We start from the raw sequence: 115,343 nt of genomic DNA on the forward strand, positions 1-115,343 counted from the left end.
AAGGCCCTGACCGACGCTGACCAGGAGATCCGCGTCTCGGTCTCCCACACCACCCGCGCCATGCGCCCCGGTGAAGTGAACGGCGTGAACTATCACTTCGTCGAACGCGGCGAGTTCGTGAAGATGATCGAGCACGGGGATTTCCTCGAGCGCGCCGAAGTGTTCGGCAACCTCTATGGCACCTCGCAAAGCCACCTGCAGCAGACCCTGGACGAAGGCCACGACCTGATTCTGGAAATCGACTGGCAAGGTGCCGAGCAAGTGCGCAAATTGATGCCTCAGGCCCGCTCTATCTTCATTCTGCCGCCGTCCCTGCAAGCCCTGCATCAGCGTCTGAACAATCGCGGCCAGGACAGTGACGAGGTCATTGAAGGCCGGATGCGCGAAGCCGTCAGCGAAATGAGCCACTACGTCGACTACGACTACCTGATCATCAATGACGATTTCGCCCATGCGCTGAAGGATTTGCAGGCGATTTTCCGTGCCAATCAGCTGCATCAGAAGCGTCAGCAGCAGCGCAACGGAAAACTTTTGGCTGAATTGCTCGGCTAAACAGCCCTTCCCAAAACCGCTGCAAGGGCTTTACATTGGCACTTGCAGCGCGTTGAAGGGCTTGGTCAAAAAATCAGCGCTTCCCTAATCGCTGGTGATTTTTTAAACTGTTCAGTCCGCTCGCCCACCCGGGCAGCGCGCATATTGCATTCGCTCCGAGGAATACCATGGCCCGCGTAACCGTTGAAGACTGCCTGAACCACGTGGAAAACCGTTTTGAACTGGTCATGCTGTCCACCAAGCGTGCCCGTCAACTGGCCACCGGCGGCAAAGAGCCACTGGTCCAGTGGGAAAACGACAAGCCTACCGTTGTAGCCTTGCGTGAAATCGCCGAAGGCCTGATGAGCTACGAGTTCATCGCCAATGCTGAAATCGTCGAAGACGAACCGCTGTTCGCAGCGTTCGAGGACGAGTCCAACGAGGCAGTCTAAGCCTATGCCTGGTCGACGTAGCACGGCGCGGGGTCACAGCGAACGGCAGGAGTCATCATGCCGAGCATAGACGCCCTCGCCGATCGCTTATCGACCTACCTCGGCAAGGACCAGGTCAACCTGGTCCGCCGAGCGTACTTCTACGCCGAGCAAGCCCACGACGGCCAACGCCGCCGCAGCGGTGAGGCGTACGTCACGCATCCTCTTGCGGTGGCGAACATTCTTGCCGACATGCACATGGACCATCAGAGCCTGATGGCGGCGATGCTGCATGACGTGATCGAAGACACCGGTATTGCCAAGGAAGCGCTGCAAGCGCAGTTCGGCGAAACCGTGGCCGAACTGGTAGACGGGGTCAGCAAACTGACCCAGATGAACTTCGAGACCAAGGCCGAAGCACAAGCCGAAAACTTCCAGAAAATGGCCATGGCCATGGCGCGCGACATTCGCGTGATCCTGGTCAAGCTCGCCGACCGCCTGCACAACATGCGCACGCTGGAAGTCCTGTCCGGTGAAAAGCGTCGGCGGATCGCCAAGGAAACCCTGGAAATCTATGCGCCCATCGCCAACCGGCTGGGCATGCACGCCATCCGCATAGAATTCGAAGACCTCGGCTTCAAGGCCATGCACCCGATGCGTTCCGCACGGATCAACCAGGCCGTCAAACGCGCTCGGGGCAACCGCAAGGAAATCGTCAACAAGATCGAAGAGTCCCTCAGCCACTGCCTGGCCATCGATGGCATCCAGGGCGAGGTCAGCGGTCGTCAGAAACACCTCTACGGCATCTACAAGAAAATGCGCGGCAAGCGTCGGGCCTTCAACGAGATCATGGACGTCTATGCGTTCCGGATCATCGTCGACAAGGTCGACACCTGCTACCGCGTGCTAGGTGCTGTGCATAATTTGTACAAACCGTTGCCGGGACGCTTCAAGGATTACATCGCGATTCCCAAGGCTAACGGCTACCAGTCGCTGCACACCACGCTGTTCGGCATGCACGGTGTTCCGATCGAGATCCAGATCCGCACCCGTGAAATGGAAGAGATGGCCAACAACGGCATCGCCGCCCATTGGCTGTACAAATCCAGCGGCGACGAGCAGCCAAAAGGCACTCACGCCCGCGCCCGCCAGTGGGTCAAAGGCGTGCTGGAAATGCAGCAACGGGCCGGCAACTCGCTGGAATTCATCGAAAGCGTGAAGATCGACCTGTTCCCGGACGAGGTCTACGTGTTCACGCCCAAAGGCCGGATCATGGAGCTGCCCAAAGGCTCCACGGCGGTCGACTTCGCTTACGCGGTGCACACCGACGTGGGCAACAGCTGCATTGCCTGCCGGATCAATCGTCGTCTTGCGCCGCTGTCCGAACCGCTGCAAAGCGGCTCCACGGTCGAGATCGTCAGTGCTCCCGGTGCCCGGCCGAACCCGGCGTGGCTCAACTTCGTGGTCACGGGCAAGGCACGGACCCACATCCGCCATGCGCTGAAACTGCAACGCCGTTCCGAGTCCATCAGCCTGGGCGAGCGCCTGCTGAACAAAGTGCTCAATGGTTTCGACAGCTCGCTGGAAAAAGTACCGGCCGACCGCGTCAAGGCGATGCTCGCCGAATACCGTCTCGAACTGATCGAAGACTTGCTGGAAGACATCGGCCTGGGCAATCGAATGGCCTATGTAGTCGCCCGCCGCCTGCTTGGCGAAGGCGAACAGCTGCCAAGTCCGGAAGGCCCGCTGGCGATTCGCGGCACCGAAGGCCTGGTGCTGAGCTACGCCAAGTGCTGCACGCCGATCCCGGGCGACCCGATTGTTGGTCACTTGTCCGCCGGCAAAGGCATGGTCGTGCACCTGGACAACTGCCGCAACATCAGCGAAATCCGTCACAACCCGGAAAAATGCATCCAGCTCTCTTGGGCCAAGGATGTCACCGGCGAATTCAACGTCGAGCTGCGCGTCGAACTGGAACATCAGCGCGGCCTGATCGCACTGCTGGCCAGCAGCGTCAACGCGGCCGACGGCAATATCGAGAAAATCAGCATGGATGAACGCGATGGTCGCATCAGCGTGGTCCAACTGGTGGTCAGCGTGCACGACCGCGTGCACCTGGCCCGTGTGATCAAGAAACTGCGTGCGTTGACCGGGGTGATCCGCATCACCCGCATGCGCGCCTAAGCCCACTATTACAAGGAGTCATTCATGACCAAGACTGTTATCACCAGCGACAAGGCCCCGGCTGCCATCGGTACTTACTCCCAGGCGATCAAGGCTGGCAACACCGTCTACATGTCGGGCCAGATTCCTCTGGACCCAAAAACCATGGAACTGGTTGAAGGCTTCGAAGCCCAGACCGTCCAGGTGTTCGAGAACCTCAAAGCCGTGGCCGAAGCCGCTGGCGGTTCGTTCAAGGACATCGTCAAACTGAACATCTTCCTCACCGACCTGAGCCACTTCGCCAAGGTCAACGAGATCATGGGCAAGTACTTTGACCAGCCATACCCTGCCCGCGCCGCCATCGGCGTAGCCGCCCTGCCAAAGGGTTCGCAGGTTGAAATGGATGCCATTCTGGTCATCGAGTAATACATCCGGCGCAGCCTTTTCAAGGTTGCGTCGACTTCGTTTCTGAAAGGATTCCACCATGCGCCATGCGCTAGCTCTCTCGCTGGTCGCCCTACTCTTGGGCGGTTGTGCCAGCAACCCTGCCGACCGTGACATCAGCGGCACCTGGATCAATCAGGTGGCGATCGACGCTGCGTCCAAAGGTGGCCCCCTGCGTGAAGCGCTCCAGGCTTATGGCCCGAACCTGGAATGGGACGTCAACACCAAGGCCGCTCAGGCCCGCTACACCAACGGTTTTGAGAACGTCGACGGCAAGCTGCTGGGCGAAGAGTCCGGCGCCTGGAAAGTCGACTTTTATGGCAGCTCCGCCAGCGAGCTGAAGCGTGACGGCAAGCAACTGAGCCAGGCCGCCAGCGAAAACGAGCCGGAGCAGGTCTTTGACCGCGCGTTGATTCCGGTCCCGGATGGCGCACCGATTGGCGCGAGCTTCGAACGCGCGCTGTACACCGCCTACATGGGCGGCAGCTGGAAAATCGTCAACGGTCCGGGCGAAGGCAATACCGTGCAATTCCAGGCCGATGGCCAGGTTGCCGGACTGCCGGGTGCCGATCGATATGCCCTTTGCCTGGCGGGCGATTGCGCGTCGATGAGCGGCGGCAATGACAACATGTGGCTGCAAGTGAACGGCCAGGGCAATACCTGGATCTTTGCGCGCAAGGGCAAGGAACTGGAGATTCTGCAGGCAGTGAACACGGCTCAGGCGGATGAAATGCCTCAGTTCACGCCGGGTGATCGCAAGTGGTTGCTGGAAAAGCAGTAACCCGGCCCCTGAAGGCCAACACAAATCCAGTGTAGGAGCGAGGCTTGCCCGCGAAGGCGATGTAACAGCCAACATAAATGTTGGAAGTTATGACGCCGTCGCGGGTAAGCCTCGCTCCTACAGGTATTTTGGGCGCATGAAAGTCAGCAACGGCCTTCAAGAATAGCGGCGTAGCCCTCGCGATACGTTGGGTACTTTGGCGCCCAGCCCAAGGCCTTCGCCCGGGCATTGCTGCATTGCTTGCTACCCGTGCGCCGTACGCTCGCGTCGTCAGCCCACTCGGTCACGCCCAGATACTCACGCAACCAGCCCACCACTTCGGCCAGCGGCGCTGGCGCGTCGTCGACACCGATGTAGACGTCATCCAACGCCACCCCGCGTCGATCCGCTTCAAGCAGAAACGCCATCAAGCCCGCCGCGTCATCGGCGTGGATGCGGTTGCCATACAGCGGCGGGTCAACCGCCACGCGATAGCCACGACGCACTTGAGTCAGCAGCCATTCGCGGCCCGGGCCGTAGATACCAGTCAAGCGCACGATGCTTGCCGGGATGCCGCTCTGGAGTGCCACTTTCTCGGCCTCCAGCATCAATCGACCCGAGTAGCCTGATGCAAGGGTCGGCGAAGTCTCGTCGACCCACTCGCCCTCCTGCTGCCCATACACACTGCTGCTGGAAACAAACAGCAGGCGATTCGGTACCTGCCCGTAGTCGTCGAGCCACTCCAGCACATGCTCCAACCCCTCGACATACGCGGCGCGATAACCGGCTTCATCGTGATTGGTCGCGGCCGCACAATAAACGAGGTAATCCACGGCACCGATGGGCCACGTCTCAGGACAGTCCTTATCGAACAAGTCGCCGGCAACGCCAATGACTCCCTCGGGCAGGCGCGAGACGTCCCGCCTCAGGCCATGAACCTCCCACCCGGAAGCCATCAATTGCGTGGCCAAACGACCGCCGACATCACCACAGCCGGCGATCAAAACAGAAGGCGCAGACATCAGAAAACTCCCATCAGAAAGGCAAAGACTAGCGCCGACAATGGACGAGCGGCTAGCAATGAAGGAAAAAAAGATACTCTATTACTTTTGTTAACAAGAATTACTTGCAATAATGCACGCCACTTTTGTTCTCGGCCTTACGAGGCCTGGAAGAGCATTTACCGTTTTTCTATTTCAGGTCCGGCCAGCATGACACGCAATCAATTCCCCGCTTCGCCAACCAAACGACCTCGCGCCTGGAGCGCAGTGGCCGCCCTGCTGCTCAGCCTGATGCTGGCACCGACCGCCGCTTTCGCTGACGTACAAGCTCCGGCCACTCCGGCCGCCGCCGCTGCTCCAGCCCCGGCTGATCATGCCGCCCCCGCCGTTGCACCCGCCGCAACCGACCCGGCTCAGGCAGTAGATGCCGAAGACGTGACTGAAGTTCTCGAAGCCGACAACACTCTGGGCATGGCCCACGACCTGTCGCCTTGGGGCATGTACCAGAACGCCGACATTATCGTAAAAATCGTGATGATCGGTCTGGCTATCGCCTCGATCATCACCTGGACCATCTGGATCGCCAAGGGCTTCGAGCTGATGGGCGCCAAGCGGCGTCTGCGCACTGAAATCGTCCACCTGAAAAAAGCCACCACCCTTAAAGAAGCCAGCGCCACCGCCACGAAGCAAGGCACCCTCGCCAACCTGCTGGTGCATGACGCCTTGGAAGAGATGCGATTGTCTGTCAACAGCCGCGAGAAAGAAGGCATCAAGGAACGTGTTGCCTTCCGTCTCGAGCGTCTGGTTGCAGCCTGCGGTCGCAACATGAGCAGCGGCACCGGCGTGCTCGCCACCATCGGTTCCACCGCGCCATTCGTGGGCCTGTTCGGCACCGTGTGGGGCATCATGAACAGCTTCATCGGCATCGCCAAAACCCAGACCACCAACCTCGCCGTCGTCGCCCCCGGCATCGCCGAAGCCCTGCTGGCCACCGCGCTGGGTCTGGTTGCGGCGATTCCTGCTGTTGTGATCTACAACGTCTTCGCCCGCTCCATCGCTGGCTACAAGGCGCAAGTGTCCGATGCCTCGGCTGAAGTCCTGCTGCTGGTCAGCCGCGACCTCGATCACCTGCCGACCGCCGAGCGCTCCACGCAACCCCACATGGTCAAAGTAGGGTAATCAGCCATGGGCTTGCATTTGAAAGAAGGCGCAGACGACGATCTGGCCGAGAACCATGAAATCAACGTCACGCCGTTCATCGACGTGATGCTGGTGCTGTTGATCATCTTCATGGTGGCCGCTCCGTTGGCCACCGTGGACATCAAGGTCGACCTGCCCGCCTCCAGCGCCAAACCGGCGCCGCGGCCAGAGAAGCCGGTGTTCCTCAGCGTCAAGGCTGACCAGCGCCTGTTCCTCGGTGAAGACGAAGTGAAGGCCGAAGCACTTGGCGCCACCCTCGACGCCAGGACCCAGGGCAAGAAAGACACGACGATCTTCTTCCAGGCCGATAAAGGCGTGGATTACGGCGACCTGATGAGCGTGATGGACAACCTGCGCTCCGCCGGTTACCTGAAGGTAGGTCTGGTCGGGCTCGAGACGGCAGTCAAGAAATGATCACGACGCGCCATAAGCTGACGCGTTACAGCGCGAGCCTGGCCGTGGTGCTGGGCGTCCATGCACTGGCTATTGCGCTGGCGCTGAACTGGACGTCGCGCCCACCCATCGAGCTGCCTCCGCAGGCGATGATGGTCGAGTTGGCGCCGGTTCCGGCCCCACCACCTCCGGCACCGCCGAAGGTGATAACGCCGCCACAGCCACCGGCCCCGGTGGAAGAACTGCCGATCCCGAAACTGGCTGAAGTGCCGAAGGCCGAGATCGTTGTGCCGAAGCCGGTCAAACCCAAGCCGAAGCCGCAACCACCCAAGCCTGTGGAGAAAAAGCCGGAGCCGCCGAAGGAGAAACCGTCCGAGGAGAAGCCTAGCGACGCGCAACCGACCCAGGCACCGACGGAGAAATCCGCGCAACCAGCACCGGGCCCATCGCCTGCACAACAGGCTGCCAAGGCCAGCTGGGAAGGCACTTTGCTCGCGCACTTGGGCAAGTACAAAAAGTACCCGGTGAGTGCACAGAATCGGGGCAAGCAAGGCACCAACCGTCTGCGCTTCATCGTTGATGGCGAAGGTAATGTGTTGTCGTACGAACTGGTGAGCCGTTCAGGCACCGCCGATCTGGACCGCGCTACCCTGGAAATGATCCGCCTCGCCCAACCGCTGCCCAAGCCACCGGCGGACATGCTGACCAATGGCACCATCGAAATCACGGCGCCATTCCTCTACTCACTGGAAAAACGCCGCCGCTAAACGCAACACAAAACCATTGCAGGAGTGAGCCTGCTCGCGATCAGGCCACCACATTCGACCTTTTCGGTGAATGTAATACCGCTATCGCGAGCAGGCTCACTCCTACAGGGGTCTCCTCCAGCAGGAAAGTCCATGATCATGCAGAGAAGGCACCGAAAGGTGCCTTTTGTGTATCTGCCAGCGGCAAACCGGCATTACCCAGTGTCACTCTGCACACTCACTCTGATAACGTGCGTCTATCGATTGCAGCCGTTATGCTTGGCGCGCAACTTCATGGACGCTTGCTATGACTCTCACAGAATTACGCTACATCGTTACCCTCGCCCAAGAGCAGCATTTCGGCCACGCGGCCGAGCGTTGCCACGTCAGTCAGCCGACCCTGTCGGTGGGCGTGAAAAAGCTTGAAGACGAACTCGGTGTGCTGATTTTCGAGCGCAGCAAGAGTGCCGTGCGCCTGACTCCGGTCGGTGAAGGCATCGTTGCCCAGGCGCAGAAAGTCCTGGAACAGGCCCAAGGCATTCGCGAACTGGCCCAGGCAGGCAAAAACCAGCTGACCGCTCCGCTGAAAGTCGGCGCGATCTACACCGTCGGCCCGTACCTGTTTCCGCACCTGATTCCACAACTGCACCGGGTAGCCCCGCAGATGCCGTTGTACATCGAAGAAAACTTCACTCACGTACTGCGCGACAAACTCCGCAACGGCGAGCTCGACGCGATCATCATCGCCCTGCCGTTCAACGAAGCCGACGTGCTGACCCTGCAGCTCTACGACGAGCCGTTCTACGTGCTGATGCCGGCCCAGCACCCGTGGACGCAAAAAGAATCCATCGACGCCAGCCTGCTCAACGACAAGAGCCTGCTGCTGCTCGGCGAAGGCCACTGCTTCCGCGATCAAGTGCTGGAAGCCTGCCCGACCCTGGCCAAAGGCAACGACGGCGCCAAGCACACCACGGTGGAATCCAGCTCTCTGGAAACCATCCGCCACATGGTCGCGTCCGGCCTGGGCATTTCGATCCTGCCGCTGTCGGCCGTCGACAGCCATCACTACGCCCCCGGCGTGATCGAAGTGCGCCCACTGACGCCTCCGGTGCCGTTCCGCACCGTGGCCATTGCGTGGCGCGCGAGCTTCCCGCGTCCGAAAGCCATCGAGATCCTCGCTGACTCCATTCGCCTGTGCTCGGTGGCCAAGCCGCAAGCACCGGTGGTTGCGGCCTAAGTCGCTGCCATGACCGAGTTGTCGCAAGTGTCGGTCACGGCACTCAAGGGTGTCGGCGAGGCCATGGCCGAGAAACTGGCCAAGGTCGGCCTGGAGAATCTCCAGGACGTGCTGTTCCACCTGCCGCTGCGTTATCAGGACCGCACCCGTGTGGTCCCGATTGGCCATTTGCGACCCGGCCAGGACGCCGTGATCGAAGGCACCGTCAGCGGCGCCGACGTGGTCATGGGCCGTCGCCGCAGCCTCGTCGTGCGTCTGCAGGACGGCACCGGCGGGCTCAGTCTGCGCTTCTACCATTTCAGCAACGCCCAGAAAGAAGGCCTCAAACGCGGCACGCGGATTCGCTGCTACGGCGAAGCCCGGCCCGGTGCGTCGGGGTTGGAAATCTACCACCCGGAATACCGCGCCATCACCGGCGACGAGCCACCGCCGGTGGATGAAACCCTGACCCCGGTCTACCCGCTCACCGAAGGCCTGACCCAGCAGCGCTTGCGCCAACTGTGCATGCAAACCCTGACCATGCTCGGCCCGACCAGCCTGCCCGACTGGCTGCCGACCGAATTGGCCCGGGACTATCAACTCGCGCCGCTGGCCGATGCAATCCGCTACCTGCATCACCCGCCCGCCGATGCCGATGTCGACGAACTTGCCCTCGGCCATCACTGGGCGCAGCACCGTCTGGCCTTTGAAGAACTGCTGACCCATCAGCTATCCCAGCAACGTCTGCGCGAAAGCATGCGCTCCCTGCGCGCGCCGGCGATGCCGAAAGCCACCAAACTGCCGGCGCAATACCTGGCCAATCTGGGCTTTACGCCAACCGGCGCACAGCAACGAGTCGGCAACGAAATCGCCTACGACCTGAGCCAGCACGAACCGATGCTGCGACTGATTCAGGGCGACGTCGGCGCGGGCAAAACCGTGGTCGCGGCCCTCGCCGCGCTTCAGGCGTTGGAGGCTGGTTATCAGGTCGCATTGATGGCGCCCACGGAAATTCTCGCCGAGCAGCACTTCATCACCTTCAAGCGCTGGCTCGAACCGCTGGGCATTGAAGTCGCGTGGCTGGCCGGCAAGCTCAAGGGCAAAAACCGCGTGGCCGCGCTGGAGCAGATCGCCAATGGCGCACCCATGGTGGTCGGCACTCACGCGCTGTTCCAGGAGGAAGTGCAGTTCAAGAACCTTGCACTGGCAATCATCGACGAACAGCACCGCTTTGGCGTGCAGCAGCGCTTGGCATTGCGGCAGAAAGGCGTCGGCGGGCGGATGTGCCCCCATCAGCTGATCATGACCGCCACGCCGATTCCACGAACGCTGGCCATGAGCGCCTACGCCGACCTCGACACCTCGATCCTCGACGAACTGCCGCCCGGCCGAACCCCGGTCAACACGGTATTGGTCACCGATACCCGGCGTGTCGAAGTCATCGAACGCGTGCGCGGCGCCTGTGCCGAAGGGCGTCAGGCCTATTGGGTGTGCACGCTGATTGAAGAATCGGAAGAGCTGACCTGTCAGGCCGCCGAAACCACTTACGAAGACCTCACCGCCGCGCTCGGCGAGCTGAAGGTCGGCCTGATCCACGGCCGCATGAAGCCCGCGGAAAAAGCCGCCGTCATGGCCGAATTCAAGGCCGGCAATTTGCAGCTGCTGGTTGCGACCACCGTGATCGAAGTCGGCGTCGATGTGCCGAACGCCAGCTTGATGATCATTGAAAACCCCGAGCGCCTCGGCCTCGCGCAGTTGCACCAATTGCGCGGCCGCGTCGGTCGAGGCAGCGCCGCCAGCCATTGCGTGCTGCTCTACCATCCGCCGCTGTCGCAGATCGGCCGTCAGCGCCTGGGCATCATGCGTGAAACCAACGACGGTTTTGTCATCGCCGAAAAGGACCTCGAGCTGCGCGGCCCCGGTGAAATGCTCGGTACGCGCCAGACCGGCCTGCTGCAATTCAAGGTCGCCGACCTGATGCGCGACGCCGATCTATTGCCCGCCGTGCGCGACGCCGCCCACGCATTGCTGGAGCGCTGGCCGGATCACGTCAGTCCGCTGCTCGACCGCTGGCTGCGCCATGGGCAGCAATACGGCCAAGTGTGAGCACCGTCGCAGTTTGTGGACGATGCTTTTAAACAAGCTGGTTATACTCCTGCAATTGTTTGAATACGGATACAGACCATGACTGAAGCTGCCCTCGCCCCGGAACCCCTGCACGCTCCGTCTGTTATTCGGTTGCTGCTGGGCAAATTGGGCATTGCCTACGAAGAAGTCCTCGATCATCACGGCCTCAACGCCTCGCGCAAAGTGCAGGCGGTTCTGGTGGACGACGCCGTCGGTGCCTTGATGGTGCTGTTCCCGCAAAGCCAGTTGCTTGACCTCAATCGCCTCGCCGAATTGACCGGTCGCCGCCTCACCGCTGTGCCCACCGAACGCCTGGTGAAAATGCTCGGCAAGCACAACCTGAGCCTGCTGCCTGGCCTGCCGGCGCTGACCAGTTCGCCGTGCCTGTACGAAGAAAGCCTGCTGCGCGAACCGAAGTTGCTGATCAACTCGGGCGAGCCGGGCCTGCTGCTGGAAATCACCAGCGAAGATTTCAAAAGCATGCTGACCAAGGCCAGCGCCGCCAACTTCGGCGAGAACCTGACCAGCATCCGCCCCAACCTCGACCGCCCCGACGATGACCGCGAGGAAATCACCCAGGCCGTCCAGGCGTTCACCGCACGACGCATCCAGCAACGCCTGGAAGCCACCATCGAGATTCCGCCGCTGGCCGAGACCGCGCAGAAAATCATCAAGCTGCGTGTTGACCCCAACGCCACCATCGACGACATCACCGGCGTGGTCGAAACCGACCCGGCGCTGGCGGCCCAAGTCGTCAGTTGGGCCGCGTCGCCGTACTACGCCTCGCCGGGCAAAATTCGTTCAGTGGAAGACGCGATCGTGCGCGTCCTGGGTTTCGACCTGGTGATCAACCTGGCGCTGGGCCTGGCCCTGGGCAAAACCCTGAGCCTGCCCAAAGACCACCCGCAACACACCACGCCGTACTGGCAGCAATCGATCTACACCGCCGCCGTCATCGAAGGCCTGACCCGCGCCATGCCCCGCGCCCAGCGCCCGGAAGCCGGCCTGACCTACCTCGCCGGCCTGCTGCACAACTTCGGCTACCTGCTGCTGGCCCACGTCTTCCCGCCGCACTTCTCGCTGATCTGCCGTCACCTGGAAGTTAACCCGCACCTGTGCCACAGCTACGTCGAGCAACACCTGCTCGGCATCAGCCGCGAACAAATTGGTTCGTGGCTGATGCGCTACTGGGACATGCCCGACGAACTGGCCACTGCGTTGCGCTTCCAGCACGACCCAAGCTACGACGGTGCCTACGCTGAATACCCGAACCTCGTCTGCCTGGCCGTACGCCTGCTGCGCAGCCGCGGCATCGGCTCCGGTCCGGACGAAGACATCCCCGACGCATTGCTCGAGCGCGTCGGCCTGAGCCGCGACAAAGCCAACGACGTCGTCAGCAAAGTCCTCGAAGCCGAAGTCCTGCTGCGCGAACTGGCTTCGCAATTCAGCCAAGCCTAAAAGCATCGCGGGCAAGCCCACTCCCACAGGATTCACGCAATCCCTGTAGAAGCGAGGCTTGCCCGCGAAGAATCCAACTCGGTTTATCTGAGCTTCTCAAACCAAGTAGCGCGCAACAAACCCGCCAAAACGCTTATGCCACGGGGTGGAGTCGCGCCAGAGGTGGCCACACAGTACGATTCGGCCATCCGCCATGATCGCCATGTCCTGTACGGATTCATAAACATACTCAAGGTCGAAAACGACCCAGCCCCGAAGATTAAACGTCGGATCCAGGGTGCCGTCAGAGAGATACCGCGCAGTCACCCCTACCAATTGCTCCCAAACAGAGCCATCACCGCGGTTGCCGGCGACTACAATCGCTCCGTTTGCCTGCCAGGAACATCGATTCCAAGCCAGACCTTCAGGCAGCATGTCCGAATATAACGGCATTCCCCTGTTAAAGACCCGATTGAAAGATCCGCTGGAGTTCAGGACGACGATCATCCCGTATCGCAAACTGCCACGCCGCACATCACCAACCGCAACGATCCCCCCATCACTTTCTCTAACAGAGATTGCATTCATAAAAAACAATCGATAAGCGGGATCAGAAATGGTTACCGGAACACCTTCATTAAAGCTGGCATCCACCTGACCCTCGGCGTCGAACCGCAAGACATACCCGCCTCTGGAGTTATCCGAATCATTGGCGTAGTAACCAGAGACCAATACTTTTCCATCTACCTGCACGGCAATAGCGTCGACCTGATTCCGATTATGCGCCACGCCTGGAAGCTCAACGATTGCGGAGCCAACACCATTAAAAGTTTTATCGGTAGTGCCGTCTGAATTAAGTCTTAGTACAAGCCCTTTCGAAATACCGGGGCCAGGCGAAATGCTAGCAGCAAAGAAGATTTTACCGTTTGACTGTGCAACTGCGGAGTAGCCGGAATTGCCCGCCCGCTGAGGTTCCACTTCGGCCCCCTTCTCGCCATCCCGATGCAAAATATCCACCTTCACCCTCAACTGCTCGGGATTGCCAATTTCGTTGTAAGGAATGAAACGCCCACCACGAGCACCGAACGACTCTTCCAGAGTGCCATCCTGGCGCTGCCGTACAAACGCCAATCCGTCAGAATTTTTTGAGGTGTATTGGCCGTAAGTCACCCATCCCCCATCAGATAAAGGAATGAGCCCGAATATGGGATACACATAGGTATCCTCGAAGATCACGCGCACCACGCCGTTTTGTTCAACGCCAAATGTAGTGTCAAGCGCTCCATTCTCATTTAGACGCGCTACTGTAAACGAGCGCTCTCCCACGTATGGTTCGACGGCAATAAGCAACTTGCCCTCAGGTAGTGCGAGAATGGCCGACGAAATGGCCCCGGTAGTGCCAATCGGCACAGTTATTGAACCTTGATCACCAAACTCCGGGTCTAGTCTCCCCGCGCTTTTCTTTACTTGTCGCTGATTCATGATTTTGCCCTACCAAGATTTGAGTGAAGGTCCTTAATGGACTTCTCACATCAGTAGAGCAGTCAGTGGCACCCTCAAACACCTGTCATAAATAACAGCACTGCTGTCTTTGAGAGACACTCTTATGTCGCACGGAGCCAATGTTTCGCAATTCAGCCAAGCCTAAAAGCATTGCGGGCAAGCCCACTCCCATAGGATTCACGCAATCCCTGTAGGAGCGAGGCTTGCCCGCGAAGAATCCAACTCGGTCTATCTGAGTGAATCAAGCCAGATAGCGCAACATCCATCCGCCCTTAAAGCTCGGCAAAGGTTCACCGTCTCCCCACAAGCTTCCGCAAATAACAATGCGTCCATCAGCCATTAATGCCATGTCCAAAGCGTGCTCAAATCCTTTCTCACCGTCAAAAACAGCAAAGCCTTTACCGGCATTGAATGTCATGTCCAATGAGCCGTCAGAAAGATAACGCGCCGTCACCACTGCCATCTCCTCAGAGACGAAGCCTTGCCCGGTGCTTCCGGTGACACTGATTGATCCATTGGCGTGCAACGCACAGCGCGCCCAATCCTGCCCCTGCGGCACCAACTCAGAAAAAAGGGCCCGTCCGTTGTTAAAAGGAAGATTGTAGGACCCACTTTTGTTTAAAACGACGATCACCCCGTTTTGAACGTCCTTCTCTCGCGAATTCCCCACCGCAACAATCCTGCCGTCACTTTCTCTAACCGTGATGGCGCTCAACATCATCCAGCGAGGACTCGGAATGGTCACCGCAAGGCCGCCATTAAACGTGCGGTCTACTTGTCCCAGTGAGTTGAAGCAAGTTACGAAGGCTCCCATGGATTCGTCCTGTTTCACGTACATGCCAGTCACCAATATCTGGCCGTCTGCCTGAACCGCAACACCTTCGGCACCGCTCCATTCATGCTCGACACCTGGGAGTTCGACAATCGCGGAGCCAGTCCCGGCGAACGTCAGATCGGGCGAGCCGTCTGAATTACGCCGCAGCACAATCCCCTTCGGTTTTCCGGAAGTGTTGATAACGGAACTGACCAGCACGATCTTGCCATCCGACTGCTCAACCACGGAGACTCCGCTGTGGCCAGAGACCCGGGAGCGTCCTGCCGACGTCTTTTCGCCATGGCGGCCAGCAACCTCCAGCGTCACCCCACTGTGCTGGGGACTACCCAAATCATCATAAGGAATGAAGAGTTTTCCATCGCCATTCAAGGACGTATCCAGTCGGCCATCCTGAAACTGCCGCACGATGAGCAAACCGCCACCGCTGAACGATATGTATTGGCCAACGATCAGCCACCCACCATTAGCCAGAGGCGTGAGCCCGAATACATAGATGTCACTATCTTCGAAAGGCACTTCAACAAAGCCACGCTGCGCAGTGCCAAATGAGCGATCCAGCGTCCCGTCTTCATTCAGCCGCGCAACTATGACCGGAACGTTGAACGCTGTAGGCCTCATGACAACAAGCGTTTTGTTGTCATCCAATGGGAGAACCGCATCGGGGAATCCGTACACTTCAGAGAGCGGAAAGTCCAAAACACCAGAACCGTTAAATGTCGGATCGAGGCTTCCTGAGTTGGCTGGTTTCAGCTGGATCATGATCTTGCTCCATCAAGGTGAGTGGAATCCGCTATGGACCTCCCTCCCCCAAGTAGAGCATTCACAGTCACCCTATCGCGCCTGTAAAAACTGACAGTTCTATTGTCCTCTTGAGCCTAAATGATGACAGCGTGAGCCAGCACTGGATTTATCAACGAACAGCAGCAGGCTTCTTCTTCGGCTTCAAATACTTGGTCAACCCCTGAAACCAGATCACCAACGCCGGATTGCCCTTGATCTGAATCGACTTGTCCTGAATCCCCGTCATAAACGCCAACTGCTTGTTCTTCGCCTGCATCGTGGCAAAGCCATACGTTGCGTCTTTAAAGGCAATCGCAAACGCCGGCTCGGCATACACGCCCGACTTGCTGGTAATGCGCTGATCCTTCACAAAGAAATGCCGCGCCACCTTCCCGTCCAGGGTCTGTAGCTGGAACACCAATTCCTTGTCACCCAACTGCTGCTGAAACGCAGGATTAGTCCGACTGGCCTTACCCATCAACAAACCCAGCATCCACAGAAGAAAACGAAATTTCATGCGCACAGCCTCAAGAGAAAAGTGAACGGCCGGCGCAGTGTAGCGGCTTCAAGCGAGAACGCCACTGTTGTGCAGCGATAGAAGAAGATGCCGTGGTTTTTGACGCTGATGACTACCAAGTCATTGACGAAACGAGGGTGTTTAAAAGCGTGAAGATTTTGATCTTTCTACGCTCGACTCCCTCGGATATTTCCTTCAACACGTGGTGCTGTTCGTGAACTAGGCAGCCTTTGGCTTCACCGATAGTCTTTGTTCGTTACCGCAAAATCGGTGACACGGACGTGCAAGTCCGGTACATATCGCCGCACGGTCGCCAAACCGAACATCAAGCGTCTTTCTGCTCGATGTAAATACTTCATGGCGGCTGTGCGTGGGAGGTCCCTTTGGGGTCTGCCGGGGTCCGATATGCCCGGTCTTGCACACCTGCGCACGGCTGCCACCCTTATTCGAATGCAAGCGAAGAGGAGACAGCTACATCTAAAACACATATCGGAAATTACTAATGATCAAGCCAACACCGAATCCACCAGCCAACGAAGCCACCTCCCCCTACGAATCCCTCGATTCGAAGAAACTCCACGAAGCCGCCGAACGCGCCCTCAACCACCATTTCGCCCCACCACCCGGCGACAAACCCAAGCCTCGCAAAGGCAACCTCTTCGCCGTCTCCCCCGACATCGACACCGAAGCCCTCCTGGCCAACGCCTCGGAAGACCTGCTATCCATCAGCGCCATCGCCGCCAACCTGGCCGACGACGTGGATGGTGCACGACGCTCCTTAGCCTTGGCGCTAAGCAGATTGGCGGATGGGGTCCGGTTGTTGGTGGAGCGAGCGCTGGATCACATTGATTCGCCGAATCCGGCGGAGCATCGGGGGAAGGTGTAAGCAGGAACAAGGAGCGCGCCAACATTGGCGCGCTCCTAAAGATTTCTACAGTGCGAAATCCGAGACTTCAGTAAGCATCCAACATTGCCCACGCACGAAGCGATACTCAACCACGTAGTCCGTATCAGGCTTTTGCAAAATGGCCGTCGCCTTATCCCCTCTCTGCTCTTTGACGGTTAGCATCAAACCTTCAGCCTCTCGCTTCGCACGCTCAGGCACGAGTGGAAACTTGATCTGATCGTCCTTCAGCGAACGCTTTTCTTGTCGCGGCTCCGGCTCAGCATTCACCGTCACCACAAAAGTTAGGGGCCGTTGGACGAAGACCTTTTGAATGGCCGCACTCTCAGAGAAGGAAGCGAGAAAAGTGTTGAAGTCAGAGGATGGGCAGACAACGTCAGCAGTTTGAGCGGCTGGACCAGCCGAAATGTCAGGTGCAATCTTGTCCAGATAAACCGAACGCTCTCGGCTCATTCCCGTGATGCAACTGTTCACTGTCGTGACATAAGCAGGCTTGCCGGGCTCAAGCTCAAACGCCTCAAGATGGCAATTCGCATCGCGAAGCTTAATCCACGCACGCTGCGACTCCTTCACCTTCACCGCATACGTCGCCCCCAATTCGGGATTGGCTTGATACTGGGTTTCGAGCCGCGCCAGCAGTTCGTGATAACTCGTATTCAACTGTGAATCAGCACCAGCCTTCGACGCTTCAGAGCACTTATCAATTTGTAGGCTTGTCATGATCTCGTTGCACTCATCCTGAGCAAACGCCGTTGAAACCGGCAGAGCGGCCTGGAAAGTCAGCGCACAAAGAATGCTGAAAAAAAAGCGTTTCACTGTCTTCTATCCTTGATCTATTCAGATGAAATCCGAGCAACCGAATCAGGGGAGAGATCGGTGACACAAAGCTTTGGCTCATTCATTTCCCAGTAGGTGCTAAGCAGAGCTCTCTTGTCGCGCTCTACCCGCAGATTGGAGAAATCGTCGCCACAAGCTGGAGTCAGCTCCTTGAAAAAACCTGCTTCGGGCTGGTAAACAAAAATCCTGTGAATGGTGTAGGTGCCCATTCCGTCATCGATCTGCCAGACCGCAAAATCCTTTGCACCGTCGAAATTGAAATCGTCTATTTGCACATGCAGTTCGTTTTCAGCTTGAAAATCGATTGTCCGAGATTCGCTTTGGGTATCGCTTTTAACAGCGACCGTTAACATTGAGCCTTCCAGCACGAGCGTCGCTTCGACGTTTTTGGTTGGGCTGAAAGTGGTTGCCTCGGCAAATACCGGTGCCGTCCACAGCAGGCCGAGCAATGAAATGGCTAAATACTTGAATCGCATGTGCTCGCCCTACTCTCACTTCCATTCGGTTTCCAAAAAAGAGTCGGAGGCCATCTGAGCGCCCTGAGACACGACAACAAAGGGGACAGATTTATTTATCGAAAGCTAAACCTACTTTCCAAATAAATCCGTCCCTTTTTTGCTTCGTCCCATTTTTTCTTTTTGCTCTAAACTATTTCGACTCACCTTCGTACTGCTTCGTTTCTGGATTAAAACGCCATAGATGAGGCGTGGTTAGAGCTTCGTCTCCCTTGTACTTCACATTACCCCTACTATCCCTATCGTAGGAAAAAATCTGTATATCTTTAAACGAACCATCCCCACTTGAACTATCAAGCACCTTCACATCCGCAAAATAATCTCCGCCGACGGACCTAAGAAAACCACGACACTGAACTAAAAAACTGTATGTTAAATCTTTACTTGACCCTGCACTATCATACGAAACAAATATAGAATCCTTAACTCCATCCCCATTTAAATCTTCGCCATATACGACCCGACCTTCTTGCACCGAAAATTTTGCTCCATCTACTCTTGAAAGAGTGGCTACTGAACTACCATCCTCGGACCACTGCGATACAAAGTACTTAACCCCGTCCCTGGGGAAACAAACATCTACTGGGGCAGCACTAACTACTGGAGCAAGAAACATCAGTGCAAGTGCGAATTTCATATCAACTCTCCAGAACAAATGTATTTCGGCCAGTTCTTACAGCCCCTTGAGCTTCGCTAGCACCATGACCGATGCTGCCTGTGATTGTATCGTTCAACAAGGCAAGAGCTGTCAGTAATTTAGCGGTCAAGGCCGACTCATGAGCGTCCCCCCAACTGGTCACCGGAAGACTCCAGTTAACTCCAGTGGAGCCAGTTATCGTATTTTGAAGAACAGGTGAAACCTTATCATTGCCGTCAAAAACCACATGCGCAGGTCGATAAACATGCCATCGAAGAAGTATTGCTACTGACTTCTCGGAAGTATAAATTTTCCCTAGAGTACTATTCACAGTCGTTCCCCCAACTTGAAAACTTACCTCCCTACTCAGCATTTCCTTCAGTCTAGTTTTTGCCATTGACCACATTGCGGCTCTGTAGCTTGGAATAGTACGACCTGCCATACTCATTCGATAAAACCAATGCCAAGTCTTTAGATAGTGCGCTTCTTCTTTAGACTTAAGCAAGTCATTAAACTCACTATCAGCGTGCGTCTGCTGCGAAGGAATATGCGTATCGTTTGCGAGCCTCACCCAACCTGCATAGGTTCTAGTGTCTTCATTGTACAGCCTAGAATCACCCCAATCATACTTAGGATATAAACCAAACCCGCCAAACACCTTATTGAAAGCATCAATGTTTTGATTCTTAAGATATGCAATAAACCCTACCAGCTCACCTTTCTTGTACTCCCCATTGTCGTATAACCCCATCGTCCAATGGCAAGGCCCCGCAGAAATCAAAGCATTATCCCAAGCATTGAGAACGTCGAACCGACCGAAACATTCCGCTTCAGCTACCACCCTGATGGTCCGATATGTAGATAATGAAGGGGTATTTGTTTGTGCCGGATTTACAGCTGCCCCCGTAATATTTTGAACGGTCATGACAGTCTCAGGCGACCAGCTATGTCCTTTTGTGGCATTCGGCCCGCCGTAGGATCCAGATTGATAATAGCCTACCGACTGATACTGTGTTTGATCTCGTCCCTCTGGAAAAGAAAAGTGATTACTAAAATCCCTAACCATAATTCTCGGAGCTCCACCAGTGAAGCTATCATGGGCCCAAACATTACACCCTGAAGGAGCTAAATTTACTCTAGCCTCTTGGGTAATTGTCCAAGCCTCGAACACAACCGGGCATCTATAATCATTATCTAGCCAGTGTTCTATTGCGATTCTGGTTTTTTCGTTTACCACACCACTTATTGGCCCAGTATATCTACTAGCATTCGCTGCTGACTTAAGACCATCTACATAATAACTAACAGGACCCGCGGTACTACCGCTCACGGTAGGAGACTTCCCTGCCTTGGCAACGATATCCGCTGAACCATCATAGTAAACGTCTAAATTATTTACTTTTACAGGGGAGCCAGCCGGATCTAACAGTAGCTGCCCTCTTTTCTCATCTCTAACACATGCGACCTGACTCATCGACGCGTATATCTGAAACTCTCTAACAGCCCATTCAGTTCTGGTTCCAAAATCCCCACCAGGTTTACCGAGTACGGAGAAACCTAAGCTAATTAGATCTTCCTGAAGCTTTCGGACATGCTCGGGAACAGCTAGCGCAGCCCCACTCCCCAGAAATACAGCCGCTGTTTCTGCATTGACTAGCGTCAATACAGGGTTATCGTTACCCCCCCAACGCGGAGGTGTATTCTGGGCCGGTTTTCCATCATGATCTCCACGCCGAAGATCAAAATTTCCATAAATCATTGCTTACTCCATTATGCAATATGCTGCTCTTCCAAGCGTTTAAAGTCGCCGGCAGAGAGGTAACCTTTATCCGTTAACTCACACGAGCGATGGAAGCAACGGGTGGCGTACTTTGTTTTCGGGCCATTTTCCCCGTCGATCTTTCCGTCATAGAATCCAAGGTTCTTAAGTCGTGATTGAAGCCCCTTGATATCCGAAGCTTCCGACTGTGCTCTTAAATCCAGTTCCCATTGCCATGGCTGCGACTCTGCGCCGAATGGATAAAAAGTAAGTTTTCCTTTCTTCGCATCATGTGGAACTGGTTGATCTACAAATCCATCAGCAGATGTCGTGCCTTTATAAGTTACGCCATCCACTTCCAATATATAGGACTGTCCAGCAATTCCTTTTTTATCATAGGGACGTTTCATTTGAATGCGGAAACTCTTACCGGGAGCTTCCGCCGGAGAAGGCACCGCATTCCCCAACGCCTGATCCATCAAACTCCCCGCCTTATCCTTATCCGCAGCCCCCGGCAACACCGGTGGCTTAATCCCAATCCCCGTCCCACTCCCCGCCGACCCACCGGCATTGATCTTCACCACCGGCCCAACAACCGTCACACCACCCGCATCGAGCTTGATAAAGCTCCCACCGGCCTTAACCGTAAGCTCCATCCCAGCCTCGATAACAATCTTGTCCCCAGCCTTGAGGTGTATTTCCTTCCCCGCACTGGTCAGCTGCGCAGTCCCCAACTTCACATGCTGGTTCTGCCCAATCGTCAGGTGATCATCCACCCGCACTTCACTCTTGCGATCCGCAATCGTGGTGCGATGCTCTTCAGCCTTCAGCTCGGTGTAAGTGTTCTTCACCACGGTGTCGTGGCGTTCGTTACCCACGCGTATCTTCTGGTCATGCTCAATGTTTTCATCCCAATCCCGCTGGGCATGAATAAAGATCTGCTCCGCCCCTTTCTTATCTTCAATCCGCAGTTCATTAAACCCACCGCCCCCCGGTGAGCTGAGGGTTTTGAACACGGTGCGAGTCTTGTTCGCCGGCAGGTCGTAGGGAACGAGGTTTTCCTTGTGGTACAGGCAACCGGTCACCAGCGGTTGGTCAGGATCCCCTTCAAGGAACGTGACGAGCACTTCCATGCCGATGCGCGGGATGGCGATGGCGCCATAACGGTCCCCGGCCCAACTCGAAGACACGCGCATCCAGCAACTGGTTTTGTCGTCGGCCTGGCCTTCGCGGTCCCAGTGGAATTGCACTTTGATGCGGCCGTACTGATCGCAGTGGATTTCTTCGCCCTTGGGCCCTGTGACCATGGCGGTCTGGCTGCCGAGGACGCGGGGTTTCGGGTGTTCCAGCGCGGGGCGGTAGAAGACGTTCCATGGGGTGGCGAGGAAGCGGTTGCGGTAGCCCTGGTGGAAGTCGTCTTTGTTGTCGGTGGTGTCGCTGGTCACGGACTCTTCGAGGACTTGCGGTTGTTTGCCTTCGTGGACGATTTCGGTGAGCAGCCAGAGGTCGTTCCACTCGGTACGCGGGTGGTCGGACATTTCCAGGAAGTGGCCGCTGATCAGCCTGGTCTGGTCGCCGTGGCCTTCGGCTTGTTGGTAGTCGGCGCGGTGGCGTTCGAGGGCGCGTTGGCTGAGGAATTTGCCGCGCGCGCGGTCGAGGAATCGGCCGGGGTAGTCGTAATCTTCCAGATCCGGTTCGGTGCTTTCGCCGTCGGGTTTGTAGGCGGCTTCGAGTTGCAGGCGTGGTTTTTCGAAATCGTAGTCGCGGCGCGTGACGCGGCCGGTGCGGGTTTCGAGGCGCAGTTTGAAGCCTTTGATGACGGGCTCATCGGCGACCATGCCGCTGCCTTGCACATACGCGGTTGGCTGGCCGAGCTTCGGAAATACGGTCTGGTCGTCGCCGAACACCAGCAGATGGCCTTTGTCGCTGTGCTGGAAGTGGTAGTGAATGCCTTCCTCTTCGCACAGGCGCTGGACGAAGTGCAGGTCGGTTTCGTCGTACTGCACGCAGTAGTCGCGGTCCGGGCATGGCTGGCTGAGCTGGAAGCGGTAGGCGTTGCCCTTGATGCCGTGCTCGTCGAGGATCAGCGCGATGATTTTCGGCGCGGACATCTGCTGGTAGATGCGCTGGTTGGTGCGGTGATGCAGGTATTGCAGTTGCGGCACCAGGGAGATTTTGTAGCGGGTCAGGCGCTTGCCGGCATCGCCCTGGGCGACGCGGTAGATCTGGCCATGGATGCCGGAACCCTGTGGATCGAACGCCAGGAACGCCTGTTTGTGCAGGAGTTTTTCCAGGTCCAGATCGGGGTTTTCGCTGACCAGTTCGAGGTCGAAGCGATACGGCTGGCTGATGCCTTCAGTGCCGGTGAACGACAGCACTTGCAGGTCGCCCACGTAGTCTTCAACAGTGAGGCTGAAGTGGGTTTCGTTAGCGGAGTTGAACATTGCTTGCTCCCTGTTCGGTAGTCATCCGTTACGCCCGCAGTCGCAAGCGTTGCAGCAAAGACGAAGTGGCGCCCAGGGCGTCACGCAGTTGGGCGGCGGTGATGGTGCGCTTGGCCGCATCGAAAGCCAGCGCCGTTCGCAGGGCTGGCCAGCAGTGTTTCGGTAGATTCCTTGGAGCGTGCAGCTCGCGTTCGAGGTGGCCGTCGCGGGCTTCGGTCGACGGCAAGCGGCGGAACGGGTGTTTGCCGCCCGCCAGTTCGTAGAGCACGCAGGCCACGCCGTAGACATCTGCACTGGCCGACAGCGGTTGACCTTCAAGCAGTTCGGGGGCGGCGTAGCCCGGGGTCCAGGCGTTGAAGCGGTCGCGGCTCAGGTGTGGCAAGCCAGGCAGGATGCCCTCTTCAGCCTGGCCGAGGCCGAAGTCGAACAGGCGCACGCCTTCTTCGCTGAGCATCACGTTGCTTGGCTTCATGTCACCGTGCAGCACGCCGCGAGCGTGGGCGTAGGCCAGCGCGTCGAGCAGCGGCAGCGCGATGTCGCGCAGTTCTTTCCACGGCAGGCCCAAGGGGCGCTCGCAGAGCAGTTTGTCCAGGGTCAGCCCACGCATGAGTTCCATGGTGATGAAGGCGCGCTGGCAATCGGTGTCCACTTCAAAGCTGTGCAAGCGCAGCACGTTGTCGTGGCGCAGGCGCCGGATCAGGGCGAACTCGCTGTAGAGCAAGGCGCTGGCGTCCGGCGATTCGGCAAATTCTTCGCTGAGGATCTTCAGCGCTATGTAAGGGTCGGGATCGCCGAACTGTTCGCTCAGCAAGTCCCGTGCGCGGTAAACCGCGCCCATGCCGCCGGCACCGAGCAGACGCTCGATGCGGTAACGGCCTGCGAGCACGTCGGGCATTTCGCCGATGCTGGCCTTGGTTGGCGCCAGCGCGGGCTCAGCTTTATGCGACTTGGCGAACGCGAAGTAAGTCAGGTTATTGGCTTCCTCGTCGGTCACCAGCAGGTCGTCGAGCGGCGGCATGAGTTGGGTCATTGTCGGATCACCACGGCAGTCAGGTTGTCCCGGGCCGAGCCACGCAAGGCGCCGTCGAACAGACGCTCCAGCGCAACGTGCGGCGCGGTCAGGCTCAGGGCGTTGCCCAAGGCATCGCTGCTGAGTCCTTGGTACAAACCGTCGCTGCACAACAGAAACGTATCGCCGGGGTAAACCTCGAGTTCGAGCACGTCCAGCGTCAGCACATCAGCCGCCCCGACCGCACGGGTCAGGGCATGGGCCGATGGATGCGCACGGGCGTCCTCGACGCTCATGTTTTGCTCGTCGATCAGTTGCTGTTGCAGCGAATGGTCCTTGGACAGCTGATACAAACGCTGGCCGCGCCACAGGTAGCAACGGCTGTCGCCGGCCCAGATACAGGCCGCTCGATTGCCTTCCACCAGCAGCGCCACCACGGTGCTGCCCATGATGCTGTCATGGTGCCCGGCGGTGACGGTCAACTCCTGACCCAAGCGGCGATTCAACCAGTGCAGGCACTGGCGAATGCCTTTGAGTCGTTCGTCGAAGTCGTCCTGCACCGGCAATTCCGCCAGGCTGGCGACGATCAACTGGCTGGCGATGTCGCCACCCTGATGACCGCCCATGCCGTCCGCGACCACCCACAGCCCTTGCTGTGGACAGTCGAGGAAAGCATCTTCGTTGCGCGCCCGAACCTTGCCCGGATCGGTACGCGCAGCGCTGCGCCAGGGACTGGCAACCAGCATCAGAGCTGCACCGGCATACGGAAGGTGCGCAGCACGCCCATGTCGAACGGGTTCGGCGTGCGCTGGCTGCTGAGCAGGTAATTGGCGCGCAGGCCACCCACGTCAGCTTTCAGGACCATCACGTCGCGACCGTTCAGGTACTCGGTCTGCATCAGGTCGAACAGACGGAACAGCGACCACGGGCCGGTGTTCTTCTCGATGCCGATCGGGCGGCCAGCCATTTTGTCGAGGACCAGGCTGGTGCGACCGTCTTCAGCGTCGGTCGGCCATTTGAAGGACACCGGCACGATCGGGCCGTGACGGTATTCGATGGTCTTGTCGCCAAACTTGAACTCGGAACGGCTGACAGCCGGGTCGAGGGTGTACGGCTCCAGTTTGAACTGCACTTGCGGCTCGGCCGGGTTGACCGAGAAGAAGCTCTGGCGGATCACTTGGGCCGCGGCCATCTGGTCGAGGTAGACCTTGGAGATCGGCATGCTGTGACCGTCGATGGAACGCAGACGGTAATTGCCTGGATCGCCACTGACGAACGGACGCATGTAGGTCTCGAAGAAGCGATCGTTGATGCCCTGCGCCTTGAAGAACTCGCGGAAGTCGCTGATCGCGACGTCGCTGGTGCTGTGGGCGCTGAACGGGTAACGCTTGTTGATCGCCTTGCCGTAGAAGCTGTACAGCTCGCTCTGATAACGCTGGTTCAGGTACTGGTAGGAATCGTTCAGCACCAGACGCCAGGTGTCTTCGGCCAGCACGTTGAACCAGACGCTGACGGGACGCGGCAGACGGTTCGAGGCATTGCGCAAGTTGCTCAGCGCATCACGCTGGCCGCTCATGCGAGTCTTGGCCATTTCGAACGCGGCCTGATCCGGGGAACTGGCACGCGCCAGGCTCGCCAGTTGCAGTTGCAGATCGTTGAGCGCCGTCAGTGCCGGGGTCAAATCAGCGGCCGGGCCGTTGTTGTCATCCAGCAGACGGTGCAACGGTTCGAAGCGGCGTTGCAGGGATTTCTTCGCGGTATCCGGCAGGTTTTTTATCGCCGCCATCTCCGAAGCCTGGTCCGCTGCGGCAGACGCCAGTTTGCCCAGCTTGCCCAATTTGCCTTTCTGATCGGCCAGTGCTCCAGCGGCTTCAGCCGCTTGCTCAGCCGGTTCGGCTTCTGCCGGGAACCGGGTGTTCTCGCGCACTTCCACCAGCAGTTGCAACACCGGGGAATTGGCCGACGTCAGGCCCGCCAGTTGCTCGGCGCCCTCGCCCGCATCATTGATCGGTGGCAGGGCAACCTGGCCGACCGCTTCACTCCAGAAGTTGGCGTAGTCGCGGAAGTACAATTGCTCCAGTTCGACCATCAGGCGACGCAAGTCCATGCCGCTGATGCCCGCGCCTTCGCCCAGTACCCAGTTGTCACGCAGGATATCGGTGACCAGCGCGCTGCCCTGGACCGAGAAATACTGCTGATAACCCTGCTGGGTGTAGAACCCCGGGATCACGTAATCGGTGCCGACAAACAGCGAAGCCTGCGGACCGATGTGTTGGCTCAGACGGTATTCCGGCAGGTTGCGGGCCTGCTCGCGCAGCATCCGGTAAACCACGTTGGCCAGCGACTCGCTGCGCAATACCTGACGCGCTTGGGCCACCAGTTGATCGTTCAGCGGGTAGATAAACGGCTGCTTGAGCAGACGCTCGAAGTGCGTGTTCAAACCGTTCTGCACCGCGGTGTTACCGGCGTAACGCTGGGACCAGTCAGTAGCGACCCAATCCTTGAGCCATGCCGCATCGCGACGATCCTTCATGTTCAGCATCAGGTACGCGCGCAGGCTGTTGAGCAAGCGTTCGCGGTCCTTCATGTTGGCGCGGATCTGCCCTTCCAGCAGCGTCGCAACCTTCGGCAGCAATTGCGCTTCGAGCTCACGTTCGTAGGCGTCCTTAACCACCGGATTGACCTCTTCACCTTGGTACAGTCCGCCACGTTCGTGGTAGGACACGTCACCTTTTTTCGGGAAGACCTGGGTCGCCGCATAGCTGGTGTCGAGGGTCTTGAGCACGGCCATGGAATCATCACGCGCGGTCAGGGCCGAGCGCTGCTGAGTCCAGTTGGTCGCCAGGTTGCGCAGGTTTTCCAGACGCTCGTAGTTGGCGGAGAAACCGCCGGCCCAGAGCATGCCGAACAGCGCCAGTGCCGCCAGTGCGCCCACGTACAGGGCACGTTGCCCCCAATGGATGCGGCTGCGTTCGCGCTTGTCCAGACCCGCCAGATCGGCCTCGGGGAAAATCACCCGGCTGAGCAAATGGTGGATAAACCGCGAACGGCCACTGCGCAAGGTCGGCAGCATGCCGGCGCTCATGCCCAGACTGGCGCCGATGCCGGCGGTGGTCTGGTCCATCTCTTGAGTCAGGTGCGGGGCGCTGGTCAGGTAGAAACCACGTAACTGGCTGACACGCTGGTAGCGGTTGCCGGTGAACGCCATGTCGACGAACAGGCACAGGCGCTCGCCGATCTGCCCCAGTTGATGCGGGAAGTCGAGGATGCGGCCACGGCGCTGGGTGTCGCGCTCCTGGTGCATGCGCATGATCACTTGGCTGTTGAGGCGACGCAGCAGCTCTTCGAACTCGGCGCGCAGAACGGCAACGTCGGTGCCGCTCTGCTCTTTGCGGAAGCTGGTGCCGAGCACCTGATCGCTTTCTTCACGGGTCAGTTGATCGAAGAACTCGTCGAAACCAAGCAGCTTGTCGGCCTTGCTCAGCACCAGATAAACCGGCACATCGACATGCAGTTTTTGATGCACGTCTTGCAGACGCGCACGCACCTGGCGAGCCAGGGTGTCGAGGTCCTGTTCGGTGTTGCCCAGCAGCAATTCAACCGGGATGGTCACCAGCACGCCGTTCAACGGACGGTTGCGGCGACGCTTGCGCAGCAGGTCGAGCAAGGTGCTCCAGGCACTGCCATCGACTTCGGCATCCGGCTGGGTCAGGTAACGCCCGGCGGTGTCGATCAGCACACCGTGGTCGGCGAAGTACCAGTCGCAATGACGGGTGCCGAGGGTGTCGCGGGTCAGCTTGCGGTCGATCTTGTTGATCGGAAACTCAAGGCCCGAGAAGTCCAGCAGGCTGGTCTTGCCACTGCCCTGCGGGCCGATCAGCAAATACCACGGCAAGTCACTGCGCCAGCGTTCGCTGCGACCGCGATACAGGCTCGAGGTCTTCAGGGTTTTCAACGCATCCTTGAAGCGCACGCGAAGTTCTTTCTGCTCTTCGTCGATCAGCTCTTCACGGCGGATACGATCCTGGCCGTCTTCGGTGTCTTCGATAGCCTTTTTGCGTACGCCAGCGCGCCAGCTGACGAAGACCATGGTCAGGCCCCAGATCAGGAACAGCACACTGATGGTCAGCAGGCGGGAGGTCGAACCTTCCCAGAACTTGTAGTCATCAACGGCCAGCAGCGGCCCGACGAACCACACCAGCAGCGCGACAAACAGCACCACCAGCAAGGTCCAGACCCAGGTCTTGCGCAAGAATGCGCCGACTTTCTTGAAAAACTTTTTCATCACACGTCCCTGTTTACGGCTGCGACTGCGGCTGGACCGCGGCCGGATCTAGCTGCTGAAAAGGTTGCAGAACGGTTTCGCGTTGCTCGCCCAATACCCAGGCGAAACCCGAATACATCACCACCAGGCAGACCACGGTGAACAGCACCACCATCCACGCCGGCACGATGCGCACCAGGCTGCGGCGCTGATCGTTCAAGCCTTCCCAATGCGGCGACAACTCACGAGGCACGTCGCCGCGCAACTGACGGATCTGGCGATACAAGGCGTCGCGGATGCCTTCGAGCTCGAGCATGCCGCGGGCTTGCACCCGGTATTTGCCTTCGAAACCGAGGGACAGGCACAGGTACATCAGCTCCAGCATCGGCAGGTGCTTGACCGGGTTTTTCGACAGGCGATCGAGCAGCTGGAAGAACTTCTCGCCACCGAAGGTTTCGTTGTGGAAGCTGCTGAGCAGGCTCATCTGCGACCACTCGCTTTCGTTGCCCCACGGCGTGGTCACGACGGCTTCGTCGACCACGGTGCAGAGCACGTAACGCGCGGCCATCACCTGGCTGCTTTCGGCGCCGTTGTGCAGGGCGCGCACTTCAAACAGTTTCAGCCCGGCAGTCAGGCGCTCGTTGAGCGCGTACATGTCTTCGCGGGTATCGCTGTGCTTGAGGCGCACCACTTCCGACAACAGATCGGACGCCGCGGCCACCAGCGAATTGAGGCTGATGTTGAAGGATTCCGCCGGGCGCAGGCGCGCGGCATAAATCATCCGTTCTTCAAGCTGTTCGAAGCGCGGCGGTGCAGCGAAGTCTGTCAGCGGACTCGAAGCAGGGCCGTGGCCCTGGCGGTCGAGCAGGACGGTTTTATCGTCCTGGTTATGTTCCATGTCCTTGATCATGTCGGTCAGTTCCTGATGGCCCAGAATTTCAGTTCAAGCTCGGCAAATTCGCCGGACACGTGGAACGCGAAGCCGCCGGAGCGCTCGAGTTGTGCCAGGTCTTCGGAACTGAGTTCGAGAATGAAATAGGTTTTGTTGGAGTGGAACGCGATCTGCCGTGGTGCAACCGGCAACGGTTTGACCTTGATCCCCGGCAGGTGCAGGTTGACCAGCTGGCGGATGCGCTCCACCGGGCCGACCTTGAGGTGCGCCGGCAAGCGGTGGCGCAATTCTTCGGAGTCGCAGTTGGCACTGGCGGCGAGCACGAACGAGGCCGAGCCCAGCAGTTTATGGTCGTGCAACGGCGAGACGATGATCCCGTACTGACGCGCTTGCAGCACCAGTTCGATGGCGTGCTGTTCGAGCACCATCGACAGCACCTGACGAATCGCTTCCATCAGTTTGCGGAAGCTCGCGCCCTGGTCGCTGTGCTGGTAACGGCTGTCCAGACGCGGGCGTTTACTGTCGCTGGAGAAGGTTGCCAAGTCGCCGAGCATGGTCAGCAGCGTGCGGTACAACTCTTCCGGGTGAACCTGCTCCAGGCCGAGGTAGTGACGCAGCAGCAGTTCGGTGCGGTTGATCAGTTGCAGCATCATGAAGTCGCCGACTTCCGCGCCACCGACCTTGCCGTTGGAACGGATGCGCTCGGCGATGGTGTCGCCACGGTGACCGAGCATGCTGATCACTTCTTTCAGGCACGACAGCAAGTAGCTGGAGGCATGCGCCTGAATGTAGGTCGGCACGAAATCCGGGTCGAGGCTGATCACGCCGTCGGGCGTGGTGTCGAGCACGTCGCAGATTTTCAGCTTCACGTAAGCCTGGTCGCTCTGTTGCTCACCGAGCAAGAGTTTGAAGTCCGGGCGGCCACAGCTGACCTGGCTGGCTGAGTCATCGCCGGCGTTGGAGTCGGCCACTTCCGCTTCATACGCGGTATAGCGCGCCAGCACGTCGGATTGCTCCGGGCGGCGGGACTCGATGTGATTGCCGGTGACCAGTGGCAGTGCCAGGTAGATCGGCGTGTTGCCAGTGTTCGGCGGCACGTCGAGGGCCAACGGCTCGGTGTTGCCGCCGAGTTCGAACAGACTGCCGTCCGGCAGAATCCCCGAGGCCTGGCTGATCACCAGTTTGCCCATGTTGAGGAACTGCAAATCGATTTCCAGATTGAGGAAGCCCCAGGTGTAGCTGCCCAGCAACTGGGTGCGGGTCTTCATCTGGTGGTCGTAATAACGGTCGTTATGCTGGAAGTGCTGCGGACGCAGCAGCATGCCTTCCTGCCAAATGACTTTATGGGAATTCATGTTCAGTCATCCGCCTTGGCGAGCGTTTCGTTGCTGTTGCGAATACCGGCCTGATCGAGAGTCAGGTCTGCGTCGGTGACTTCCACCGGGGTGATTTGCACCGTATAGCGCCATTTGGTTTCCGGCAGGTCGCGGTAGGCGGCGAGGATGCCGACGTAGCGGCTGCCCTCCTCCACGCTGAGCTTGAGTTCGACGGTTTCGCCCGGGCGCAGTTCGAGTTCTTCGCTGGCCACCAGGTCCGGGGCCAGGGATTCCTTGGCGCGCTCGTACAGGCTGAAGAAGTCAGCGTTCTCGAAGGTCACCGGGTGCTTGAGCTCGAACAGGCGCACGACGATCGGCGACGGACGCCCGTTGAGGTCCGGGTTCAGCTGATCGCTGGCGGTGAGCTTCAAGTTGAGCTTGGTGACGTGGGAATACGGCGACAGCGACGAGCAGCCAGCCAGCAGCACCAGGGCCGCGAACGCCGTCAGCGTCTTGAAAAAAGCGGTCGAGCAGCGAGACATGCGCATCATCCTTGGTGGTCGGTGTGAAGGGTGGAAATCAGGCGGATCTGTTCTTCGTAGGCCTGGGCGAAATCGCGAGCCAGCAGGCGCTCGCTCCAGTCATCGTCCTGGCGCAGGGCCTGGTGATAACGACCGTAGGCTCTCCAGCGGCTGCCGGACGTGGCCAGCAACGGCTTGTTGTCGCGCTCGAAACGCAGGGTCAGTTGCTGCGGCGAGAAGTGTTCCAGCGTGCCGCGAACGGCGGCGCGGCTGGCGGTCAGCAATGCCACCTGATGCGCCTGCAAATCACGGAACGCACGGGAGATCGCTTGCTCGGGCGGCATCTGGCCCGGCTTGTTCGGCTGCAACAAAATGCCCAGCGCTTCGCCGGCATCGACGGCGAATTTCAGCGGGTTCTTGTGAGTGCCTTGCACCGTGGTCTGGGCCAGGCGCAGTTCGTTTTTCAGTTCGCTGCGGGTGCGCAGGCTCTGCTGCAACCCGCCGACGCTTTGCTTGAGCAAGCGCGCAGCGTTCAGCGCCAGGGCTTCGCGGGCGTCGTGGTCGAGGCCTTTGAGGTCCACGCCCAGCGCGGCGCCGAAGTGCTCCCAGAAACCTTCGCTCTGACGCTCGACCGCTTTGGGCGGTGGAGCAGGGGCTGGCTCTGCCGGGGCGTTGATCAGCTCCGGGACCATCAGGCTTTCCATGTCGATGCGGGCGTAATCGGCGCGCTGACGGGTGTCCTCAATGGTCGTGCTCGGGGAGATCAGTTCGTCGATTTCCGAATACACGCGCTCTTGCTGATCGAGAGCGTTCAGCGGGTCGAGGTCGAGGAACGCATCGTCCGGAATGATGCTGCCGGCCGCTTGCGGACGGCCGACTTCGACGTCGAAGGTCGCCGGATCGCGGACCAGTCGCGCACGGATCTCGAAATCACCCAGCACGTACACGCTGCCGTGCTCGATGCGCATCGCTTCGCCCTTGCGCAGGCGCGCGCCGCTCTCGCTGTCCTGGATACCGTTGCTGCTGGTATCGGTCAGGAAAAACGTGCCTTCGCGGTAGCTGATCAACGCGTGGTGGTTGGACAGATGACGCTTGCGGTCAGGGATGATCCAGTCGCAGTCCTCGCCCCGGCCAATCACGCCACCGGCCTGTTTGAAGGTCTTCTGGCACAAATCCGTGGGCACGAATTGCTTGGTGTTCAGCATTTCGAAAACCAGTTCCATGGTGATACTCCTTGCGGTCACTTGCCGCGATTGACCGCCTGCGGATCACCCAATGGGCGATAGGTGTTGTCGTTGTATTTGTAATTGCCGCTACAGCCGCCGAGGCCGCATAGAACGACGAGGGTCAGCAGGACGGCTTGCCAGTGACGAACAGGCATCAGAGGGTCTCCATGGGTAGACAAAGCACAAAGCGCCGACCCGGTTGGGCGGCGCTATCGAAAGCAGATGAAATGGGTTGTGGGGCTCTAATCCGGTGGTTAGAGCCGATCCCCTGTGGCGAGGGAGCTTGCTCCCGCTCGGCGGCGCAGCAGTCGTAAATCAACGAATGCCGTTTGACTGAGACACCGCGGCGCATGGTTTTGGGGCTGCTGCGCAGCCCAGCGGGAGCAAGCTCCCTCGCCATAGGGAATGTGCTCGCCAAAGCAAGCATTCCAGCCAGAGTTATTGGTGGGTAGAAAATGGGGTTAACCATCGAAATCACCCAAATTGATATTCAGGCGCCCAAGGCGATAAAGCAGCGTGCGGCGTGGCAGGCCGAGTTCGCGGGCGGCGAGAGTCTGGTTGCCGTCGTTTTTGCGCAGGCAATCGAGCAACAGGCTGCGTTCGACCTGCTCCAGGCGTTCGCGCAGGTTCAGGCTGTTGTCTTCGGGCATGGCCTCCATGCGCAGGGAGAAATGCTCGGCCAGCAACTCACCGCCCTCGCACAGCAACACCGCGCGTTCGACCAGGCCTTTGAGTTCGCGCACGTTGCCGGGGAACGCATAGCCGGACAGGTGATCCAGCGCCGCATCGGACCAACGCACCGCATCGCGCTGCAAGAACGAGCACGCCTTGTCGGCGAAATGCCGGGCCAGGTCGAGGATGTCGCCTTCGCGCTGGCGCAGGGCCGGGAGCTCGATCGGGAATTGCGCGAGGCGGTAGTACAAGTCCTCGCGGAATTTGCCTTCGCTGACCAGCACCGACAAATCCCGGTGCGTCGCGGCAATGATGCGCACGTCGATCTTGTGGGTGTCGTTGGAACCCAGCGGACGAATCTCGCCTTCCTGCAAAACCCGCAACAGCTTGGCTTGCAGGGACAGCGGCATGTCACCGATTTCATCGAGCAACAAGGTGCCGCCATTGGCCGCGTCGAACAGCCCGGCACGGTCGCGGTCCGCGCCGGTGAACGCGCCTTTGCGGTAGCCGAACAGTTCGCTTTCCAGCAGGTTCTCGGGGAACGCCGCGCAGTTCTGCACGATGAACGCCTGGGAACGGCGCGGGCCACAGTCGTGGATGGCGCGTGCGACCACTTCCTTGCCAGTACCGGTTTCGCCGCGCAGCAGCACGGTGTACGGGCTGTGCAGGACTTTGCTGATCAGCGAATACGTCTCGCGCATGGCCTTGCTCTTGCCGATCAGGCCATAACCGCTGGCGCTCGGGACGCTGGCCTTCAACGGTCTCGCCTCACCCGCCGGCTGGCGCAAACGCTGTAACAGATGCAGTTGGCCCAGCACGAACGAACCCAGTTGAGCGAGGGAATCGGCAAAGCCTTGCAGGTCGACGTGCCGGCGACTGGCGCACAGCAGCAAGCCTTCGACAGCTTTCTGCTGATTGACCAGCGGCACGCACAACAGCGACTGCCAAGGCGTGGCCTGTGGCGGCAAAAAGCTGGTTTCGTGCAGGCTGCCGCTCAACTCGCTGAGGCTCACTACGCGGTTCTGGCACAGGGCGAATTGCAGCAGTTGTTCACCGTTGTAATCCGCCGGCAGGCTCGCCGCTTCCCGGGGTTGCAGGATGCCGTTGAGGCACTCGGCGTTCATCCCCAGGCACGTGTGAGTCGCGTCCAGCAGGTACAGCTGCGTCAATTCGCAACCACTGAGCTCGGCCAGCCCGCGCACGAAGTCACCCAGCAGCGCAGCACCGTCCGCTGCGCGCGACAGGCTGGCGAATTGCGCCAGCAAGGCTTCGGCATACACCAGCGGTTGCGGCACTTGAGTGAACATCACACCCACCTCAGGCGAACTCGCACGTCACGCTGGCGCCACCGTCGAGCGTCGCGTGGACACGCTTGAGGCTTTCACCGGTGGCCATCGCATCGAGCAAACGGTCGGCCACCAGCGGCAGAACGTGCAAGTCGAGCAAGTGGTCGATCAAACGCGCACCGCTGTCGCTTTGGGTGCAACGTTCGGCCAGGTGATCGACGAGGTCTTGCGAGTAGGTGAAATCCAGCTGGCGACGGTTCAGGCGTTCGCCCAGACGATCGAGTTTGATCTCGATCAGCTCGCGCAGCACCGGGCCACCGACCGGGTAGTAAGGCACCACGCGCATCCGCGCCAGCAGCGCTGGCTTGAAGTGTTTGCTGAGCACCGGGCGGATGGTTTCTTCAAGCACTTCGGCACTCGGCCGTGCGCCGTTTTCGCAGAGTTCGCTGATGCGGTCGCTGCCCAGGTTCGAGGTCATCAGGATCAACGTGTTGCGGAAGTCGATCTCGCGCCCTTCGCCGTCGTTGGCCACGCCTTTGTCGAAGATTTGGTAGAACAGGTTCAGCACGTCCGGGTCGGCCTTCTCGACTTCATCGAGCAACACGACCGAGTACGGTTTCTGGCGCACGGCTTCGGTGAGCATGCCGCCCTCGCCATAACCGACGTAGCCCGGCGGTGCGCCGATCAGGCGCGAGACCGTGTGTTTCTCCTGGAACTCGGACATGTTGATGGTGGTGATGAAACGATCACCGCCGTACAGCAAGTCGGCCAGGGCCAGCGCGGTTTCGGTCTTGCCGACGCCGCTCGGGCCGACCAGCAGGAACACGCCAACCGGGGCGTCTGGTTTGTTCAGGCCGGCAGCGGTGGCGCGCATCGAGCGGTCCAGCGCGTGAACGGCTTGTTCCTGACCACGAATGCGGGTGCGCAAATCGGTGGCGAAGCTCGCGACTTTGGCGTTGTGCTCGCGGGCCAGTTGAGCCAATGGCACGCCGGTCCAGGCGCTGATCACTTCGGCGACCAGACGCGGGCACACTTCGAAGCTCACCAGACGTTCTTTGACCTGCAGCTCGGTCAGGGCTTTGTGAGTGTCGTTGAGCGCGGCTTCCAGGGTTTCGACGCTGTGTGCCTCGTCCACCGGCAGCGTTTCGATCACGGTGCCTTCGGCGTCTTCTTCAACCGTGACGGTTGGCTCGACGGCTGCTGCTTCACGGGCCTTGGCCAGTTGCTGACGCAGATCCAGCAAGCGTTCGGCCAATTCTTTCTGTTCGGTCCACAGGGTTTCCAGTGCGACCATTTCCTCTTCGGCGGTGGCCAGGCGATCTTCCAACGCGTCCAGCGCTTCGTGATCGATCAGCAAACCGGCCTCGGCATCACGGCGCAGGGCCTGACGCTGACGGCCACCTTCAGCCAGTTCACCACGCAGGCGTTCGAGGCTTTCCGGGGCGGCGGCGAGGCTGATGCGCACACGGGCGCAAGCGGTGTCGAGGACGTCGACGGCTTTATCCGGCAGCTGACGGCCCGCGAGGTAACGTGCCGACAACTCCGCCGCCGCCACCACCGCGTCATCGCGCAGGTAGATGCCGTGGCTCTTCTCGTACACCTGAGCCAGGCCACGGAGGATGGTCACCGCTTCGCTGACGGTCGGTTCGTGCAGTTGCACCGGCTGGAAGCGACGGGCCAGGGCCGGGTCTTTTTCGAAGTATTTTTTGTACTCCGCCCAGGTGGTGGCGGCGATGGTGCGCAACTCGCCTCGGGCCAGGGCTGGCTTGAGCAGGTTGGCTGCGTCGGAACCGCCGGCATTGCCGCCCGCGCCGATCAGCGTGTGCGCTTCGTCGATGAACAGAATGATCGGTTTCGGCGAGGCTTTGACTTCGTCGATCACGCCTTTGAGGCGACGTTCAAATTCACCTTTGACGCTGGCGCCGGCCTGCAACAGGCCCATGTCCAACGACAGCAACTCCACGCCTTTCAACACTTGCGGCACTTCACCAGCCGCGATGCGCGAGGCCAGGCCTTCGACGATGGCGGTTTTACCGACACCGGCTTCACCGACCACGATCGGGTTGTTTTTGCGGCGGCGGGCGAGGATGTCGACCATTTGGCGAATCGCGCCATCGCGGCACAGCACCGGGTCGAGTTTGCCGTCGCGGGCTTGTTGAGTGAGGTTGTGCGTGAAGCGCTCCAGCAGCGATTCGCCCGGCACGGCAGGCTTGCCGGTGGCCGGTTGTTCTTTCTGCGACAGGGCGAATTCTTTCAGGCGCTCGATGTTCAGCTTGGCCAGCAACGACTGGTAGCGGCTGCCGGCATAGCGCATCGGGTTACGCAGCAGCGCGAGGATCAACGCGGCTTGCTCGACCTGGCTCTGGCCCAGTTCAAGGTTGGCCACCAGCAACGCATCTTGCAGCCATTGCACCAGTTCCGGGGCGAACACCGGGTTGCGCGAAGCGCTGTGCTCGACCCGCGATTGCAACGCGGCGCTCAGTTCGCCGGCATCCACTTCGGCGTCTTGCAGCGCGCGTGCGAGCAGGCCTTGCGGGCGCTCCAGCAGGCCGAGCAGCAAGTCTTCGACGAGGATTTTGCTGCCGCCACGGGCGACGCAACGTTCGGCCGAACTTTCCAGGTCACGACGGGTTTCGGCGTCCAGCGCCTGGATAAGTTGTTGCAGGTCTACGTTGATCATGGGTCATCTGTCCTTAATGAATTTTGCTGCCCAGGGTAACCACGCCGTCCGCTTTTTCGCGGCCCAGCCAACTGGTCCATCCCAGGCGACAGGCGTTTTGCTCACCGATGCGCAGTTCGCGGATTTCTTCCTGGCGCAGCACCAGGCGAATGTCGTAATCGAGCGGGTCACGCAGGGTGAACCGCACCAGCGCGCACAGCGGCTGGTAGCCGAAACCGATCGGCAGGAATTCGTGGAAGCGCTGCCAGTCGAGCTCGCGGATGTGGATGCGGAATTTTCCGCTGCGGTCGCGCACGTGCTCGCCCAGCACCAGGTCTTCGCCAAGCAGGCTGTTGGCGCGGCCCAAACGATTGCGCTGCTCGTCGAGAATCTCCACGCGACGCTCGATGCACTGCTCGATGGTCAGTTCAGCGTGCTTGAAGTAGTAACGCAGCACCGCTTCGATCAACGCCGCCGAGTGCGCCCGCAAACTGAGCAGGCCGAGGTACGGCAGCAGACGCTTCCAGTTCAGTTCCTGGGCCTTGCGGATCTCTTCGCCGCCAAGGCCGATCAGGGCAAAAAGCTGGGAGGAAAACGGATCGAGTGCGCCGCTCTCGAAACTGGCGCGGTAGCGGTACTTGCGCCAGATCGGCAGCATCAGCCGTTGCAGGCGATGGTGGAACAGGTCGAGGAAGTTGCGGGTCGGGTTGCCGTCTTCGCTGTCGCCCAGGGCCTGTTCACCGTAGAACGCCGGCAGTGGCGAGCCGGAACCGACCAGGCCGATCAGGTTGAAACGCAGGCGCGCGCGCATCTGCCCGTGCTCGTGGAAAAACTCCACGCGATCGACGTCGCTGCCCGGGAAACCCAGGCTCGGGTTGGCCTGGAATTCGAGCTGATCGTACAGATCGTCCTGGCTCAGGTGCGGGTGGGCCTCGCGCAGCCGGTCAACCACCAGCAGCACGGCCTGAAACAGCGAGTACTCGCGTATTCCTCGGGTCAGCCCGCTTAAAGAAGCGGCTGAAGGCCCATACGTGGTGTCCATTGGTACACCTCTCCCTGTGTGCTTTTTACTCGCAGCTCGTGGTACGAATTGAGACTGGCGTAAAGCGCGAAAAACTCGTTAAGAACCGAGGCGAAAACGAACAGGTCGCCCTCGCCGATATACCCTTCCGGGTCGATGGTCAGTTCGGTGCGCAACCCGCGAACCGGTAACCCTCGGTGCAACCGGTCGACGTGTTTGTGCTTGATCGACTTGAGCCCGCCGAGCAGGCGTTTGCTGACTTTTTCAGCATGTTGGTCGTAGTAGCGCGGCAGGTCGTAGGTTTCCAGAATCACCTTCAACGCGTTGACGTCGGCCAGCGACAGATAGTTGAGCGACATGTTGCTGATCAGCTTCCAGAGAAAGTCGCGGTTCAGCGGCGGCGCGTAACTGGGTGTGGCCGGGGTGATGTTGCGGAAGCTCAGGAACTCCGGCGTGTCTTCGCAGGCCATGCTGATGTCGCCGAGCTTGAGCTTTTTGGGCAGGTTCTGGTTGGTGCACATCAGCTCGATCGACAGGGTTTCGTGGGCTTCGGTGTGGCGGATGCCGAAGCTCAAATAAGTGTCGAGGCCGTCGTGCAACAGCGACGAACGCTGGCGGATGCTGTAATGCGGACGGCTGTTGGGCACGTCGAAACTCGGGTCGTGCTCGAACGATTCGAACGGCACGTATTCCTGATACCCGAGGCCACCGGGCTTCCATCCCGTGACCGTTTCCACCGAGAACACGCCGCAGTTTTGCAAATCGAATTCGGCGGGTAGCAGCAGGTATTCGTCTTGCTTGCCGTCGAGGCGAATCGGCAAGGCGTCGTGCTTGAACAGGTTGACGATCGGCGTGCAATAAAGCTTCACGTTGTCCAGGGTCGGACGCATGCGCATGATGCCGCTCTTGCGAATGTCGAAGCGCAATTCGAGGCCGCGCATTTGCTTGAGCGTGTCTTCCGGCAATGCCTTGAGCATGTCGAGACCGTTGACGTCGACGAACAGGAATTTGTCCTGGAAGGCGAAGTATTCCTGCAGATAGCGATAGCCACGGAAGGTGTTCAGCGGGTACGGGATCAACGCCTCTTCTTCGGCAAAACCCACCGGCTGCACACGGTCGCCGGGCATCTTGAACGCCATCGGCATGCCGTTGACGCCGTTGATGGGCTTGCCGGCGCCGTCCAGCGGGATCAGCTCGATGCCTTCCAGATTGCGCAACAGGCTGAGGTAAAGCATCTGGCTGATGTAACGTTCGCCGGCGAAGTGCAGGCGCAGGCGGCTCAGCTCCAATTCACCGAGATGACCGTCAGCGCTCATCTCCAGACGCAGGCTCAACAGCGAGCCGTCGCCCTTCACCGAGTAATTCAGCGCAGCAAGATCCAGCGGCAAGACTTCGGTCGGGTAGCACGTGCGGAAACGGCAACGCACGTCGTCGATTGGCACACTCTCGACTGGCGTGTCGCGCTCGACCATCAACGCAGGACCCGAACGCTTCAACGGATCGAACTGCAAAATGCTGAACGCCGGCAACGGCCGCATGTAGTTCGGCCACAGCAAGTGCATCAGGGAATGGCTGAGTTCTGGCAGTTCGTCATCGAGCTTCTGGCGCAGGCGCCCGGTCAGGAACGCGAAGCCCTCAAGCAACCGCTCCACGTCCGGATCTCGCCCGGCCTGGCCAAGGAAAGGCGCCAATGCCGGGCTACGCTCGGCGAATCGACGACCTAACTGGCGAAGTGCGGTGAGTTCGCTTTGGTAGTAGTGGTTAAAGGACACGGGGTACCTTCCTGGTGGTGGATCTCATGAAAAAACTGTCCTGTAGAGCGCGACTGTCAGACCGGAAACCACGTAGCCCGCAATGAGCAGGTACGGTAAAAAAGCCAGCCAGCCAAACATCATCGGGAACCCGGCAAGGCTCCCCAAAAGCACATGGGCCAACCCATAAATCACCCACGGGACAGCGTAAAAAGGGATGAAGGTCAGTGGTGCGCGCCACACGCTTTTCAAAATCTGCTGTTCGGTTTTTCCGTTCAGTGCTCGCATTGCCCACAGGGCAAATGCGATGTAGGCCGGGATTCCGAATGAGAGAACGTAGATCAACAGCATTTGTTGCCAGTCCAGAACCGCCGCGTATTCGTCGCCCTGCTCGACCAGTGTCAAAGCCAACATCACCAGGAGCGGAGACCAGAGCGCTACTCTGAAAAAATTTGGATTAGCGCAGCATTCGCTTTTTCGAATGTTCTGCGCCGAATCGTTAGTAAATTTCACTGAACACCCAGTGATTGAAACTGTAAAGAGCAACAACACCTACAACGGAGGAAACCAAGAACGAAAAGCCATCGTGCGAGCGTTTATATTTGAAGAAATTCATTAGCGCTCTTACAAAATAGTAAAAAGAAAACGCCATCATCGGAATATAAAAAAACATACAAAAAACAAATAAGCCTCCGTAGACATCAACCCCAGCTATTGACCACTTAGTTTTCGGATCAGTGCACGACATCAACAGAAAAACCGCGGAGGTCAAAAAATAAAAATAGTTGATCATTTTAAGAATTTTCGACACGACCAAATCTTTCGAATGCAGCAGCTCAAGCGCAATCTTTGGAATGGGGTTAGTTTCATAACTAATCACGACATCGGCCCATCTGAAAAAAACTTCGGAAGCACGAACAACACCAGCAAACCGATTATCCAAAGCACGAGCAAATAATAGTTACTGGGCATTCTGCAGGCCATCCACCCTTTAACCACTCCATAACCAATAGCGAACTGTAATAGCAAGAACGAGATAATTCCCAGCGGAACGGAAAGCAAATAACTATAAGGCTCCGCAAACCCGAACCGGATAACCGCATAAATTTCGAACAATGCAAACGGTGCGATCAAAGCGTTGGCGATGATGATCATTGCTCTGACTGTTTTTGCGCTACCCATCAACGCAAGCCCTGTGCATAGAGGAACTTTGCCAGCTCTAGTCGGCGCTGCTCACCTGAAGGACCGTCAATACCGTAGTAAAAATGTCCCACACCTTCTTTACGCTCGCTGGACTCGGTCATCTGCGAGCCGAGCAAAGGAGCATGCTCAGCCAAGTCAAAAAATGACATGCCTGCATGAATAGGGTCGCCATGCTCCTTCAAGTCAAGAATGACTACATGCTCGATCAGGGATTGCTGCCTAACTTCCCCAAGCATTTCTTCAGAAATTGGAGAACCTATCAGTACAAGATAATCAACGGCCTGCCCTTTATCTGCGTAATAAAGAGCAGATTGGGCGGCTACCAGCGATCCAAAGGAATAACCAATAAGATTAAATTGCCCTCCGGTTGGAAAAGATCGGCTAACGCCTAACGACTTCAGACTCCAGTCCGCCTCAACGCTATACGGTCCAGTGTCCGACATGCCGTTAATTTTCTTAAGCCTGTAACGGTGCTTATTGACGCCAGCAACAGCATCAGCATATTGACCCTCAGTATTACGCCCTACTACTGCGCCACTAATACCCACCATACGCAGTGACTTAATCTGGTCATCAATATACCCACCGGTCATCCCAGCACCACCGAGATAAACAGTCAGACCTTCTTCCAGAACGATATGTTTCGGTGTCCTGTCCGCAGTAGCAGTACTGCTGGTCGAAGCAACCTTTTTAAATATCCCTGTTGATGTTTCCAACACGTCTGTCGTCATTTGCATCAATCCTCTGATGCAACGTAAATATCGACTTTTTCCGCACTCGCGTGCCGCGTCACTCGATGAGTCAAACCTGTATCACTAGTAACGCCTTCTTCTTGAAGACCATTTTCTCGGACCAAGAGATATCGACGGTTTGCCATAGGCGCTCCGCTTTTGTCAGTCAGGACAAATTGCTCATCAAAACCAGGCAGAATCAAAGGCAACGGCGCCACAAACGGCACCGGCGAATGCGAATTCCCGATAATCACCGTCCCGGACCCAGCTGTAACCTTGTTGCCATGGGTCCCGACGGAATCCACCGTCGCAGCCGGTTTGCCGTTGATCAAAACCGTCGTCGCCAATCCGCCCGACATCGCACCACCACACGCCGAGGCATCGCCTTGGCGGGCGGCTGCGAGGCCGTCGAAGAAGACGTCGCCGGAACCGGCGGCGATCGGGTTGGTGCCGTGGCCGGGGAGCGGGCAAGCGGTGGGGTCGGATACGCGTGCTGCTGGTTTGCCGGACATACGAATCTCCTTAGTTGACCTTGACTTGACCGCTGCCATCCAGGCGCGCGGCGAAACTGACCTGGCGCTTGAAACCATCAACTTCCAGCAAGCCTTCGATGCTGAAGGACAGGCGAAGCTGATCGTGATCACGCGGCAGGGAGATGACACGCACATTGCTCAGGCGTGGCTCGTAGGCTTCGATGAAATTTTCGATGGCCAGACGGGCCTGACTCAGGGAGTCGTGCAGGCTCAGACGCATGTCATTGAGATCGGGTAGCCCGTAATCGGACAGCGTTTGCACGCTGCCCGCACGGGTGCTGAGCATCTTGGCCAGATGGGCAGCCACGGACGCCATGGCGGAGACCTCGCGGCTCCAGCCGACGCGTTTGTCCGCGTCGCCACCCAGGCGTTCGAAAAGGCTGCCGTATCCAGTCATGACTCAGGCTCCTCTTACTCTTTGTCCAGCTTGCCAACCAGCGACAGGGTGAAATCGGCACCCATGTACTTGAAGTGCGGGCGCACGTTCAGGCTGACGCGGTACCAGCCAGGCTCGCCTTCGACATCGCTGACGATGATCTGGGCTGCACGCAGTGGACGACGGCCACGCACTTCGGCGCTTGGGTTTTCCTGGTCGGCCACGTACTGGCGGATCCACTTGTTGAGTTCCAGCTCGAGGTCGGTACGTTCTTTCCACGAACCGAGTTGCTCGCGCTGCAGCACTTTCAAGTAGTGAGCCAGGCGGTTGACGATCATCATGTACGGCAGTTGGGTGCCGAGCTTGTAGTTCAGCTCTGCGGCCTTGCCTTCTGCGCTGATGCCGAAGAACTTCGGCTTCTGCACCGAGCTCGCGGAGAAGAACGCCGCGTTGTCGGAGCCTTTGCGCATGGTCAGGGAGATGAAGCCTTCCTCGGCCAGTTCGTATTCACGACGGTCGCTAACCAATACTTCCGTAGGAATCTTGGTTTCGATTTCGCCCATGCTTTCGAAGTGGTGCAACGGCAGGTCTTCAACCGCGCCACCGCTCTGCGGGCCGATGATGTTCGGGCACCAGCGGAATTTGGCGAAGCTGTCGGTCAGCTTGGTGCCGAACGCGTAGGCGGTGTTGCCCCACAGGTAGTGTTCGTGGCTGTTGGCGACGGTTTCTTTGTACACGAACGATTTGACCGGGTTTTCTTCCGGGTCGTACGGGTTACGCAGCAGGAAACGCGGCACGGTCAGGCCAACGTAACGGGAGTCTTCCGACTGGCGGAAGCTCTGCCATTTGGCGAATTGCGGGCCTTCGAAGTGATCTTTCAGATCCTTGAGGTCCGGCAGGCCGGTGAAGCTTTCCAGACCGAAGAATTTCGGGCCGGCAGCCGCAATGAACGGCGCGTGGGACATGCAGGCAACGCTGGACACGTACTGCATCAGTTTCACGTCCGGCGAGCTTGGGGACATGAAGTAGTTGGCGATGATCGCGCCCACAGGCTGACCACCGAACTGACCGTATTCAGCGGTGTAGATGTGCTTGTACAGGCCCGACTGCATCACTTCCGGCGAATCGTCGAAATCGTCCAGCAGGTCTTCTTTGGAGACGTTGAGGATTTCAATCTTGATGTTTTCGCGGAAGTTGGTGCGGTCGACCAGCAACTGCAGGCCACGCCACGACGATTCCAGGGACTGGAAGTCAGGGTGGTGCAGGATTTCGTCCATCTGACGGCTGAGCTTGGCATCGATCTCGGCGATCATGCGGTCAACCATGGCTTTCTTGACCGGCTCACCGTTGTTCTGCGGCTTGAGCAGCTCTTCGATGAAGGCCGACACACCGCGCTTGGCGATGTCGTAGGCTTCGTCGTCCGGCGTCAGGCGGGTTTCGGCGATGATGCTGTCGAGAATGCTGTATTCGCCACTCTCTTTGTTCTTTTGCTGTGCTGCGCTAGTGCTCATGGTGTTGGCTTCCTTAGGCTGATGGAGACTCAGGCGTCCTGGGCTGCGGCGTTCAGGCCCAGCTCACCCAGTACGCGACCGCGGGATTCGTCGTCGGCGAGAACGCCTTCGATGGCTTTGCGGAACGCAGGCGCGTTACCCAGTGGGCCTTTGAGGGCCACCAGCGCGTCGCGCAGTTCCATCAGTTTTTTCAGCTCAGGCACTTGCTCGACCAGCGAGGCCGGGTTGAAGTCCTTCATCGAATTGACGCGCAGTTTCACGGCCAGTTCTTCAGTGTCACCTTCTTCCTGAAGACGGTTCGGTACGCTCAGTGTCAGGCTCAGCTCTTGCTTGGCCAGCACTTCGTCAAACGTCATTTTGTCGATGCTGATCGGCTTGCGATCTTCGACTTTGCGTTCGTCCTTGCGGTGGGTGTAGTCACCGATTGCCAGTAGTTTCAACGGCAGTTCGATCTCTTCCTGTGCACCACCGGTGGCAGGTTTGAAGGTGACGTTGATGCGTTCCTTGGGGGCTACCGAGCCTTCTTTGGCCATGGCTTTTCTCCTTGCGGTTGTGGCCCTGGGGCCTATTCGAGTACCACTTCGAGATCGAGGTGGCACAGCCTGCGATAAATCTCTTCCTTGCGTTCACGTACGGCATGGTTCTGCGGCAACAACTCGCAGCAGCTATGCAGTAAATGCAGCACTTCCAGCGCAAGATCGGGCTCCCAGGCGTTCAGGCCTGAGTCCTGTAATGTTTGGTCGAGTGTTTCGAGTTGGGTCTTGGCCAGTTCGTATTTCTTGGCCATGAAGCACAGCCGCGCGAGGGCGAACTGCCAGAAAAACCGGACGCGTCCGCCCTGGGCGCTTTGCAGCCCCTGCTTGAGGATCTGCACGGCGGCCTTGAGGCCGTCCTTGCGCAGGATCGGCAGGACTTCTTCGAGGGCCACTTCCCAGGCCGGCTGGGTGTCGGCGACTTCGACCTTGCGCGGCGCACTGGCGCTTTGCAGGTGCGGCATGACGCTGGCGCTGATCCAGGCGCGGGTGGCCGGATCGGCGAACGGCGCGCCGTCGTGGAAACGCAATTCGATGATGCCGGGCAGGCGCTGAATCAAAAGCGCGAAGTGGATTTCCACTTCGCGCATTGCCATCTCGGCGTTCAGGCCCTGGAGGCAGTCCCAGACCATTCGCTGGCCATCGAACCAGAACGGCGCCTTCGCCAGGCTCGCCTCCAGTTCCACCAGCAAGTCGGCGTATTTGGCTTGATCGTAGCGGTCCTGATAGGCCTTGAGCTTGTCGGCGGGCAAGCCGCGCAACACGGTGATTTGCTCGGCGTTACGCTCGGGCACTGCGTCGATGGGCAGCCACAGCAGCGTGCGATTGAGGCGCAGGGCGCGCAGATCAGTGGCTTTCTGCTTGAGCCACCAGGCACACAACGGACGGGCACTTTCCTGCTGGGCGCGCAGGGCCTTGTGGGCTTCTTTTTCGTTGTCGATCGGTGCGCCGGGGGTGAACAGCTGCGTCGCGGCCTGTTTGACCTGGGCCACTGCGGCGCCAACCACGCCGGGTTCCGGCTGGTTGTCGGCGGCGCGCTGCACCATGTTTTTCAGACGGCGGGAGATCGGCAGCAGCAGCGGCGCATCGTCACCCAAATGCTCGGTGCAGGCGGCATCGAGGCCTTCCAGATGTTCGACCAGCCGCCGGAACATCGGCAACTGCTCTTTGATCGCGACGTTTTCGGTCAGCACCTGCTCGAGACGCGGCACCAGCCAACTGATCGCAGCGGAGCGGGTGCGGGCCTTGTTCGGGTGAAGGTCAGCCCAGTGGTTCTCGCACAGGTGGTGCAGCAACCCGAGGCCAGCCAGCAAGCCCTGGAACGATTCGCGCTGGTACAAGGCCCACGTCAGCCAGGCGCCGACCCGCAAATCCTTGGACTGGGTGCGCAGCAGGTTTTCGCTGTTTTCGCGGATTTTCAGCCAGTCGATCTGACCGCTTTCGTGCATGGACGAGGCTTTCGCCAGCTCGCTTTCCAGTGCCTCATATTCGCTCGAAAAGCGAACGTCCTCGCCCGCGAAATTCTCTTTGGAAACAGAGGCTTTTGCGAGTTCGAGGTAATGAGCGGAAAGTTTGCTTGAGTAGGACATCCATGGCCTTTAATTAGGATTACGGTCGAACGCCAATTGCAGTTGCAGCGGCGCGGGACAGTATCAAAGAGCTGCGATGAGTCTCATCCAATTGAGTTCGTGCTCTTTCAAGTGCGCGCATCGTACTCACGATGATGGCCACTAGCAAGCATCTGATTAAACAACAAGACGAAGTGCGCTTTATTGCGTGTAAGAGGTTTCCCTATATGAGACAGGGGATTCCCCGATGCCGATTTAATATTCACGCTCTTACGGCAACCCCTGAAAGCACTGAGCCAGAGCGCCCCGAGAGGGATGCGCCGATTTGTTGGCAACATTTTCCCCTCATAGCCGTAGAGCATGCCAACAATAAAAGACAATGAATGTAGGAATCGTCCGAAAGGTTGTGGTCATCATGGAAAAGAATGAGGCGCGACAACGGAGACGCAGGAAAGTGCCATCGCCATGATGGCACTTAATATATCGGGAGATATCAGTGAAGGACTTGAAACAGCGAGCAAGTGAGCATTAGTTTTCCAGAGTGTATTAATCAGTCCATCCCGGCATATATACACATTGGAACAGCACCTATAAAAAATGGGCATCCGAATTAATCGGTATGCCCATTTTTCAATACGGTTCTCCCCGTTATTCAGGGAGTTCGCCGCAATTACGGATTAACGCTGTCTTTCAACGATTTGCCTGGCTTGAACGCGACAGTATTGCTGGCCTTGATTTTGACAGGTTCACCGGTTTGCGGGTTTTTGCCGGTGCGGGCACCGCGGTGGCGTTGCAGGAAGGTACCGAAGCCCACCAGCGTGACGCTGTCTTTGCGGTGCAGAGCGCCGGTGATTTCTTCGAGAACGGCGTTGAGAACGCGGTTGGCCTGCTCTTTGGTGAGATCTGCTTTTTCAGCGATTGCAGCGGCGAGTTCTGGTTTACGCATTAGTGAAGCCCCTTTGACGGTTTTTTGTTGTTATGTCCGTGCTGTTCTCGTTGGAACAGCGCCCAAAGCGCCGCAGGTGCTCTACTCTGCGGCAGACGGGAGTGAGAATGGCACGCACGGAAGAGCCGCGCCAGTCTCGGCGCGACCTTTGTAGGGGCAAAAGAGGGGTGATTCCGACAGAACGACCGGTATTTACGCCAGCAGTGCCGGAAGCTCTTTGTTCAGGGCCAGTTTTTCCATCACCGCCGCGCCTGTCAGGGCATAACCGAGCAGTTTTCCGCTGGCATCGCGGCATAAAGCTTTGATGTCCGCGCCCTGCCCTTCAACGGTCCAGACACCCTCGGCGCCCCGTGTTGGTGGCGAAACCACCAACGGACAGACCGGGGTTTTCACGGTGATTGGCATCGGGCCATAACTCACGGCGGTGGGGTTGCCGGCGAGGGTTTGCGCCAGCGCTCTCGCACAGCTCATCAGGGGCATGACGTACAACAGATTCAGCCCATCGACCTCGGCGCAGTCGCCCAAGGCGTAGATATTGGCGTGGGAGGTTTTCAGGTGGCGATCGACCATCACGCCTCGGTTGACCTGCACACCAGCCGCAGCCGCCAGATCGATACGCGGACGCAGGCCGATGGCCGAGACCACCACGTCGCAAGCAATCACCTGACCATCGGACAGATGCGCTTCCACGCCGTCTGCGACGTGCTGCAAGCGGTTGAGCACCGGACCCAGGTGGAAACGCGCCCCCAGGCTTTCCAGCCCGGCCTGCACCGCAGCAGCCGCCGCCGGGTGCAGCAGGGTCGGCATGACTTGCTCGCACGGTGCAACCAGTTGCACCTCGTAGCCGCCGAGGATCAGGTCATTGGCAAACTCGCAACCGATCAGGCCGACGCCTAGCAGCAACACCCGGTGTTTGCCTGCCGCTGCGGCGCGAAAGCGGGCGTAATCTTCCAGGTCGTTGATCGGGAACACCACATCCACCGCATCGCCTTCGATGGGCACCCGCACGGTTTCCGCGCCCCAGGCCAGGATCAAGTCGCGATAAATGACCGCTTCCTCACCGATCCACAGGCGCTTGTGGCCCGGATCGATGCCGCTGATGCGCGTGTGGGTGCGCACTTCGGCCCTCAATTGCTCGGCCATGGCACCCGGCTCGGCCATGCTCAGGCCGTCAGCGTCTTTGTTTTTGCCAAAACCGGTGGAGAGCATCGGTTTGGAGTAGGAGCGTCCGTCATCGGCGGTAATCAGCAGCAACGGGGTTTCGCTATCGAGTTTGCGAAACTCCCGGGCCAGGTTGTAACCAGCCAGCCCGGTGCCGACGATCACGACAGGTGCGTTCATTCCTTACTCCTCTGGTGTTTTGTTAGTTGATTTCGATCATTTCGAAATCCATCTTGCCGACGCCGCAGTCCGGGCACAGCCAATCTTCCGGCACGTCCTGCCACAGCGTGCCCGCCGCAATGCCGTCGTCCGGCCAGCCCTCGGCCTCGTTATAAATCAGGCCGCAGACCACACATTGCCACTTTTTCATTCAGGTACTTCCTCAGGATTCAGGCTTATTGCCGGCGCGAACGGTCGATGGTTGGAGCGCTGCCGTCCGGCTCAGGGGCGTTTTGTACTGATCGGGCCCGGCAGATGCAAGCGCGTTCCGCGCAACGGCGGCCCCGATCAATCAAAATCGCTGGCTGACATGGTAAGCTCGCCGCCTCATTTGCTGCCAATAATGACTCACTGTGCCGCACTCAAAACTCCCCTCCGCTACCCCGCTGTGGCTCCCTCAAAGCCAACTGACGCCCCTCCCCGACACGTCTACCCTCGACTGGCTGTTCGACGAAGGCTCCCTGACCCGACGCCTGATCCGCTTGTCGAATGACGGCTTCAGCGTCACGCCGTTGTTTGAAGGCTGGCAAACGCTGCGCGCCGACGAATGTGCAGCGCTGGAGTTGGAGGAAGGCAGTGAAGGCTGGGTGCGCGAGGTGTATTTGCGGGGGCACGGCGAAGCCTGGGTGTTTGCCCGTAGCGTGGCGGCGCGCAGCGCCTTGCAGGGCGACGGCTTGCACATGGATGAACTGGGTAGCCGCTCGTTGGGTGAGTTGCTGTTTTGCGATCAGGCGTTCCAGCGTCGCGCCATCGAGGTTTGTCACTATCCTCAGGAATGGCTGCCGCTGGCGTCCCGGGCCCCCGAACTGTGGGGCCGTCGCTCGCGGTTCGACCGTGGCGCCTTGAGCGTGCTGGTGGCTGAAATTTTCCTGCCGACCTTGTGGCTCGCCGCCCGCGCCCACCCGGAGAACTGCTGATGTACCAGAGCCTGCTCAAGTCCCTGAACCGCTTGAACCCTCGGGCCTGGGACTTCATTCAGCTGACGCGCATGGACAAGCCGATCGGCATCTATCTGCTGCTCTGGCCGACCCTGTGGGCGCTGTGGATTGCCGGCAAAGGCTCGCCATCCCTGGCCAACATTGTGATTTTCGTCCTCGGCGTGGTCCTGACCCGTGCGGGCGGTTGCGTGATCAACGACTGGGCGGATCGCAAGGTCGACGGCCACGTGAAGCGCACCGAACAGCGCCCTTTGGTCAGCGGCAAGATCAGCTCCAAAGAAGCCCTGGTGTTCTTCGCGGTGCTGATGGGCGTGAGTTTCCTGCTGGTGCTGTGCACCAATGCGGCCACGGTCTGGTTGTCGTTCGGCGGTTTGGCGCTGGCCTTCAGCTACCCGTTCATGAAGCGCTACACCTATTACCCGCAAGTGGTACTGGGCGCGGCGTTCTCTTGGGGCATGCCGATGGCGTTCACCGCCGAAACCGGCGAGCTGCCGGCAGCGGCATGGTTGCTGTGGATCGCCAACCTGCTGTGGACCGTGGGCTACGACACTTACTACGCGATGACCGACCGCGACGACGACTTGAAGATTGGCGTGAAATCCACCGCCATTCTGTTTGGCGATGCGGATCGGGTGATCATTCTGACGTTGCAAGGCTTGGCGCTGGGGTGTCTGTTGCTGGCAGGATCGAAATTCGAGCTCGGGGGCTGGTTCCACTTGGGATTGCTGGCGGCGGCGGGCTGTTTCGCGTGGGAATTCTGGTACACCCGCGGCAAGGACCGGATGCGTTGCTTCAAGGCGTTTTTGCACAACCACTGGGCCGGGTTGGCGATTTTTGTCGGGATTGTGCTGGATTACGCCACTCGCTGACCGCCCAAGCCGTTGCCGACGCTATGTGTCGGCAACGGCTACAGGCGTTGAGTCGTCTATTTTTGCGACTCGTGAACAACGTGCCAGACGTCTTTCATTTTGTCGCCCACCATGTCGCCGGGTTTTTTGTCCTTCACGAAGGTGTAAAGAGGTTTACCGTCGTAGGCATACTGGCTCGTGCCGTCATCGCGCTTGATGACGCTCCACTTGCCAGCGGCCGTGGCACCCGCCGGTGCCATCATAGGTGGCCAGTTTTTGGCGCAATCGTCATTACACATCGACTTGCCGCCGCTGTCCTTGTCAAACGTGTACAAGGTCATGCCCTTGTGGTCGACCATCATCCCGTCCTTCATCATCGCCGGGTCGGCGGCGAAGGCCATGGTCGGCAGCGTTAGAGCTGCAGTCACTAACAATGCCTTCCAGGATTGAGCAATGTGATTCATGGAAACCTTCCTTTTGTGGTTGTCAGGATTCGGACTTAGAGCTTAGTTCAGGATCATGACCACCGCCGACCTGCTAAATTGCTGTCACACGACTGCAATAATTCCGTTATCTAATGCGGCGCAAGACAGTTAAATGACAAGAGGATTAAGGCATGGTTGGCAGGAGCATTCTGATCGTCGACGACGAAGCGCCCATTCGCGAAATGATCGCCGTTGCGTTGGAAATGGCCGGCTATGACTGCCTGGAGGCCGAGAACTCCCAACAGGCCCATGCCATCATCGTCGACCGCAAACCGGACCTGATCCTGCTCGACTGGATGCTGCCCGGCACGTCCGGTATCGAGCTGGCTCGCCGTCTCAAGCGCGATGAGCTGACCGGGGACATCCCGATCATCATGCTCACCGCCAAGGGCGAAGAGGACAACAAGATCCAGGGGCTGGAAGTCGGCGCTGACGATTACATCACCAAACCGTTTTCCCCCCGTGAACTGGTGGCGCGCCTCAAAGCCGTGCTGCGCCGTGCCGGTCCTACCGATGGCGAGACACCGATCGAAGTCGGCGGCCTGCTGCTGGACCCGATCAGCCACCGTGTGACCATCGACGGCAAACCCGCCGAGATGGGCCCGACCGAATATCGTCTGCTGCAGTTTTTCATGACTCACCAGGAACGGGCCTACACCCGTGGCCAGTTGCTGGATCAGGTCTGGGGCGGCAACGTGTATGTCGAAGAGCGCACCGTCGACGTGCACATCCGCCGTCTGCGCAAAGCCCTCGGTGATGCCTATGAGAATCTGGTACAAACCGTGCGTGGCACCGGTTACCGCTTTTCTACCAAAGCCTGACCAAGAGCTTTCCCGCCCGACAAGCTGACAAGGACGCGTGTTCAATTGAACCAAAACTGGCATGGCACCCTGATCCGCCACATGCTGTTGCTGGTGACCGGGTGTCTGGTGATCGGCCTGATTACCGGCTACTACGGCTGGAGTCTCGCCGCGGGCCTGGGCCTTTACCTGGCCTGGACCCTCAAGCAATTGCTGCGGCTGCACGAATGGCTGCGGCTGCACAAACCCGACGAGGCACCACCCGACGGCTATGGCCTGTGGGGCGAAGTGTTCGACAGCATCTACCACTTGCAACGTCGCGACCAACGCGTGCGCGGACGCCTGCAAGCGGTGATCGATCGGGTCCAGGAATCCACTGCCGCGCTGAAAGACGCCGTCATCATGCTCGACAGCGAGGGCAACCTTGAGTGGTGGAACCGCGCCGCCGAAACACTGCTTGGCCTGAAGACGCCGCAAGACAGCGGCCAGCCGGTCACCAACCTGGTGCGCCATCCGCGCTTCAAGGAATATTTCGAGCAGGACAGCTACGCCGAACCGCTGGAAATCCCTTCGCCGATCAACGATCGCCTGCGCATTCAGCTGTACATCACCCGCTACGGCAACAACGAACACCTGATGCTGGTGCGCGACGTGACGCGTATCCATCAGCTGGAACAGATGCGCAAAGACTTCATCGCCAACGTCTCCCATGAACTGCGCACACCGTTGACGGTCATCTGCGGTTACCTGGAAACCTTGCTGGATAACGCCGAGGAAGTGAACCCGCGCTGGACCCGTGCCTTGCAGCAAATGCAGCAGCAAGGCGGGCGCATGCAGACCTTGCTCAACGACTTGTTGTTGCTGGCCAAACTGGAAGCCACCGATTACCCCTCGGACAACCAGCCCGTGGCCATCGACGGCTTGCTGCAATCGATCACGAGCGACGCCCAGCAGTTGTCCGGCCAGAAAAACCAGCGCATCACCCTGGAAGCTGATCCAACGATCCTGCTCAAGGGCAGCGAAGCCGAGTTGCGCAGCGCGTTTTCCAACCTGGTGTTCAACGCAGTGAAATACACGCCGGCCGAAGGCAATATCCGCATTCGCTGGTGGGGCGATGAGCAAGGCGCGCACCTGAGCGTGCAGGATTCCGGGATCGGCATCGACAGCAAACACCTGCCGCGCCTGACCGAACGCTTCTACCGCGTCGACTCCAGCCGCAATTCCAACACCGGCGGCACCGGGCTGGGCCTAGCAATCGTCAAACACGTGCTGCTGCGCCACCGCGCACGGATGGAAATCAGCAGCGTACCGGGCCACGGCAGCACCTTTACCTGCCATTTCGCGCCCGCTCAGGTCACAAAAACCCGGGTCATCAGCACCGCCGACTGATACCGGCCAGCACTCGCCACTAGGCAATCGCCCGGTCAGCCGCTACATTGGCTGACTTGTGCCTGCCCTTCAGGCACCGCATTGACCCCCTATTCGAATACACGGAACCCGCAAAACTCCATCATGGACCCTTCCCCTGGCTTGACCCTCGCGACACTCTTCGCCGATTTCGGCATGATTCTTTTTGCTCTGATCCTGGTTTTGCTCAACGGCTTTTTCGTTGCGGCGGAATTCGCCATGGTCAAATTGCGCTCGACCCGGGTCGAGGCCATCGCTGAGAAAAACGGCTGGCGCGGACACATCCTGCGCACCGTTCACAGTCAGCTCGATGCGTACCTCTCAGCGTGCCAATTGGGTATCACCCTCGCCTCCCTGGGCCTGGGTTGGGTCGGTGAACCGGCGTTCGCGCACATTCTGGAGCCGCTGCTTGAAGCCGTCGGCGTGCAGTCGCCCGAAGTGGTCAAAGGCGTATCGTTCTTCGCTGCGTTCTTCGTCATCTCGTACCTGCACATTGTGGTCGGTGAGCTGGCCCCGAAATCCTGGGCCATTCGCAAACCCGAGTTGCTGTCGCTCTGGACCGCAGTGCCGCTGTACCTGTTCTACTGGGCCATGTACCCGGCGATCTACCTGCTCAACGCCAGCGCCAACACCATCCTGCGGATCGCCGGCCAGGGTGAACCCGGCCCGCATCACGAACACCATTACAGCCGTGAAGAACTGAAACTGATCCTGCACTCCAGCCGTGGCCAGGACCCGAGCGACCAAGGCATGCGTGTGTTGGCTTCCGCCGTGGAAATGGGCGAGCTGGAGGTGGTCGACTGGGCTAACTCCCGTGAAGACCTGGTGACGTTGGAGTTCAACGCGCCGCTCAAGGAAATCCTGGCGATGTTCCGTCGCCACAAGTTCAGCCGCTATCCGGTGTACGACAGCGATCGCCAAGAGTTCGTCGGCTTGCTGCACATCAAGGATCTGCTGCTGGAACTGGCGGCCCTGGACCACATTCCCGAGTCATTCAACCTCGCCGAACTGACCCGGCCGCTGGAACGCGTGTCGCGGCACATGCCGCTGTCGCAGTTGCTGGAGCAGTTCCGCAAGGGTGGCTCGCACTTCGCCCTGGTCGAAGAAGCCGATGGCAACATCATCGGCTACCTGACCATGGAAGACGTGCTTGAGGTGCTGGTCGGCGACATTCAGGACGAACACCGCAAGGCTGAGCGCGGCATTCTCGCGTACCAGCCGGGCAAGCTGCTGGTGCGCGGTGATACGCCGTTGTTCAAGGTCGAACGCCTGCTGGGCATCGACCTGGACCACATCGAAGCCGAAACCCTCGCCGGGCTGATTTACGAAACCCTGAAGCGGGTGCCGGAAGAGGAAGAAGTGCTGGAAGTCGAAGGCTTGCGGATCATCATCAAGAAAATGAAAGGGCCGAAGATCATTCTGGCCAAGGTGTTGATGCTCGATTAAGCGCGACACCGGCGGCGAGCGAGCTCTTGTGGCGAGAGAGCTTGCTCGCGCCGGCCGATCCGCGCCAGGGCGTAGCAGTCGTAAACCGATGAATGCGGTGTGCGGTTGCAGGCGTTGGGGCCGCTTCGCAGCCCAGCGGGAGCAAGCTCCCTCGCCACAGTAATCGTGCTGATCCGGCTATTGCTTGCCCAACGCAAAGTTGGGCAACGCGCCCACCGGCTGATTGAACTGATACGGAATCGACACCAACCCAAGCCCCGTATTGCGCTGCACCACGAAGTGCAAATGCGGCCCGCTGCTGTTGCCGGTGTTGCCCGACAGGGCCAGCGCACTCCCCACCGCTACCCGTTGCCCCTCGCGAACGCCCACCGAACCTTGCTTGAGGTGCAGGTACACGCCCATCGTCCCGTCATCGTGCAGCACCCGCACGAAATTGCCTGAAGGATCGGTGCCACGTCCGGTCTGGGCATTTTCAGTTTTCACCACCACCCCGCCCCGCGCCGCAATGATCGGCGTGCCTTCGGGCATGGCGATGTCCATGGCGTAACGGTTTTTGGCGCCGAAATGGCTGTATTGGCCGTTGGCACCCTGACTCAAGCGAAACGGCCCACCACGCCAGGGCAGCGGATACCGATAGGCCATGGCAGCCCCTGAAGGGTCGCCCAGGGAGTATTCGAACCTTGGGGTGTAGGCCAGCGGCCTTCCGGCCTTCGTCGCCGTGAGCAGCGCCAGACGGATGTTGCTGCGGGCCGGCATCACCCGGCGGATCGGTCGGCTCGGCGCGCCGCTGACATTGCTCAACCCGGCAAAACTCAGCTCGATCTCGACCGGCGCATACAGGTCGTTGCGCACGTACACGTTGTCCACGCCCTTCTGCTTCTTGATCTCCAGGTACACCTGGCGCTCAAGGTGCTCGACCATGCGATCACGAAAAACGAACACCTGGGAGCCTTTCGTGGGGCGGTCGCTGTAGGAGACCACGCCATTGGCGTCTTTGGACTTGTAGATCGTCATGGCCACAGCCGAGGTGGAGGCCATGAAAAGACCACAGAAAAACAGCAGGCGCGCGAGCATGGGCAAGAGTCTGTCGAGTGAGGCCTGGGAAGGAGCCTAGCAGCTGCAATGGACCCGGGTAGTCGGCAGATGTTTCAAAATGGGCAGCAAAGGGGATGTGCGGTGAGTTTGATGGCCCCTTCGCGGGCAAGCCTCGCTCCTACAGGTCGGTGTGATCTGTAGGAGCGAGGCTTGCCCGCGAAGACGGACTCTCAGGCGATGAAGATTACGCGCCTGGGACGAAATGCTTCTGCGCCGTGCCACGTGCGATCAATCGGGAGATGTAGTCGAGCTTCTGCGCATCCTGATCCACAAAGCGGAAGGTCAGTTGCAGCCAGTCGCTGTCAGGTTTCGGCTCAAACGCGACAATGGCGTGCAAGTAGCCATTGAGGCGGGCGACTTCAGCGTTGTCGCCCTGCTCCAGGTCCAGCACGGCGCTGTCGAGGACTTGCGGCAGCGTGTCGGTGCGCTTTACCACCAGCAGCGCTTCCTTGATGCTCAAGGCTTTGATCACGCACTGCTGAATGCCGCTTGGCAAACGCAGCTGGCCTTGACCCCGACCGCTGGCGGGAGCGGAAGCAGCGCCCGGCGCCTTGACCGGCGGGCTATTGAGCAAACCGCGAGACGCCGCCGGGGCAGGGGTCGGCGCGGCGGCAGCAGGTTTGGCGAACGGGTTGACCGGCGTCGCTGCAGGTGCGACCACGGCCGCCTTGCCGCCGGTCAATGCGCTCAGGGAATCGTTGCCGAAAGCCGAGTTCATTTTGGTCGGCGCACCGTTCATCAAGGCGTCGAGCTTGCCGACCTTGTTCAGCGCTTGCTTGACCTTGGTCAGCAGTTGTTCGTTGGTGAAGGGCTTGCTGACGTAGCCGGAAACGCCGGCCTGAATCGCCTGGACCACGTTCTCTTTATCGCCACGGCTGGTCACCATCACGAAGGGCATGGTCTTGAGATTGTCCTGCTCGCGACACCAGGTCAGCAGTTCCAGGCCAGACATTTCCGGCATTTCCCAGTCGCAGAGCACCAGGTCGAACGCTTCCTTGGCCAGCATGGCCTGAGCTTTTTTGCCGTTGATGGCATCTTCGGTCCGGATACCCGGGAAGTAGTTACGCAGGCACTTCTTTACCAGGTCACGAATGAACGCTGCATCGTCCACCACCAACACACTGATCTTGCTCATCCATCACCCCTCGAAAAAATCCCGGCAAGCATACCGTTTTGCTGATGGCACATTGCCAAAAACCTTCAGTCACGCCGGGACTTTTCGTTCGCGGGTGCTGCTTTTGAAGTCGAAAGCCACACACAAAAACGCCCGGCCAAAGGACCGGGCGTTTTTCTTGGGCAGTCTTACTTATCGTCAGCTTTGCCCGGAACATTAGCGGTTTCGCCACTTGTGCCTTCAACTTCTTCTTTCATGCGCTTGAGGCCCAGGTGACGCACGTCCGTGCCGCGCACCAGGTAAATCACCAGTTCCGAGATATTGCGCGCGTGGTCGCCGATCCGCTCCAGCGAACGCAGCACCCAGATAATGCTCAAGACCCGCGAGATAGAGCGCGGGTCTTCCATCATGTAGGTCGCCAGCTCACGCAGTGCGGTCTTGTATTCGCGGTCGATGATCTTGTCGTACTGGGCCACCGACAACGCCAGGTCGGCGTCGAAGCGGGCAAAGGCGTCCAGCGCGTCACGCACCATGTTGCGCACCTGGTCGCCGATGTGGCGAACCTCGACGTAGCCGCGCGGGGCCTCGCCTTCTTCGCACAACTGAATGGCGCGGCGGGCGATCTTGGTCGCTTCGTCACCGATGCGCTCCAGGTCGATCACCGATTTGGAGATGCTGATGATCAGACGCAAGTCGGATGCGGCCGGCTGACGACGGGCCAGAATGCGCAGGCATTCTTCGTCGATGTTGCGTTCCATCTGGTTGATCTGGTCGTCGATCTCGCGAACCTGCTGGGCCAGGCCGGAGTCGGCCTCGATCAGCGCGGTCACCGCGTCATTGACCTGCTTTTCCACCAGACCGCCCATGGCCAGGAGGTGGCTGCGAACTTCCTCCAGCTCAGCGTTGAACTGCGCGGAGATGTGATGGGTAAGGCCTTCTTTACTAATCATTCGGTTCGCTCCGCGAAAGTTGCCAGCTTCAAGCTGCAAGCTTCAAGCAGTTATGTATAAGTCCTGATATCGCACCGCTTCCTACTTGCCGCTTGAAACTTGCGGCTTGCAGCTGTACGGCTAGCCGTACCGCCCCGTGATGTAGTCTTCGGTCTGCTTCTTCGCCGGATTGGTGAACAGCGTATCGGTGTCGCCGAATTCCACCAGTTTGCCCATGTACATGAACGCCGTGTAGTCGGAAACCCGCGCGGCCTGTTGCATGTTGTGGGTCACGATGACAATGGTGAATTTCGATTTCAATTCGTAGATCAGTTCTTCGACTTTCAGCGTGGAGATCGGGTCGAGTGCCGAGCATGGTTCGTCGAGCAGCAGCACTTCCGGCTCTACAGCGATGGTGCGCGCGATGACCAGACGTTGCTGCTGACCACCGGACAGGCCGAGTGCCGATTCATGCAGACGGTCTTTGACTTCGTCCCACAGCGCCGCGCCTTTCAACGCCCACTCGACCGCTTCGTCGAGAACGCGCTTTTTGTTGATGCCCTGGATGCGCAGGCCGTACACCACGTTTTCGTAGATGGTTTTCGGGAACGGGTTCGGCTTCTGGAACACCATGCCGACGCGACGACGCAGTTCGGCCACGTCTTCGCCCTTGCGGTAGATGTTGTGGCCGTACAGGTTGATTTCACCTTCTACGCGGCAACCGTCGACCAGATCGTTCATGCGGTTGAAGGTACGCAGTAGCGTGGACTTGCCGCAGCCGGACGGGCCGATGAAGGCGGTCACACGCTGTTTCGGAATGTTCAGGCTGACGTCGTACAGCGCTTGTTTGTCGCCGTAGAACAGGTTCAGGCCCGGCACTTCGATGGCCACGGTTTCCTGTTCAAGGCTCAAGCTCTGTTTGTCGCGGCCCAGGGCAGACATGTTGATGCCGTGGGTATGTGCTTCGTGCTGCATGGGGTCTCACTCCGTTCGTAGCTGCAAGCTTCTAGCTGCAAGCTGCAAGTTTTGAGCAAAAGCGGCTTATAGCTTGCCGCTTGTGGCTAATGGCTTTAGCTGTCTAGAGCTTTGTATTTTTCGCGCAGATGGTTACGGATATAAACGGCCGACAGGTTCAATGTGGCGATCACCAGCACCAGCAGCAGCGCCGTGGCGTACACCAGCGGCCGCGCGGCCTCGACGTTCGGGCTTTGGAAGCCGACGTCATAGATATGGAAGCCCAAGTGCATGATCTTCTGGTCCAGGTGGAGGTACGGGTAGTTGCCGTCCAGTGGCAGCGACGGTGCCAGTTTCACCACACCCACCAGCATCAGCGGCGCCACTTCACCGGCGGCGCGCGCCACGGCGAGGATCATGCCGGTCATCATTGCCGGGCTGGCCATTGGCAGCACGATCTTCCACAAGGTTTCAGCCTTGGTCGCGCCGAGGGCCAACGAGCCCTCACGCACGGTGCGAGGAATCCGCGCCAGGCCTTCTTCCGTGGCCACGATCACCACCGGCACCGCCAGCAGCGCCAGGGTCAGGGACGCCCAAAGCAAACCCGGTGTACCGAAGGTCGGCGCCGGCAACGCTTCCGGGAAGAACAACCGGTCAACCGAACCGCCAAGTACGTAGACGAAGAAGCCCAGGCCGAACACGCCGTAGACAATCGCCGGAACGCCCGCCAGGTTGTTCACCGCGATGCGGATAATCCGGGTCAACGCGTTCTGCTTGGCGTATTCACGCAGGTAAACCGCCGCCAACACGCCGAACGGCGTCACGATCATCGCCATGATCAAGGTCATCATGACGGTGCCGAAAATGGCCGGGAAGATCCCGCCCTCGGTGTTCGCTTCACGCGGGTCATCGCTGAGGAATTCCCAGACCTTGCTGACGTAGAAGCCGATCTTGGTGAAGGTGCCCATGGCGTTCGGCTGATAGGCGCGGACCACTTTGCCGATGCCGATCTCGATCTCTTTGCCGTTGGCATCGCGGGCGGTCAGGCTGTCGCGGTTGAACTGGGCGTGCAGGTCATTCAGGCGGGCTTCGATGTCCTGATAACGAGCATTGAGCTCAGCGCGCTCGGATTCCATGTCCGCTTGCGCGGCGGCGTCGAGCTGGCCGGCCAGTTCCAGTTTGCGACCGTGCAGACGCACACGTTCCAGACCGGCGTTGATCGCGCCAATGTCGGCTTTTTCCAGGGTCTTGAGCTGTGCTGCAAGCTTGTTCACGCGATCGACACGGGCCTGCAACTCGGGCCATGCGGCCTCGCCCTCAGCAATGACTTTGCCGTCCTGCTTGACGTTGACCAGGTAGCCGTAGAAGTTGCCCCACTCGCGACGCTCGACGGCCATCAGCTCCGGCGGCGTCTTCTGGTTGGTCAGCCACTCGCCGACGATCCAGGTGAAGTCGTTGCCGTTCAGGTCGCGGTTGCCGACCTTGATCAGCTCACGGGTCATGAACTCCGGGCCCTGATCGGGCACCGGCAGACCAGCGCTTTTCAAGCGCTCGCGCGGCACTTCTTCTTTCTGCACCACTTCGCCGATGACGAGGTGGTTGGCCTGGCCCGGCACGTCATAACTGGCATGCACCAGGTCTGCCGGCCAGAAGTGGCCCAGACCGCGCACGGCAATCACCGCCAGCAAGCCAATGGTCATGATGACCGCGATGGACACCGCGCCACCGCTGATCCAGACGCCTGGGGCGCCGCTCTTGAACCATCCTTTCAGGGAGTTCTGTTTCACAGACTTCTACCTTTCTTAAAGCGACGAGTATTTCTTGCGCAGACGCTGACGAATCAGTTCCGCGAGGGTGTTCATGACGAAGGTGAACAACAGCAGCACCAGTGCCGAGAGGAACAGCACGCGATAGTGGCTGCCGCCGACTTCCGACTCGGGCATTTCCACCGCGACGTTGGCGGCCAGCGTTCGCAGACCTTCGAACAGGTTCATTTCCATGACCGGGGTGTTACCGGTGGCCATCAGCACGATCATGGTTTCACCGACCGCACGGCCCATGCCGATCATCAGTGCCGAGAAGATGCCCGGGCTGGCGGTGAGGATCACCACACGGGTCATGGTCTGCCATGGCGTCGCACCGAGGGCCAGGGAACCGAGGGTCAGGCCGCGGGGCACGCTGAACACGGCGTCTTCGGCGATGGAGTAAATGTTCGGGATCACCGCGAAGCCCATGGCCAGACCGACTACCAGAGCGTTGCGTTGGTCGTAGGTAATGCCCAGGTCGTGGGAGATCCACATGCGCATGTCGCCGCCGAAGAACCAGGTTTCCATGTACGGGCTCATGTACAGCGACAACCAGCCCACAAACAGAATCACCGGGATCAGGATCGCGCTTTCCCAGCCGTCCGGCACTTTCAGGCGGATGGACTCAGGCAGGCGGCTGAAGACGAAACCGGCGACCAGGATGCCGATCGGCAGGAGCATCAGCAGGCTGAAGATGCCCGGCAAATGCCCTTCCACATAAGGCGCGAGGAACAGGCCGGCGAAGAAGCCGAGGATCACCGTCGGCATCGCTTCCATCAGCTCGATCACCGGCTTGACCTTGCGGCGCATGCCCGGGGCCATGAAATACGCGGTGTAGATCGCGGCAGCGACGGCCAGAGGAGCGGCCAGCAGCATGGCGTAGAACGCGGCTTTCAGGGTGCCGAAGGTCAGTGGCGACAGGCTCAGCTTGGGTTCGAAGTCGGTGTTGGCGGCGGTCGATTGCCAGACGTATTTAGGCTCGTCGTAGTTCTCGTACCAGACCTTGCTCCACAACGCGCTCCACGACACTTCCGGGTGCGGGTTGTCGAGCAGCAGCGGCTGAATCTTGCCGCCCGCTTCGACGATCACACGGTTGGCCCGTGGCGACAGGCCGAAGACGCCTTGGCCGTCGACCACCTGATCCACCAGCAAGGTGCGGTGGGCGGTGCTGTGGAACACGCCAAGCTTGCCGGAGGCGTCGAGGGCCACGAAGCCTTTGCGACGTTCTTCAGCGGTGATTTCAACGATTGGCGTAGTGCCCATCTGGAAAGTGCGGATCTGCTTCAGGCGCAACTCGCCATCCGGGTCACGGGCCATGAACCACTGGGCCAGGCCGCCTTTGGAGTCGCCGAGAATCAGCGAGATACCGCCCACCAATTGAGTACTGGCAGTGATTTCGGCGTCACCGTTTTCCAGCAATTTGTAGCGACCGTTGAGGCTCTTGTCGCGCAGGCTGAACACGTCGGCCTGGGCGCGACCGTTGATCACGTACAGCCATTGCTGACGCGGGTCGACAAAGATGTTCTTCACCGGCTCGGTCATCTGCGGCAGCTCGATACGCTTCTGCTCGTTGGTGACTTCGCCGGTCATCATGTTTTCTTCGCTGGTCAGCGAGAGCACATTGAGTTGCGAACCGGTGGAGCCAACCAGCATCAGAGTGGTGTCGGTGGCGTTGAGGCTGACGTGCTCAAGCGCACCGCCCGCCTCGTTCAGCGCAATCGGAGTTTCGCCGTACGGGTATTCGACGGCTGGCGAGATGGTTTTCTTGCCGTCCGGGTAGCTGACCTTATACGTGTGGCGGAACACCAGCGCCTGGCCATTGGACAAACCTACAGCCACCAAGGGATGGCCCGGTTGGTCTTCGCCGATGGAAGTCACGGTAGTGCCGGCCGGGATCGGCAGATCGACGCGCTTGAGTTCGGCGCCACTGTCGATATCGAAGAACAGCGCCTGCCCTTTGTCGGAAACCCGCATGGCGACCTGATTCTGTTCTTCCAGGGAGATCATCAGCGGCTTGCCGGCGTCTTGCATCCAGGCAGGCGTGATGGCGTCCTTGGCAGTCAGGTCGGCCCCCTGGAACAGCGGCGCGACGACGTAGGCGAGGAAGAAAAAGATCAGCGTGATCGCGCCGAGAACGGCAAGGCCGCCCACGAGGACGTACCAGCGGGTCAGGCGATCTTTGAGCGCGCGGATGCGGCGCTTGCGTTGCAGCTCAGGCGTATTGAAATCAATTCGCTTGGGGGGATTAGTAGTCATGGTGGAATTGGCCAGATCATTCATGCGCACACCCTAGCGATCCTGTATGACAGAAAGATGACAATGCAGTGACGCAACAAGTCCGCCGCCAGCGGGAACTGGCAGTGGACCGGAAATTTGGGGGCCGGCGTACCGGCATTTGCAGGAGCGAAGCTTGCTCGCGAAGGCGTCATTACATTCAACGTCACGTTGACTGAACCACCGCTTTCGCGGGCAAGCCTCGCTCCTACAGAGCCCGGGATTACCCCGGCCTCAGGGTTTTACTTTTTTGCTACGTTGCCGCCTTCTTGCAGACCCAGGTCAGCCAGTGCTTTTGCAGCAACCTTGGCTGGCAGTGGGATGTAACCGTCTTTCACTACAACTTCCTGACCCTGTTTGGACAGAATCAGTTTCACGAACTCAGCTTCCAGCGGGGCCAGAGGCTTGTTCGGGGCTTTGTTGACGTAAACGTAGAGGAAACGCGACAGTGGGTACTTGCCGTTCAGGGCGTTTTCTTCGCTGTCTTCGATGAACTCGGTGCTGCCTTTCTTGGCCAGGGCCACCGTCTTCACGCTAGCGGTTTTGTAGCCGATGCCCGAGTAACCAACACCGTTCAGCGAAGAGCTGATCGACTGCACGACCGAAGCCGAACCTGGTTGTTCGTTGACGTTTGGCTTGTAGTCGCCTTTGCACAGGGCTTCTTCTTTGAAGTAGCCGTAGGTGCCGGATACCGAGTTACGACCGAACAGCTGAACCGGCTTGTTGGCCAAGTCGCCCGTCACGCCCAGATCACCCCAGGTTTTCACGTCGGTTTTAGCACCGCACAGACGAGTCGAGGAGAAGATCGCGTCGACTTGCTCCATGGTCATGTGCTGGATCGGGTTGTCTTTGTGTACGAAGACAGCCAGGGCGTCCACGGCAACCGGAATAGCGGTTGGCTTGTAGCCGTATTTGGTTTCGAAGGCTTGCAGCTCGTTGTCCTTCATCTTGCGGCTCATCGGGCCCAGGTTAGCGGTGCCTTCAGTCAGCGCAGGTGGCGCGGTAGAGGAACCAGCAGCCTGAATCTGGATGTTGACGTTCGGGTATTCTTTTTTGTAGTTCTCAGCCCACAGGGTCATGAGGTTGGCCAGGGTATCGGAGCCGACGCTGGACAGGTTGCCCGACACACCAGTGGTCTTGGTGTAGCTCGGGATAGCAGGGTCAACAGCGGCAACCGCGTTGGCAGTCGCAACGCCAGCAGCGACAAAAGTCATTGCCGCCATCAAACGCTTCAGTTTCATGCCTTACTCCTAGCAGATAGGGTGTGTTAGTCGGGGCCAAGTATCAGCAGGCCGTGTGAACACTCTATGGCTGAAATATGACAATTGGATGAAAGGCCAGCATTCGAGTTTTTACCGGATAATTCATGCGCCCCAAATCGCTAGCAGGCTAGCCCCACATTGGAATGCAATTCAATGTGGGCGCTAGCCTGCTTGCGATAGGGCCGGTACAGCTACAGACAGTTTCGGGGATCAGCGACCCTTCTTCCAAAGATACGCACCCACCAGAATCCCGACCCCGCAAATGATCGCCACGTAGTAGGCAGGCCCCATCGGGCTTTCCTTGAGCAGCAGCGTCACCACCATCGGCGTCAAACCACCGAAAATCGCATAGGCCAGGTTGTAGGAGAACGACAACCCGCTGAAGCGCACCACCGCTGGAAAGGCTTTGACCATCACGTAGGGCACTGCACCGATGGTCCCGACCAGGAAACCGGTCAAGGCGTACATCGGGAACAGCCAGTCCGGGTGGTTGAACAGGCTGTGATAGAACGTCCACGAGCTGATCAACAGCGCGGCGCTGCCAAACACAAACACTCGGCCAGCGCCGAAACGGTCAGCCAGGGCACCGGAAGCCACGCAACCTACACTCAGGAACACGATCGCCAGGCTGTTGGCCTGCAACGCGGTAGTTGGCGAGAAGTGGTAAACGGTCTGCAGCACGGTCGGCGTCATCAGAATGACCACGATGATGCCGGCGGACAGCAGCCAGGTCAGCAACATGGAAATCAGGATCGCACCGCGATGGTCACGCAGCACCGCGCGCAGCGGCACTTCTTCGGCCAGGGCCTTGCGCAGTTGCAGTTCGGCAAACACTGGGGTCTCGTGCAACCAGCGGCGCAGGTAGACCGAGAACAGACCGAACACGCCACCCAGCAGGAACGGGATCCGCCAGGCGTAATCGGACACTTCCAGCGGGGTGTAAATGCTGTTGATCGCCGTGGCGACCAATGAACCCAGGAGGATGCCAGCCGTCAGACCGCTCGTCAGGGTGCCGCAGGCATAACCGATATGTCGCTGCGGCACGTGTTCGGAAACGAATACCCACGCGCCCGGCACTTCACCGCCAATCGCCGCGCCTTGAATCACCCGCATCAACAGCAACAGGATCGGCGCCCACATGCCGATCTGCGCATAGGTCGGCAGCAGACCCATGATCAGGGTCGGCACCGCCATCATGAAAATGCTCAGGGTGAACATCTTTTTGCGGCCAAGCAGGTCGCCGAAATGGGCCATCACAATGCCGCCCAACGGACGAGCGAGGTAGCCGGCGGCGAAAATGCCGAACGTCTGCATCAGGCGCAGCCACTCGGGCATGTCCGCCGGGAAGAACAGTTTGCCCACCACCGTGGCGAAGAACACGAAGATGATGAAGTCGTAAAACTCCAGTGCGCCGCCCAGGGCAGACAGCGATAACGTCTTGTAGTCGCTACGGGTTAACGGGCGGGCGGGCTGGGTCGGCTGCGCGATGCTAGAGGGCGCTGTGGTCATGGCAAGGGCTTCTCTTATAGTCGGATCTGCAACCCCAACAACGCTGGCGAGGGCTTGGGCAGGTCCGGCACGATAGCAAATTGTTCGAAAAAGCACATAGAGGTGCGTATTTGACGGTCAAAATGAGAACCGGACGGTCGTCTCGGAGTCTACCGATCGATATACTCGCTGCGTTGCAGCATTTGTAAGGGGTTGCTGTGCGAAAACGCGCTGGATGACTGGCAAGGTCATTGCGTGGCTCAGTCGGTTTCGCAGAGTTTCCCTTTAGGCGCCTTTCGAAAAACGTGACGAACGTAGTATGTTCGGGGCTGAATCGTTTTTTCTTGAGACGGCTATTCACCTGAAGTACCAATGAAGAGTCACGGGTCAGAGGCACCCCCGGCATGATAGAGCTCGAACAAGAAGATCCAATTCCGCAAGGCGACCTTGCCCTGCAAATCACCGCGCTTCCGCGTGAAACCAACGGCTTTGGCGATATTTTCGGCGGCTGGCTGGTGGCACAGATGGATTTGGCCGGCACCGCAATGGCCAGCAAAGTTGCGGGTGGGCGCGTAGCAACCGTGGCGATTGATCGCATGGCGTTCCTGGTCCCGGTGGCGGTGGGCGCTCAGCTTTCCTTCTATACCCAGGCGCTGGAAATCGGCCGCAGCTCGATTCAGATGATGGTCGAAGTCTGGAGCGACGATCCGCTGTCCAGCGAGTGGCGTAAAGTGACTGAAGCCGTGTTTGTGTTTGTCGCGATTGATGGCAGCGGCCGTACTCGTTCGGTTCCTCCACGCGCGCGTTAAACACGGCGACCTTTCTGCGGTCCATTGCAGTCATTGTTCCTGATCGAGAGTTGCCCCATGAGCACGCCCAACGTTGAAGCCGTGAAACTGGATGAACTGAACTGCTGGCGCATCCGCCACGGTCAGGCCGAATTGCTGGTTGCCCAGCAGGGCGCGCACATCCTCAGTTATCAATTGGCCGGCCAACCGCCGCTGATCTGGCTTAACGATGAGGCCGTGTTCAAGACCGGCAAGAGCATCCGCGCCGGCGTGCCGGTGTGCTGGCCGTGGTTCGGCAATTTCAAGCGCAACCCGCAAAGCGTCCAGGCGATGCGCGTCAGCAACGAACCGCCGACTGCCCACGGCTTTGTCCGGGCGATGGATTGGGAATTGGGCGGCATAGAAACCGAGGGTGAGAGCCTGAAGGTGGAATTCGTCCTGCCCTACCCCGAAGGCGGCTTTCCAGGCTGGCCACATCAGGTGGATCTGAAGTTGAGCATCCGTCTGGATGAGCAACTGCACATCAGCTTGACCAGCCACAATCAGGGCACCGATACCGTCACCATCAGCCAGGCGTTGCACAGTTACTTCGCTGTCAGTGATGTGCGCACGGTGCATGTCGAAGGGCTGGTTGGCTTGAGCTATATCGAAACGCTGGATGACTGGAAAACCGTGACCCAGACCGGCGATCTGCGCTTTACCGGCGAAACCGACCGTATCTACCTCAATACCCCGGCGAAGCTGAGCATTGTCGACCCGGCCTGGAAACGGCGCATTGAGCTGACCAGCAGTGGTTCGCGCTCGGCGGTGATCTGGAACCCGTGGATCGAACGCGCAGCGGCGTTCAGCGACATGGCCGACGATGGCTGGCAGAAGATGCTGTGCATCGAGACGGCGAATGTGATGGATGATGTGGTCACGCTGAAACCCGGCGCCACCCACACTCTCGAAGTCAGCATCGCCAGCAACCCTTTATAAGCAACACCACAAAACCAATGTGGGAGCGAGCCTGCTCGCGATGACGTCATAACATCCAACATCAATATTGGCTGTTACACCGCTATCGCGAGCAGGCTCGCACACAGTGGATCTTTGCCAGTCTGGTTGGCGCTGTTACAAATCCGACTCCTGCACCACCCGCACCTTCGCCGCATCCAGCGCATACGCCGCGTCAGCCAAATCATTGTTGACCTTCTCGACCTTCAGCGTGCCGGTCACCCACAGCGGTGTGTATATATCGTCCAGCTTCAAACCCTTCGGATAACGCACCAACACCAATTGGTTAGGTGGCGGTGGCGGCACGTGGATGCAGGCTCCCGGGTACGGGACAAGGAAGAACAGCGTGCTGCGGCCCTTGGCGTCGGACTCCAACGGTACCGGATAACCGCCGATGCGGATGTTCTTGTCGTTCATCGACGGCACGGTTTTGGTCGAATACATCACCGCCGGCAAGCCCTTGCTCTGCTTCATGCCACCTTTTTCAGTAAAGGTGCCATCGCCTTCGGGGGAGTTGTGGTCGATTTCGGGCATGGCCTCGAGGGCTTTCTGGTCCGACTTGGGCATCAGTTCGAGCCAGTCGGTTTCCGGCAGTTCGCCGGCATGGGCAAGGCCCGTACCCAGTAAAAGAAAAGTCAGCAGAAAACGGCGCATGAAGGTGCTCGGCATAAGGAGAGGTCTGTGCAACGCCGAGCATTCTAGCCCTCCCCGCGTGCGGCGCGGAGAGGACTTCGTCGCTTGAATCAGTTCTTTCTGATCAAACCGTAGATCACCAGCAGCAGCACCGCGCCGACCAGCGCACCGATGAAGCCTGCACCTTCGCCTGCGTGATAGATGCCCAGAGCCTGGCCGCCATAAGTGGCCGCCAGCGAACCGCCGATACCGAGCAGGATGGTCATGATCCAGCCCATGCTGTCATCACCCGGTTTCAGGAACCGAGCCAGCAGGCCGACGATCAAGCCGATAAAGATGGTTCCGATAATTCCCATGGCACTTCCCTCTGATTGAATGGCAATGCAGAAGCCTAGTCAGACTTTCGCATCCTGCCATGAGAGAACGGCGGACCTAGAATGGTTCCGCCGCTGCCACATGAAACTGTTTATTCGGCGATGAGCGCTTCGACCTTGAGGATCTGCGCGGCCAGTGTTTCGCGGTTTGCACAACGCAGGTTGGCGTGACCGACCTTGCGGCCAGCCTTGAACGCTTTGCCATAGTGATGCAGATGGCAATCGGCGATGGCCAGGACCTTTTCAGTCTCCGGGACTTTGCCGATGAAGTTGAGCATCGCGCTCTCGCCGACCTTGGCCGTCGAACCCAGCGGCAGGCCAGCAACAGCCCGCAGGTGGTTTTCGAACTGGCTGCACTCGGCGCCTTCAGTGGTCCAGTGACCCGAGTTATGCACGCGCGGGGCGATTTCGTTGGCCTTGAGGCCACCGTCGACTTCAAAGAACTCGAACGCCATCACGCCGACGTAATTCAGCTGCTTGAGCACGCGGCTGGAATAGTCTTCCGCCAAGGCTTGCAGCGGATGGTCGGTGCTGGCCACGGACAGTTTGAGGATGCCGCTGTCGTGGGTGTTGTGAACCAGCGGATAGAACCTGGTTTCCCCATCGCGAGCACGCACAGCGATCAGCGAGACTTCGCCGGTGAACGGCACGAAGCCTTCCAGCAGGCAGGCCACGCTGCCCAGTTCGGCGAAGGTGCCGACCACGTCTTCCGGTTTGCGCAGGACTTTCTGGCCCTTGCCGTCGTAACCCAGGGTGCGGGTTTTCAGCACGGCCGGCAGACCGATCGACGCCACGGCAGCGTTCAGATCGGCTTGCGATTGAATGTCGGCGAACGCAGGGGTGGGAATCCCCAGGTCCTTGAACATGCTCTTCTCGAACCAGCGATCGCGGGCGATGCGCAGGGCTTCGGCGCTCGGGTAGACCGGGACGAATTGCGACAGGAAAGCCACGGTTTCAGCCGGGACACTTTCGAACTCGAAGGTCACCAGATCGACTTCATCAGCCAGCTGACGCAGGTGGTCCTGATCGCCATAATCGGCCCGCAGGTGTTCGCCCAACGCGGCTGCGCAAGCATCCGGTGCCGGGTCCAGGAAAGCGAAGTTCATGCCCAGCGGGGTGCCCGCCAACGCCAACATGCGGCCCAACTGGCCGCCACCGATTACACCGATCTTCATCGTCAACAACCTCAGGCGATGCGTGGGTCTGGATTTTCCAGGACGCTGTCTGTCTGCTCAGCGCGGAATTTTTTCAGCACCGCGTGGAACTGCGGGTGCTTGGCGCCGAGGATACTCGCCGACAGCAGGGCTGCGTTGATCGCGCCGGCCTTGCCGATGGCCAGGGTGGCAACCGGAATGCCCGCTGGCATCTGCACGATCGAGAGCAGCGAATCGACGCCCGAGAGCATCGACGACTGCACCGGCACGCCCAGCACCGGCAGGTGGGTCTTGGCCGCACACATGCCAGGCAAGTGGGCCGCGCCGCCGGCACCGGCGATGATCACCTCGATGCCACGCGCCTCCGCCTCTTCGGCGTACTGGAACAGCAGGTCCGGGGTGCGGTGGGCAGAGACCACTTTCACCTCGTAAGGGATGCCGAGCTTTTCCAGCATATCGGCGGTGTGGCTAAGGGTGGACCAATCGGACTTGGAGCCCATGATCACGCCAACCAGTGCACTCATCGTCGTGCCTCTTCTCTCTGGGCGCCCGCAGGCGCGTCAAAAAACAACAAGCCACGCAAAATGCGTGGCTTGATTGTACGAATTATGGCCAGTCAAGCCGGCCGAAGGCCGCGCAGTATACCTCAATGAAGCAGATAAACAGCCCCTGAAACGACCATCTGTCATACGGCGCAAAGTGCCGGTTTTATTGACTTGAAGGTCAGCGAAAGAACACCACAAATCCCCTGTGAGAGCGAGTCTGCTCGCGAATGCAATGTGTCAGTCGCCGACACTGTTGACTGAACCACCGCATTCGCGAGCAGGCCCGCTCCCACTTTTGATCTTCAGTGGTTTCAGGAACCCGTCGTGCCTTGGGCGGCGCCGCCTTCCAGTTTGCGCCACAGCAAACGAACGTTCGCCTTGCGCACCAGCGCGCAGCGATACAGTCGGATCTCCAGCGGCACATGCCATTGCGGGCCGCCGCAGACCACCAGTTCACCGCGCGCCAGTTCGGCACGCACGCTCAATTGCGGCACCCAGGCAATCCCCAACCCCTCGAGCGCCATGCTTTTCAGGCTGTCGGCCATGGCGGTCTCATAGATGGTGGTGAAGCGCAGCGCACGCTGGCGCAGCAGCATATTGACCGAACGCCCGAGAAACGCACCGGCGCTGTAAGCGAGCAGCGGCACACTGGCATCGCCTTCCAGATCGAACAAGGGTTTGCCGTCGGCATCCGCCGCGCACACCGGCAACATCTCCGTGTGACCAAGGTGCAGCGACGGGAAGATTTCCGGGTCCATCTGCAAGGCCGCGTCCGGGTCATAGAACGCCAGCATCAAGTCGCAACCGCCCTCGCGCAGCGCATGCACCGCGTCGCCGACGTTGGTCGCCACCAACCGCGTGGCAATGTTCAGGCCTTCATTGCGCAACTGCGCGATCCAGCGCGGGAAGAAACCCAAGGCCAATGAGTGAGCGGCAGCCACTTGCATCACTTCGCCCTGTCCGCCTTCCAGGTGATGAAGGTGGCGCAGCACTTCGCCGAGCTGTTCAACCACGGTCCGCGCGGTCACCAAAAACAACTGTCCCGCCGCCGTCAGTTCGACCGGCGTGCGCGAGCGGTTGACCAACGTCAGCCCCAGCGCGGCTTCCAGGCTGCGGATTCGGCGACTGAACGCGGGCTGAGTCACGAAGCGGCGTTCCGCAGCCTGGGAGAAGCTGCGGGTGGCGGCCAAGGCGCTGAAGTCCTCGAGCCATTTACTTTCCAGATTCATCACGTCCTCCCGGACACGCACCAATTTAGGTCACACGCTCGCCGCACACACGGCGTCACATCGGCATTATGCCGAATGTGCATAGGCCAGTGTTTAACAGCATTGGCCGAAAATTCTCTACAAGCCTAGCATTTGCAGCGTTCCGGCACAGACCGGGTCCTTATCGAGATGATTTCTATCATGTCCTCCGCTGCATCTTTCCGCACAGAAAAAGACCTGCTTGGCGTACTCGAAGTACCTGCTCAAGCGTATTACGGCATCCAGACCCTGCGAGCGGTGAACAACTTCCGTCTCTCCGGCGTTCCGATTTCGCATTACCCGAAGCTGGTTGTCGGCCTGGCGATGGTCAAACAGGCCGCCGCTGACGCCAACCGCGAGCTGGGTCACCTGAGCGAAGCCAAGCACGCGGCCATCAGCGAAGCCTGTGCCCGTCTGATCCGCGGCGATTTCCACGAAGAGTTCGTGGTGGACATGATTCAAGGCGGCGCTGGCACTTCGACCAACATGAATGCCAACGAAGTCATCGCCAACATCGCGCTGGAGGCCATGGGTCACCAGAAGGGCGAATACCAATACCTGCACCCGAACAACGACGTGAACATGGCGCAGTCGACCAACGACGCCTACCCGACCGCGATCCGCCTGGGTCTGCTGCTGGGTCACGACGCGCTGCTGGCCAGCCTCGACAGCCTGATCCAGGCGTTCGCTGCCAAGGGTGTTGAGTTCAGCCACGTCTTGAAGATGGGCCGTACCCAGTTGCAAGACGCCGTGCCGATGACCCTGGGTCAAGAATTCCGCGCCTTCGCCACCACGTTGAGCGAAGACCTGGCACGCCTGAAAACACTGGCCCCTGAACTGCTGACCGAAGTGAACCTGGGCGGCACCGCGATCGGTACCGGCATCAACGCCGACCCGCGTTACCAGCACCTGGCCGTTCAGCGCCTGGCCCTGATCAGCGGTCAACCGCTGGTTCCGGCGGCCGACCTGATCGAAGCCACCTCCGACATGGGCGCCTTCGTGCTGTTCTCCGGCATGCTCAAGCGCACCGCGGTCAAGCTGTCGAAGATCTGCAACGACCTGCGCCTGCTGTCCAGCGGCCCGCGCACCGGCATCAACGAAATCAACCTGCCGGCGCGTCAGCCAGGCAGCTCGATCATGCCCGGCAAGGTCAACCCGGTAATCCCGGAAGCGGTTAACCAGGTAGCGTTCCAGATCATCGGCAACGACCTGGCCCTGACCATCGCTGCCGAAGGCGGCCAGTTGCAACTGAACGTGATGGAGCCGCTGATCGCCTTCAAGATTTTCGACTCGATCCGCCTGCTGCAACGCGCCATGGACATGCTGCGCGAGCACTGCATCGTCGGCATCACCGCCAACGAAGAGCGTTGCCGTGAGCTGGTCGAGCACTCGATCGGCCTGGTTACCGCGCTGAACCCGTACATCGGCTATGAAAACGCCACCCGCATCGCCCGTATCGCCCTCGAAAGCGGCCGCGGCGTGCTGGAACTGGTGCGCGAAGAAGGCTTGCTCGACGACGAAATGCTCGCCGACATCCTGCGCCCGGAAAACATGATTGCTCCGCGTCTGGTGCCTTTGAAGGCTTGACCGAACGCAGACTCTTGCTCTTTTAACGAAGAGCACCAGGAGCCACACGCTCACCAGGTCGAGGGACTAGACACCTCTCACCTTTTGAGGGCTTGGGGATTTATTCCCCAAGCCCTTTTTTTTAACTTTTGTAAGGAAAACCGTCTTCTGTAGGAGTGAGCCTGCTCGCGATGAACGATAACGCGGTGTAACTGAAATACCGCGGTGCCTGCATCGCGAGCAGGCTCACGCCTACAAAGGCCTGGCTCAAAAAGTCAGGTGTTTCAAAGGCTTCGTTTCGTCGCTTGCACCACAACCGTGCAGACGGACGGCACTCTCCTAGGTATAGTGCCGCCCCTCTTCGCGTGAGCGGTCGTCGGTAACGAGGCCCAAACCCATGCGAAACCCGAACTAATAACAAACCTGCGATATGGGCCCGGGACGAACACTCGCCTCACTGTTGTGCCACGTGCACACCGGTGTAACGCGATGTTTCTGCCTGCCCAACATTTGCCTACACAAAAAACAGCGAGGAATAATCCATGCTCGAAGTCATTAACGACTTCCTCTCAGGGAAAGTACTGATCGTGCTCATTGTCGGGCTCGGTAGCTACTTCACGATCCGCTCGCGTTTCGTTCAATTGCGCCATTTCTTCCACATGTTCGCGGTGTTCCGCGACAGCCTGAAAAGCAGCGCCGGCCAACTCAGTTCGTTCCAGGCCTTGATGCTCAGCCTCGCCGGCCGTGTCGGCGCGGGTAACATCGCCGGTGTCGGCATCGCCGTTACCCTGGGTGGCCCGGGGGCGGTGTTCTGGATGTGGGTGACCGCACTGGTCGGCATGTCCAGCAGCTTCTTCGAATGTTCCCTCGGCCAGCTCTACAAGCGCTGCGATGCCGACGGCACCTACCGTGGCGGCCCGTCCTATTACATCCAGCACGGTCTGCAGAAACGCTGGCTGGGCATGATCATGGCGTTCCTGTTGCTGGTGACCTTCGGGTTTGCCTTCAACGGCCTGCAATCCCACGCCGTGACTCACTCGCTGAACAACGCGTTCGGCCTCGACACCACCTACACAGGCCTGGCCCTGGCGGTGCTGCTCGGCCTGGTGTTCATCGGTGGGATCAAGCGCATCGCCAAGGTCGCTGACCTGCTGGTGCCGGTGAAAACCCTGGTGTACATCGGCGTGACCATCTATGTGATCGTGCTGCAGTTCGACCAGGTTCCGGGCATGCTGATGACCATCGTCAAAAGTGCTTTCGGTCTGGACCAGGCCTTCGGCGGCCTGATCGGCAGCGCGATTGTCATGGGCGTGAAACGTGGCGTGTTCGCCAACGAAGCGGGCCTGGGCAGTGCGCCGAACGTGGCGGCCGTGGCTTCCGTCGAGCACCCGGTGGCACAAGGCGTGGTTCAGGCGTTCAGCGTGTTCCTCGATACTTTCGTGATCTGCACCTGCACCGCGTTGCTGATCCTGCTCTCGGGTTTCTACACCCCAGGCTTCGAAGGCGACGGCATTGCACTGACCCAGAACTCGCTGGCCGCCGTGGTCGGTGACTGGGGCCGCAGCTTCATTTCCGTGGCGTTGTCGTTGTTCGTGTTCACCTCGATCCTCTACAACTACTACCTGGGCGAGAGCAACCTGCGCTTCCTGATCGGTGAAAACCGCAAGGCGCTGATTGGCTACCGCGCGCTGGTGCTGGTGTTGATTTTCTGGGGCGCCATCGAAAACCTCGGCACGGTGTTCGCCTTCGCCGACATCACCATGACCATGCTCGCGTTCGTGAACCTGATCGCGCTGTTCCTGCTGTTCAAGGTCGGCATGCGCATCCTGCGTGACTACGATGACCAGCGTGCCGCCGGGATCAAGACGCCGGTGTTCGATTCGAGCAAATTCCCGGATCTGGACCTGGACTTGAACGCCTGGCCAGCCAATCCGCCGGCCGCGGCTCCAAAGGCTGAAGCCGAACTGCAAGGCGTACCCGCAGCGCAACGCTGATGGGTAAACGACGGGCGCATCCTCTGCGCCCGTCAGTTAAAGTGCACAACTTGTGGGAGCGGGCAGGCTCGCTCCCACATGTCATCTCTTGCGGAGACTTTCCCATGGTTCCCAACTCCTACCCAGCCGCCCAGCACGTCATGGTGCTCTACACCGGTGGCACCATCGGCATGCAAGCCAGCGCCAATGGCCTGGCCCCGGCGTCCGGTTTCGAAGCGCGGATGCGTGAATATCTGCACAGCCAGCCCGACGTGGTCGTGCCGCAGTGGCGCTTTCGCGAAATGTCGCCGCTGATCGACAGCGCCAACATGAGCCCGACGTACTGGCAGCAACTGCGTGAAGCGGTGGTCGACGCCGTTGATGTCCAAGGCTGCGACAGCGTGCTGATCCTGCACGGCACCGACACCCTCGCCTACAGCGCCGCCGCGATGAGTTTTCAATTGCTCGGCCTGAATGCCCCCGTGGTGTTCACAGGCTCGATGCTGCCGGCCGGCGTGACCGACAGCGATGCCTGGGAAAACCTCAGCGGTGCGCTGGTTGCCCTGGGCCATGGCCTGGCGCCGGGCGTTCATTTGTACTTCCACGGCGAACTGCTGGACCCGACTCATTGCGCGAAGGTTCGTAGTTTCGGTCGCCATCCGTTCAAGCGCCTGGAGCGTCAGGGCGGTGGTGTGAAAGCCACTTCGCTGCCGGCTCAATTGAATTACAACCAGAGCAAGCAACTGGCGAACGTCGCGGTGCTGCCGTTGTTCCCAGGCATCGGCGTCGAGCAGCTTGATGGCGTGCTGAACAGCGGCATCCAAGGCTTGGTGCTGGAATGCTACGGCAGTGGCACCGGGCCGAGCGACAACCCTGAATTTCTCGCCGCTCTGGAGCGGGCGAGGGACAAAGGTGTAGTTGTTGTCGCCGTCACCCAATGCCATGAAGGTGGCGTTGAGCTGGATGTCTACGAGGCCGGTAGCCGGTTGCGAGGCGTGGGTGTGCTTTCGGGCGGCGGCATGACCCGTGAGGCGGCGTTGGGCAAGTTGCATGGGTTGCTGGGTGCCGGGCTGGACACCTCTGAAGTCCGGCGTCTGGTCGAGCTCGACCTTTGCGGTGAACTGGTCTGATACACCGCAGGACCTGTAGGAGCGAGGCTAGCCCGCGAAGACGTCCTTGAAGGCGCCAAAAGCTTCGCGGGCAAGCCTCGCTCCTACAAGTATTCATTCGCGGCATACAACTTGCTCGATTCCAGCATCCAATCGCTGGAACTTCCCATGCTCCACTCCCACCTCACCACCCTCAACGCCGTCTCCCTGGTGCTCAACACCTTCAAGGCCGAAGGCTTGTCCAGCGAAGCGCTGCTGGCGGGAAGTGGCATCAGCGCGGCGGATCTGAGCCGGGCGGACACGCGCATCACCACCAACCAGGAGATGCAGGTGTGTGCCAACGCCGTCGCGCTCAAGCGTGATATCGGCCTGGAACTGGGCCGGCGGATGCACGTTTCGTCCTACGGCATACTCGGTTATGCGCTACTCACCTCTGCCACCTTCGGTGACGCTTTGCGCCTGGCGATGCATTATCCGGCGCTGTTGGGAACACTTTTCGAGTTGAGCCTGGAAGTCGACGGCGAGCGTGTGTGGTTCGTCGCTGCCGATTATCGAGAGAACCCGGCGCTGGCCGTGTTCAACGCCGAGTTCTGCCTGGTGTCGTTAAAAGTCATTTGCGATGACCTGCTCGGGCACCCGCTGCCATTGCTCGCCGCTCGCCTGGAACATACGGCGCCGGATTATCGGGCGAGCTACGCCGAACACTTCGACTGCCCGCTGCACTTCGACGCGCGAGATAACGCCTTCGCATTCGACAAGCGCTGGCTCGACCAGCCCTTGCCGCTGGCCGATGTCATCACCCATCAGGCCATGGTCGACCGCTGCCGCAAGCAGAACACCGAATTCACCGGGCGTCAGGCGTGGTTGGGGCGGATTCGGCAGTTGCTTCGTGCGCAACTGAATGCAGCCCCGGGGCTGGAAGGTTTGGCGTTGCAGATGAATTGCTCGGCGCGCACCTTGCGTCGGCATCTCAAGGACCTGGGGTGCAGCTATCAGGAATTGCTCGATGAACTGCGCTTCGAGCAGGCCAAGCAGATGCTCTGTGAGGATCAGCTGCCGATCTACCGGATCGCCGAGGCGCTGGGCTTCAGCGAAACCGCGAGTTTCCGCCATGCGTTTGTGCGCTGGAGTGGTGTGGCACCGAGTCAGTTCCGCCCTTGACCCACAACTCTCTGTAGGAGCGAGGCTTGCCCGCGAAGGCGTCTTCAAGTACGCCAAACGCTTCGCGGGCAAGTCTCGCGCCTACAGGTGGGTGCCCAACACCGGGGCACTTGCGCGCCAATAAAGGGCGAATTCCGGTCAGATCTTTTGGCCATATCGATCCCCTTTTGGCCTTTCCTGCCGTTCTCCGAATCGCGCTACGCCGCAAGACTGTGTTCAACCGAATCAGCCTGCGGAGAACAAGAAATGCTGACGATCTACTCGGACGATCACCACCTGCACCACGGCCGTTGTGAATTGATGGACGGGCAACTGATGCCCTGCTTCGAAATGCCCTCGCGTGCCGACCATGTGCTGCAACGCGTGCAAACGCAGAACCTCGGCCCTGTCGAAGCGCCGAAGGATTTCGGCCTCGACCCGATCGCGCGCATCCACAGCCGCGACTACCTCGACTTCTTCAAAGGTGCCTGGGCACGCTGGACCGAATTCAAAACCGACGGCGATTTGCTGCCTTACACCTGGCCAGCCCGCACCTTGCGCCGGATCATCCCCACCAGCCTGCACGGCCAGCTCGGCTATTACAGCTTCGATGGCGGCGCGCCGATCACCGCCGGCACTTGGCAAGCGGCATACAGCGCAGCGCAAGTGGCCCTCACCGCGCAAGCCGCCATCCAGCGCGGCGCTCGCAGTGCCTTTGCCCTGTGCCGTCCACCGGGACACCACGCCGCCAGCGACTTGATGGGCGGTTATTGCTATCTCAACAACGCCGCCATCGCCGCTCAGGCGTTCCTCGATCAAGGCCACAAAAAGGTCGCGATCCTCGATGTCGACTACCACCACGGCAATGGCACCCAATCGATTTTCTACGAACGCAGCGATGTGCTGTTCACCTCGATCCACGGCCACCCGGAAGCCGAATTCCCGTTCTTCCTCGGCTATGAAGACGAGCTCGGCGAAGGGGCCGGTGAAGGCTTCAACTTCAACTACCCTTTGCCGGCTGGCAGCGGCTGGGACCGTTGGAGTGCAGCGCTGGAGCAAGCCTGCAAAGAGATCGAAACATACGGCGCCGACATCGTCGTCGTGTCCTTGGGCGTCGATACGTTCAAGGACGATCCCATCTCCCAGTTCAAGCTCGACAGCCCCGATTACCTGGCCATGGGCGCGCGCATCGCGAAACTCGGCAAGCCGACGCTGTTCGTGATGGAAGGCGGCTACGCGGTAGAAGAAATCGGCATCAATGCCGTGAACGTTCTCGAAGGTTTTGAAAGCGCCCAATGAGGAATTAGAACAATGAACAGACTCACGCGTTTTATCGCACCGGTACTGTGCGCCACGGTACTCGCTGGCGCCGCCCACGCTGAAGAGCGAACGTTGCGCGTCTACAACTGGTTCGACTACATCACTCCCAAGGCGCTGGAAGACTTCAAGGCGCAGAACACCCAGACCAAACTGGTCTACGACATCTTCGACACCAACGAAGCACTTGAGGCCAAGCTGCTGACCGGTAACTCCGGCTACGACGTGGTGGTGCCCTCCAACGTGTTCCTCGCCAAGCAGATCGAAGCCGGCGTGTTCCAGCCCCTGGACCGTAGCAAGTTGCCGAACTGGAACCACCTCGATCCGAAGCTGATGAAGCTGCTCGAAGGCAACGACCCGGGCAACAAATTCGCCGTGCCGTACATGTACGGGACCATCCTGATCGGCTTCAACCCGGACAAAGTCAAAGCCGCGCTGGGCGACAAGGCGCCGGTGGACAGCTGGGACCTGATCTTCAAGGAAGAGAACATCAGCAAGCTCAAGCAGTGCGGCGTCGCCCTGCTCGACTCGCCGTCGGAAATCCTGCCCCTGGCCCTGCAACACCTCGGCCTGGACCCTAACAGCAAGAAGCCGGCGGACTACGAAAAGGCTGAAGCGCTGTTGATGAAAATCCGTCCGTACATCACCTACTTCCACTCCTCCAAATACATGGCGGACATTGCCAACGGCGACATCTGCGTCGCGGTCGGTTATTCCGGCAGCTTCTCCCAGGCTGCCAACCGCGCCAAGGAAGCCAAGAATGGTGTGGTCGTCGACATGCGCCTGCCCAAGGAAGGCGCGCCGATCTGGTTCGACATGCTCGCAATCCCCAAAGGCGCGAAGAACCCGGAAGACGCCTACACCTTCATCAACTACCTGCTGCAACCCCAGGTGATTGCACCCGTCAGCGATTTCGTCGGCTACCCGAACCCGAACAAGGACGCCACGGAACTGGTCGACCCGGCGATCCGCAACAACCCGAACCTGTACCCGACCGAAACCGCGATGGGTACGCTGTACACCCTGCAACCGTTGCCGCGCGATGCCGAACGTGCACGGACCCGGGCCTGGACCAAGATCAAGTCCGGGACCTGATACGCGACTGAAAACCGAAGACCCGCGGCGACGCGGGTCTTTTTTTGCCTGCGATATTTATGTACCACCCGACACGGGTGGCCGCCCGATACCTTCTCCCGATTCCGCGCTGCGCAATCAGCAGCGGCGCGCTCTCAGTCAGGAGACGACCATGTCCGAAACCGTTGCCCCGAGTGCAGAAGAGCTACTGACCCAACTGGTCACCGGCCCCTCGATCAGAGAAGTCGCAGCGGCCGCGCTGAGTCCTGCGCTCAACGCGCTGTATCCGCAGTTGAGGATTGACCCGACACTCGCCACGGTCGTCACCCCGACCTGGGTCGATACCGGCACCGAGGTAGTGCCCGGCCCTAACGTGTTTGAATCGCTCACCGATGTGTTGGTACGACTCGGTTTGTCAGGATCGACGGTGACGCTCATTGATGGAGAACACTTCCTGACCCTGCAACCGGGCGCGGAACCGCAGGCTCAACTGCCGGTGAAAATCGATGCCATCGGCTGCCTGCTCAATGCGCTCGCACCGCAGTTGTTTATCGCCTATCAGCAACAGCAGCTTGATTACTGGAACCAGGAGACAAGCCCTTCGACGCCGCGCTGGCATTCGCTCGCGAAATCGCTGCAGGACATCTGGAGCCCCGATCCCGCCTCGGACTGGGATGCGGATGAAAAAGCCATGGCCCAGGCCATCTTCGATCATCCGGATCGCGCAACTCGGACACAGGACAAGTACCTGACCAAGGCCTGCCTGATCGACACCGATCGGCTTGAGAACGCCGTCAGCGAACACCTGCGCGTTCTGGATATCGCCGTGTTCGTGGGCACATCGGGCGCGCGCACCCTGGTGCTGACGCACTCGATAGCCGAAGGGTTCAAGCGTTACGACTCGGTTGCCGCGCTGGGTGAAGCCGTGTTCAAACACCCTGGAACGTCAAGCGCCGAGCAGACCCTGCAATGGCGTCTGTATGAGCCCGAGGGCAATTTCTTTCACCACCAGGCCTGCGCGCTGATTGCGCTCGAGGTCGAAGCCATCGGTGCATTCGGTGCGGTCCAGCGCGCGTCTGCCACACCTCTTTCGCCACAAATCAGTGCGGCGGCAAAAAGCTTCACTGAATTTGAAGCCCTGCCGTCGTCACGCTTCAACAGGGTTCAGGGGTTGCTGACCGACTGGCTGAAAAACGCTTCGTCGGCGGACCTCTCCCGCTACAGCCGACACTTGATGGACCTGGCACAGCTGCGGGAACAGGACGCTGGAAAAACCTTCGACGAGGACATCGCGTCACTGCCGGCGTTTGCGCTGCAGACCCTGCGAGAGCAGATGATCAAGGATCATCCCGCGGCAGCGGACCTGGACCTGCAAGACATTGAAATCAGCATCACCAGCGTCGTGGTGCTCGGCGCTGTCGTGATACCCGGCAAGACGCAGACCACCACGCTGTCGCTGATCGAGCTGGCGCTGCAAAACCTGATTGCCATTCCGCTGGGAAACAAGACGGTGAACTGCAAAAACGGCGACGCAGTGCCCATCTGGATGACCCCTGCCTATCTTGAAAAGCTCGTCACACAGGTCAATATCGGTGGGGTTTACCCGGCGCTGATCAAGCGCAAGTTGCTTGACGACCCGGCAGAAACGTTGCGACGACAGACGCTCTACACCCGCCATCTGCGTATCCAGCTGCCCTTGCAGGCGCTGCAACAGAAGATGCGCGGCGAGGCGGGTATTGATGAACGTGGTTACCAGTACGTTAACGCCGTCATGCTGGAAAACGCTGCCGACCGCAGGGTAAACGGGCAGGAGATTGTCATTCGACCGCTGGCCTTTATGACCGGTGATCGCGCCAGCAGCCAAGGCGATGAAGTCGCCAACATGTTCGTCATCGGCCCCAGGCTCACCGATCAAGGACCGTGCCTGCTCTACCGACCATTGCTCACCCCCTCGTTGATGCAATACCCGAGCGAGGCCAATCTGCTGTATGCCATCAAACACGAAAAATCACTTCGCCAATCGATCCTGGCCTGGCTGTCCGACGATGTTCGGTTCAACTATTCCCAGTATGTGTTCTCGGGTGATTTGCCTTCAGTCTGGACGTTGACCCAATTGCTGGTCGATCCCACGTCAGCCCTGGGCAAGATGGGCACGGTGACGCTCAGTGCAGCAGCCCTTGATGACACGCCGCTGGCCGCCCTGTTCAAGGCCAACGCCAACGCCATGATTACCTTGGCGGACCAACAATCGGTGTCCAATGCGCAAGCCCGCTGGGCAACACTCAAGCAAGGCACATGGATGCTGTTCAATGTCGCGCTGCCCTTTCTTGGTCGCACCGCCGGGGTGGCTGCGTGGATCTGGCAGATCATGGACGACTTGCAGGACATTACCGAGGCCGCTGAGAACGATGACAGCTCACTCGCCTGGTCCGCCCTGACCGATCTGCTGTTGACCCTCGGCATGGTGCTGGCTCATCGCGCCGCCACTCGCAACAAGCCCGTCTCGCGGTTGCCCGAGAAGGTCGAGCCGCCACGCGTCATACCCGAAAGCAAGCCTGCGCACACCATCACGGTGAGTCATCTGCCCGACCTCAATCAGCCTCCACCCTCCCATGAGGTAGCGATGCACGCCATCGCCACGCTGCCGCCTTCATCCCTGGGCGTCTTGCTTGATGAACTGGCCGTCGCCGAACCCAAAGGGATGGCCGCCGCCTCCAGCGAGCCCGGCCTTCGCCAACACCTCGGTTCGCTCAAGGGAAAATGGTATGCGAAGGTTGGCCAGCGATGGTTCGAGGTCACCCTCAACGACAATGACGATGTGCAGATCATTGATTCACGCCGGTCTCCCGCACGCACGGGGCCGTTGCTGATCAAGAACGCCAGGGGTGAATGGTTTATCGATACGCGGCTGAGGCTCAAGGCCGGAGGCAAGGAGAAACAACGGCTGGAGCAACAAAACCGGCAACGCCAGGCTGAACTGAAACAGCAAATGATCGCGTTCGAAAGCCAGACCCAAAGCCGCGAAACAGAGCTCAAGGAAGCTCAAAAAAACGCCCAGGCGACGACAGCCACCGACACCCATCGCCGCGTGTACCTTGAAATGCTCGACGCGCAGATGTCACTCCTCAGCACCAACATGGAACAGATGAAAGCCTTCAATGCTCGCGAGGCGATTCCCAATTACCGAAAAGCAATGATCAGTCGCCTGGATTTCCAGCTGTCGCTGCTGCAAAGATGGTTCGTTCAACAGCAGTCGGTTTTCGGCAATCAAATGCGCTTTTCCCTCGATCTTCTCGACAACCCGTCAACGGAAAATACACAGACCACCCGGCAAACCCATCAACTCACCGGCGAGTTGACCGCCAGCTACATCAATAAAATCGAGTCGGCACAGGCGTGCTTCGAGCAACTGAACCTGCTCGGCAAAGAAGCCATCGAAGTTATCCGCGACGTTAAAGCCAACATGCCGTCGTTCGATTTAAAGGACCTCAAACTGTTTCAGATCACACTCGGCCAGGAGTTGTGCCTCGACAACAGCGTTGAGCCCGCACCTGAAGCGCGCCAGGCACTGGAGAGCGTTGTCGAAAATGCAGGCCTTGCGATTCAGGCCTCACTGGACCTGATCGCTGACGAAGAAGTGCTGCACTTGCCGGATCGGATCGACGGGCTCAGCGATCTGGTGGAGCAACTGACGATCACCGACCAGCGCATCGTCGATCTGCCCACGGAGTTTCCCGGTCAATTCCTGCAACCAGCCCTCGACGTGATGCGCCAACGTCTCGACGGTTTTCAACAGCGCACCGTGAAACACCTGGCGAGCTTGCTGCGGGAGCGCAAGGCACTCGAGCCGCTACCCGGCCCTTCCCGTCCACCGACCGCGCCCGCCAAGCGAATCATCAAGACCCGCTACAAAGGTACTGTGGTGGGCCAGCCTCGTGCCGACTCCATGACACACGGTTCAGAACTGATCGACGTGACCTCGGCGTTGACCGGTAAAGTCATCTCGACTTTTCATGAGAAAACCCCGGGGGTCTGGGTTGAAAGAGTGGCCCCGCCACCGGTTTCCGCCGTCGTTCTCCAACCCGACTTGAGTGCAAGCACCGCTCAAGGGCAGGCGTTGCTGGAGGGATTGGAAGCGTTCATTCGTCGAACGCAAGCCCATTCAAAAGGGATGCGTCGAATCCCCGTGGAAATCGAGGAGATGTTTCATCAGCAGGCTCACCGGCTGCAGGACGCCGCCAGCGCAATCGACGCAGCGTTGGTCGCGACCAATGCCACCGAGGGCGGTCCGGGATCCGTCGTCGTTTTGGTCAAGCAGCTAAACGACGCGGCGACCAAGCTGTATAACCAGGGACGCGTCACGCGAATCAGCATGACCAAACTACAGCCGCCGACAGCGGAGCGCGTCCGCTGGCTGCAAAGCGAAGGTCAGGTCGACATCGTCAAGAATCCAGGCCGACGCTTGCTCAAAAGCCGTAAACGAGACTATCTCGAGGAATATGAGGTCCGCGATCACAGCAGCCAAAGTGTTCTGTGGTATGCCCACTTTCACTATGCGGAGCCCGCTTCACCTGCACAAGCCTTCACCGCGGCACACCTGAAAACCGTGCAACAACGACTGCTGGGTGGCGCATCCGAGTCCCGCCACGCCAACGACGACCTCCAGGCGATCTCGATCTACCGCAGCGAGATCAGCCCGCAACTGGCGACGTCCCTGTTCTTCGCAAAAGTACCGGCCTCGGCCTCAGGGTCATAAACCGTGCTGAACCCGAGACCTGCATTCGCGGGTCTTTTTTTACCCGCGATATCTATCTACCACCTCCAGTGGCCGACGCCTGATTACCGTCGATGCACCAAGAGGCTTTCCCGGCCTCGTCATTGCAGCCACCTAAGGACGCCAGACCTTTTCCAGTCGCCCGAGCGCGGCGCTGATGGCCGCCTCGGGCACCGCCGCGAAACCCAGGACCAGCCCCGCGCGCTGGTCCACTGGTTCTGTCGAATTCGGCAGCCAGTATCCGCTCAGGGCATTGATCTCGACGTCGACACTCGCCGCCTGCTCTACCAGCTCGCGCTCGCGGGCCTGTGAGTCGACCGCCACGGTCAGATGCAGCCCTGCCGCGACACTCGGCAGGCTGCCGACGCCGGGAATATTCCGCGGCCAACCGGCCAGCAAGGTATTGCGCCGGCTCAGGGCCGCGCGACGCATGCGGCGGATATGCCGCTGGAAATGCCCGGCAGCCATGAACTCGGCCATGACCGCTTGGGTACTGACCTCGGAGTGCCGGACGTCCACCGCTCGACGTTGCGAAAACGCCTGCACCAGCGTTGGTGGCAACACCAGGTAACCCAGGCGCAGCGCCGGGAAGGCAACTTTGCCAAACGTCCCGACGTACAAAACCCGGCCCTGCCGGTCGAGTGCGGCCAACGGGGCCAGTGGCGCGCCGCTGTAGCGGTATTCGCCATCGTAGTCGTCCTCGACGATCCAGCCTTGGGTACGTTCGGCCCAGGCCAGTAACTCAAGACGTCGCGCCAGGCTCATCACCACCCCGGTCGGGTATTGATGCGACGGCGTGACATACGCCAGTCGACAATCGCTGAGGCCATTCAATTCGTGGCAGTCGATGCCCTCACTGTCCACCGCCACGCCATGCAATCGCGCACCGGCCACGGCGAAGGCATGACCTGCCGCCCGATACCCCGGATTCTCGATCGCCACCCCATCGCCCGGTTCCACCAGCAGCTGTGCACAAAGGCTAATCCCCTGCTGCGCGCCGCTGGTGATCACTATTTGTTCAGCCGAACACTGCATTCCTCGCGAACTGCGCAAATACGCGGCGATCATGCCGCGCAAACGCTCGTCCCCTGCCGGATCGCCATAACACAGTTGCTGTAAATCCGGTTTACGCCAGAAAGCGGCATTCAGCTTGGCCCAGACCTCGAAAGGAAACAGATCGAACGCCGGAACACCCACCCGAAAAGCCCGCGGCGGACCGCTCGGCGGCAGGGCCAAATGGTTCTTTTCTACGCGCCCCAACGCCCCACTGTGGATAACTTTACTGGATGAAATCACAGGTAAATCCAGCCAATTTGTGGATAAGGCTGTGGGTAACCCTGTTGACAACCCTGTGGATACTTTTGTGGATAATTTTTTCCCGGATGCCGCGGTTTGAGGCAATTGCGCGACGTAAGTCCCGTCACCCACCCGCCCCTCGATAAACCCCTCGGCATAGAGCTGGTCGTAGGCCCGCACCACACTGTTGCGGGAAATTGCCAACGCCGCCGCCAGATCCCGGGTGGCCGGCAATCGCGTGCCACTGGCCAGTCGTCCGTCGAGCACCCGCAGGCGCAAGGCCTGATAGAGCTGGCGACTCAGACCTTGGCGACGGTCGAGTTCGATACCCGCGGGGTTGAAGGACAACGAAAGCGACGTCTCGCTCATGACAATGGACCTATGAAATTGGTCATTAATGGCTCTTACAACAGACCAATAGCCTGCCTAGGATGGATGCATTCGCCAAGGAATATTTCCATGTACAACCCCAGCGGCTTTGCCATCAAAGATTTGCATGAACTGCAGCAGCAGATAATCGACACGCGTCTCGCCATGGTGGTCACCCACGGCGAGCAAGGTTTGCAAGCCAGTCATCTGCCGCTGTTATTCAATCCTGAGCAGGGCCCGAATGGCACCCTCTACGGCCACTTCGCCCGGGGCAATCCCCAGTGGAAGGAACTGCAGAACGGCGCCGAAGCCCTGGTGATTTTTGCCGGTGCCGACGCTTATGTCAGCCCGGGGTTTTACCCGAGCAAAGCCGAGCACGGCAAAGTCGTGCCGACCTGGAACTACGTCGCCGTGCACGCTTACGGAACCGCCGACGTGTTCACCGAGGCCGATCGCCTGCTCAACCTGGTGAGTGCGCTGACCGATCGTCACGAAGCAAGTCGCCAGCAGCCGTGGAAAGTCACCGACGCGCCCGCCGACTACATCGACGGCATGCTCAAAGCCATCGTCGGGTTTGCCCTGCCGATCCAGCGCCTGGAAGGCAAGCGCAAGCTCAGTCAGAACCGCAGCGCTGCAGACATCGCCGGTGTGCGCGAGGGGCTCGCCGCCAGCCCTGATGTGCATGACCAGGCCCTCGCCCACTTGATGCGTTAAGGAATGAACATGAGTCAGATTGAAATTCGCCCGGTCAGCGCAGACGATCACGCCGCCTGGCTGCCGCTGTGGCAAGCCTACCTGCGCTTCTACAACACCGAATTGCCCGAGGCGGTCACGGACAGCACCTGGCAGCGCATGCTCGACCCGAATGAACCGACTCACTCGGCGTTGGCCTGGGTCGATGGCAAGGCGGTCGGCATGGTGAACTTCATCTACCATCGCTCGAACTGGAGTATCGAAAACTCCTGCTACCTTCAAGACTTGTTGGTAACGCCGCAAACCCGGGGCACCGGCATCGGCCGCAAGCTCATCGAATTTGTGTACGCCACCGCCAAAGCGGATGGTTGCTGCAAGGTCCACTGGCTGACCCACGAAACCAACGCCACCGCGATCCAGCTCTACGAGCGCATCGCCGAACGCCCCGGTTTCATCCAGTTTCGCAAAGCCCTTTAAGGTTCAAGGAGAACACTATGTCGACTTCACTCGCAGACTGGAAAGGCGCCCCGGCGCCGTCGGTTCAAGCCATCGAAGGGCGTTTCATCCGCCTGGAAAAACTCGACCCGTCGCGTCACGCCGAGGGTTTATGGAAAGCCCTGCAAGGCCCGGGATCAGACCCGAAACTCTGGGACTATCTGCCTTACGGCCCTTTCCCGGAGCGTAGCGCTTTCAATGATTGGCTGAACAACCATGCAGCCAACAGCGACCCGTATTTCTTCAGCGTGATCGACCGTGCCAGCGGTGATGTACAGGGCCTCCTGAGTCTGATGTCGATCGTCCCGGCCCAAGGTCGCATCGAAATCGGCCACGTCACCTTCGGCGCGCCGATGCAGCGTTCGCCGAAAAGCACCGAGGCCGTTTACTTACTGGCCAAGGAATCCTTTGCACTGGGCTACCGGCGCCTGGAGTGGAAATGCAATAACGGCAACGCCCGCTCCAAGTACGCGGCCGAGCGGCTTGGGTTCAGTTTTGAAGGCGTGTTCCGTCAGCACATGGTGGTCAAGGGACAGAACCGGGATACGGCGTGGTATTCGATTCTGGATTCAGAATGGCCGGCGATTGGCGCGGGGTTTGAGCAGTGGCTATCCGATGAAAACCAGACGGAGTCCGGGCAGGTGAAAACACTGGTCGAGTGCCGCAGGTAGCTTTCAGAGTCTGGACGTACGGCTTCGCGGGCGAGCCGGATCGCCCGCGAAGTTTTGGATGTTCATTAACGCCTCGCTAAATCCCGCCTCCAGCCCAGCGAACCTGAAGTATCACAACCGTCCTCAATCACATTGGCGAAATGCAGGCGCATTTATGAATAAATGCCCATACCCGCAACTTCAGTCCGTTGCTACACCCATTAAGCAAAAGCGGAGCTTGAGTTTTCTTAGTTCAAGTCTCGCCGAATCCGCACTACACCCATCTTCAGTCCAAACGGCTTGAACACGGCATTCAGCGATTTCAACGTTTGATTCCCTTCCCCATGCTCGATATGTACCAGCGTGCGCACCGAAATTTTGCACATTTTTGCGAATTGGGTCTGGTGCAGCCCTGTGGCCTCTACTCGTAATCGACGAACTGCCTCGCCTATCTCAAGAGTGCCTTGAGCCAGCCCTTCCTGGATACTTTCAATGAGTACAGTACGCTCGGCCACTGTCATGCTCATTTCAGGTCCCACTCTTTCAAACGCTGCTCCAGATTTTTCAAGGCAATTCGCGGGTGATTCATTGTTGCGTCGGGCAAGCCACTGGCGGTCAAAATGTCGGGGAGTGCTGCCAGATGTTTGGCATCCTCGCGCAATCGTTCGAAAGAATTCGACGCGTCACTCACCGCAGCTAATGGATCATTAGGATCGGCAATGTCAGCCAATGCTCGACATACGCCACGCCAATCAACGTCACCCGCTCTCTCCAGCTCTTTTGGCCATTTGGTAGTGCGTGTCACACCTTCGTCGTCCATCACCATAGGCGCCAGATCATAGATCGGTGCTAAACGAAACGAAGCTGTGTCCCGAAGGATTGCGGTGTTGCGGCCATGGTTATCTGAGTTGCCGAGGATTTTATTGATCAGATCCCGACGCAGGTAGTCAGCAACAAGATTCGGGATTTGGTCCGTCTGCCCCGCTTCACGCCAGAGTCTCGCAAGTAGCCGGATAACCTCCATGTGGTCCATTGCGCTACCGGGCGTGGTTATTTGCGCCAAAGAATAGATCGACTCCACGGCAAAACGCTCGACCCCCTGAGGGGTTACTTGTCGGTCAAAACGCTGCATCCACAAACTAGGTTTGGTCGCCTCTTCCAACGCCAAGCCCTGTTCTGCCACCGTCTCGATGTCTAGTTTCTGTAGTGCTTTGTAGTAGTGGTATTCGCTTCTGAGGATATCTTGATCGTTCCTGTTTCCTTTGTTGCGAGAGAACTTCACGAACCAGTGCTGGGTAACGTCTGCGTCGTCCAATACTGCGTCCGGGTATAAATTTCCATCCTTACCCTGAACTAACAAAAGTTTGGGCGCCTCGCCACCCGCCCCCGTTGCTCCACCAATAGCGGCGCCTTGCTCATAGGCATATTCGAGAAACCGGTTATCACGACTAATGACCTCTTGGCGTTTAAACCCTATAGCCTCACGCTGATCTACCGCCTCGACGGATTCCTTTATGCGCATATTGCCAATCGGTGCCGGAGTGCTTCTGGCCACTAAATAAAGATCAGTACTGATATCAGTAGGCTTGTCGCGACCTATGCGCGCCAGAAGAAATCTCTTGGCTGCACCGGAAGGTGCAATATCGTGCAGAAATGCTGGTGCACTGGATCGCTTGCCCTCCCATTCAAGGGGAAACCTGGCACTCACCGCCTTGGCAAATGGAGCTCCGATGTCCTCAATATTTTCGATGAGATAAGGTGTTGCGTAGCCGAAGTTACATCGACTTTCGAATCCTTTTTCAGGGCTGTCGAAGCTCAAGACCATGGCGTCGTGCCATTTCCCTGTAATGAAAATCTGTAAAGTCAGGTCGTACATGCCATCAGCACCTGCATAAATGCATTTCTTGAGGATTTCTTAAGCCTTGAGTGCACTATAGTGCGTTTGTGAAGCCCCAGGTCTACGCTTAAACGCATTAAAATGCAGATAGATCACGATTAGCCGTTTTAGAATGCAAAATAATGCAGATACAGGGGGGCGCGCAGACATCATTCTGTAAAAACCCTCCGCTATACAAGACGGCCCGCTTATAACAAAAAGGCCGTCTCACATGCCCTTCTCCCCCCAGCGCCTGGCACTCAGCATCGCGTTGTTGATCAGCACCGGCGCCCACGCCGCACCCTTCAAGAATGTGCAGATCGACACGCCGACCACCGCTGCACAAACCCTGGGCGGCGCAGACACGCTGACGATTTTAGCGCCGGGCAGCATCACCAACGCTGGCAAGGCAGTGAGCCTGAAAGACAGCACCAGCGGTGTGGGTGTGGTGATCGATAACTCGGGCAGGATCACCTCGACCGGCGGCCGGGCGATCGACAGCAGCGGTGACCTGACCCAGGCACGCAACTACAGCATTTATAACCGCGCGGGTGGGCAGATTCTCGGTTTCAACGACGCATTGCGCATCGACAGCAACTTCGCCAGCGGCAGCTTGCTGATCGACAACAGCGGCATTATCCGCTCGACCACCGGCCAAGGGCTGGACCTGGATGCGCTGCGCAGTGCCGGGGTCAAAACGACGATCATCAACCGCGCAGGCGGGTTGATTCGCGGGGACGCCAGCGATGGCATGAAGACCGGCGCCAACGCGATAATCACCAACTATGGCGAGATCTCTACCGGCGACGCTCGAATCGCTGACAACAAATTCGACGGTATCGACATCGACACCGCGACCGGCGTGACGGTGACCAACTACGGCAGCATTTTCGGTGGCCGCCATGGCATCACCACTGACCTGGGCGCGACACTCACCAACTACGGTCAAATCACCGGCCGCAACGGCTCGGGCTTCGGCTCCGATGGCGACGGCACCGTCATCAACCACGGCACGATTACCGGTGCTTATTCGGGCCTGCAACCCAATGGCGACGGTGATGGCGTGGACATCGACAAGCTCGCCCACATCGAAAACTACGGCACCATTCAAGGTGTCGGTGCCGGCGGTGTCGACAAGGGGGGGTTCGCCAACGGCAGCGAAGGCATCGCGTTGGGTGGCGGCTATGTATTGAACGCCAACGGGGCGCTGATCAGCGGCGCCAACAGCGCCATTTTGGTGGACGACGGCAGCGGCGGTTCGGGCGTGGCCGCGACCACGCTGGAAAACTTCGGCACCATTCAGGGCCTCGACGGATTCGGCGTGAAGTTCGTCGGCGGGTTCGATGACAGCGTGATCAACGGCGGCACGATCAGCGGCAGCAATGGCCTGGCGCTGGATTTGGGTGGCGGCAACGACAACCTGACAGTGCGCAATGGCAGCCGCTTCGTCGGCATGGTCGACGGCGGCAGCGGTGACGACCGCGTGGTGATGGACGACGCGGCGGGCGGACATTTCGGTGCGAGTCGCAACTTCGAATGGCTGGAGGTCAGGCACGGGGCCTGGACGCTGACCGGCAGCGGTGATTTCAGCGACGGCGGCGCGGTGCGCAATGGTGCAACGCTGATCAACCAAGGCGGCATCGCTGGCACTTTGACCGTCGATGCGGGCGGTGTATATGCCGGTGGTGGTTCGGTCGGCAACTTGCTGGTCAACGGGACGTTACGGACCAACACTCAACTCGGCACAGCAACCATCACCCACGACTTGACCATGGGCAGCGGCGCGACCCTGGCCTACGGCGTCAATGCCGATGGCAGCAGCGCGCCGATCCAGGTCGGCGGCTTAGCCAACCTGAACGGCTCAACCCTGGCGGTGAACCCTGGCAGCGGCACTTATCCGTGGCAGAGCCACTACACCGTCCTGCAAGCCGCGAGCATCAACGGCACCTTCGGCAAGGTCACCAGCGACTACGCGTTCATCACGCCGACCCTCGCTTACACCCCGACACAAGTCGACCTGACCTACACGCGCAACGATGTCGCCTTCAACGAATTCGCCGTCACGGGTAACGGCAGCAACGCCGCCAACAGCCTGGCCTCGATGGGCAAAAACAACGCGCTCTACAACGCACTGCTGAACACCACCAGCGCCACGGCCGGCGCGGCGATCGAGCAACTCGCCGGCGCCAGCAATGCCAACCTGACCAGCGCCACCCTCAGCGCCAGCAGCCAGATCGGCAGCAGCATGCTGTCGGCGATGCAGCAAATGGGCGGTGGCCCAGGATTGCTGGTCGGCCTGGATCAGCGCGACACCCCAGTACTCGCCGCCGCTGGCGTTCCCTCCGAAGCCCGCAACCTCAATGACCCGAACGCCCAAGGCCGACTCTGGCTGCAAGCCATCGGCGGCTACGGCAAGCTCGATGGCGAGCATGGCAGCAGCGGTCTGGAGCAGCGCACCAAAGGCAGCGTGCTCGGGGCCGACTGGGCGCTCAATCCACAATGGCGATTGGGTGTTCTGGGCGGTTATTCGAAAACAGATCTGGATGCCACGGGAGTCGATGGCAATGTCGAGAGCTGGCACGCCGGCGTCTATGCCTTGCGCCAAAGCGGTCCCTTCGCTTTGCGCCTTGGTGCCGCGTACAGCGGTCATCAGGGTGAAAGCAAACGCACGGTGGCCTTCAACGGCTTCAGCGACCGCCCAAAAGGCGATTACGACGCCGACAGCCAGCAGGCCTTCGCCGAACTGGGCTACGCAATGGGCAGCGGTCGACTCAGTGCCGAGCCGTTTGCCAACCTCGGCTACCAGCGTTATCACCGCGACCGCTACCAGGAAAAAGGCGGCGCCGCCGCCCTTCAAGTCGACAAACAAACCCAGGACAACTTCAGCAGCACCTTCGGCTTGCGCCTGGCGCACCTGAGTTCACTGGAGAACGGTATGAGCCTGACGCCCCGTATGACCGCAGGCTGGAAGCACACCTATGGCGATGTCAGTAACTCGACGCGTCAGGCTTTTGTGGTCGGGGGAACGGCGTTCAGCGTTGATGGCAGTTCACTGGACCGTGACAGTCTGGTGCTGGAAGCCGGGCTGGACCTGGGCATTTCGGCGCGGCATTCGGTGGGGATTGGGTACAGCGGAGAGATGGGGAGCAACAGCCGCAATCATGGGGTGATTGGGCAGTGGCAGATGAGTTTCTGATCCGTAAAAAACAGACCAGTCCGGAAAGGTTGTAGGCAAATACTCCACCGTGTGAAGGCCAATGCACACGTAATCTGCGGAGTAGGATTTTTGCTACAACCGAATTTCCATGGCCCTTCAAAAATGCCGGAAACGCCCGGCATTCAAGGACCAGCGCTCCCTCCTAGAGTTTGACCTTCTCAAAAACAAGGTCAAATTCAATGCCCACGCCGTCCACTTATCGCCCGCATCGACTCGCCCTGGCGATCGCCCTCTCCCTTGGCTGCATCGATGTATCGATGGCTCAGCAACCAGAGATTGAAGCGGCTGTCGAAGCGCCCGACAAAAAAGCTCGAACAACCGCTTGGCGAAAAAGTGATGATCTTTTGGCGATCAGGAACTTCATTGGTCCGATGCAGCATGCCGTCAAACCCGCTTCACTAAAGCCCCAAGAACCGGTAATTCAGCCGCCAACTGATTCGGCTGCCCCGGAACCTGTAGATCTCGCAGCGCACCTTTACGACTTTCCCGAAACTGCCGACGATTCGCTCCCACCGCCATCGCCCGCAACACCGGAAGGCGAACCCGGCCCGGTTTCGGCTGAGGTGCCAGCGAATCCTGCTCCACCTGTAGCCGCTACCACGGAACCCATCGATCCAGCAGAGCCTCTTTACGAGTTACCCGGGAACAATGATGTCCCGCTCGAAACGGTAGATAACGATTTACCGATGACGTTCGACGAATTCTCAAATGCCGATGGCGTCAAGCGCACCACTGCAGCAGGGCGGTACGAAAGCATCGACGGCGTCTCACTGACACTGGGGATGGGAGATGACCTTCTTATCATCGGTAGCGGTGTCAGCTTTGCAGGAGAAATTCAGGGCGGTGGTGGGAAAAACGCAATACTGCTCGACTCCCCCGAGGGCGGCGTACTCGACAAAACCAGTAACTTTTCCGGGTTGCGAGTCGCGCAAGGCGCTTGGTCTTTGACGGGTAAAGACGACTTCGACCGCGGAGCCGAGGTATTGGACGGCGCATCGCTGTTCAACATGGGCAGCATCGCGGGTGATGCCATTGTTCGCGAAGGGGGTCGCTACGGAGGCCAAGGTGAAGTACGCAATCTTTATGTAGACGGTACATTGCAGGTCAGCGAGCGGCTTGGCGCTCCACGCATCAAAGGAGACCTGATATTCACAGAGGGTGCCACGCTCTCCTACGGCGTAACGGCTACCGGCAAGCCTCCCACCATCATCGTCGAAGGTATTGCAGCGCTTGAAAATGCCTCACTGGAGGTTGCTGCACTGCCGGGCAACTATCCCGACAGCAGTGATTACACAGTGCTGAAAGCCGGCCTGGTGGAAGGAAAATTCGGTAGCGTCACGAGCAATCTGGCGTACATGACGCCGAAGCTGTCTTACTCCAAGACTGATGTGGTGCTCAACTACGCTCGCAATGAAGTACCGATAGAGGATTTCGCCGCAGACGACAATGCTCGAGCGTTTGGCCAAAGCGTGGCCGAGCCGACGGCTAAAACAAGTGAGTCCAATGCGGCCGTCACCGCCCTGCTCACCACCGACAAATCCACCGCCACCTACGCTCTTGAGCAACTGGCCGGTGACAGCAATGCCAACCTCGCCAAGGCAACCCTCAACAGCGACAGCCCCGTCAGCGCCTCCTTGCTCTCGACCATGCGCCAACTGGACCGCGCCAGCGCGTACAACCCACGCGGCAACCGTTCCAACTCGCCACGACTCGCCGCCGGCAGCCCGGAAAACGGCAGGGTCTGGCTGCAAGCCTTGGGACACGGTGGAACGCTGGATCGCGACCACTACGCTCTGCAAACGTCGACCAAAGGCCTCGTTCTGGGCGCAGATTGGGGTGTCGATGAGGAATGGCGTGTCGGTGTGATGGGCGGCAAGTCTGAGACTCGCCTGGACAGCCGCGAACTAGACGGCGATCTCGACAGCTGGCACTTGGGCGCCTATGCCCTGCGCCAGAGCGGCCCCATGTCGCTGCGTCTGGGCGCGACCTACAGCAATCACGACGCCGGCACTAAACGTCGGGTTGCCTTCAACGGTTTCAGCGACCGCCCCGAAGGCCGTTATGCTGCCAGCACCCAGCAGGCCTTCGCGGAAGTGGGTTACAACCTGGGTCGAGCCAATGTCAGCATCGAACCCTTTGCCAGCCTTGGCTACCAACGCTATCAGCGCGACGGTTACACGGAAAAAGGTGGCGCGGCAGCGTTGAAAGTCCACGGCCAGACCCAGAACAACCTCAACAGCACGTTCGGCCTGCGACTGGCGAAGATCAACACCCTGGATAACGGCATGCAACTGACCCCGCGGTTCAGTGCCGGCTGGAAACACACCTACGGGGATATCGACATCGACACCCGTCAGCGACTGGCAACGGGCGGAAAGAACTTCACCGTTTCCGGTGCGCCGCTGGACCGTGACAGCTTGCTGGTTGATACAGGTCTGGACCTTGGCTTGTCAGCGAAACATACGTTGGGGGTCGGCCTTAACGGCGAGATCGGCACTGACAGTCGCAATCACGGAGTAATGGGACAGTGGCGGATGGCGTTCTGATCAACCATTGATTCACCCAGTCCCAGTGGGAGCGAGCAGGCTCGCTCCCACATGTTCAAACGCGAAACTGCGGGCAAAAAAAAGGGGAGCACATGCCCCCCCGAGGTTTAAAACGGTGTATCGAGGCTGTTATCTCAGCCTTCGATCTCGATCAGGATTTCGCCCGGGTTCACCCGGTCGCCCTTCGCCACATGGATGGCGGTGACTTTACCGGCGATGGCCGCCTGGACTTCGGTTTCCATCTTCATCGCTTCGGTGATCAGCACGGCCTGGCCGGCCTTCACGGTATCGCCTTCCTTGACCAGCACGTCGACGATGTTGCCCGGCATGGTGGTGCTGACGTGGCCCGGAGCTGTGGCTTGCTTGCGCTTGCTGTTGCCGCCGCTGACGAATTCGTTGAGCGGTTCGAACACCACTTCTTCCGGCATGCCGTCGATCGACAGATAGAAGTGACGCTTACCTTCAGCCTTGACGCCAACACCGGTAATGTCGACGCGGTAGGTTTCGCCGTGGACGTCGATGACGAACTCGGTCGGCACGCCTTCACCACCGGCCGAGGTCACACCGCCGGCTTCAGGAATCGGCAGCAGCACTTCTGGCGTCAGGGTGCCGGCCGCGCGTTCTTCGAGGAATTTGCGGCCGATGTCCGGGAACATGGCGTAAGTCAGCACGTCTTCTTCAGACTTGGCCACGGCACCGATCTCGGCACGCAGCTTGGTCATTTCCGGCTTCAGCAAATCGGCCGGACGCACGTCGATCACGTCTTCGCTACCAATCGCCTGACGACGCAGTTTCTCGTTCACAGTGCCCGGCGCCTTGCCGTAGCCGCCTTGCAGGTAGAGCTTCACTTCGTTGGTGATGGTCTTGTAGCGCTCGCCGGCCAGCACGTTGAAGAACGCCTGGGTGCCAACGATTTGCGAGGTCGGGGTCACCAGCGGCGGGAAACCAAGGTCTTCACGAACTCGCGGGATTTCGGCCAGCACCTCGGCCATGCGGTTCAGGGCCCCCTGCTCTTTCAGCTGGTTGGCCAGGTTGGAGATCATCCCGCCCGGTACCTGGTTGACTTGCACACGGGTATCGACTGCGGTGAACTCGCTTTCGAACTGGTGGTATTTCTTGCGCACGGCGTAGAAATACAGACCGATCTCTTGCAGCAGCTCCAGGTTCAAACCGGTGTCGAACTCGCTGCCTTTAAGGGCGGCGACCATCGACTCGGTGCCTGGGTGGCTGGTGCCCGAAGCGAAGCTGGAGATCGCGGTGTCGATGTGGTCGGCACCGTTTTCGATGGCCTTGAGTTGGCACATCGTGGCCAGGCCAGCGGTGTCGTGGGAGTGGATGAACACCGGCAGCGATTGCTCGGATTTCAACGCCTTGACCAGTTCGCCGGTGGCGTATGGCGTCAGCAAACCGGCCATGTCCTTGATCGCCACCGAGTCGCAACCCATGGCTTCCATTTGCTTGGCTTGAGCCACGAACGCGTCAATGGTGTGCACCGGGCTGGTGGTGTACGCGATGGTGCCTTGGGCATGTTTGCCGGCCGCTTTTACGGCTTCGATGGCGACGCGCAGGTTACGCACATCATTCATGGCATCGAAGATGCGGAATACGTCGATGCCGTTGACCGCGGCCTTGGCGACGAAAGCCCTGACCACATCGTCGCTGTAATGGCGGTAGCCCAGCAGGTTCTGGCCACGCAGGAGCATTTGCAGGCGCGTGTTAGGCAGCGCGGCGCGCAGTTGGCGCAGACGCTCCCACGGGTCTTCTTTGAGGAAGCGTACGCAAGCGTCGAAAGTCGCGCCGCCCCAGCATTCCAGCGACCAGTAGCCGACTTTGTCGAGCTTGTCGCAGATCGGCAGCATGTCTTCGGTGCGCATGCGGGTGGCGAGCAGCGATTGGTGGGCGTCGCGCAGGATGGTGTCGGTTACAAAGATCTTCTTGCTCATTCTTATATTCCTCACAGGCCTGCGTGGGCGGCGATGGCGGCGGCGATGGCCAGGGCCAGCTCTTCGGGTTTGCGCTTGATCGAGTAGTTGGTCAGTTCAGGGTGGCTATCAACGAAGCTGGTATTGAACTGGCCGCTACGGAATTCAGGGTTACGCAGGATTTCCTGGTAGTACGCGGCAGTGGTCTTGACCCCTTGCAGACGCATGTCGTCGAGGGCGCGCAAGCCACGGTCCATTGCTTCTTCCCAAGTCAGCGCCCACACCACCAGTTTCAGGCACATGGAGTCGTAGAACGGCGGAATGGTGTAGCCGGTGTAGATGGCCGTGTCGGTGCGCACGCCGGGGCCGCCGGGCGCGTAGTAACGGGTGATCTTGCCGAAGCTCGGCAGGAAGTTGTTTTTCGGGTCTTCGGCGTTGATCCGGAATTGCAGCGCGAAACCGCGGTGCTGGATGTCTTCCTGTTTCACCGACAGCGGCAGGCCGGACGCAATGCGGATCTGCTCACGGACGATGTCGATCCCGGTGATTTCTTCGGTGATGGTGTGTTCCACCTGCACCCGGGTGTTCATCTCCATGAAGTACACCTCGCCCTCGGCGAGCAGGAACTCCACGGTGCCGGCGTTCTCGTAGCCCACGGCCTTGGCTGCGCGCACAGACAGGTCGCCGATGTAGGCGCGCTGTTCCGGGGTCAGTTGCGGGCTTGGCGCGATTTCGATGAGCTTCTGGTTACGGCGCTGGATCGAGCAATCACGCTCGAACAGGTGCACCACGTTGCCAAAGCTGTCGCCGAGGATCTGCGCTTCGATGTGTTTCGGGTTGACGATGCATTTTTCCAGGAACACTTCCGCCGAACCGAAGGCCTTGGTGGCTTCGGAAATGACGCGCGGGAAGGCTTGTTCGAGTTCTTCACGGCTGTCGCAACGACGAATACCCCGGCCACCACCACCGGACGTGGCCTTGAGCATGACCGGATAACCGATGCGGTCACCTTCGACCAAGGCTTCGGCGATGTCCGCGACGTTGCCTTCGGTCCCCGGGGTGACGGGTACGCCTGCCTTGATCATGCTGCGACGGGCTTCAGTCTTGTCGCCCATGCGGCGAATTACTTCAGCCGATGGACCGATGAACTTGATGCCGCGCTCGGCGCAAATGTCCGCCAGTTCAGCGTTTTCCGACAGGAAACCATAGCCGGGATGCAAGGCATCACAACCGGTTTCGACCGCCAGATTCACCAGCTTGCGCGCATTCAGGTAACCGGCCAATGGCTCGGCACCGATGCTGTGGGCCTCATCCGCACGCTTCACATGCAAGGCATGGCGATCGGCGTCGGAATAGATCGCGACCGAGCGAATGCCCATCTCGGCGCAGGCACGCACGATTCGTACGGCAATCTCACCACGGTTGGCGATCAGGATCTTTTTTATCACTTGGAGGTTCCCTTGAGCCGGTGGTACCCACGACCTGCTAGACCAGGTCGACGCGTGACTAAATGTTTCGACTTAGTCGCAGCCCCACACTAGCCCCCACAAGGGATTAACAAAAATGATTAATAATTGGGTTAGCCATAAGTAAAGACTTATAGTTGATCCATCAGCTTGTGGCGAGAGTGCTTATAAAATGCGTAAGTCATTGATGCGTATGACATTGCGTCAATTGCAGATCTTCAATGAGGTCTGTGATTTGAGGTCGTACAGCCGGGCAGCCGATGAAATGTCCCTCACCCAACCGGCCGTCAGCTTGCAGATTCGTCAGCTTGAGGAGCTGATTGGTCAGCCTTTGTTCGATTACGTCGGCAAAAAACTCTACATGACGGAAGCCGCCGAAGCACTACAGCGTGCCAGTCGAGACATTTTCGGGCGCCTGGAAAACCTCGATATGCAGCTGTCGGACATGCAGGGATCGTTGCAGGGACAGCTGAAACTGGCGGTGGAATCCAGCGCAAAGTATTTCGTCCCGCACTTGTTTGCTGCGTTCAAGCGTCAGCATCCGGAAGTGAATCTGCAACTGACGGTGGTCAACCGAGGGCAGGTGATCCGTCGATTGTCTGATAACCGCGACGACCTGGTGATCATGTCCATGGTGCCGCAGGACATGGGGCTGGAATTCCTGCCGTTCCTCAACAACCCGATCGTGGCCGTGGCGCCACCGGACCATCCGCTGTGTCACATGGGGCCGCTGCGCCTGCAAGACCTCGAGCCTTACACCCTGCTGCTGCGCGAGCCCGGCTCTGGAACGCGTATGGCGTGCGAAGAGTATTTCAAAGAGAAGCGCGTGCACTTCAACCAGACGCAGGAGGTCTCATCGGCCGAAGCCCAGCGTGAATGTGTGCTGGCGGGTCTGGGCGTCGCGCTGTTGACGCGCCACGCCCTGAACCTTGAGTTGGCGACCGGCGGATTGATCGAGTTACCGGTCGAAGAACTGCCGCTGTACCGCAGCTGGTGCCTGGTGCAGGCCAAGGCCAAACGGCTGTCGCCGGTGGCCCACGCATTCCTTGCGTTTATCCGCAGCGAACGGGTGCAGATCAGCGCCCTGGTTGAGCGTTTCGACGGGAAGTTGCGGGAGCTGCCTGCCAGTAGTTGAGTTCCAGATCAGAAAAATCGCCGATCTCGGCCAGCAACTGGCGGCGCTCGCAGCGATCTTCGATGGCGCGGCGAAATTCCATGCGGCGCTGGTCTTCTTGCTGGCGACGGGTTTTGACGGCGCTGTTGCGTTCTTCGTAGGGCTGGGCCATTTCGAGTCTCCCAAGGCGATTACGGGAGTTTCAAGATAGGCGCGAGGGATGACGGTTTGGCGGCGGGTGGGTTACAGAACGATGAAACTCGCAGACTGACCGCGAACCTGTGGCGAGGGAGCTTGCTCCCGCCCGGCTGCACAGCCGTCGTAATGAGCCTGATGCGATTGGTCAGAACATCGCTGTGAATGGTTTGGGGCCGCTCCGCAGCCCAGCGGTAGCAAGCTCCCTCGCCACAATTCCAGCCATTATCAGTCGTCGAGGGCTTTCACTGATTTGGGCGACAGCCGCAAGCTGCGCAGACTGCGTTTGACGCTCTTGAGGTGGTTGACCAGGCTCGGCCCGCGCGCCATGGCCACGCCCATCGCCAATACGTCGATCACCACCAGGTGAGCGATACGCGAGGTCAGCGGCGTGTAGATTTCAGTGTCTTCATGCACATCAATCGCCAGGTTGACGGTCGACAGCTCGGCCAACGGCGTCTGGCTCGGGCACAACGTGATCAACGAGGCGCCGCTCTCGCGCACCAGGTTAGCGGTGATCAACAAATCCTTGGAACGCCCGGACTGGGAAATACAGATCGCCACATCGGTCGGTTTCAAGGTGACCGCAGACATCGCTTGCATGTGCGGATCGGAATACGCCGCCGCAGTCAGCAGCAAACGGAAGAATTTGTGCTGGGCATCCGCCGCCACCGCGCCCGACGCGCCAAAGCCGTAGAACTCGACGCGTTGGGCCTGGGACATCAGCGACACAGCCCTCTGCAATTCCACCGGATCGAGCTTCTCGCGAACCTCCATCAAGGTGTGCAGGGTAGTGTCGAAGATTTTCAGGCTGTAGTCCGCGACCGAATCGTCTTCATGGATCGCAAACTGACCAAAACTCGCACCTGCCGCAAGGCTCTGCGCGAGCTTGAGTTTCAAGTCCTGGAAACCGGAACAACCGATGGCGCGGCAGAAGCGCACGATGGTCGGCTCACTGATGCCCACGCTATGGGCCAGGTCGGCCATGGAGCTGTGCATCACCGCCGCCGGATCAAGCAGCACGTGGTCGGCGACCTTGAGCTCCGACTTGCGTAAGAGGTGGCGTGACTGGGCGATGTGTTGCAGCAGATTCAAAGGTCTGGACTCTTTGTTATTGGCAGGGGCCGGGGATGTAGCAAGCTTGTAGTTATACTACATGAATCGGCTTTTTGCCTGCTCAATGCGTAACTCGATGTCCCCATTCCACGCCACATACGCTTGATGTAGCACTTACAAGGGTTTTGCGTCCTCACCTAAAAGCGCCGCCAGGTCATCGGCCTCGACTGGACGGCTGATCAGGTAACCCTGCACTTCATCGCAGCGCTCGGCTTTCAAGAATTCCAGCTGCTCTGCGCGCTCCACACCTTCAGCCACCACTTTCAGCGACAAGCCATGCGCCATGGCGATGATCGCCCGGGTGATCGCTGCGTCCTCGCTGCCCTGCCCCAGACCGCGGATAAACGCCTGATCGATCTTCACGTAATCCACGGGAATGCGCTTGAGATAACTCAGGGACGAATAGCCCGTGCCGAAATCGTCGATCGCCAGTTTCACGCCCAGATCCCGCAGCTGCTGGAACGTCGCGATGATGTGCTCGACGCTGTCCAGCAACTGGCTTTCGGTGAGTTCGAGCTCCAGGTAGTGCGGCGCCAGGCCGGTTTCTTCCAGTACCTGCCGCACCAGGCTGACCAACTTGCCCTGGCGCAATTGATGCACCGACAAATTGACCGACACGCGAATCGGCTCAAGCCCCTGCCGTTGCCATTCGCAGGCCTGCCAACAGGCTTGGCGCAACACGAACTCGCCGATCGGACCGATCAGCCCGGTTTCCTCCGCCAGACCGATAAATTCAGCGGGCGGCACACGCCCCATGGTCGGATGATCCCAGCGCACCAACGCTTCGGCAGCGTTCAGGCGCCCGGTGGCGAGGCAAAGTTTCGGCTGGTAATAGACTTGCAGCTGCTTCTCTTCGATCGCTTTGCGCAGCTGATTTTCAAGCTGCAATCGCTCAAGGGTGCTGGCCTGCAAGCTCTCGGTGTAGAACTGGAAGTTGTTGCCGCCCAAGTGTTTGGCGTGCTGCATGGCAATGTTCGACTGGCTGACCAGCGCGGAAATTTCCCTGGCGGTGTCCGGCAACATGCTGATGCCCATCGAGGCGCTGACCACCAGTTCATGGCCATCGACGGTGATCGGCAAACGCAGTTTGGTCGACAATCGGGTCGCCACGCGCGCCAGGCTCGACAGGTTGCCGTAGGCATCGAATATCACCGCAAATTCGTCACCGGAAAGCCGCGCGATGGTGTCCGCCTCGGGCAATGCGTTGACCAGCCGCCGGGCCATTTTCTGCAGCAACTGGTCAGCGACTTCATGGCCAAGGCTGTCATTGAGCAGCTTGAAACGATCCAGGTTGATATGCAGCAGCGCCAGGCTGCGACGCCCACCCTGACGCACCCGCTGATGAGCCTCGCGCAGCCGTTCACGGAACAGCGAACGGTTGGCCAGGCCCGTGAGTTCATCGTAATGGGTCAGATAGCGCATGCGCTCTTCGGATTCCCGTCGAGCGGATAGATCGGCGAAGAAGCCGACAATATGGCTCACCTTTCCCCGAGCATCCCGAACAGCGTTGAGTTGCAGCCACTGTGGATAGAGCTCGCCGTTTTTGCGGGTTTCCACCAGCTCGCCCTGCCACGTGCCGTGCTGTTCCAGCGCATGATGGATCGCGCCGTAGTGCCTGCGCGCATCGCGGCTGCACGGCAACTCGACGACGTTGCGCCCGATCATGTCGTCGATGTCGTAGCCGGTGACCCGGCTGAAAGCCTGATTGACCGCGATCAGCGCGTAATTGGGGTCGAAAATCACGATGCCTTCGCTGGCCGCCTCAAACACCGTCGCCGCCAGTTGGCGCTGTTCTTCCTGGCCCTTGCTCGCGCTGATGTCGCGGCGGGTGCCGACCATGCGGATCACCCGACCATTTTCGCTGCGCTCGACCGCTCGTCCACGGTCCTCGATCCAGACCCAGTGACCGTCGCCGTGCCGCACCCGGTATTCGATCTGGTAATCCTCGCTGCGGCCTTTCAAATGCTCGACCAGGGCACGACGCAGCGACGGCAAGTCTTCGGGGTGAAGGCGAGGCTTGAGGTGGCTGAGCATCGCGGTGACGAATTCCGGTTCCAGGCCGAACAACTCTTGAAGTTGGGTGTGATGGACTTCGTCAGTTTGCAGGTTCCAGTCCCACAGCCCGAGTTCACTGGCCTTCAACGCCAGCGCCAGTCGCGCTTCGCTCTTGCTCAGGGCCTGGTTGGCCGCGTCCAGTTCGAGGCTGCGCTGGGCGACCCGGTTTTCCAGCTCGACCTGGGCTTCGCGCAACTTGTCTTCGGCGCACCGGCGATGATCAATCTCTTTAGCCAACTCGTGATTGAGCTGGTCGCCGCAGCTCTGCGCCTGCTGCAGATGCTCGATCAGGGCCTGATTCTGAAAGCGCCGTAGCAAGCCGCTGTCGATCAACCTGTTGACCTGCCAGGCCACCACGCTCAACGCGCCCAATAAAATCAGCCCGAACCAGCCCCAACCCTGGCCTTGTTCATCTCCACCCCAGAAGAGATAGGCGATGGCCGGCAACAGGCAGGGCAAGGTAAAGGACAGGAATGCCGGCAGGCTGACCGCATACGCAACGCTGGCCGACAGGGCGGCGGCGCCGATCAGGCCGAATACCCAGGCTTGCTGCATGAAATTATCAGCGGGAACCAGAGCGATGCCGGCACCGGCCAGGGTCAGGCCTGTCATGGCGGAGCCCAGCAGGAACATGCGACGCCAGACCGGATGGGCCTGGCGATTGGGAATGGCCGAATCGAAGGCCGCGACTTGAATCACCCGCAGGGCCACCAGCGATAGAAGCCAGATCAGCCAGACGCTGACGATGAAGTAGCGCTGCGGACTCCAGAGCAGTGCGGCACAGACCAGCCCGTTGATCAGCATGAACAGCGTAGGCAGCAGCGAGCCCTGGTAGAGCAGGCGCGTGCGCTCGACCGCCATTTCCATGGCGTACTGTTTGCGGATAACCCGGGGCTCCACAGAAGGGCCCGACAGGTCGGAGCTGAGGGTCATAGGCAATGTTCTTGTTCTTATAATGGTGAGCATGAGCCCGAAACGTGGACGGAGCATACACAAGCCGATGCCCTTACCAAACTGCCCCGGATCATAAAATCGACAAAATTTCAGCCCCCCGCCGCCGCCTCAAAACCCTTGGAGCGAGCCCCGCCAACGCTTGCAGCCAGTGACTGACCGGTCGTCATTCGTGCTTCTTTCATCGGCTAATGCAAAGCTCGGTTTGCCCGGTGTGACGGCGCACCCTAGAATGCCCCGATGCGCGATGATCTCTCCCTTCTGCTGAACTCCCTCAACGATGCCCAACGCCAGGCCGTAGCTGCCTCCGTGGGTCGTCAGTTGGTCCTGGCCGGTGCTGGTTCCGGTAAAACCCGAGTGCTAGTGCACCGTATCGCCTGGTTGATCCAGGTCGAGAACGCCTCGCCCCACTCGATCCTGTCGGTGACCTTCACCAATAAGGCCGCTGCCGAGATGCGTCATCGCATCGAGCAGCTGATGGGTATCAACCCGGCCGGCATGTGGGTCGGCACCTTCCACGGCCTGGCGCACCGCTTGCTGCGGGCGCACTGGCAGGAAGCCGGCCTGAGCCAGACCTTCCAGATTCTCGACAGCGACGACCAGCAACGGCTGGTCAAGCGGGTGATCCGCGAGCTGGGGCTGGACGAGCAACGCTGGCCGGCCCGCCAGGCTCAGTGGTTTATCAACGGGCAGAAAGACGAAGGTCTGCGCCCACAACACATTCAAGCCAGCGGCGACCTGTTCCTGGCCACCATGCGCAGCATTTATGAGGCCTACGAGGCCGCTTGCCTGCGCGCCGGTGTTATCGACTTCTCCGAATTGCTGCTGCGTGCCCTCGACCTGTGGCGCGATCACCCGGGCCTGCTGGCCCATTACCAGAAGCGCTTCCGGCACATTCTGGTGGACGAGTTCCAGGACACCAACGCCGTTCAGTACGCCTGGTTGCGTCTGCTGGCCAAGGGCGGCGACAGTTTGATGGTGGTGGGCGACGACGATCAGTCGATCTACGGCTGGCGCGGCGCGAAAATCGAGAACATTTATCAGTATTCCGACGATTTCCCGGATGCCGAGACCATTCGTCTGGAGCAAAACTACCGCTCCACCGCCGGGATTCTCAAGGCTGCCAACGCCCTGATCGCCAACAACACCGGGCGCATGGGTAAAGAACTGTGGACCGATGGCGGCGAAGGCGAAGCGATCAATCTGTACGCCGCGTTCAACGAGCACGACGAAGCACGTTACGTGGTGGAAACCATCGAAAGCGCGCTGAAAACCGGCTTGGTCCGTAGCGATATCGCGATTTTGTACCGCTCCAACGCCCAATCGCGCGTTTTGGAAGAAGCGTTACTGCGCGAGCGCATTCCGTACCGCATCTATGGTGGGCAGCGCTTCTTCGAGCGCGCCGAAATCAAGAACGCCATGGCCTACCTGCGTTTGCTGGAAGGTCGCGGCAACGATGCGGCGCTGGAGCGGGTCATCAACGTTCCGGCCCGTGGCATCGGCGAGAAAACCGTTGAAGCGATTCGCGACCATGCGCGCCACAGTGACGTATCGATGTGGGAAGCCATGCGCTTGCTGGTCGCCAATAAAGGCCTGACCGGGCGTGCCGCTGGCGCGCTCGGCGCATTTATCGAGCTGATCGAGAACCTTGCCGCCAAGTGCATGGAAATGCCGCTGCACCTGATGACCCAGACGGTTATCGAACAGTCGGGGCTGATTGCCTACCACGAAGCGGAAAAAGGCGAGAAAGGCCAGGCCCGGGTAGAGAACCTTGAGGAACTGGTCAGCGCCGCGCGCAACTTCGAAAACGCTGAAGAAGATGAAGACCTGACGCCATTGGCGGCGTTCCTCGGCCACGCGTCGCTGGAGGCCGGTGATACCCAGGCCGACGAGCACGAAGACAGCATTCAGCTGATGACCTTGCACAGCGCCAAGGGCCTGGAATTCCCTTACGTGTTCCTCGTGGGCATGGAAGAAGGCCTGTTCCCGCACAAGATGAGCCTGGAAGAGCCGGGGCGTCTTGAAGAGGAGCGCCGTCTGGCTTACGTCGGCATTACGCGGGCGATGCAGAACCTGGTGATGACCTACGCGGAAACCCGACGCCTGTACGGCAGCGAGACCTACAACAAGGTGTCGCGTTTCGTGCGAGAAGTGCCGAAAGGCCTGATCCAGGAGGTGCGGCTGTCCAACAGCGTCAGCCGTCCGTTCGGCGGTGGTCAGCAACAGAGCTCCAGCAGCCTGTTTGGCGGCAGCGAGATTCCGGACACCGGGTTCAGCCTCGGTCAGGCCGTGCGGCATTCTGTGTTTGGCGACGGCGTGATCCTGAACTTCGAGGGCGCCGGAGCCCAGGCCCGGGTGCAGGTGAACTTCAGCGAAGGCAGCAAGTGGCTGATGCTCGGTTACGCCAAGCTGGAAGCTATTTAGGCGCCTATGATCGTTCCCACGCTCGGCGTGGGAATGCATCTCGTGACGCTCCGCATCACAGTGGACGCAGAGCGTCCATGGCGGCGTTACCACCCAGAGCGTGGGAACGATCTATCTGCGCCGCGCCCGCTACGGGCATTCCTACAGAACTTATCTCCTCGTCCTACAGACCAAAGTTAACAGGCCCTATTGCGCTGACCGAAGCTGAACGCAACCTGTCAGGCAAAAGCCAGAAACACTCTGCCGCTAGCCAGTAACACTTCAGCTGTGCAACATGGCGCGCGTGCCATCCACAAATGGGAATTCCCTTTATGAAACGTTTTCTTAGCATCGCCATGGCGTTGTGCATCGGCCTGACGATGAGCCTCGACGCCAACGCCAAGCGCTTTGGTGGCGGCAAGAGCTCCGGCGCTGCGCCGACTCACCAGACCAGCCAAATGGCTCCTTCTTCTGCCGCCGGTGGTGCTGCTGCCACTGCGGGCGCGGCCGGTGCCGCTGGCGCTGCCGCCAAGGCCGGCGGAGCTTCGCGCTGGCTCGGCCCTCTGGCCGGCATCGCTGCCGGTGGCCTGCTGGCCTCCATGTTCATGGGCGACGGCTTCCAGGGCATGCAGATCTTCGACATCCTGATCATGGCTGTCATTGCGTTCCTGATCTTCCGCTTCATCGCCGCTCGTCGTCGCAAGCAACAGGAGCACCTGGCTCCAGCTGGCGCACCGATGCAACGTGAAGTGTTCGAGCAGAAGCCAGCCGGCATGGGTTCGATCTTCGGCGGCTCGGCGGCACCTGCTGCCGCTCGTCCGGTAATCAACGCGCCAGCCTGGTTCAATGAACAGAACTTCATTGAAGCGGCCCGCAACCACTTCCAGTCCCTGCAGCAACACTGGGACTCCAACGAAATGGACAAGATCGCCGAGTTCGTGACCCCGCAATTGCTGGAGTTCCTGAAGCGTGAACGTGCCGACCTCGGCGAAGGTTTCCAGTCCACCTACATTGATAACCTCAATGTTCAACTGGACGGCGTGGATGATCGTGCCGACAAGACCATCGCCACCCTGACCTTTACCGGTGTGTCGAAGACTTCGCGTTTCGACCAGGGCGAAGTGTTCAGCGAAAGCTGGAACATGGAACGTCCGCAGGGCGAAAACCAGCCTTGGCTGGTGGCCGGTATCCGCCAGAACGGCTGATCCCCTCCGCGTTACGCATGCTGTAATAGAAACCCCGGCCTCGGCCGGGGTTTTCTATTTCGCAGTTGCATCTGTAGCGAGCTACTGTATAAACCGCCCCAACTAAACCGCGCCATCAAGCAAGAGGATCCCGGACGTGGAAGAAATCATCGAACAACTGCGTGAAGCCAACGAACCGGTACCGGTCCCCTTGGAGTTGCCTGACGAAGACCAGATCGTGGAAATCGAGGAACAACTGTTCATCGACATTCCCTTCGTCTTCAGAGAGTTTTTGCTGACTGTCAGCGACGTTGTCTACGGCAGCCTGGAGCCGGTGACCGTCACAGACCCGCAATCCCACACCTACCTGCCAGACGTTGCTGCCAACGCCTGGGATGCGGGTGTTGATCGCAGCATGATCCCGATTTGCCAGGACGGCGACAATTACTACTTGGTCGAAGAAGACGGCACCGTGGTGCTGTGGTTGGCCGAAGAAGAGCTGGTCGCCGAAGAAACCTGGGAATCGGTGTGGCACTGGGCGCGGGACGTCTGGCTGGAAAGCTGAGTCGTCTGACGCGCCGCGTGGTCAATGCCCGGACGACTCCTTGTGGTTGTCCAGTGTTTCGAGCAACGCCACCTGCATCCGCGTGTGCACGCGGATGAACCAGCGCCAGAGCAGTGCTGCCACCCCGGCGGCCACCACGACGATCAGTACCAGCAACTTGTTGGTCGGCAAAATACTGGCCGACAAGGCTGCCAGCAGCAGGAAGATCACCAGCAGCGAGAGGATCGGGATCACTTCGGCGATCACCCGGCGCACTCGCTGCGTGTGGCGCCCTGCCATCTCCGGCTTCACGCCCATCTCCGCCAACAGCATCGACAGCGCCTTGAGCTTACGATAAGCGGCGATCAGAAACGGCAGCGACAACAGCAACGCCCCGCCCCAGATCAACGCTTTCTGCCAGCTCGGATCGCTGATCCACGCTTGCAGGTACACGGACATGCGTTCGGCGAAATACGCGCCGGAAAAAAAGATCGCAATCACCAGCGCCAGATTGACCCCGACCTGCAACAGAATCCGCCGGATCATCGACGCCAGCAGCGCGCCCTCGCCCTGAGGCTGAATGCTGCGCAGCCACTCGCCGTACATCCCCAACACTCGCGCCAGCCGCTGCGGCATCACCGCAGCAAGCTTGATCGACAGCGGATCAGCCGCGCGGATCAGATACGGTGTCAGCAACGTGGTAATCACCGAGACTGCCACGGCGACCGGGTAGAGGAAGTTGCTGGTGACCTGCAGCGTCATGCCCAGCGCAGCGATGATGAAGGAGAATTCGCCAATCTGCGAAAGCCCCATCCCTACACGCAGTGAGGTGCGTCCGTCATTGCCGGCGATAAAGGCCCCGAGGCCGCAGGAAAGCATTTTGCCGAGCACAACGGCCACGGTAATCACTGCGATTGGCCAGGCGTATTGCAGCAGGATCATCGGATCGAGCATCAACCCGATCGCCACAAAGAAGATTGCACTGAACAGGTCGCGAACCGGCTCGATCAAGCGCTCGATCTTCAGCAATTGCCGTGACTCGGCCATGATCGCCCCAATCAGGAACGCGCCCAGGACCATGCTGTATTCGAGCTTGACCACCAGCAGGCAGAAGCCGAAACACAGGCCCAGCACAGTGATCAGCAGCATTTCATTGCTTTCGAACTTCGCCACATAGGCCAGTAATCGCGGCACCAGCAAGATGCCAATGACCAGTGCCACGATCATGAACAGCGAGAGCTTGCCCACCGTGGAAAACACTTCGCCAGAACTGACCGTGCCGCTGACCGCGATGCTCGACAGCAAGGCAATGATGCCGATACCGAGGATGTCCTCGACAATCAGCACACCGAAGATCAGCTGGGCAAAGCGCTCGTTCTTCATCTTCAGGTCGTTGAGCGCCTTGACGATGATGGTGGTCGAGGAAATCGCCAGGATCGCGCCGAGGAACAGCGAATCCATGGTGTTCCAGTCAAACCATTGGCCGATTTCGTAGCCGATCCAGATCATCAGCACGATTTCGAGGAACGCCGCGATGAATGCTGTGGCACCGACCTTGAACAGCTTGCGCAGGCTGAACTCCAGGCCCAGGCAGAACATCAGGAAAATCACCCCGAGTTCCGCGAGGGTCTTGATGGTTTCTTCGTCATGGATCAGGCCGAACGGCGGCGTGTGCGGACCGATGATGAAGCCGGCGACGATATAACCCAGCACCACCGGCTGTTTGAAGCGGTGGAACAGCACCGTCACCACCCCTGCGACCAACATGATCACTGCCAGATCCTGAATAAAACTGATGGCATGCATGGTGTCGGGCTCCTTGAGGTGGACGTCCGGAGGTTAACACCGGGACTTCCGCCAGAAAGGCGGTGCAATATATGGAAACAGATCGATCCGGCGTGACGGCGAGCAGCCGCCCGGCGTCCCGATAACTGTGGTTTGAAAAAAACCGACCAGGCACCCGCAGAGGTGCCGCCCTCCGCCATTCTGCCTTGACCCGTGAGAACGCTATGGAACCCGGAAACGCCCAGCTGTCGATGACGGTATTGATGACCCCTGACATGGCCAACTTCTCTGGCAATGTTCACGGCGGTACCCTGCTCAAATACCTCGACGAAGTGGCCTACGCCTGCGCCAGCCGTTACGCCGGTCGCTACGTGGTGACCTTGTCGGTGGACCAGGTGATTTTCCGCGAGCCGATTCATGTCGGTGAACTGGTGACCTTCCTGGCCTCGGTCAATTACACCGGCAACACTTCCATGGAAGTGGGCATCAAGGTGGTGACCGAAAACATCCGTGAGCGCTCGGTTCGCCACACCAACAGCTGCTTCTTCACCATGGTGGCAGTGGATGACGACCGCAAACCGGCTGCCGTACCGCCGCTGCAACCGCAGAACAGCGAAGACAAGCGCCGCTTCATGCAGGCTCAGCAACGCCGGCAGATTCGTCAGGAACTGGAAAAGCGGTATCAGGAAATCAAGGGCGATGCCTGACGTGTTCGGGGTTTAGATCGCTTTCGCGGGCAAGTCTTGCCCGCGAAGCTTTTAAAGGCTGATGGCAGTCGCTTCGAACTTCACCCGCGGATGCGCAATCCGGTCCTGCGCCCGCACCAGTTCCAGCTCATAGCTGGCACACGCCTGGGTTTCCAGCAGCACTTCATGCACCGCCGCCGCCGTGAACTCGAAGGCCGCCAACAGGCTGTCGCCTAACAGCACACGCGCCAGGAACAGCCCCGACGTCAAGTCACCAACACCCACCGGCTGACGCGGAAACGCCAGCAACGGACGACGCAGGTGCCAGCTGCCGTCAGCCGTTACCAACAACATCTCGAAGCCATCCGCCGGCTTTCCGGGATAGTCCAGATGCTTGACCAACACCGCCTTCGGTCCGCGCGCCAACAGGGCGCGTGCCATCGCCAGGCAATCGAACAGCGACTGCGGCTTGCGCCCCGAGAAACTGTCCAGCTCCAATTGGTTCGGGCACATGAAGTCCGCCACCGAAGCCGCCTCTTCCAGCAGGAAATCGCTGACTTCGGCCGGCACGCTGCAGCCCTTCTCCGGATGGCCCATTACCGGGTCGCACAAATACAGCGCCTTGGGGTTCATCGACTTGATCCGCGCCACACCCGTCAGGATCGCCCGGCCCTGAGCCGCACTGCCGAGATACCCGGACAGCACCGCATCGCAATTGCCCAGCTCGCCAATCGCCGCGATCCCTTCAACCAGATCGGGGATCTGGTGCGGTGCCAGCACCTCACCGGTCCACTGGCCGTATTGGGTGTGGTTGGAGAACTGCACGGTGTTGAGTGGCCAGACATTCACCCCGACCCGCTGCATCGGGAAAACCGCGGCGCTGTTGCCAGCGTGGCCGAACACCACGTGGGACTGGATGGCGAGCAGATGGGGCGTACGTTTCATGCGGTGAGTTCCGTAAAACGATTGAAATTCGAGCCGCGCAGTATGCGACGAAACACGGCCTGTACGACAGACCGGCGACGCAGTTAAGCTGGCACTATCTTGTTGGAGCAATTTGCTGATGCTGACCCTCGGAAATATCTTCGTGCTGATGCTGCTCGCCACTGGCGGCGCATGGCTGTGGCACAACCACGGCTTGCGCGAGCGCGCGCTGGAAAGGGTCAAGCTGCATTGCACCAAGCTCGGGATCGAGTTGCTGGACGGTAACGTGGCGCTGAAAAAGATCGCGTTCATCAAAGACGCCAACGACCGGCGGCGCCTGGCTCGTGTGTATAACTTCGAGTTCACCGTGACCGGCGAAACCCGCCACAACGGCACCATCACCCAGTTCGGCGCCCACAGTGCGCAAATCGAACTGGCGCCTTACCCAATGCCGTTCGACGACACGCCTGCTGTGGTCGACGTGGAGAAGCCTCGCGCGGAAGTGATCGAGCTGAGCCAGTGGCGGCAAGAACACACCAAGTGGCGTCCTTAACCGGTCCGACAGTCGGCCAACGCTTTTTGCAGTGAAGCCACTTCCTGCGGCTCACCGAAAATCAATTCGATCCTCGAATCCTGGCGCCATTCGCTCTGTTGCCATTCCAACGGCGAGTTATCCAGCGCATTCGCTGATACCCAACCGTCGACGCTGTGGATAACCAGCTTCGCCCGTCGCCAGGCAAAGCTTTCAAGCCACTGGCCAACGCGAGCCGCATCGAAGGTCTGAGTCGGATGCCACCGCCAACCGACGCTCCAGCCGCCGTCCTGCGCCTGACTCAAGCAAATCGGCAGCGCAGGATCGGTCCATATGGCCGGCATCTGCGCCAATCCCTTGGGCACGATAAAGTTATCCACACCCGCCTCCGCCTGAACGCCAAGGCCCGGTAATTCGTTCAACGGCAGGCGCGCTTGCTGCGTCCAGTACAAAGGACGAGCAGGCAGCTGCGCGGCGATTCGCTGGCGATCATTGACGTCGAGACCTTCCGCCTTGTTCAGCACCAACAAACCGGCACTGCTCAACGCCTCCTGTTGCGCCTCGGGCAATGGTTTGCCAGCGGCGAGCGCCTGGGCATCCAAAACCAGTACACAAGGTTGTACCGCCAGTACGCCTTGCCACGGCGCTTCACTCAATTGCTTGAGCAACTGCGCCGGGTGGCCCAACCCTGATGGCTCGATGAACAGCCGATCCGGCCGCGCCTTGCGCAGCAACCGCCCGAGGCCGATCTGAAACGGCGCACCGTTCACGCAACACAAACAGCCCCCGGCCACTTCCCCCAGTGCGATACCATCGGCGTCCCGGGTCAGCAGCGCGGCATCGAGGCCGATCTGGCCGAACTCATTGATCAGCACCGCCCAGCGCTCGCTCGCTGGCCGCTGCGCCAGCAGGTGCTTGATCAAACTGGTCTTGCCCGCGCCCAATGGGCCGGCAATGACGTGAGTGGGAATGTTCTGCAACATGGTCGATGTTTTCTGAGGAGGTAATGGATGCGGTTGATGGAATTGTCGTTGCTGTTGGCGCTCTGTTCCGGTGAGGCGCTGGCCCAGGCTTGCGTGGTACATAGCACAGCCGAACGACTTGACGTGAAAGTCTGCCAGCAGAACCGCAACATCCCGCAAAAGCTCTTCGCCGACGGATTCTGCCAGCCGAACCTTCCCGGGCAGAACGTCGACGTGCAATACGTCGACCAATGTCCCACGGGCGCGTTCGGCGTGTGCAGCAACGCCCAAGTCGCCAATATGCCTTACCGACAGGATATTCACTATTACGGCGTAGCCACCGATGCGGCGTATCTGAAGCCGTTTTGCGAAGGCCAGAGCCAGGGCAACTGGCTCAAGCCTTAGGCCAGCCAATCCAGGGTCAGGATCAAACGGCGTTCGCCCGACGCGAGTTGCGGCGAACGGTGGATCAGACCGAATCCTTCGTTGCCGTGCCATTTCTCGCCTTTCAGCAGTGCCACTTCACCGCTGACGATCTGCTCGATCAGCGAATGCTGCGTGGGCTCGGCACCAGGCTGGCCCAGTTGCCGGCGATCCATCACCCCTTCTTTCAGCCACTGACTGCCCGCTCCGGAATACGTCGTGATTAACCGCACCGGCACATGATCGACGTGAAAACGCGGGCACATGGCCTTGTCCAGAACGCGCACACGCAGGCCGATGCGCTTGGCGCCCAACAGACAAGCGAATGCGCTGACCAGCCAGGACACGTCGGCAATGAAACCGGCATAGCCTTCGAGATCGCGGAAACCGGATGCCAATTCATGCAGATCGGGCTCGGTGTCTTCGTTGGGTAACTCCAGGACCAGCGACTCGGCCAGTGGCTCGTTCAGGGACAGCAACAAGCACCCGAAATCACTGATGTGCGCCGGGAGCTGGCGCTGCCAGATCGCCAGATTTACCCCGTCTTCAAGAATTCGGGTCAGGGTTTGCGGCGTTTCACCTTGAACCTGATGAACGACCGGCCGCAGCTTCAGACTGAGCGCCAGCATCAGGCGGCAACCTCTTCGTCCCAAGGGCCGAACGGATCTGACAGCAAACGCCAGCCTTCGATACCCAAGGCCATTTCATCATCGCTCAGCAGGCAATTGTCGAGTTCGGCGGTGAGTTGCGCAAAGTCGATGTTCTGACCGATAAACACCAACTCCTGACGGCAATCGCCGGTGTCTGCCGTCCAGTTTTCCATGATCCCGGCCGTGCTTTCTTCGTCCTGCGGCCACTGGGTTTTCGGCACGAAGCGCCACCAGCGCCCGGCGAAACCATGGCGCATCAAGCCACCGGCCTGGGACCAGCTACCCGCGTCCATATGCTTGCTGGCCAGCCAGAAAAAGCCTTTGGAGCGCAACAGTTTGCCGTTCACCCACGGTCGATCGATGAAGCTGAAAAAACGTTGCGGATGAAACGGTCGGCGAGCTCGGTAAGCCGTCGAGGCGATGCCGTACTCCTCGGTTTCCGGCACGTGTTCGCCGCGTAACTCCTGCAGCCAGCCTGGCGCTTGAGCCGCCTTTTCAAAGTCGAAACGCCCGGTGTTGAGGATTTCCTTCAGGGGGACTTCACCCATGACCATCGGGATGATGTGCGCCTGAGCGTTGAGGCGTTCAAGAATCGCGATCAGCTCCTCACGTTCGTGGCGGCTGATCAAATCGATCTTGCTGATGAGGATCACGTCGGCGAATTCGATCTGCTCGATCAGCAGGTCGGTGATCGAGCGCTCGTCCTCCTCGCCCAATGTTTCACCACGGGAAGCGAGGCTTTCGGCCGCCTGATAGTCGAGCAGGAAGTTCATGCCATCGACCACCGTGACCATGGTGTCGAGCCGCGCGATGTCGGCCAGGCTCTGCCCCTCTTCATCACGGAAAGTGAACGTTTCGGCCACGGGCAACGGCTCGGAGATGCCGGTGGATTCGATCAACAGGTAATCGAAACGCCCATCCCTGGCGAGCTTGCTGACTTCTTCGAGCAGGTCTTCGCGCAAGGTGCAGCAAATGCAGCCATTGCTCATCTCCACGAGTTTTTCTTCGGCGCGGTTCAGGCTGACGTCGCGCTGGACTTCGCTGCCATCGATGTTGATCTCGCTCATATCGTTGACGATTACCGCGACTCGCAGGTTCTCGCGATTACGCAACACGTAATTGAGCAGCGTGCTTTTACCGGCGCCGAGAAAGCCGGACAGGACGGTCACGGGGAGA

97 protein-coding genes (2 of these 97 running past the window's edge) are annotated in these 115,343 nt (G+C 59.5%); 38 read left to right on the forward strand and 59 right to left on the reverse strand.

All coding sequences use genetic code 11. The annotated features are described in order from the left end of the window. From gmk to JIO00_RS28930, 5 genes are all read left to right on the forward strand, one after another. Positions 1–552, forward strand: partial view of a guanylate kinase gene (gene gmk, locus JIO00_RS28910; RefSeq protein ID WP_010465215.1) — the 3' portion only. 69 nt of this gene lie to the left of the window's left edge; only the last 552 of its 621 coding nucleotides appear in the window; its start codon lies beyond the left edge, outside the window; the stop codon is at positions 550–552. A gap of 167 nt (positions 553–719) precedes the next feature. Further along, the gene (gene rpoZ, locus JIO00_RS28915; RefSeq protein ID WP_007894670.1) at positions 720–983 is read left to right on the forward strand and encodes a DNA-directed RNA polymerase subunit omega; all 264 of its coding nucleotides are present in this window, start codon (positions 720–722) and stop codon (positions 981–983) included. A gap of 57 nt (positions 984–1,040) precedes the next feature. Then, the gene (spoT, locus tag JIO00_RS28920) at positions 1,041–3,146 is read left to right on the forward strand and encodes a bifunctional GTP diphosphokinase/guanosine-3',5'-bis pyrophosphate 3'-pyrophosphohydrolase (protein ID WP_010465218.1); all 2,106 of its coding nucleotides are present in this window, start codon (positions 1,041–1,043) and stop codon (positions 3,144–3,146) included. Positions 3,147–3,170: 24 nt separating this feature from the next. After that, positions 3,171–3,551, forward strand: coding sequence for a RidA family protein (locus JIO00_RS28925; RefSeq protein ID WP_003229509.1), 381 nt, complete (start codon positions 3,171–3,173; stop codon positions 3,549–3,551). 58 nt (positions 3,552–3,609) lie between these two features. Further along, positions 3,610–4,350: a hypothetical protein gene (locus JIO00_RS28930; protein ID WP_010465226.1), complete on the forward strand. Its 741-nt coding sequence runs from the start codon at positions 3,610–3,612 to the stop codon at positions 4,348–4,350. 143 nt (positions 4,351–4,493) lie between these two features. Here the strand turns inward: JIO00_RS28930 and JIO00_RS28935 are convergent, their stop codons facing one another. Beyond that, complete coding sequence (locus tag JIO00_RS28935; protein WP_154502232.1) at positions 4,494–5,351, reverse strand: SDR family oxidoreductase; 858 nt, start codon at positions 5,349–5,351, stop codon at positions 4,494–4,496. 189 nt (positions 5,352–5,540) lie between these two features. Between JIO00_RS28935 and exbB the strand changes: the two genes are divergently transcribed. The 6 genes from exbB (at position 5,541) to JIO00_RS28965 (ending at position 12,470) form a co-directional block, all read left to right on the forward strand. Further along, positions 5,541–6,509, forward strand: coding sequence for a tonB-system energizer ExbB (exbB, locus tag JIO00_RS28940; RefSeq protein WP_200667293.1), 969 nt, complete (start codon positions 5,541–5,543; stop codon positions 6,507–6,509). A 6-nt stretch (positions 6,510–6,515) separates the two neighbouring features. Beyond that, positions 6,516–6,944 carry a TonB system transport protein ExbD gene (gene exbD, locus JIO00_RS28945; protein WP_010465232.1) on the forward strand — a complete coding sequence of 143 codons (429 nt, stop codon included), beginning with the start codon at positions 6,516–6,518 and terminating at the stop codon, positions 6,942–6,944. After that, positions 6,941–7,690, forward strand: a complete 750-nt coding sequence (locus JIO00_RS28950) for an energy transducer TonB family protein (protein WP_077748574.1) — start codon at positions 6,941–6,943, stop codon at positions 7,688–7,690. Before exbD ends, JIO00_RS28950 begins: the two co-directional genes overlap by 4 nt. A 286-nt stretch (positions 7,691–7,976) precedes the next feature. Continuing rightward, positions 7,977–8,906 (forward strand): hydrogen peroxide-inducible genes activator, encoded by a 930-nt coding sequence (locus JIO00_RS28955; protein WP_010465236.1) that lies wholly within the window; start codon positions 7,977–7,979, stop codon positions 8,904–8,906. Positions 8,907–8,915: 9 nt separating this feature from the next. Beyond that, entirely contained in the window at positions 8,916–10,991 is a 2,076-nt protein-coding gene (recG, locus tag JIO00_RS28960; protein ID WP_200667294.1) for an ATP-dependent DNA helicase RecG, read from the forward strand. A gap of 78 nt (positions 10,992–11,069) precedes the next feature. Next, entirely contained in the window at positions 11,070–12,470 is a 1,401-nt protein-coding gene (locus JIO00_RS28965) for an aminoacyl-tRNA deacylase and HDOD domain-containing protein (RefSeq protein ID WP_010465239.1), read from the forward strand. Positions 12,471–12,566: 96 nt separating this feature from the next. Here JIO00_RS28965 and JIO00_RS28970 read toward each other — a convergent pair whose 3' ends face one another. From JIO00_RS28970 to JIO00_RS28980, 3 genes are all read right to left on the reverse strand, one after another. Further along, complete coding sequence (locus tag JIO00_RS28970) at positions 12,567–13,931, reverse strand: hypothetical protein (protein ID WP_200667295.1); 1,365 nt, start codon at positions 13,929–13,931, stop codon at positions 12,567–12,569. 262 nt (positions 13,932–14,193) lie between these two features. Next, on the reverse strand, positions 14,194–15,546 hold the full coding sequence (locus tag JIO00_RS28975; RefSeq protein WP_102594930.1) for a hypothetical protein: 1,353 nt from the start codon (positions 15,544–15,546) through the stop codon (positions 14,194–14,196). A 151-nt stretch (positions 15,547–15,697) separates the two neighbouring features. Further along, entirely contained in the window at positions 15,698–16,084 is a 387-nt protein-coding gene (locus JIO00_RS28980; RefSeq protein WP_102594931.1) for a helicase, read from the reverse strand. A 502-nt stretch (positions 16,085–16,586) separates the two neighbouring features. Here JIO00_RS28980 and JIO00_RS28985 point away from each other — a divergent pair. After that, positions 16,587–16,970, forward strand: a complete 384-nt coding sequence (locus JIO00_RS28985; protein WP_200667296.1) for a DUF6124 family protein — start codon at positions 16,587–16,589, stop codon at positions 16,968–16,970. A 45-nt stretch (positions 16,971–17,015) separates the two neighbouring features. Here the strand turns inward: JIO00_RS28985 and JIO00_RS28990 are convergent, their stop codons facing one another. The 28 genes from JIO00_RS28990 to JIO00_RS29125 form a co-directional block, all read right to left on the reverse strand. Continuing rightward, complete coding sequence (locus JIO00_RS28990) at positions 17,016–17,804, reverse strand: lysozyme inhibitor LprI family protein (protein ID WP_234452916.1); 789 nt, start codon at positions 17,802–17,804, stop codon at positions 17,016–17,018. 17 nt (positions 17,805–17,821) lie between these two features. Next, positions 17,822–18,301, reverse strand: a complete 480-nt coding sequence (locus tag JIO00_RS28995; protein WP_059181945.1) for an XAC2610-related protein — start codon at positions 18,299–18,301, stop codon at positions 17,822–17,824. Between the two features lie 172 nt (positions 18,302–18,473). Then, a complete protein-coding gene (locus JIO00_RS29000) occupies positions 18,474–18,977 on the reverse strand; it encodes a hypothetical protein (protein WP_234452917.1) in 504 nt (167 codons plus the stop codon). Position 18,978: 1 nt separating this feature from the next. Then, positions 18,979–20,736, reverse strand: coding sequence for a peptidoglycan-binding domain-containing protein (locus JIO00_RS29005; RefSeq protein WP_081853979.1), 1,758 nt, complete (start codon positions 20,734–20,736; stop codon positions 18,979–18,981). A gap of 11 nt (positions 20,737–20,747) precedes the next feature. Then, positions 20,748–23,180, reverse strand: a complete 2,433-nt coding sequence (gene tssI, locus JIO00_RS29010; protein WP_200667298.1) for a type VI secretion system tip protein TssI/VgrG — start codon at positions 23,178–23,180, stop codon at positions 20,748–20,750. A gap of 28 nt (positions 23,181–23,208) precedes the next feature. Continuing rightward, positions 23,209–24,210, reverse strand: coding sequence for a serine/threonine-protein kinase (locus JIO00_RS29015; RefSeq protein ID WP_077748566.1), 1,002 nt, complete (start codon positions 24,208–24,210; stop codon positions 23,209–23,211). Further along, on the reverse strand, positions 24,207–24,935 hold the full coding sequence (locus JIO00_RS29020; protein ID WP_077748565.1) for a PP2C family protein-serine/threonine phosphatase: 729 nt from the start codon (positions 24,933–24,935) through the stop codon (positions 24,207–24,209). Before JIO00_RS29020 ends, JIO00_RS29015 begins: the two co-directional genes overlap by 4 nt. Beyond that, positions 24,935–28,474: a type VI secretion system membrane subunit TssM gene (tssM, locus tag JIO00_RS29025; protein ID WP_083375451.1), complete on the reverse strand. Its 3,540-nt coding sequence runs from the start codon at positions 28,472–28,474 to the stop codon at positions 24,935–24,937. The genes JIO00_RS29020 and tssM overlap by 1 nt, the downstream gene beginning before the upstream one ends. 13 nt (positions 28,475–28,487) lie before the next feature. Next, a complete protein-coding gene (gene icmH / locus JIO00_RS29030) occupies positions 28,488–29,363 on the reverse strand; it encodes a type IVB secretion system protein IcmH/DotU (RefSeq protein WP_010465262.1) in 876 nt (291 codons plus the stop codon). Between the two features lie 5 nt (positions 29,364–29,368). Then, entirely contained in the window at positions 29,369–30,700 is a 1,332-nt protein-coding gene (tssK, locus tag JIO00_RS29035) for a type VI secretion system baseplate subunit TssK (RefSeq protein ID WP_200667299.1), read from the reverse strand. A 2-nt stretch (positions 30,701–30,702) separates the two neighbouring features. Beyond that, positions 30,703–31,203 (reverse strand): type VI secretion system lipoprotein TssJ, encoded by a 501-nt coding sequence (tssJ, locus tag JIO00_RS29040; RefSeq protein ID WP_010465266.1) that lies wholly within the window; start codon positions 31,201–31,203, stop codon positions 30,703–30,705. 5 nt (positions 31,204–31,208) lie between these two features. After that, the gene (tagH, locus tag JIO00_RS29045; protein ID WP_010465268.1) at positions 31,209–32,405 is read right to left on the reverse strand and encodes a type VI secretion system-associated FHA domain protein TagH; all 1,197 of its coding nucleotides are present in this window, start codon (positions 32,403–32,405) and stop codon (positions 31,209–31,211) included. 17 nt (positions 32,406–32,422) lie between these two features. Continuing rightward, positions 32,423–32,563 (reverse strand): hypothetical protein, encoded by a 141-nt coding sequence (locus JIO00_RS29050; protein ID WP_007894589.1) that lies wholly within the window; start codon positions 32,561–32,563, stop codon positions 32,423–32,425. 306 nt (positions 32,564–32,869) lie between these two features. Continuing rightward, positions 32,870–34,387 carry a sigma-54 interaction domain-containing protein gene (locus JIO00_RS29055; RefSeq protein ID WP_102594558.1) on the reverse strand — a complete coding sequence of 506 codons (1,518 nt, stop codon included), beginning with the start codon at positions 34,385–34,387 and terminating at the stop codon, positions 32,870–32,872. Between the two features lie 10 nt (positions 34,388–34,397). Further along, positions 34,398–37,046 carry a type VI secretion system ATPase TssH gene (gene tssH, locus JIO00_RS29060; protein ID WP_200667300.1) on the reverse strand — a complete coding sequence of 883 codons (2,649 nt, stop codon included), beginning with the start codon at positions 37,044–37,046 and terminating at the stop codon, positions 34,398–34,400. A 13-nt stretch (positions 37,047–37,059) separates the two neighbouring features. Then, on the reverse strand, positions 37,060–38,067 hold the full coding sequence (gene tssG / locus JIO00_RS29065; protein WP_010465275.1) for a type VI secretion system baseplate subunit TssG: 1,008 nt from the start codon (positions 38,065–38,067) through the stop codon (positions 37,060–37,062). Further along, entirely contained in the window at positions 38,031–39,818 is a 1,788-nt protein-coding gene (gene tssF, locus JIO00_RS29070) for a type VI secretion system baseplate subunit TssF (protein ID WP_010465276.1), read from the reverse strand. The genes tssG and tssF overlap by 37 nt, the downstream gene beginning before the upstream one ends. A gap of 24 nt (positions 39,819–39,842) precedes the next feature. Next, positions 39,843–40,310: a hypothetical protein gene (locus JIO00_RS29075; protein ID WP_042932470.1), complete on the reverse strand. Its 468-nt coding sequence runs from the start codon at positions 40,308–40,310 to the stop codon at positions 39,843–39,845. 363 nt (positions 40,311–40,673) lie between these two features. Next, the gene (locus tag JIO00_RS29080) at positions 40,674–40,952 is read right to left on the reverse strand and encodes a hypothetical protein (RefSeq protein ID WP_224795533.1); all 279 of its coding nucleotides are present in this window, start codon (positions 40,950–40,952) and stop codon (positions 40,674–40,676) included. Positions 40,953–40,978: 26 nt separating this feature from the next. Further along, positions 40,979–41,731, reverse strand: a complete 753-nt coding sequence (locus tag JIO00_RS29085) for a hypothetical protein (RefSeq protein ID WP_010465285.1) — start codon at positions 41,729–41,731, stop codon at positions 40,979–40,981. Positions 41,732–41,736: 5 nt separating this feature from the next. Continuing rightward, positions 41,737–42,243, reverse strand: a complete 507-nt coding sequence (locus JIO00_RS29090; RefSeq protein WP_010465287.1) for a PAAR domain-containing protein — start codon at positions 42,241–42,243, stop codon at positions 41,737–41,739. A gap of 10 nt (positions 42,244–42,253) precedes the next feature. After that, entirely contained in the window at positions 42,254–42,661 is a 408-nt protein-coding gene (gene tssE / locus JIO00_RS29095; protein ID WP_008150080.1) for a type VI secretion system baseplate subunit TssE, read from the reverse strand. Positions 42,662–42,675: 14 nt separating this feature from the next. After that, the gene (gene tssC / locus JIO00_RS29100) at positions 42,676–44,151 is read right to left on the reverse strand and encodes a type VI secretion system contractile sheath large subunit (protein WP_010465290.1); all 1,476 of its coding nucleotides are present in this window, start codon (positions 44,149–44,151) and stop codon (positions 42,676–42,678) included. Positions 44,152–44,180: 29 nt separating this feature from the next. Continuing rightward, complete coding sequence (gene tssB, locus JIO00_RS29105; protein WP_010465292.1) at positions 44,181–44,684, reverse strand: type VI secretion system contractile sheath small subunit; 504 nt, start codon at positions 44,682–44,684, stop codon at positions 44,181–44,183. Positions 44,685–44,716: 32 nt separating this feature from the next. Beyond that, entirely contained in the window at positions 44,717–46,273 is a 1,557-nt protein-coding gene (gene tssA / locus JIO00_RS29110) for a type VI secretion system protein TssA (protein WP_200667301.1), read from the reverse strand. 649 nt (positions 46,274–46,922) lie between these two features. Then, positions 46,923–47,198, reverse strand: coding sequence for an HU family DNA-binding protein (locus JIO00_RS29115; RefSeq protein ID WP_003213368.1), 276 nt, complete (start codon positions 47,196–47,198; stop codon positions 46,923–46,925). Between the two features lie 192 nt (positions 47,199–47,390). After that, positions 47,391–48,539 carry an FAD-dependent oxidoreductase gene (locus tag JIO00_RS29120; protein WP_200667302.1) on the reverse strand — a complete coding sequence of 383 codons (1,149 nt, stop codon included), beginning with the start codon at positions 48,537–48,539 and terminating at the stop codon, positions 47,391–47,393. Positions 48,540–48,561: 22 nt separating this feature from the next. Beyond that, positions 48,562–48,729 (reverse strand): rubredoxin, encoded by a 168-nt coding sequence (locus tag JIO00_RS29125; RefSeq protein ID WP_010465298.1) that lies wholly within the window; start codon positions 48,727–48,729, stop codon positions 48,562–48,564. A gap of 202 nt (positions 48,730–48,931) precedes the next feature. Here JIO00_RS29125 and JIO00_RS29130 point away from each other — a divergent pair, with 202 nt between their 5' ends. Further along, positions 48,932–49,495: a chorismate--pyruvate lyase family protein gene (locus JIO00_RS29130; RefSeq protein WP_083375446.1), complete on the forward strand. Its 564-nt coding sequence runs from the start codon at positions 48,932–48,934 to the stop codon at positions 49,493–49,495. Next, positions 49,495–50,385, forward strand: a complete 891-nt coding sequence (gene ubiA, locus JIO00_RS29135; RefSeq protein ID WP_010465303.1) for a 4-hydroxybenzoate octaprenyltransferase — start codon at positions 49,495–49,497, stop codon at positions 50,383–50,385. Before JIO00_RS29130 ends, ubiA begins: the two co-directional genes overlap by 1 nt. 56 nt (positions 50,386–50,441) lie before the next feature. On the opposite strand, the gene JIO00_RS29140 is transcribed toward ubiA, so the two are convergent. Continuing rightward, positions 50,442–50,828, reverse strand: coding sequence for a COG4315 family predicted lipoprotein (locus JIO00_RS29140; protein WP_145306524.1), 387 nt, complete (start codon positions 50,826–50,828; stop codon positions 50,442–50,444). Between the two features lie 152 nt (positions 50,829–50,980). On the opposite strand from JIO00_RS29140, the gene phoB reads away from it, so the two are divergent. The 3 genes from phoB to JIO00_RS29155 all read left to right on the forward strand — a co-directional run bounded on the left by phoB (position 50,981) and on the right by JIO00_RS29155 (position 54,502). Then, on the forward strand, positions 50,981–51,670 hold the full coding sequence (gene phoB, locus JIO00_RS29145) for a phosphate regulon transcriptional regulator PhoB (RefSeq protein WP_008150066.1): 690 nt from the start codon (positions 50,981–50,983) through the stop codon (positions 51,668–51,670). An 81-nt stretch (positions 51,671–51,751) separates the two neighbouring features. Continuing rightward, the gene (gene phoR / locus JIO00_RS29150; RefSeq protein WP_231990966.1) at positions 51,752–53,038 is read left to right on the forward strand and encodes a phosphate regulon sensor histidine kinase PhoR; all 1,287 of its coding nucleotides are present in this window, start codon (positions 51,752–51,754) and stop codon (positions 53,036–53,038) included. 123 nt (positions 53,039–53,161) lie between these two features. Next, positions 53,162–54,502, forward strand: a complete 1,341-nt coding sequence (locus JIO00_RS29155; RefSeq protein ID WP_010465310.1) for a hemolysin family protein — start codon at positions 53,162–53,164, stop codon at positions 54,500–54,502. A gap of 177 nt (positions 54,503–54,679) precedes the next feature. Here the strand turns inward: JIO00_RS29155 and JIO00_RS29160 are convergent, their stop codons facing one another. From JIO00_RS29160 to JIO00_RS29195, 8 genes are all read right to left on the reverse strand, one after another. Beyond that, complete coding sequence (locus JIO00_RS29160) at positions 54,680–55,576, reverse strand: peptidoglycan DD-metalloendopeptidase family protein (RefSeq protein ID WP_077748554.1); 897 nt, start codon at positions 55,574–55,576, stop codon at positions 54,680–54,682. A 205-nt stretch (positions 55,577–55,781) separates the two neighbouring features. Then, the gene (locus tag JIO00_RS29165) at positions 55,782–56,732 is read right to left on the reverse strand and encodes a response regulator (RefSeq protein WP_083375443.1); all 951 of its coding nucleotides are present in this window, start codon (positions 56,730–56,732) and stop codon (positions 55,782–55,784) included. Between the two features lie 167 nt (positions 56,733–56,899). Beyond that, positions 56,900–57,661 (reverse strand): phosphate signaling complex protein PhoU, encoded by a 762-nt coding sequence (phoU, locus tag JIO00_RS29170; RefSeq protein ID WP_008150055.1) that lies wholly within the window; start codon positions 57,659–57,661, stop codon positions 56,900–56,902. Between the two features lie 120 nt (positions 57,662–57,781). Further along, positions 57,782–58,615 carry a phosphate ABC transporter ATP-binding protein PstB gene (gene pstB / locus JIO00_RS29175; protein WP_010465315.1) on the reverse strand — a complete coding sequence of 278 codons (834 nt, stop codon included), beginning with the start codon at positions 58,613–58,615 and terminating at the stop codon, positions 57,782–57,784. Positions 58,616–58,710: 95 nt separating this feature from the next. Then, on the reverse strand, positions 58,711–60,381 hold the full coding sequence (pstA, locus tag JIO00_RS29180; protein WP_077748552.1) for a phosphate ABC transporter permease PstA: 1,671 nt from the start codon (positions 60,379–60,381) through the stop codon (positions 58,711–58,713). A 15-nt stretch (positions 60,382–60,396) separates the two neighbouring features. Continuing rightward, entirely contained in the window at positions 60,397–62,430 is a 2,034-nt protein-coding gene (locus tag JIO00_RS29185) for an ABC transporter permease subunit (RefSeq protein WP_169857242.1), read from the reverse strand. Positions 62,431–62,915: 485 nt separating this feature from the next. Beyond that, positions 62,916–63,914: a phosphate ABC transporter substrate-binding protein PstS family protein gene (locus JIO00_RS29190; protein ID WP_010465320.1), complete on the reverse strand. Its 999-nt coding sequence runs from the start codon at positions 63,912–63,914 to the stop codon at positions 62,916–62,918. Between the two features lie 231 nt (positions 63,915–64,145). Beyond that, a complete protein-coding gene (locus JIO00_RS29195) occupies positions 64,146–65,444 on the reverse strand; it encodes an MFS transporter (protein ID WP_010465323.1) in 1,299 nt (432 codons plus the stop codon). A gap of 383 nt (positions 65,445–65,827) precedes the next feature. Here JIO00_RS29195 and JIO00_RS29200 point away from each other — a divergent pair, with 383 nt between their 5' ends. Together JIO00_RS29200 and JIO00_RS29205 are read left to right on the forward strand one after the other, a co-directional pair. Further along, the gene (locus JIO00_RS29200) at positions 65,828–66,232 is read left to right on the forward strand and encodes an acyl-CoA thioesterase (protein ID WP_007896491.1); all 405 of its coding nucleotides are present in this window, start codon (positions 65,828–65,830) and stop codon (positions 66,230–66,232) included. 57 nt (positions 66,233–66,289) lie between these two features. After that, on the forward strand, positions 66,290–67,189 hold the full coding sequence (locus JIO00_RS29205) for a D-hexose-6-phosphate mutarotase (protein ID WP_200667303.1): 900 nt from the start codon (positions 66,290–66,292) through the stop codon (positions 67,187–67,189). A gap of 135 nt (positions 67,190–67,324) precedes the next feature. On the opposite strand, the gene JIO00_RS29210 is transcribed toward JIO00_RS29205, so the two are convergent. The 5 genes from JIO00_RS29210 to JIO00_RS29230 all read right to left on the reverse strand — a co-directional run bounded on the left by JIO00_RS29210 (position 67,325) and on the right by JIO00_RS29230 (position 71,142). Continuing rightward, the gene (locus JIO00_RS29210) at positions 67,325–67,861 is read right to left on the reverse strand and encodes a DUF3299 domain-containing protein (RefSeq protein WP_102594569.1); all 537 of its coding nucleotides are present in this window, start codon (positions 67,859–67,861) and stop codon (positions 67,325–67,327) included. 89 nt (positions 67,862–67,950) lie between these two features. Continuing rightward, complete coding sequence (locus JIO00_RS29215; protein WP_200667304.1) at positions 67,951–68,196, reverse strand: GlsB/YeaQ/YmgE family stress response membrane protein; 246 nt, start codon at positions 68,194–68,196, stop codon at positions 67,951–67,953. A 110-nt stretch (positions 68,197–68,306) separates the two neighbouring features. Next, positions 68,307–69,389, reverse strand: coding sequence for a 5-(carboxyamino)imidazole ribonucleotide synthase (locus JIO00_RS29220; RefSeq protein ID WP_200667306.1), 1,083 nt, complete (start codon positions 69,387–69,389; stop codon positions 68,307–68,309). Between the two features lie 11 nt (positions 69,390–69,400). Further along, on the reverse strand, positions 69,401–69,892 hold the full coding sequence (gene purE, locus JIO00_RS29225; RefSeq protein ID WP_008150032.1) for a 5-(carboxyamino)imidazole ribonucleotide mutase: 492 nt from the start codon (positions 69,890–69,892) through the stop codon (positions 69,401–69,403). Between the two features lie 332 nt (positions 69,893–70,224). Then, a complete protein-coding gene (locus JIO00_RS29230; protein ID WP_010465339.1) occupies positions 70,225–71,142 on the reverse strand; it encodes a LysR substrate-binding domain-containing protein in 918 nt (305 codons plus the stop codon). 180 nt (positions 71,143–71,322) lie between these two features. Between JIO00_RS29230 and aspA the strand changes: the two genes are divergently transcribed. The 7 genes from aspA (at position 71,323) to JIO00_RS29265 (ending at position 84,095) form a co-directional block, all read left to right on the forward strand. Continuing rightward, entirely contained in the window at positions 71,323–72,747 is a 1,425-nt protein-coding gene (aspA, locus tag JIO00_RS29235; protein WP_010465341.1) for an aspartate ammonia-lyase, read from the forward strand. Positions 72,748–73,268: 521 nt separating this feature from the next. Next, positions 73,269–74,720: an alanine/glycine:cation symporter family protein gene (locus tag JIO00_RS29240; protein ID WP_010465343.1), complete on the forward strand. Its 1,452-nt coding sequence runs from the start codon at positions 73,269–73,271 to the stop codon at positions 74,718–74,720. A 104-nt stretch (positions 74,721–74,824) separates the two neighbouring features. Next, positions 74,825–75,829: an asparaginase gene (locus JIO00_RS29245; protein WP_200667308.1), complete on the forward strand. Its 1,005-nt coding sequence runs from the start codon at positions 74,825–74,827 to the stop codon at positions 75,827–75,829. 147 nt (positions 75,830–75,976) lie between these two features. Further along, entirely contained in the window at positions 75,977–76,969 is a 993-nt protein-coding gene (locus JIO00_RS29250) for an AraC family transcriptional regulator (protein WP_200667310.1), read from the forward strand. 246 nt (positions 76,970–77,215) lie between these two features. Next, positions 77,216–78,247 carry a histone deacetylase family protein gene (locus JIO00_RS29255; RefSeq protein ID WP_200667311.1) on the forward strand — a complete coding sequence of 344 codons (1,032 nt, stop codon included), beginning with the start codon at positions 77,216–77,218 and terminating at the stop codon, positions 78,245–78,247. 12 nt (positions 78,248–78,259) lie between these two features. Continuing rightward, positions 78,260–79,360: a polyamine ABC transporter substrate-binding protein gene (locus tag JIO00_RS29260; RefSeq protein WP_200667312.1), complete on the forward strand. Its 1,101-nt coding sequence runs from the start codon at positions 78,260–78,262 to the stop codon at positions 79,358–79,360. Between the two features lie 151 nt (positions 79,361–79,511). Next, positions 79,512–84,095, forward strand: coding sequence for a dermonecrotic toxin domain-containing protein (locus JIO00_RS29265; RefSeq protein WP_200667313.1), 4,584 nt, complete (start codon positions 79,512–79,514; stop codon positions 84,093–84,095). A 132-nt stretch (positions 84,096–84,227) separates the two neighbouring features. Here the strand turns inward: JIO00_RS29265 and pdxR are convergent, their stop codons facing one another. After that, entirely contained in the window at positions 84,228–85,778 is a 1,551-nt protein-coding gene (gene pdxR / locus JIO00_RS29270; protein ID WP_169857211.1) for a MocR-like pyridoxine biosynthesis transcription factor PdxR, read from the reverse strand. A gap of 90 nt (positions 85,779–85,868) precedes the next feature. Here pdxR and JIO00_RS29275 point away from each other — a divergent pair, with 90 nt between their 5' ends. The 3 genes from JIO00_RS29275 to JIO00_RS29285 are packed head-to-tail and all read left to right on the forward strand — an operon-like array spanning position 85,869 to position 87,637. Next, positions 85,869–86,492, forward strand: a complete 624-nt coding sequence (locus JIO00_RS29275; RefSeq protein WP_010465356.1) for an FMN-binding negative transcriptional regulator — start codon at positions 85,869–85,871, stop codon at positions 86,490–86,492. Positions 86,493–86,501: 9 nt separating this feature from the next. Further along, the gene (locus JIO00_RS29280; protein WP_083375434.1) at positions 86,502–86,948 is read left to right on the forward strand and encodes a GNAT family N-acetyltransferase; all 447 of its coding nucleotides are present in this window, start codon (positions 86,502–86,504) and stop codon (positions 86,946–86,948) included. A 17-nt stretch (positions 86,949–86,965) separates the two neighbouring features. Next, a complete protein-coding gene (locus tag JIO00_RS29285; protein WP_200667314.1) occupies positions 86,966–87,637 on the forward strand; it encodes a GNAT family N-acetyltransferase in 672 nt (223 codons plus the stop codon). A gap of 227 nt (positions 87,638–87,864) precedes the next feature. On the opposite strand, the gene JIO00_RS29290 is transcribed toward JIO00_RS29285, so the two are convergent. Together JIO00_RS29290 and JIO00_RS29295 are read right to left on the reverse strand one after the other, a co-directional pair. Next, the gene (locus JIO00_RS29290; RefSeq protein ID WP_083375432.1) at positions 87,865–88,143 is read right to left on the reverse strand and encodes a helix-turn-helix domain-containing protein; all 279 of its coding nucleotides are present in this window, start codon (positions 88,141–88,143) and stop codon (positions 87,865–87,867) included. Then, complete coding sequence (locus JIO00_RS29295) at positions 88,140–89,492, reverse strand: HipA domain-containing protein (RefSeq protein ID WP_200667315.1); 1,353 nt, start codon at positions 89,490–89,492, stop codon at positions 88,140–88,142. The genes JIO00_RS29290 and JIO00_RS29295 overlap by 4 nt, the downstream gene beginning before the upstream one ends. Before the next feature lie 232 nt (positions 89,493–89,724). Between JIO00_RS29295 and JIO00_RS29300 the strand changes: the two genes are divergently transcribed. Both JIO00_RS29300 and JIO00_RS29305 read left to right on the forward strand, forming a co-directional pair. Further along, positions 89,725–92,688 carry an autotransporter outer membrane beta-barrel domain-containing protein gene (locus JIO00_RS29300; protein ID WP_200667316.1) on the forward strand — a complete coding sequence of 988 codons (2,964 nt, stop codon included), beginning with the start codon at positions 89,725–89,727 and terminating at the stop codon, positions 92,686–92,688. A 200-nt stretch (positions 92,689–92,888) separates the two neighbouring features. Next, positions 92,889–95,255 (forward strand): autotransporter outer membrane beta-barrel domain-containing protein, encoded by a 2,367-nt coding sequence (locus JIO00_RS29305; protein ID WP_325166914.1) that lies wholly within the window; start codon positions 92,889–92,891, stop codon positions 95,253–95,255. Positions 95,256–95,389: 134 nt separating this feature from the next. Here the strand turns inward: JIO00_RS29305 and oadA are convergent, their stop codons facing one another. After that, complete coding sequence (oadA, locus tag JIO00_RS29310) at positions 95,390–97,198, reverse strand: sodium-extruding oxaloacetate decarboxylase subunit alpha (protein WP_010465372.1); 1,809 nt, start codon at positions 97,196–97,198, stop codon at positions 95,390–95,392. 11 nt (positions 97,199–97,209) lie between these two features. Further along, the gene (locus JIO00_RS29315) at positions 97,210–98,625 is read right to left on the reverse strand and encodes an acetyl-CoA carboxylase biotin carboxylase subunit (RefSeq protein ID WP_010465373.1); all 1,416 of its coding nucleotides are present in this window, start codon (positions 98,623–98,625) and stop codon (positions 97,210–97,212) included. A gap of 190 nt (positions 98,626–98,815) precedes the next feature. On the opposite strand from JIO00_RS29315, the gene JIO00_RS29320 reads away from it, so the two are divergent. After that, positions 98,816–99,778 carry a LysR family transcriptional regulator gene (locus tag JIO00_RS29320; RefSeq protein ID WP_010465374.1) on the forward strand — a complete coding sequence of 321 codons (963 nt, stop codon included), beginning with the start codon at positions 98,816–98,818 and terminating at the stop codon, positions 99,776–99,778. On the opposite strand, the gene JIO00_RS29325 is transcribed toward JIO00_RS29320, so the two are convergent. The 3 genes from JIO00_RS29325 to JIO00_RS29335 all read right to left on the reverse strand — a co-directional run bounded on the left by JIO00_RS29325 (position 99,720) and on the right by JIO00_RS29335 (position 104,056). Continuing rightward, positions 99,720–99,929 carry a PA3496 family putative envelope integrity protein gene (locus JIO00_RS29325; protein WP_010465375.1) on the reverse strand — a complete coding sequence of 70 codons (210 nt, stop codon included), beginning with the start codon at positions 99,927–99,929 and terminating at the stop codon, positions 99,720–99,722. The two genes, JIO00_RS29320 and JIO00_RS29325, sit on opposite strands and share 59 nt — an antisense overlap. A gap of 251 nt (positions 99,930–100,180) precedes the next feature. Further along, entirely contained in the window at positions 100,181–101,047 is an 867-nt protein-coding gene (gene hexR, locus JIO00_RS29330; protein ID WP_008027445.1) for a transcriptional regulator HexR, read from the reverse strand. 135 nt (positions 101,048–101,182) lie between these two features. Continuing rightward, positions 101,183–104,056: an EAL domain-containing protein gene (locus JIO00_RS29335; protein ID WP_010465376.1), complete on the reverse strand. Its 2,874-nt coding sequence runs from the start codon at positions 104,054–104,056 to the stop codon at positions 101,183–101,185. Between the two features lie 258 nt (positions 104,057–104,314). On the opposite strand from JIO00_RS29335, the gene uvrD reads away from it, so the two are divergent. From uvrD to JIO00_RS29350, 3 genes are all read left to right on the forward strand, one after another. After that, entirely contained in the window at positions 104,315–106,498 is a 2,184-nt protein-coding gene (gene uvrD, locus JIO00_RS29340; RefSeq protein WP_200667317.1) for a DNA helicase II, read from the forward strand. 311 nt (positions 106,499–106,809) lie between these two features. Then, positions 106,810–107,682, forward strand: coding sequence for a Tim44 domain-containing protein (locus tag JIO00_RS29345; protein WP_010465378.1), 873 nt, complete (start codon positions 106,810–106,812; stop codon positions 107,680–107,682). Positions 107,683–107,818: 136 nt separating this feature from the next. Continuing rightward, entirely contained in the window at positions 107,819–108,226 is a 408-nt protein-coding gene (locus JIO00_RS29350) for an SMI1/KNR4 family protein (RefSeq protein ID WP_010465379.1), read from the forward strand. A gap of 21 nt (positions 108,227–108,247) precedes the next feature. Here the strand turns inward: JIO00_RS29350 and JIO00_RS29355 are convergent, their stop codons facing one another. Further along, entirely contained in the window at positions 108,248–110,011 is a 1,764-nt protein-coding gene (locus JIO00_RS29355) for a cation:proton antiporter (protein WP_010465380.1), read from the reverse strand. A 203-nt stretch (positions 110,012–110,214) separates the two neighbouring features. Here JIO00_RS29355 and JIO00_RS29360 point away from each other — a divergent pair, with 203 nt between their 5' ends. Continuing rightward, complete coding sequence (locus JIO00_RS29360) at positions 110,215–110,697, forward strand: acyl-CoA thioesterase (protein ID WP_010465381.1); 483 nt, start codon at positions 110,215–110,217, stop codon at positions 110,695–110,697. A gap of 51 nt (positions 110,698–110,748) precedes the next feature. Here the strand turns inward: JIO00_RS29360 and pdxY are convergent, their stop codons facing one another. Then, entirely contained in the window at positions 110,749–111,621 is an 873-nt protein-coding gene (gene pdxY / locus JIO00_RS29365) for a pyridoxal kinase PdxY (protein WP_200667318.1), read from the reverse strand. Positions 111,622–111,739: 118 nt separating this feature from the next. Between pdxY and JIO00_RS29370 the strand changes: the two genes are divergently transcribed. Beyond that, positions 111,740–112,153 (forward strand): DUF3301 domain-containing protein, encoded by a 414-nt coding sequence (locus JIO00_RS29370; protein WP_010465383.1) that lies wholly within the window; start codon positions 111,740–111,742, stop codon positions 112,151–112,153. Here JIO00_RS29370 and JIO00_RS29375 read toward each other — a convergent pair. Beyond that, on the reverse strand, positions 112,150–113,115 hold the full coding sequence (locus tag JIO00_RS29375) for a CobW family GTP-binding protein (protein ID WP_083375427.1): 966 nt from the start codon (positions 113,113–113,115) through the stop codon (positions 112,150–112,152). The two genes, JIO00_RS29370 and JIO00_RS29375, sit on opposite strands and share 4 nt — an antisense overlap. 27 nt (positions 113,116–113,142) lie before the next feature. Here JIO00_RS29375 and JIO00_RS29380 point away from each other — a divergent pair, with 27 nt between their 5' ends. Further along, on the forward strand, positions 113,143–113,499 hold the full coding sequence (locus JIO00_RS29380) for an NADH:ubiquinone oxidoreductase (RefSeq protein ID WP_172791950.1): 357 nt from the start codon (positions 113,143–113,145) through the stop codon (positions 113,497–113,499). Here JIO00_RS29380 and JIO00_RS29385 read toward each other — a convergent pair. Both JIO00_RS29385 and zigA read right to left on the reverse strand, forming a co-directional pair. Continuing rightward, positions 113,496–114,146, reverse strand: a complete 651-nt coding sequence (locus tag JIO00_RS29385) for a DUF1826 domain-containing protein (RefSeq protein ID WP_200667320.1) — start codon at positions 114,144–114,146, stop codon at positions 113,496–113,498. The two genes, JIO00_RS29380 and JIO00_RS29385, sit on opposite strands and share 4 nt — an antisense overlap. After that, on the reverse strand, positions 114,146–115,343 hold the 3' portion of the coding sequence (zigA, locus tag JIO00_RS29390) for a zinc metallochaperone GTPase ZigA (protein ID WP_200667322.1). The gene runs 11 nt beyond the window's last position; 1,198 of the gene's 1,209 nt are visible here — the last part of the coding sequence; its start codon lies beyond the right edge, outside the window; it ends in the stop codon at positions 114,146–114,148. Before zigA ends, JIO00_RS29385 begins: the two co-directional genes overlap by 1 nt.

Source organism: Pseudomonas sp. SW-3 (assembly GCF_016615645.1).
Taxonomy (GTDB): Bacteria; Pseudomonadota; Gammaproteobacteria; order Pseudomonadales; family Pseudomonadaceae; genus Aquipseudomonas; species Aquipseudomonas mandelii.

Excerpts from the sequence above, each read along its gene's own strand:
- JIO00_RS29250 (WP_200667310.1), top strand. The coding sequence starts at position 75,977 with ATGCTCCACTCCCACCTCACCACCCTCAACGCCGTCTCCCTGGTGCTC.
- JIO00_RS29000 (WP_234452917.1), bottom strand. The coding sequence starts at position 18,977 with ATGAAATTCGCACTTGCACTGATGTTTCTTGCTCCAGTAGTTAGTGCT.
- JIO00_RS28970 (WP_200667295.1), bottom strand. The coding sequence starts at position 13,931 with ATGAATCAGCGACAAGTAAAGAAAAGCGCGGGGAGACTAGACCCGGAG.
- JIO00_RS29285 (WP_200667314.1), top strand. The coding sequence starts at position 86,966 with ATGTCGACTTCACTCGCAGACTGGAAAGGCGCCCCGGCGCCGTCGGTT.
- pdxY (WP_200667318.1), bottom strand. The coding sequence starts at position 111,621 with ATGAAACGTACGCCCCATCTGCTCGCCATCCAGTCCCACGTGGTGTTC.
- JIO00_RS28980 (WP_102594931.1), bottom strand. The coding sequence starts at position 16,084 with ATGAAATTTCGTTTTCTTCTGTGGATGCTGGGTTTGTTGATGGGTAAG.
- ubiA (WP_010465303.1), top strand. The coding sequence starts at position 49,495 with ATGTACCAGAGCCTGCTCAAGTCCCTGAACCGCTTGAACCCTCGGGCC.
- JIO00_RS29230 (WP_010465339.1), bottom strand. The coding sequence starts at position 71,142 with ATGAATCTGGAAAGTAAATGGCTCGAGGACTTCAGCGCCTTGGCCGCC.
- JIO00_RS29290 (WP_083375432.1), bottom strand. The coding sequence starts at position 88,143 with ATGAGCATGACAGTGGCCGAGCGTACTGTACTCATTGAAAGTATCCAG.
- JIO00_RS29020 (WP_077748565.1), bottom strand. The coding sequence starts at position 24,935 with ATGCTGGTTGCCAGTCCCTGGCGCAGCGCTGCGCGTACCGATCCGGGC.
- JIO00_RS29265 (WP_200667313.1), top strand. The coding sequence starts at position 79,512 with ATGTCCGAAACCGTTGCCCCGAGTGCAGAAGAGCTACTGACCCAACTG.
- JIO00_RS29195 (WP_010465323.1), bottom strand. The coding sequence starts at position 65,444 with ATGACCACAGCGCCCTCTAGCATCGCGCAGCCGACCCAGCCCGCCCGC.
- JIO00_RS29205 (WP_200667303.1), top strand. The coding sequence starts at position 66,290 with ATGAGCACGCCCAACGTTGAAGCCGTGAAACTGGATGAACTGAACTGC.
- JIO00_RS29055 (WP_102594558.1), bottom strand. The coding sequence starts at position 34,387 with ATGTTCACTCAAGTGCCGCAACCGCTGGTGTATGCCGAAGCCTTGCTG.
- recG (WP_200667294.1), top strand. The coding sequence starts at position 8,916 with ATGACCGAGTTGTCGCAAGTGTCGGTCACGGCACTCAAGGGTGTCGGC.
- JIO00_RS28995 (WP_059181945.1), bottom strand. The coding sequence starts at position 18,301 with ATGCGATTCAAGTATTTAGCCATTTCATTGCTCGGCCTGCTGTGGACG.
- JIO00_RS29375 (WP_083375427.1), bottom strand. The coding sequence starts at position 113,115 with ATGTTGCAGAACATTCCCACTCACGTCATTGCCGGCCCATTGGGCGCG.
- spoT (WP_010465218.1), top strand. The coding sequence starts at position 1,041 with ATGCCGAGCATAGACGCCCTCGCCGATCGCTTATCGACCTACCTCGGC.
- JIO00_RS28955 (WP_010465236.1), top strand. The coding sequence starts at position 7,977 with ATGACTCTCACAGAATTACGCTACATCGTTACCCTCGCCCAAGAGCAG.
- JIO00_RS29300 (WP_200667316.1), top strand. The coding sequence starts at position 89,725 with ATGCCCTTCTCCCCCCAGCGCCTGGCACTCAGCATCGCGTTGTTGATC.
- JIO00_RS29090 (WP_010465287.1), bottom strand. The coding sequence starts at position 42,243 with ATGTCCGGCAAACCAGCAGCACGCGTATCCGACCCCACCGCTTGCCCG.
- JIO00_RS29185 (WP_169857242.1), bottom strand. The coding sequence starts at position 62,430 with ATGCAAGACGCCGGCAAGCCGCTGATGATCTCCCTGGAAGAACAGAAT.
- pdxR (WP_169857211.1), bottom strand. The coding sequence starts at position 85,778 with ATGAGCGAGACGTCGCTTTCGTTGTCCTTCAACCCCGCGGGTATCGAA.
- phoB (WP_008150066.1), top strand. The coding sequence starts at position 50,981 with ATGGTTGGCAGGAGCATTCTGATCGTCGACGACGAAGCGCCCATTCGC.
- JIO00_RS29385 (WP_200667320.1), bottom strand. The coding sequence starts at position 114,146 with ATGCTGGCGCTCAGTCTGAAGCTGCGGCCGGTCGTTCATCAGGTTCAA.
- JIO00_RS29005 (WP_081853979.1), bottom strand. The coding sequence starts at position 20,736 with ATGATTTATGGAAATTTTGATCTTCGGCGTGGAGATCATGATGGAAAA.
- JIO00_RS29080 (WP_224795533.1), bottom strand. The coding sequence starts at position 40,952 with ATGATCATCATCGCCAACGCTTTGATCGCACCGTTTGCATTGTTCGAA.
- JIO00_RS28930 (WP_010465226.1), top strand. The coding sequence starts at position 3,610 with ATGCGCCATGCGCTAGCTCTCTCGCTGGTCGCCCTACTCTTGGGCGGT.
- JIO00_RS29360 (WP_010465381.1), top strand. The coding sequence starts at position 110,215 with ATGGAACCCGGAAACGCCCAGCTGTCGATGACGGTATTGATGACCCCT.
- JIO00_RS28965 (WP_010465239.1), top strand. The coding sequence starts at position 11,070 with ATGACTGAAGCTGCCCTCGCCCCGGAACCCCTGCACGCTCCGTCTGTT.
- JIO00_RS29260 (WP_200667312.1), top strand. The coding sequence starts at position 78,260 with ATGAACAGACTCACGCGTTTTATCGCACCGGTACTGTGCGCCACGGTA.
- uvrD (WP_200667317.1), top strand. The coding sequence starts at position 104,315 with ATGCGCGATGATCTCTCCCTTCTGCTGAACTCCCTCAACGATGCCCAA.
- tssC (WP_010465290.1), bottom strand. The coding sequence starts at position 44,151 with ATGAGCACTAGCGCAGCACAGCAAAAGAACAAAGAGAGTGGCGAATAC.
- JIO00_RS29165 (WP_083375443.1), bottom strand. The coding sequence starts at position 56,732 with ATGAGCAAGATCAGTGTGTTGGTGGTGGACGATGCAGCGTTCATTCGT.
- JIO00_RS29050 (WP_007894589.1), bottom strand. The coding sequence starts at position 32,563 with ATGCCTGTTCGTCACTGGCAAGCCGTCCTGCTGACCCTCGTCGTTCTA.
- tssH (WP_200667300.1), bottom strand. The coding sequence starts at position 37,046 with ATGATCAACGTAGACCTGCAACAACTTATCCAGGCGCTGGACGCCGAA.
- JIO00_RS28925 (WP_003229509.1), top strand. The coding sequence starts at position 3,171 with ATGACCAAGACTGTTATCACCAGCGACAAGGCCCCGGCTGCCATCGGT.
- tssI (WP_200667298.1), bottom strand. The coding sequence starts at position 23,180 with ATGTTCAACTCCGCTAACGAAACCCACTTCAGCCTCACTGTTGAAGAC.
- JIO00_RS29125 (WP_010465298.1), bottom strand. The coding sequence starts at position 48,729 with ATGAAAAAGTGGCAATGTGTGGTCTGCGGCCTGATTTATAACGAGGCC.
- JIO00_RS29115 (WP_003213368.1), bottom strand. The coding sequence starts at position 47,198 with ATGCGTAAACCAGAACTCGCCGCTGCAATCGCTGAAAAAGCAGATCTC.
- tssA (WP_200667301.1), bottom strand. The coding sequence starts at position 46,273 with ATGTCCTACTCAAGCAAACTTTCCGCTCATTACCTCGAACTCGCAAAA.
- JIO00_RS29245 (WP_200667308.1), top strand. The coding sequence starts at position 74,825 with ATGGTTCCCAACTCCTACCCAGCCGCCCAGCACGTCATGGTGCTCTAC.
- JIO00_RS29120 (WP_200667302.1), bottom strand. The coding sequence starts at position 48,539 with ATGAACGCACCTGTCGTGATCGTCGGCACCGGGCTGGCTGGTTACAAC.
- JIO00_RS29240 (WP_010465343.1), top strand. The coding sequence starts at position 73,269 with ATGCTCGAAGTCATTAACGACTTCCTCTCAGGGAAAGTACTGATCGTG.
- JIO00_RS28975 (WP_102594930.1), bottom strand. The coding sequence starts at position 15,546 with ATGATCCAGCTGAAACCAGCCAACTCAGGAAGCCTCGATCCGACATTT.
- JIO00_RS29215 (WP_200667304.1), bottom strand. The coding sequence starts at position 68,196 with ATGGGAATTATCGGAACCATCTTTATCGGCTTGATCGTCGGCCTGCTG.
- JIO00_RS29190 (WP_010465320.1), bottom strand. The coding sequence starts at position 63,914 with ATGAAACTGAAGCGTTTGATGGCGGCAATGACTTTTGTCGCTGCTGGC.
- purE (WP_008150032.1), bottom strand. The coding sequence starts at position 69,892 with ATGAGTGCACTGGTTGGCGTGATCATGGGCTCCAAGTCCGATTGGTCC.
- phoU (WP_008150055.1), bottom strand. The coding sequence starts at position 57,661 with ATGATTAGTAAAGAAGGCCTTACCCATCACATCTCCGCGCAGTTCAAC.
- JIO00_RS29210 (WP_102594569.1), bottom strand. The coding sequence starts at position 67,861 with ATGCGCCGTTTTCTGCTGACTTTTCTTTTACTGGGTACGGGCCTTGCC.
- JIO00_RS29220 (WP_200667306.1), bottom strand. The coding sequence starts at position 69,389 with ATGAAGATCGGTGTAATCGGTGGCGGCCAGTTGGGCCGCATGTTGGCG.
- JIO00_RS29155 (WP_010465310.1), top strand. The coding sequence starts at position 53,162 with ATGGACCCTTCCCCTGGCTTGACCCTCGCGACACTCTTCGCCGATTTC.
- JIO00_RS29335 (WP_010465376.1), bottom strand. The coding sequence starts at position 104,056 with ATGACCCTCAGCTCCGACCTGTCGGGCCCTTCTGTGGAGCCCCGGGTT.
- JIO00_RS29275 (WP_010465356.1), top strand. The coding sequence starts at position 85,869 with ATGTACAACCCCAGCGGCTTTGCCATCAAAGATTTGCATGAACTGCAG.
- rpoZ (WP_007894670.1), top strand. The coding sequence starts at position 720 with ATGGCCCGCGTAACCGTTGAAGACTGCCTGAACCACGTGGAAAACCGT.
- phoR (WP_231990966.1), top strand. The coding sequence starts at position 51,752 with ATGCTGTTGCTGGTGACCGGGTGTCTGGTGATCGGCCTGATTACCGGC.
- tagH (WP_010465268.1), bottom strand. The coding sequence starts at position 32,405 with ATGGAACTGGTTTTCGAAATGCTGAACACCAAGCAATTCGTGCCCACG.
- pstB (WP_010465315.1), bottom strand. The coding sequence starts at position 58,615 with ATGCAGCACGAAGCACATACCCACGGCATCAACATGTCTGCCCTGGGC.
- JIO00_RS29305 (WP_325166914.1), top strand. The coding sequence starts at position 92,889 with ATGCCCACGCCGTCCACTTATCGCCCGCATCGACTCGCCCTGGCGATC.
- JIO00_RS28985 (WP_200667296.1), top strand. The coding sequence starts at position 16,587 with ATGATCAAGCCAACACCGAATCCACCAGCCAACGAAGCCACCTCCCCC.
- icmH (WP_010465262.1), bottom strand. The coding sequence starts at position 29,363 with ATGATCAAGGACATGGAACATAACCAGGACGATAAAACCGTCCTGCTC.
- aspA (WP_010465341.1), top strand. The coding sequence starts at position 71,323 with ATGTCCTCCGCTGCATCTTTCCGCACAGAAAAAGACCTGCTTGGCGTA.
- tssM (WP_083375451.1), bottom strand. The coding sequence starts at position 28,474 with ATGAAAAAGTTTTTCAAGAAAGTCGGCGCATTCTTGCGCAAGACCTGG.
- exbB (WP_200667293.1), top strand. The coding sequence starts at position 5,541 with ATGACACGCAATCAATTCCCCGCTTCGCCAACCAAACGACCTCGCGCC.
- tssE (WP_008150080.1), bottom strand. The coding sequence starts at position 42,661 with ATGACTGGATACGGCAGCCTTTTCGAACGCCTGGGTGGCGACGCGGAC.
- JIO00_RS29280 (WP_083375434.1), top strand. The coding sequence starts at position 86,502 with ATGAGTCAGATTGAAATTCGCCCGGTCAGCGCAGACGATCACGCCGCC.
- oadA (WP_010465372.1), bottom strand. The coding sequence starts at position 97,198 with ATGAGCAAGAAGATCTTTGTAACCGACACCATCCTGCGCGACGCCCAC.
- JIO00_RS29160 (WP_077748554.1), bottom strand. The coding sequence starts at position 55,576 with ATGCTCGCGCGCCTGCTGTTTTTCTGTGGTCTTTTCATGGCCTCCACC.
- JIO00_RS29015 (WP_077748566.1), bottom strand. The coding sequence starts at position 24,210 with ATGACCCAACTCATGCCGCCGCTCGACGACCTGCTGGTGACCGACGAG.
- JIO00_RS29255 (WP_200667311.1), top strand. The coding sequence starts at position 77,216 with ATGCTGACGATCTACTCGGACGATCACCACCTGCACCACGGCCGTTGT.
- tssJ (WP_010465266.1), bottom strand. The coding sequence starts at position 31,203 with ATGTCTCGCTGCTCGACCGCTTTTTTCAAGACGCTGACGGCGTTCGCG.
- JIO00_RS29380 (WP_172791950.1), top strand. The coding sequence starts at position 113,143 with ATGCGGTTGATGGAATTGTCGTTGCTGTTGGCGCTCTGTTCCGGTGAG.
- JIO00_RS29355 (WP_010465380.1), bottom strand. The coding sequence starts at position 110,011 with ATGCATGCCATCAGTTTTATTCAGGATCTGGCAGTGATCATGTTGGTC.
- tssG (WP_010465275.1), bottom strand. The coding sequence starts at position 38,067 with ATGGACACCACGTATGGGCCTTCAGCCGCTTCTTTAAGCGGGCTGACC.
- tssK (WP_200667299.1), bottom strand. The coding sequence starts at position 30,700 with ATGAATTCCCATAAAGTCATTTGGCAGGAAGGCATGCTGCTGCGTCCG.
- JIO00_RS28935 (WP_154502232.1), bottom strand. The coding sequence starts at position 5,351 with ATGTCTGCGCCTTCTGTTTTGATCGCCGGCTGTGGTGATGTCGGCGGT.
- JIO00_RS29345 (WP_010465378.1), top strand. The coding sequence starts at position 106,810 with ATGAAACGTTTTCTTAGCATCGCCATGGCGTTGTGCATCGGCCTGACG.
- JIO00_RS29370 (WP_010465383.1), top strand. The coding sequence starts at position 111,740 with ATGCTGACCCTCGGAAATATCTTCGTGCTGATGCTGCTCGCCACTGGC.
- JIO00_RS29085 (WP_010465285.1), bottom strand. The coding sequence starts at position 41,731 with ATGACGACAGACGTGTTGGAAACATCAACAGGGATATTTAAAAAGGTT.
- JIO00_RS29325 (WP_010465375.1), bottom strand. The coding sequence starts at position 99,929 with ATGGCCCAGCCCTACGAAGAACGCAACAGCGCCGTCAAAACCCGTCGC.
- JIO00_RS29140 (WP_145306524.1), bottom strand. The coding sequence starts at position 50,828 with ATGAATCACATTGCTCAATCCTGGAAGGCATTGTTAGTGACTGCAGCT.
- exbD (WP_010465232.1), top strand. The coding sequence starts at position 6,516 with ATGGGCTTGCATTTGAAAGAAGGCGCAGACGACGATCTGGCCGAGAAC.
- JIO00_RS29295 (WP_200667315.1), bottom strand. The coding sequence starts at position 89,492 with ATGTACGACCTGACTTTACAGATTTTCATTACAGGGAAATGGCACGAC.
- JIO00_RS29200 (WP_007896491.1), top strand. The coding sequence starts at position 65,828 with ATGATAGAGCTCGAACAAGAAGATCCAATTCCGCAAGGCGACCTTGCC.
- JIO00_RS28950 (WP_077748574.1), top strand. The coding sequence starts at position 6,941 with ATGATCACGACGCGCCATAAGCTGACGCGTTACAGCGCGAGCCTGGCC.
- tssB (WP_010465292.1), bottom strand. The coding sequence starts at position 44,684 with ATGGCCAAAGAAGGCTCGGTAGCCCCCAAGGAACGCATCAACGTCACC.
- JIO00_RS29320 (WP_010465374.1), top strand. The coding sequence starts at position 98,816 with ATGCGTAAGTCATTGATGCGTATGACATTGCGTCAATTGCAGATCTTC.